Annotated in this window: 106 protein-coding genes and 4 pseudogenes; 52 read left to right on the top strand and 58 right to left on the bottom strand. The window is 51.2% G+C overall.

The window, feature by feature from the left end:
* The 10 genes and pseudogenes from Q3O06_RS03825 to Q3O06_RS03780 all read right to left on the bottom strand — a co-directional run.
* Positions 1–377, bottom strand: a pseudogene (locus Q3O06_RS03825) (hypothetical protein); the annotation flags it as partial.
* A 39-nt stretch (positions 378–416) separates the two neighbouring features.
* Positions 417–1,328, bottom strand: a complete 912-nt coding sequence (locus tag Q3O06_RS03820; protein ID WP_301817781.1) for a phage tail protein — start codon at positions 1,326–1,328, stop codon at positions 417–419.
* Complete coding sequence (locus Q3O06_RS03815) at positions 1,328–1,906, bottom strand: phage tail protein (RefSeq protein ID WP_301817780.1); 579 nt, start codon at positions 1,904–1,906, stop codon at positions 1,328–1,330. The genes Q3O06_RS03820 and Q3O06_RS03815 overlap by 1 nt, the downstream gene beginning before the upstream one ends.
* A gap of 2 nt (positions 1,907–1,908) precedes the next feature.
* Positions 1,909–3,042 (bottom strand): baseplate assembly protein, encoded by a 1,134-nt coding sequence (locus Q3O06_RS03810; protein WP_301817779.1) that lies wholly within the window; start codon positions 3,040–3,042, stop codon positions 1,909–1,911.
* The gene (locus Q3O06_RS03805) at positions 3,033–3,410 is read right to left on the bottom strand and encodes a GPW/gp25 family protein (protein WP_301817778.1); all 378 of its coding nucleotides are present in this window, start codon (positions 3,408–3,410) and stop codon (positions 3,033–3,035) included. The genes Q3O06_RS03810 and Q3O06_RS03805 overlap by 10 nt, the downstream gene beginning before the upstream one ends.
* 70 nt (positions 3,411–3,480) lie before the next feature.
* On the bottom strand, positions 3,481–4,116 hold the full coding sequence (locus Q3O06_RS03800) for a phage baseplate assembly protein V (RefSeq protein WP_301817777.1): 636 nt from the start codon (positions 4,114–4,116) through the stop codon (positions 3,481–3,483).
* Entirely contained in the window at positions 4,079–5,173 is a 1,095-nt protein-coding gene (locus Q3O06_RS03795) for a phage late control D family protein (protein WP_301817776.1), read from the bottom strand. Before Q3O06_RS03795 ends, Q3O06_RS03800 begins: the two co-directional genes overlap by 38 nt.
* Positions 5,161–5,382 carry a tail protein X gene (locus Q3O06_RS03790; RefSeq protein ID WP_048816091.1) on the bottom strand — a complete coding sequence of 74 codons (222 nt, stop codon included), beginning with the start codon at positions 5,380–5,382 and terminating at the stop codon, positions 5,161–5,163. Before Q3O06_RS03790 ends, Q3O06_RS03795 begins: the two co-directional genes overlap by 13 nt.
* Positions 5,379–6,275, bottom strand: coding sequence for a phage tail protein (locus tag Q3O06_RS03785; protein ID WP_301817775.1), 897 nt, complete (start codon positions 6,273–6,275; stop codon positions 5,379–5,381). The genes Q3O06_RS03790 and Q3O06_RS03785 overlap by 4 nt, the downstream gene beginning before the upstream one ends.
* Positions 6,275–8,842, bottom strand: coding sequence for a phage tail tape measure protein (locus Q3O06_RS03780; protein WP_301817774.1), 2,568 nt, complete (start codon positions 8,840–8,842; stop codon positions 6,275–6,277). The genes Q3O06_RS03785 and Q3O06_RS03780 overlap by 1 nt, the downstream gene beginning before the upstream one ends.
* 121 nt (positions 8,843–8,963) lie before the next feature.
* Between Q3O06_RS03780 and Q3O06_RS03775 the strand changes: the two genes are divergently transcribed.
* Positions 8,964–9,149 carry a hypothetical protein gene (locus Q3O06_RS03775; RefSeq protein WP_107818796.1) on the top strand — a complete coding sequence of 62 codons (186 nt, stop codon included), beginning with the start codon at positions 8,964–8,966 and terminating at the stop codon, positions 9,147–9,149.
* 1 nt (position 9,150) lies between these two features.
* On the opposite strand, the gene Q3O06_RS03770 is transcribed toward Q3O06_RS03775, so the two are convergent.
* From Q3O06_RS03770 to Q3O06_RS03645, 26 genes are all read right to left on the bottom strand, one after another.
* Complete coding sequence (locus tag Q3O06_RS03770) at positions 9,151–9,270, bottom strand: GpE family phage tail protein (protein WP_228777354.1); 120 nt, start codon at positions 9,268–9,270, stop codon at positions 9,151–9,153.
* A 55-nt stretch (positions 9,271–9,325) separates the two neighbouring features.
* Positions 9,326–9,619: a phage tail assembly protein gene (locus tag Q3O06_RS03765; RefSeq protein WP_301817773.1), complete on the bottom strand. Its 294-nt coding sequence runs from the start codon at positions 9,617–9,619 to the stop codon at positions 9,326–9,328.
* A 95-nt stretch (positions 9,620–9,714) separates the two neighbouring features.
* Positions 9,715–10,230 carry a phage major tail tube protein gene (locus tag Q3O06_RS03760; protein ID WP_107818793.1) on the bottom strand — a complete coding sequence of 172 codons (516 nt, stop codon included), beginning with the start codon at positions 10,228–10,230 and terminating at the stop codon, positions 9,715–9,717.
* Between the two features lie 37 nt (positions 10,231–10,267).
* The gene (locus Q3O06_RS03755; RefSeq protein WP_301817772.1) at positions 10,268–11,662 is read right to left on the bottom strand and encodes a phage tail sheath family protein; all 1,395 of its coding nucleotides are present in this window, start codon (positions 11,660–11,662) and stop codon (positions 10,268–10,270) included.
* Between the two features lie 11 nt (positions 11,663–11,673).
* On the bottom strand, positions 11,674–12,171 hold the full coding sequence (locus Q3O06_RS03750; protein ID WP_301817771.1) for a Gp37 family protein: 498 nt from the start codon (positions 12,169–12,171) through the stop codon (positions 11,674–11,676).
* Positions 12,171–12,596 (bottom strand): gp436 family protein, encoded by a 426-nt coding sequence (locus tag Q3O06_RS03745; protein WP_003753463.1) that lies wholly within the window; start codon positions 12,594–12,596, stop codon positions 12,171–12,173. The genes Q3O06_RS03750 and Q3O06_RS03745 overlap by 1 nt, the downstream gene beginning before the upstream one ends.
* 3 nt (positions 12,597–12,599) lie before the next feature.
* Positions 12,600–12,929, bottom strand: coding sequence for a hypothetical protein (locus Q3O06_RS03740; protein WP_301817770.1), 330 nt, complete (start codon positions 12,927–12,929; stop codon positions 12,600–12,602).
* A 2-nt stretch (positions 12,930–12,931) separates the two neighbouring features.
* Positions 12,932–13,270, bottom strand: coding sequence for a capsid cement protein (locus tag Q3O06_RS03735; protein WP_115177806.1), 339 nt, complete (start codon positions 13,268–13,270; stop codon positions 12,932–12,934).
* On the bottom strand, positions 13,271–13,588 hold the full coding sequence (locus Q3O06_RS03730; protein WP_239992233.1) for a Gp49 family protein: 318 nt from the start codon (positions 13,586–13,588) through the stop codon (positions 13,271–13,273).
* Positions 13,589–14,527: a major capsid protein gene (locus Q3O06_RS03725; RefSeq protein ID WP_301817769.1), complete on the bottom strand. Its 939-nt coding sequence runs from the start codon at positions 14,525–14,527 to the stop codon at positions 13,589–13,591. It abuts the gene before it with no gap.
* A gap of 57 nt (positions 14,528–14,584) precedes the next feature.
* Positions 14,585–15,709 carry a 2-oxoacid:acceptor oxidoreductase gene (locus Q3O06_RS03720; RefSeq protein WP_301817768.1) on the bottom strand — a complete coding sequence of 375 codons (1,125 nt, stop codon included), beginning with the start codon at positions 15,707–15,709 and terminating at the stop codon, positions 14,585–14,587.
* Positions 15,710–16,129: 420 nt separating this feature from the next.
* The gene (locus Q3O06_RS03715) at positions 16,130–16,492 is read right to left on the bottom strand and encodes a hypothetical protein (RefSeq protein WP_301817767.1); all 363 of its coding nucleotides are present in this window, start codon (positions 16,490–16,492) and stop codon (positions 16,130–16,132) included.
* Positions 16,493–16,714: 222 nt separating this feature from the next.
* Positions 16,715–17,056 (bottom strand): Mor transcription activator family protein, encoded by a 342-nt coding sequence (locus Q3O06_RS03710; protein ID WP_118813951.1) that lies wholly within the window; start codon positions 17,054–17,056, stop codon positions 16,715–16,717.
* Complete coding sequence (locus tag Q3O06_RS03705) at positions 17,034–17,510, bottom strand: gp16 family protein (protein ID WP_301817766.1); 477 nt, start codon at positions 17,508–17,510, stop codon at positions 17,034–17,036. Before Q3O06_RS03705 ends, Q3O06_RS03710 begins: the two co-directional genes overlap by 23 nt.
* A 173-nt stretch (positions 17,511–17,683) precedes the next feature.
* On the bottom strand, positions 17,684–17,992 hold the full coding sequence (locus Q3O06_RS03700) for an HU family DNA-binding protein (RefSeq protein ID WP_301817789.1): 309 nt from the start codon (positions 17,990–17,992) through the stop codon (positions 17,684–17,686).
* A gap of 40 nt (positions 17,993–18,032) precedes the next feature.
* Positions 18,033–18,239, bottom strand: a complete 207-nt coding sequence (locus Q3O06_RS03695) for a hypothetical protein (RefSeq protein ID WP_301817765.1) — start codon at positions 18,237–18,239, stop codon at positions 18,033–18,035.
* Positions 18,240–18,241: 2 nt separating this feature from the next.
* Positions 18,242–18,853 (bottom strand): DUF3164 family protein, encoded by a 612-nt coding sequence (locus tag Q3O06_RS03690; protein ID WP_301817764.1) that lies wholly within the window; start codon positions 18,851–18,853, stop codon positions 18,242–18,244.
* Positions 18,850–19,308: a hypothetical protein gene (locus Q3O06_RS03685; protein ID WP_301817763.1), complete on the bottom strand. Its 459-nt coding sequence runs from the start codon at positions 19,306–19,308 to the stop codon at positions 18,850–18,852. The genes Q3O06_RS03690 and Q3O06_RS03685 overlap by 4 nt, the downstream gene beginning before the upstream one ends.
* Entirely contained in the window at positions 19,292–19,792 is a 501-nt protein-coding gene (locus Q3O06_RS03680) for an HI_1489 N-terminal domain-containing protein (protein ID WP_301817762.1), read from the bottom strand. Before Q3O06_RS03680 ends, Q3O06_RS03685 begins: the two co-directional genes overlap by 17 nt.
* A complete protein-coding gene (locus tag Q3O06_RS03675; protein WP_301817761.1) occupies positions 19,789–20,124 on the bottom strand; it encodes a hypothetical protein in 336 nt (111 codons plus the stop codon). Before Q3O06_RS03675 ends, Q3O06_RS03680 begins: the two co-directional genes overlap by 4 nt.
* A 99-nt stretch (positions 20,125–20,223) precedes the next feature.
* Entirely contained in the window at positions 20,224–20,493 is a 270-nt protein-coding gene (locus Q3O06_RS03670; protein WP_301817760.1) for a hypothetical protein, read from the bottom strand.
* Between the two features lie 247 nt (positions 20,494–20,740).
* Positions 20,741–21,886, bottom strand: a complete 1,146-nt coding sequence (locus Q3O06_RS03665; RefSeq protein ID WP_013448361.1) for an ExeA family protein — start codon at positions 21,884–21,886, stop codon at positions 20,741–20,743.
* A gap of 24 nt (positions 21,887–21,910) precedes the next feature.
* Positions 21,911–23,677, bottom strand: coding sequence for a DDE-type integrase/transposase/recombinase (locus tag Q3O06_RS03660; protein WP_061704873.1), 1,767 nt, complete (start codon positions 23,675–23,677; stop codon positions 21,911–21,913).
* Entirely contained in the window at positions 23,670–24,545 is an 876-nt protein-coding gene (locus Q3O06_RS03655) for a DUF3102 domain-containing protein (protein ID WP_061704858.1), read from the bottom strand. The genes Q3O06_RS03660 and Q3O06_RS03655 overlap by 8 nt, the downstream gene beginning before the upstream one ends.
* Positions 24,546–24,589: 44 nt before the next feature.
* Positions 24,590–24,880: an IclR family transcriptional regulator gene (locus Q3O06_RS03650; RefSeq protein ID WP_061704859.1), complete on the bottom strand. Its 291-nt coding sequence runs from the start codon at positions 24,878–24,880 to the stop codon at positions 24,590–24,592.
* Between the two features lie 8 nt (positions 24,881–24,888).
* Positions 24,889–25,077, bottom strand: coding sequence for a DNA-binding protein (locus Q3O06_RS03645; protein WP_079877741.1), 189 nt, complete (start codon positions 25,075–25,077; stop codon positions 24,889–24,891).
* 142 nt (positions 25,078–25,219) lie between these two features.
* Here Q3O06_RS03645 and Q3O06_RS03640 point away from each other — a divergent pair, with 142 nt between their 5' ends.
* The 15 genes from Q3O06_RS03640 (at position 25,220) to Q3O06_RS03570 (ending at position 34,241) form a co-directional block, all read left to right on the top strand.
* Positions 25,220–25,885: a LexA family transcriptional regulator gene (locus Q3O06_RS03640; RefSeq protein ID WP_301817759.1), complete on the top strand. Its 666-nt coding sequence runs from the start codon at positions 25,220–25,222 to the stop codon at positions 25,883–25,885.
* Between the two features lie 9 nt (positions 25,886–25,894).
* Positions 25,895–26,131, top strand: coding sequence for an excalibur calcium-binding domain-containing protein (locus Q3O06_RS03635; protein WP_301817758.1), 237 nt, complete (start codon positions 25,895–25,897; stop codon positions 26,129–26,131).
* A gap of 17 nt (positions 26,132–26,148) precedes the next feature.
* Positions 26,149–26,736, top strand: a complete 588-nt coding sequence (locus tag Q3O06_RS03630) for a hypothetical protein (RefSeq protein ID WP_301817757.1) — start codon at positions 26,149–26,151, stop codon at positions 26,734–26,736.
* Between the two features lie 93 nt (positions 26,737–26,829).
* Positions 26,830–27,333 (top strand): glycoside hydrolase family 108 protein, encoded by a 504-nt coding sequence (locus Q3O06_RS03625; RefSeq protein ID WP_301817756.1) that lies wholly within the window; start codon positions 26,830–26,832, stop codon positions 27,331–27,333.
* A gap of 111 nt (positions 27,334–27,444) precedes the next feature.
* Complete coding sequence (locus tag Q3O06_RS03620) at positions 27,445–27,783, top strand: hypothetical protein (RefSeq protein WP_301817755.1); 339 nt, start codon at positions 27,445–27,447, stop codon at positions 27,781–27,783.
* Positions 27,776–28,165 carry a hypothetical protein gene (locus Q3O06_RS03615; protein ID WP_061704865.1) on the top strand — a complete coding sequence of 130 codons (390 nt, stop codon included), beginning with the start codon at positions 27,776–27,778 and terminating at the stop codon, positions 28,163–28,165. Before Q3O06_RS03620 ends, Q3O06_RS03615 begins: the two co-directional genes overlap by 8 nt.
* Positions 28,143–28,364 carry a hypothetical protein gene (locus tag Q3O06_RS03610; protein WP_301817754.1) on the top strand — a complete coding sequence of 74 codons (222 nt, stop codon included), beginning with the start codon at positions 28,143–28,145 and terminating at the stop codon, positions 28,362–28,364. The genes Q3O06_RS03615 and Q3O06_RS03610 overlap by 23 nt, the downstream gene beginning before the upstream one ends.
* The gene (locus Q3O06_RS03605; protein ID WP_301817753.1) at positions 28,357–28,590 is read left to right on the top strand and encodes a TraR/DksA family transcriptional regulator; all 234 of its coding nucleotides are present in this window, start codon (positions 28,357–28,359) and stop codon (positions 28,588–28,590) included. The genes Q3O06_RS03610 and Q3O06_RS03605 overlap by 8 nt, the downstream gene beginning before the upstream one ends.
* Before the next feature lie 4 nt (positions 28,591–28,594).
* On the top strand, positions 28,595–28,918 hold the full coding sequence (locus Q3O06_RS03600; protein WP_301817752.1) for a hypothetical protein: 324 nt from the start codon (positions 28,595–28,597) through the stop codon (positions 28,916–28,918).
* Positions 28,915–29,232 carry a hypothetical protein gene (locus tag Q3O06_RS03595; RefSeq protein WP_301817751.1) on the top strand — a complete coding sequence of 106 codons (318 nt, stop codon included), beginning with the start codon at positions 28,915–28,917 and terminating at the stop codon, positions 29,230–29,232. Before Q3O06_RS03600 ends, Q3O06_RS03595 begins: the two co-directional genes overlap by 4 nt.
* Before the next feature lies 1 nt (position 29,233).
* Positions 29,234–29,779: a DUF3486 family protein gene (locus Q3O06_RS03590; RefSeq protein ID WP_300905579.1), complete on the top strand. Its 546-nt coding sequence runs from the start codon at positions 29,234–29,236 to the stop codon at positions 29,777–29,779.
* Between the two features lie 123 nt (positions 29,780–29,902).
* On the top strand, positions 29,903–31,405 hold the full coding sequence (locus Q3O06_RS03585; RefSeq protein WP_301817750.1) for a terminase large subunit domain-containing protein: 1,503 nt from the start codon (positions 29,903–29,905) through the stop codon (positions 31,403–31,405).
* A gap of 21 nt (positions 31,406–31,426) precedes the next feature.
* Positions 31,427–32,896, top strand: coding sequence for a DUF935 domain-containing protein (locus Q3O06_RS03580; protein ID WP_301817749.1), 1,470 nt, complete (start codon positions 31,427–31,429; stop codon positions 32,894–32,896).
* A complete protein-coding gene (locus tag Q3O06_RS03575; protein WP_301817748.1) occupies positions 32,893–33,795 on the top strand; it encodes a phage head morphogenesis protein in 903 nt (300 codons plus the stop codon). Before Q3O06_RS03580 ends, Q3O06_RS03575 begins: the two co-directional genes overlap by 4 nt.
* A gap of 2 nt (positions 33,796–33,797) precedes the next feature.
* Positions 33,798–34,241, top strand: a complete 444-nt coding sequence (locus Q3O06_RS03570; protein WP_118996957.1) for a phage virion morphogenesis protein — start codon at positions 33,798–33,800, stop codon at positions 34,239–34,241.
* Positions 34,242–34,409: 168 nt separating this feature from the next.
* On the opposite strand, the gene Q3O06_RS03565 is transcribed toward Q3O06_RS03570, so the two are convergent.
* The 5 genes from Q3O06_RS03565 to Q3O06_RS03545 all read right to left on the bottom strand — a co-directional run bounded on the left by Q3O06_RS03565 (position 34,410) and on the right by Q3O06_RS03545 (position 39,686).
* Positions 34,410–35,960 (bottom strand): YdgA family protein, encoded by a 1,551-nt coding sequence (locus Q3O06_RS03565; RefSeq protein WP_301817747.1) that lies wholly within the window; start codon positions 35,958–35,960, stop codon positions 34,410–34,412.
* A 123-nt stretch (positions 35,961–36,083) separates the two neighbouring features.
* Positions 36,084–38,369 (bottom strand): TonB-dependent siderophore receptor, encoded by a 2,286-nt coding sequence (locus Q3O06_RS03560; protein WP_301817746.1) that lies wholly within the window; start codon positions 38,367–38,369, stop codon positions 36,084–36,086.
* Between the two features lie 117 nt (positions 38,370–38,486).
* Complete coding sequence (locus Q3O06_RS03555) at positions 38,487–38,687, bottom strand: hypothetical protein (RefSeq protein WP_301817745.1); 201 nt, start codon at positions 38,685–38,687, stop codon at positions 38,487–38,489.
* A 33-nt stretch (positions 38,688–38,720) separates the two neighbouring features.
* A complete protein-coding gene (locus Q3O06_RS03550; RefSeq protein WP_301817744.1) occupies positions 38,721–39,506 on the bottom strand; it encodes an inositol monophosphatase family protein in 786 nt (261 codons plus the stop codon).
* A 9-nt stretch (positions 39,507–39,515) separates the two neighbouring features.
* Positions 39,516–39,686, bottom strand: a complete 171-nt coding sequence (locus Q3O06_RS03545) for a hypothetical protein (protein ID WP_173361993.1) — start codon at positions 39,684–39,686, stop codon at positions 39,516–39,518.
* A gap of 63 nt (positions 39,687–39,749) precedes the next feature.
* Between Q3O06_RS03545 and Q3O06_RS03540 the strand changes: the two genes are divergently transcribed.
* The 4 genes from Q3O06_RS03540 to Q3O06_RS03525 all read left to right on the top strand — a co-directional run bounded on the left by Q3O06_RS03540 (position 39,750) and on the right by Q3O06_RS03525 (position 43,715).
* Positions 39,750–40,568: an RNA methyltransferase gene (locus Q3O06_RS03540; RefSeq protein WP_301817743.1), complete on the top strand. Its 819-nt coding sequence runs from the start codon at positions 39,750–39,752 to the stop codon at positions 40,566–40,568.
* A 70-nt stretch (positions 40,569–40,638) separates the two neighbouring features.
* Positions 40,639–41,496 (top strand): DUF1853 family protein, encoded by an 858-nt coding sequence (locus tag Q3O06_RS03535; RefSeq protein WP_301817788.1) that lies wholly within the window; start codon positions 40,639–40,641, stop codon positions 41,494–41,496.
* A 35-nt stretch (positions 41,497–41,531) separates the two neighbouring features.
* Complete coding sequence (locus Q3O06_RS03530) at positions 41,532–42,788, top strand: RsmB/NOP family class I SAM-dependent RNA methyltransferase (RefSeq protein ID WP_301817787.1); 1,257 nt, start codon at positions 41,532–41,534, stop codon at positions 42,786–42,788.
* Positions 42,789–43,286: 498 nt separating this feature from the next.
* The gene (locus Q3O06_RS03525; protein ID WP_301817742.1) at positions 43,287–43,715 is read left to right on the top strand and encodes a DUF4124 domain-containing protein; all 429 of its coding nucleotides are present in this window, start codon (positions 43,287–43,289) and stop codon (positions 43,713–43,715) included.
* A 48-nt stretch (positions 43,716–43,763) separates the two neighbouring features.
* On the opposite strand, the gene Q3O06_RS03520 is transcribed toward Q3O06_RS03525, so the two are convergent.
* Together Q3O06_RS03520 and Q3O06_RS03515 are read right to left on the bottom strand one after the other, a co-directional pair.
* On the bottom strand, positions 43,764–45,107 hold the full coding sequence (locus Q3O06_RS03520; RefSeq protein ID WP_301817741.1) for an aldehyde dehydrogenase family protein: 1,344 nt from the start codon (positions 45,105–45,107) through the stop codon (positions 43,764–43,766).
* Between the two features lie 4 nt (positions 45,108–45,111).
* Positions 45,112–45,765 carry a MarC family protein gene (locus Q3O06_RS03515; protein WP_301817740.1) on the bottom strand — a complete coding sequence of 218 codons (654 nt, stop codon included), beginning with the start codon at positions 45,763–45,765 and terminating at the stop codon, positions 45,112–45,114.
* Positions 45,766–45,914: 149 nt separating this feature from the next.
* Here Q3O06_RS03515 and gatC point away from each other — a divergent pair, with 149 nt between their 5' ends.
* The 7 genes from gatC (at position 45,915) to Q3O06_RS03480 (ending at position 52,143) form a co-directional block, all read left to right on the top strand.
* Positions 45,915–46,205, top strand: a complete 291-nt coding sequence (gatC, locus tag Q3O06_RS03510; protein WP_118820279.1) for an Asp-tRNA(Asn)/Glu-tRNA(Gln) amidotransferase subunit GatC — start codon at positions 45,915–45,917, stop codon at positions 46,203–46,205.
* A 62-nt stretch (positions 46,206–46,267) separates the two neighbouring features.
* Positions 46,268–47,713: an Asp-tRNA(Asn)/Glu-tRNA(Gln) amidotransferase subunit GatA gene (gene gatA / locus Q3O06_RS03505; protein ID WP_301817739.1), complete on the top strand. Its 1,446-nt coding sequence runs from the start codon at positions 46,268–46,270 to the stop codon at positions 47,711–47,713.
* A complete protein-coding gene (locus Q3O06_RS03500) occupies positions 47,710–48,642 on the top strand; it encodes a VirK/YbjX family protein (protein ID WP_301817738.1) in 933 nt (310 codons plus the stop codon). Before gatA ends, Q3O06_RS03500 begins: the two co-directional genes overlap by 4 nt.
* A gap of 42 nt (positions 48,643–48,684) precedes the next feature.
* A complete protein-coding gene (gene gatB / locus Q3O06_RS03495) occupies positions 48,685–50,115 on the top strand; it encodes an Asp-tRNA(Asn)/Glu-tRNA(Gln) amidotransferase subunit GatB (protein ID WP_301817737.1) in 1,431 nt (476 codons plus the stop codon).
* 103 nt (positions 50,116–50,218) lie between these two features.
* Entirely contained in the window at positions 50,219–51,229 is a 1,011-nt protein-coding gene (locus tag Q3O06_RS03490) for a 2Fe-2S iron-sulfur cluster-binding protein (RefSeq protein ID WP_301817736.1), read from the top strand.
* 187 nt (positions 51,230–51,416) lie between these two features.
* Complete coding sequence (locus Q3O06_RS03485) at positions 51,417–51,776, top strand: hypothetical protein (protein ID WP_301817735.1); 360 nt, start codon at positions 51,417–51,419, stop codon at positions 51,774–51,776.
* 13 nt (positions 51,777–51,789) lie between these two features.
* Complete coding sequence (locus Q3O06_RS03480) at positions 51,790–52,143, top strand: hypothetical protein (RefSeq protein ID WP_118792192.1); 354 nt, start codon at positions 51,790–51,792, stop codon at positions 52,141–52,143.
* A gap of 401 nt (positions 52,144–52,544) precedes the next feature.
* Here Q3O06_RS03480 and pdxH read toward each other — a convergent pair whose 3' ends face one another.
* Entirely contained in the window at positions 52,545–53,177 is a 633-nt protein-coding gene (pdxH, locus tag Q3O06_RS03475; protein WP_002219133.1) for a pyridoxamine 5'-phosphate oxidase, read from the bottom strand.
* On the opposite strand from pdxH, the gene Q3O06_RS03470 reads away from it, so the two are divergent.
* Both Q3O06_RS03470 and Q3O06_RS03465 read left to right on the top strand, forming a co-directional pair.
* Complete coding sequence (locus Q3O06_RS03470) at positions 53,164–53,400, top strand: hypothetical protein (RefSeq protein WP_301817734.1); 237 nt, start codon at positions 53,164–53,166, stop codon at positions 53,398–53,400. The genes pdxH and Q3O06_RS03470 overlap by 14 nt on opposite strands.
* An 8-nt stretch (positions 53,401–53,408) precedes the next feature.
* Positions 53,409–54,458, top strand: a complete 1,050-nt coding sequence (locus Q3O06_RS03465) for a pseudouridine synthase (protein WP_301817786.1) — start codon at positions 53,409–53,411, stop codon at positions 54,456–54,458.
* Positions 54,459–54,526: 68 nt separating this feature from the next.
* Here Q3O06_RS03465 and Q3O06_RS03460 read toward each other — a convergent pair whose 3' ends face one another.
* Both Q3O06_RS03460 and xseA read right to left on the bottom strand, forming a co-directional pair.
* Positions 54,527–56,068, bottom strand: a complete 1,542-nt coding sequence (locus Q3O06_RS03460) for an L-lactate MFS transporter (RefSeq protein WP_301817733.1) — start codon at positions 56,066–56,068, stop codon at positions 54,527–54,529.
* A 291-nt stretch (positions 56,069–56,359) separates the two neighbouring features.
* Complete coding sequence (gene xseA, locus Q3O06_RS03455; RefSeq protein WP_301817732.1) at positions 56,360–57,715, bottom strand: exodeoxyribonuclease VII large subunit; 1,356 nt, start codon at positions 57,713–57,715, stop codon at positions 56,360–56,362.
* Positions 57,716–57,911: 196 nt separating this feature from the next.
* On the opposite strand from xseA, the gene nadE reads away from it, so the two are divergent.
* Complete coding sequence (gene nadE / locus Q3O06_RS03450) at positions 57,912–58,733, top strand: NAD(+) synthase (protein WP_301817731.1); 822 nt, start codon at positions 57,912–57,914, stop codon at positions 58,731–58,733.
* A 69-nt stretch (positions 58,734–58,802) separates the two neighbouring features.
* On the opposite strand, the gene dnrN is transcribed toward nadE, so the two are convergent.
* Positions 58,803–59,276 (bottom strand): iron-sulfur cluster repair protein DnrN, encoded by a 474-nt coding sequence (dnrN, locus tag Q3O06_RS03445; protein WP_301817730.1) that lies wholly within the window; start codon positions 59,274–59,276, stop codon positions 58,803–58,805.
* A 297-nt stretch (positions 59,277–59,573) separates the two neighbouring features.
* Between dnrN and trxA the strand changes: the two genes are divergently transcribed.
* Complete coding sequence (gene trxA / locus Q3O06_RS03440; protein ID WP_002247584.1) at positions 59,574–59,906, top strand: thioredoxin TrxA; 333 nt, start codon at positions 59,574–59,576, stop codon at positions 59,904–59,906.
* 51 nt (positions 59,907–59,957) lie between these two features.
* Here trxA and Q3O06_RS03435 read toward each other — a convergent pair whose 3' ends face one another.
* The gene (locus Q3O06_RS03435; protein ID WP_301817729.1) at positions 59,958–60,905 is read right to left on the bottom strand and encodes a class I SAM-dependent methyltransferase; all 948 of its coding nucleotides are present in this window, start codon (positions 60,903–60,905) and stop codon (positions 59,958–59,960) included.
* Positions 60,906–61,232: 327 nt separating this feature from the next.
* On the opposite strand from Q3O06_RS03435, the gene Q3O06_RS03430 reads away from it, so the two are divergent.
* Positions 61,233–62,639, top strand: a complete 1,407-nt coding sequence (locus Q3O06_RS03430; RefSeq protein WP_301817728.1) for a DEAD/DEAH box helicase — start codon at positions 61,233–61,235, stop codon at positions 62,637–62,639.
* 380 nt (positions 62,640–63,019) lie between these two features.
* Here the strand turns inward: Q3O06_RS03430 and Q3O06_RS03425 are convergent, their stop codons facing one another.
* The 3 genes from Q3O06_RS03425 to Q3O06_RS03415 all read right to left on the bottom strand — a co-directional run bounded on the left by Q3O06_RS03425 (position 63,020) and on the right by Q3O06_RS03415 (position 64,942).
* A complete protein-coding gene (locus tag Q3O06_RS03425) occupies positions 63,020–63,439 on the bottom strand; it encodes a hypothetical protein (RefSeq protein ID WP_019271405.1) in 420 nt (139 codons plus the stop codon).
* A 363-nt stretch (positions 63,440–63,802) separates the two neighbouring features.
* Complete coding sequence (locus Q3O06_RS03420) at positions 63,803–64,357, bottom strand: hypothetical protein (protein WP_301817727.1); 555 nt, start codon at positions 64,355–64,357, stop codon at positions 63,803–63,805.
* Positions 64,358–64,441: 84 nt separating this feature from the next.
* Positions 64,442–64,942 (bottom strand): hypothetical protein, encoded by a 501-nt coding sequence (locus Q3O06_RS03415; protein ID WP_301817726.1) that lies wholly within the window; start codon positions 64,940–64,942, stop codon positions 64,442–64,444.
* A 403-nt stretch (positions 64,943–65,345) separates the two neighbouring features.
* Here Q3O06_RS03415 and Q3O06_RS03410 point away from each other — a divergent pair, with 403 nt between their 5' ends.
* Positions 65,346–66,542, top strand: coding sequence for an acetylornithine/succinyldiaminopimelate transaminase (locus Q3O06_RS03410; RefSeq protein ID WP_301817725.1), 1,197 nt, complete (start codon positions 65,346–65,348; stop codon positions 66,540–66,542).
* 102 nt (positions 66,543–66,644) lie between these two features.
* On the opposite strand, the gene clpX is transcribed toward Q3O06_RS03410, so the two are convergent.
* Positions 66,645–67,889, bottom strand: a complete 1,245-nt coding sequence (clpX, locus tag Q3O06_RS03405) for an ATP-dependent Clp protease ATP-binding subunit ClpX (protein WP_301817724.1) — start codon at positions 67,887–67,889, stop codon at positions 66,645–66,647.
* Between the two features lie 112 nt (positions 67,890–68,001).
* Positions 68,002–68,457, bottom strand: coding sequence for a DUF4948 family protein (locus Q3O06_RS03400; RefSeq protein WP_007172853.1), 456 nt, complete (start codon positions 68,455–68,457; stop codon positions 68,002–68,004).
* 252 nt (positions 68,458–68,709) lie between these two features.
* On the opposite strand from Q3O06_RS03400, the gene Q3O06_RS03395 reads away from it, so the two are divergent.
* Complete coding sequence (locus tag Q3O06_RS03395) at positions 68,710–69,324, top strand: hypothetical protein (protein ID WP_301817723.1); 615 nt, start codon at positions 68,710–68,712, stop codon at positions 69,322–69,324.
* On the opposite strand, the gene Q3O06_RS11145 is transcribed toward Q3O06_RS03395, so the two are convergent.
* Positions 69,268–69,579 (bottom strand): polymorphic toxin type 44 domain-containing protein, encoded by a 312-nt coding sequence (locus Q3O06_RS11145; RefSeq protein ID WP_373323487.1) that lies wholly within the window; start codon positions 69,577–69,579, stop codon positions 69,268–69,270. The genes Q3O06_RS03395 and Q3O06_RS11145 overlap by 57 nt on opposite strands.
* 194 nt (positions 69,580–69,773) lie before the next feature.
* Between Q3O06_RS11145 and rbfA the strand changes: the two genes are divergently transcribed.
* From rbfA to Q3O06_RS03365, 6 genes are all read left to right on the top strand, one after another.
* On the top strand, positions 69,774–70,145 hold the full coding sequence (gene rbfA, locus Q3O06_RS03390) for a 30S ribosome-binding factor RbfA (protein ID WP_002219120.1): 372 nt from the start codon (positions 69,774–69,776) through the stop codon (positions 70,143–70,145).
* A 10-nt stretch (positions 70,146–70,155) separates the two neighbouring features.
* Positions 70,156–70,680 (top strand): hypothetical protein, encoded by a 525-nt coding sequence (locus tag Q3O06_RS03385; RefSeq protein WP_301817785.1) that lies wholly within the window; start codon positions 70,156–70,158, stop codon positions 70,678–70,680.
* A 57-nt stretch (positions 70,681–70,737) separates the two neighbouring features.
* Entirely contained in the window at positions 70,738–71,658 is a 921-nt protein-coding gene (gene truB, locus Q3O06_RS03380) for a tRNA pseudouridine(55) synthase TruB (protein ID WP_301817722.1), read from the top strand.
* Between the two features lie 216 nt (positions 71,659–71,874).
* Complete coding sequence (locus Q3O06_RS03375) at positions 71,875–72,354, top strand: site-specific DNA-methyltransferase (RefSeq protein ID WP_301817721.1); 480 nt, start codon at positions 71,875–71,877, stop codon at positions 72,352–72,354.
* Between the two features lie 232 nt (positions 72,355–72,586).
* Entirely contained in the window at positions 72,587–73,945 is a 1,359-nt protein-coding gene (locus Q3O06_RS03370; protein ID WP_441338283.1) for a site-specific DNA-methyltransferase, read from the top strand.
* Positions 73,935–76,709, top strand: a complete 2,775-nt coding sequence (locus tag Q3O06_RS03365; protein ID WP_301817720.1) for a DEAD/DEAH box helicase family protein — start codon at positions 73,935–73,937, stop codon at positions 76,707–76,709. Before Q3O06_RS03370 ends, Q3O06_RS03365 begins: the two co-directional genes overlap by 11 nt.
* A 148-nt stretch (positions 76,710–76,857) precedes the next feature.
* Here Q3O06_RS03365 and Q3O06_RS03360 read toward each other — a convergent pair whose 3' ends face one another.
* Positions 76,858–78,030, bottom strand: coding sequence for an alpha-hydroxy acid oxidase (locus Q3O06_RS03360; protein ID WP_301817719.1), 1,173 nt, complete (start codon positions 78,028–78,030; stop codon positions 76,858–76,860).
* Positions 78,031–78,379: 349 nt separating this feature from the next.
* Here Q3O06_RS03360 and iscR point away from each other — a divergent pair, with 349 nt between their 5' ends.
* The 7 genes and pseudogenes from iscR to iscA all read left to right on the top strand — a co-directional run bounded on the left by iscR (position 78,380) and on the right by iscA (position 82,395).
* Positions 78,380–78,826, top strand: coding sequence for a Fe-S cluster assembly transcriptional regulator IscR (gene iscR / locus Q3O06_RS03355; protein WP_301817718.1), 447 nt, complete (start codon positions 78,380–78,382; stop codon positions 78,824–78,826).
* Positions 78,827–78,854: 28 nt separating this feature from the next.
* Positions 78,855–80,069 carry an IscS subfamily cysteine desulfurase gene (locus Q3O06_RS03350; protein ID WP_301817717.1) on the top strand — a complete coding sequence of 405 codons (1,215 nt, stop codon included), beginning with the start codon at positions 78,855–78,857 and terminating at the stop codon, positions 80,067–80,069.
* Between the two features lie 217 nt (positions 80,070–80,286).
* Positions 80,287–80,949: a hypothetical protein gene (locus tag Q3O06_RS03345; protein ID WP_301817715.1), complete on the top strand. Its 663-nt coding sequence runs from the start codon at positions 80,287–80,289 to the stop codon at positions 80,947–80,949.
* Positions 80,950–81,128: 179 nt separating this feature from the next.
* Positions 81,129–81,257 carry a hypothetical protein gene (locus Q3O06_RS03340; RefSeq protein ID WP_301817714.1) on the top strand — a complete coding sequence of 43 codons (129 nt, stop codon included), beginning with the start codon at positions 81,129–81,131 and terminating at the stop codon, positions 81,255–81,257.
* 67 nt (positions 81,258–81,324) lie between these two features.
* Positions 81,325–81,711 (top strand): Fe-S cluster assembly scaffold IscU, encoded by a 387-nt coding sequence (gene iscU, locus Q3O06_RS03335; RefSeq protein ID WP_003746470.1) that lies wholly within the window; start codon positions 81,325–81,327, stop codon positions 81,709–81,711.
* Positions 81,712–81,818: 107 nt separating this feature from the next.
* Positions 81,819–81,986: pseudogene (locus Q3O06_RS03330) on the top strand (recombinase RecA); the annotation flags it as partial.
* A gap of 88 nt (positions 81,987–82,074) precedes the next feature.
* Positions 82,075–82,395 carry an iron-sulfur cluster assembly protein IscA gene (gene iscA, locus Q3O06_RS03325; protein ID WP_301817708.1) on the top strand — a complete coding sequence of 107 codons (321 nt, stop codon included), beginning with the start codon at positions 82,075–82,077 and terminating at the stop codon, positions 82,393–82,395.
* Here the strand turns inward: iscA and Q3O06_RS03320 are convergent.
* The gene (locus Q3O06_RS03320) at positions 82,355–82,576 is read right to left on the bottom strand and encodes an alternative ribosome-rescue factor A (protein ID WP_003751095.1); all 222 of its coding nucleotides are present in this window, start codon (positions 82,574–82,576) and stop codon (positions 82,355–82,357) included. The genes iscA and Q3O06_RS03320 overlap by 41 nt on opposite strands.
* Positions 82,577–82,657: 81 nt before the next feature.
* Here Q3O06_RS03320 and hscB point away from each other — a divergent pair, with 81 nt between their 5' ends.
* From hscB to Q3O06_RS03295, 5 genes and pseudogenes are all read left to right on the top strand, one after another.
* Positions 82,658–83,158 (top strand): Fe-S protein assembly co-chaperone HscB, encoded by a 501-nt coding sequence (gene hscB / locus Q3O06_RS03315; RefSeq protein ID WP_301817706.1) that lies wholly within the window; start codon positions 82,658–82,660, stop codon positions 83,156–83,158.
* 126 nt (positions 83,159–83,284) lie between these two features.
* Positions 83,285–83,593, top strand: coding sequence for a hypothetical protein (locus tag Q3O06_RS03310; protein ID WP_301817704.1), 309 nt, complete (start codon positions 83,285–83,287; stop codon positions 83,591–83,593).
* Between the two features lie 144 nt (positions 83,594–83,737).
* Positions 83,738–84,262 carry an ankyrin repeat domain-containing protein gene (locus Q3O06_RS03305; protein ID WP_070814418.1) on the top strand — a complete coding sequence of 175 codons (525 nt, stop codon included), beginning with the start codon at positions 83,738–83,740 and terminating at the stop codon, positions 84,260–84,262.
* Between the two features lie 240 nt (positions 84,263–84,502).
* Positions 84,503–87,259 carry a DNA gyrase subunit A gene (gyrA, locus tag Q3O06_RS03300; protein WP_301817695.1) on the top strand — a complete coding sequence of 919 codons (2,757 nt, stop codon included), beginning with the start codon at positions 84,503–84,505 and terminating at the stop codon, positions 87,257–87,259.
* Between the two features lie 323 nt (positions 87,260–87,582).
* Positions 87,583–87,798, top strand: a pseudogene (locus Q3O06_RS03295) (TonB-dependent receptor); the annotation flags it as partial.
* A 147-nt stretch (positions 87,799–87,945) separates the two neighbouring features.
* Here the strand turns inward: Q3O06_RS03295 and Q3O06_RS03290 are convergent.
* On the bottom strand, positions 87,946–88,893 hold the full coding sequence (locus tag Q3O06_RS03290) for a YadA family autotransporter adhesin (protein WP_301817782.1): 948 nt from the start codon (positions 88,891–88,893) through the stop codon (positions 87,946–87,948).
* A gap of 387 nt (positions 88,894–89,280) precedes the next feature.
* Positions 89,281–99,009 (bottom strand): annotated as a pseudogene (locus Q3O06_RS03285) (ESPR-type extended signal peptide-containing protein); the annotation flags it as partial.
* Between the last annotated feature and the right edge of the window lie 198 nt (positions 99,010–99,207).

Here is a 99,207-nt window from a genome sequence, read left to right as displayed (position 1 = left end):
AGTTTTTCAGACTTCGCCTGTTGCAGCATTTTCTTTTTAGCGGCAGGTGTCAGCACCCAGTCGCTTCCATCCCATTTGTGGTATTCCGACGGGCGCGGAATCAGGGTCAGGCCTTTAGGTAACGCGCCGGCTTCTTCGATGTCGGTTTTGCCGCCGTCGCTCGTCCGGTAGGCGGTTTGGCCGCGTCGGTCTTCTAGGATTTCCCACTCTTCGCCCGTCCAACGCGCGGCGTGGTGTTCGGGGATTTCTGGCGGCGCGGTCTCAATGCAACCTGCCGGGATGAGCCAGTTTTCAGGATTTAATGGATCAGGGTCGGCACCGGTGCTGCCGATATATAAGTTTTTGGTGTCGAGTTGGTAAACGGTTTTCTGGGTCATGGGGTTTGTCCTTTCAGACGGCATTTGTTTTAACGCGCATCAAATTTTGATGCAGGCCAAAAGGGCGATGTTGCGCGGGCGGTTTTCGTTGGCCGTGGGGACGATGCGGGAAGCGTCGAAAGTGATGGCGCGCGGCAAATCGTTGCTTCCGCCGCCGTTGTCGCTTGTCCACTGTTTCCATGATTTTTCCACGCCAAACGCGCCCGTCGGCTCGATGTAGTCGAACAGTTGCAGTGCGCTGTTCTTTCCGCTGTCTAATTTACCCGTGATATTACGAATGGCGTCGCCTTGAGCACTACCCAGTGCACGCCCGCTGTCGATGCCGCGGTCGTCATCCCAGCCGCGCACGAATTCGCCGCGAAGGTCGGGCAGATTGAAGGTGGTGCGGCCGTCACCTGTGCCGTAGGTGGTACCGATGGATTGGAAAAGGTCGGCGTAGAGGGTGCGCGATACGGCCGCGCCGTTGGCTTTGAGCCAGCCGTCAGGTGCGGTTGTGCGGGCGAAGTACATCACCGCGCCGCTGGGGATGAGGCTTGGGGCATCGGCCTCGCTAAGGACGCGGTTGCCGTCGTAGGTGAGGTTGCCGTCGTGTTTCAAATATAAAATCCTTCCGCTCTTTGTATTCACGACATATGCGCCGGTGGCGTCCGCGCCCAGCCTGATGTAGCGGTCGGCGGCGGCGTGGGCGGTGCTTGCACTGGCTTTGATGTCGGCTTGGAAGGTTTTCGCGCCAGGGATGGTCTGGTCGCTGGTGAGGGCGACGGCGTTGTTGCCTAGATCTTCAATGGTGCGGTTGGCGGCTTCGGTTTGTTTTTTGAGCCAAAGGGTGCGGTTGGCCAATTGTTTTGCCTGACGGTTGTCGATGCCGTCCGGCCCGCCCATCACGGGGTCGGAGGTTTCTAATTGGTAAATGCCTGTTTCCCATTGTGCTGTTTCGTTCAAATTTGCCATTATGCAGTTCCTCGGTTAAATGTTCCGTCTCTCGATGCCTGTCCGTTATGCCGGACGGCGGCGTGCCGGTAATCCAATGCCGCCAATACGCATCGGGCAGGCGCGAAGGCTTGCAGGGTATGCCGCAGCAAAGCCGCCTGATCGTTGGTTAGCGCGCCGTTCATGGTGATACGGTAATGCGCCCAGTGGTCGGACCGTCCGTGCGCGTAGGTTCCGTCCCGCCTGATTTCGCCGTTGTGTTCCTTATTGCCCAAGCCTTCGGTGATTTCGACTTCTCCGAAGCCGAGCCGTCTCACGATTTCGCGTATCGCCCACGGCGTGCCTTTCATACGGTGCAGCCGATACGCGCCCTTAATCAGCTTGCGGCGCGTCTGGTCGCTTTCAGCTAACCAGTAGCCGTCCGCACCTAAAATGCTGCGGCCCTCCGCCAGCAGTGCCAAGTGTTCTGGAGCAACCAAATCTACCAGCCTCGGCAGTAGTCTGACCGCATCGGCCTCATTCATCCTCAAGCCTAAATCCGCCAACATTTTGTAACGTCGGTCGTGTTCGATAACGGATGCGTAGGAGAGTTTTGCCATTGCTAACCCTCCGCCGTTTCAGGCGAGATGCGGATATTGACGGAAGTGCATCTTGCCCATTGGTCGGGTTGGACGACGGTCAGCGCGGGCGACTTTAAAACGACGTTGTATACGCCTGCCGCCTTCAATGCCGTCTGAATGTCCAGCGGCACGATGTCCGCGCCCAGTTTTTCGCGGCGTGATGCTTCGTAATCCGCCCAAGCCTGTTTTGCCGCCGCCAAAACTTCGGCGGCATCCGCGCCTGTAAACAGCGTGAGTTCCGCATCCAGCGTGTAATCGATAACAGAAGGGGCGGCAACGCTTACCGTGTCGCAAAGCGGGCGGACACGTTCGTCAGACAAAGCCCTCTGCACTTCGCCGATGAGTTCGGGAGACGGCAGCCCGTTTTTAGTCAGCACCGTTACCCGTACCCGGCCGCCGACCGGCTCGCCGCCTGCCGTTTTCAGGTTGCCGACATGAACGTCGCAAATGACAGGATTGACACGTCGTGCGAAGTATTCGTATGCGCCGACAGGCCCCGCCACGCTGAAACTTTCCGGGGCGAGCAGGATGCGTTGCCGATAAGCATCGTCCGACTCTTCGTCCGCACCGCCTGCCGATACTTCGATATTGGCGGCAGATACTCCGTCAATAGGACTGACCAAGGTATTGATTTGTCCTGCGGCAAAACCATTGCCGGACACACCTGTCTGCGTGCAGACAGCCTCTAAATCCAAAGTTCGGCCGGGCGGTAAGAGCGTGCCTTCCGATGCCGTCTGAAACACGGTCGCACCTGCGGCAATCTGCGTACTTTGCGGGATGACGACGGGTTCGCCGTGGGAAGCTGCAAGGGTAAAGCGGACGGTGCAGCGGGCGGCCGATGCCTCAAGGCGCGGCGTGTTCACATCGTCGCCGCACAAATCCAACATCAACCCCGTTGCAAAACGCGGGTGCTGCTGGCGGTAGGCTTCGTTCAAGGCTTTGCGGACCAGCATTTCGCGGTAGGCATAGGTGTTGATAATCAGACGCTCGATGTGGGCGGGTTGCAGGGTTTTGCCGCTTTTTGCCTCATAGTCGGCAATGGTCTGCGCCAAAATCTCGGCAAGGTCGTCTGAAACCGCCTTGACTTCTTCACGCTTGAGTTTGCTCAAATCCATGCCGCCCGCTCCAATCTGATGTCTGTCGTATAAACCTCACCTGCCACTTTATCTGCTATGCGCCAATAAACCGTCATCGTCAGATGCGGTGCGACACCGTCGAAAATAATGTCCTCAACCACTGCCCGCTTCTCCCACGTCTGTATGGCCAGCACGGTTTCGCGAACGATATTGGGGACAAACACGTCTTCGGGCGTATCCAGCCATTTGTAATGGTCGGAACCGAAATCAGGGCGGGTAACGTCCGAACCCTTGCGGGTCGATAAAATAGTGCGGATACACTGATCTATGTCGTCCTCGCTCTGAACCACGCCCGAGCCTTCGGGCGCGAGCTGCCAGTGCTTGGAAATCGGTGCGGCGTAAAACATAAAAATCCCTGTATCGCTGATAGATACAGGGATTGTAGGAAATGCCGTCTGAAACGGCTTTTAATGCGGCTTAATGATTTTTCGGTTCGCCGGTTTGCCCTCCGGAATCGCCGTCATGGATGTGCCTGCCGACATTGATACCGTTGACGATAAGTTCGCCGTCAATGATGACTTTACCCTTAATATTCGCCGCCTCGCCGCCGCCGGCATTGCCTGCCACCAAACCTGCGGTATAGGTCAACAGCCCGTTTACCGTCGCATTGCCCGTAATTTCTGTTTCCGGCGATTGTATGTCCACTTTCTGTGCCGCTTTGATTTTGACCTTGCCCGGCGTTTCCACAACGACTTCGCCGCTGCCCCGGTCGTGCGAGATGACCGTGCCGTTGGCAAACCGTTTGACCCATTTGTTTTGGTCGGATACCGGCGGCTTGTCGGCGGCATTGTAAATCGCGCCGATGACGCAGCCGTTTTCGCCGCGCGCGTCCAGCAGGCAGACCACCAGTTCGCCCACATCGGGGAGGCTGTAAAAACGGTTGCCGCCCGCCGCCGGTGTCGCCATCGGCAGCCAATCGGTTTCCATGTCGTCGAGTACGGGGATTTTTACCCGCAAACTGTGGGATGCCTCATCGACTGTCGATACCGTACCAAATTGCATCGTTGCCGTAAAATCATGGGTTTGCACTGCCTTGCTCCTCTTCAGAAACATATTCCGTCATCTTGATTTCGATTTCCGTCGTATAGCCGCCGCTGCGCGAAAAGTCATGCCGCGACTGCTTGACCAGATATTTGCCCGAAAACTTGCCGAATCCTTTCAGCCGTACCATTTGGCCTGCCGCCAACAGCGCATTGCCGACCAGTGTAACCGTGCCCGCGCATTGGTCGTCCTGCGCATCTGCCAATTTGGCATCTGCCCTGGCATTTAATTGGGCGATACTCTCACCCTTATTCGGCACGATACGCAATGTATCGCCCGTGCTGCCGTGTTTGGCTTTGCCTCGCTTGGGCTTGCTTTTTCGGCTTGCCGAGACCGTTTTCTTGTTTTTCGGGTCGTAGCCTTTGACATCTACTTTGGACGGCACGCCCTTAATCAAATCGCGCAGGCGGACACGGATGATGTTTTCGGGTTTCAGGACGGCAACGGCAGGACGCTGTTTGAGTGCGTCGTTGTCGGTAAATACCAGTTTCTTGCCGACGATTTTAAAACTGTGGCCGTACTCCTTCGCCAAACGTGCCAAAAACTCAATATCACGCTCTTGGTACTGCGTCACCCGTTTGATGGGGATGTTTTTGACCGTACCCGTTACCTCCAGCTTCAGACGGCCTGCAATCTGACGGACAATGGCGGCCAGAGTCGTGTTTTCATACGCCTTACCGCGCAGGGTGCGGTTCGACTTGGTAATGCCCGTCGATAAAGCCTTCAGGCTGACCGTCGATGGCGGCCGGTTGTATTCGATTTCCGCAATCTCAAATTTGCCGAAAGAAACCGGCCCGGTAAATTGGTCACCCAGGCTCAAAGACAAAGCATCGCCCTGTTCGGGATACCAATTACTCAGCCAGCGGCCGTCCGTATCCTCAAAATCGACCTGCAATTCGTCCGACTGCCCCTCAAGATAATCGGTATAGCTGAACGAAATCAGATAAGGCGCAACATCTGCCGTTATATCTTTGTCTTCGTAAGACAGGACGAAATCGGGCATGGTAACCGGATGGGTATTGCCGCCGTCCAAGCCCTTCAGCCTCAAAAACGCACTTAACGCATCCACGGCGGCAGCTCCTCTTGGTTATTTTTCGGTTTGGTTTCCAAAACGGGGACAAATACCGTCAGCCCGCTCACGAACTCCTCCGCCAAAGGCAAGTGCGGATTGGCCGCAATCAGACCGTCAATCAACAGCGCGTTGCCGTAATGCTTGTGCGCAATCAAATCCCATCGGTCGCCGTCTTGGGTGGTGTAGCGTATGACCGCACTCATCATTTATCCTTTCTTGCCGCAAGATAGCCGGTCAAAGCCTGGGCGGCGGCAGAGCCGTTTGCCAGCGCATCCGATGCTTCGGCTACGCCGTTTTCCACCGCATCCAACCAACCTCCTACCGAACCGCCCTCATAACCTGCCCGCAATGCGCCGACGGCTCCGCCCAGCCGGTTGGCCGCTCGTCCGGCCTGTGCCGCAAATTCTGCCGCGCCTTTCAGGTCGCCGAAAACCGCCGTTACTTCCGGCAAAGCATTGAGCCGTCCTAAAATGCCGCCGCCGACATTGAGTGCGTCCCCCAACAGGTTTAATGTCCCTGACGGGTCGTTTTTCAAATCTTTGGCCGCGCGTATCAGGTTCTGCATATCGGCTATGCCCGATTCCGCAGCGCGGTAAACCTTGATACCTTTTTCGACCGCACTCACTACATCCGATGCCTGAGCCCGAACGCTCTCCGGTAATAAGGACAGGAGCGGATTTTGCCTGCCCGATTTGACTGCGGGCGTAGGCAGGGGATTATTCGGGTCGCCGACAAACTGGGTCAGCTCCACATCCAACTCCCGCGCCGCCGTCCGACCTTGCGCGTCCTGAATCAACGTGCGCTCCGTCAGCCGCTCAAGCACAAACCATCCGACAAAACGGCCGCTGCCGTAAACCAAAGACACTGCCTGCTGCGCCTCCAAAGCCGACAGCAGACCCTTATAAGCCGTGTCGGGATTACCCAGCCGCCAATGCAACTTGAGAGAGAAACGCAACGTCGTCAGTTCGTTTTGCAAGGCCTGCAGGCGCGGACGGCCTTTTAAGACCTCATGCTTGGCAAAGTTCGCCGAATGTTCCGCCTCAAGCGATGTGAAGCTGTTTAAAAGCTCAAATCGCACATCACCCAACATCGCATACATCAATAAGCCCTCCGTGCTTTATCGTCCATCATGCGGCGGAACATTGCTTCGAATTCACGCAAGCCCATCTGCAGCGCAGCCTCAATCTGCTGAGGATTACCGCCCGGCGCGTTGATGGTCGGGTTGTAATTGATGGTCATCCCGCCCGCCGCCTGAGTATTGCGTGCAGACGCAAATGCCTCGCCGCCCGCAGACAACCGTGCCGCCAGCGCGCCCATATGGTTGGTAAAACCGCTTTTCAGACGGCCTGCCGTATTGGCTATAGAGGCAATCGGACGCGCCGCACCCCCGTCCAAACCGATTTGCAGGCCATCCATCATCCATCCGCCGAAACGGCGGAACACGCGGCTGGGCGAATGGATGCCCATCACGCCAGCAAATGTTTGTTTGAGCGATGCCGCCTTTTCGGCAAACCATGCCTTGACCGACTCGAATTTGGACTGCAACCCGTTCCACAGCCCTTGGATGATGTTTGCGCCAAACTGCGTGAAACTGGACGGCAACTGCACGCCGAACCAAGACAGTACGGCGGCAAAGGCCGAATAGAACGCGCCAATGGGCGACCAGTTGAGAATCAGGCCGAGGATGCCGAGCAGTCCGCCGTCAAAGGCAGTTTTCATTTCGAAGATTTTGCCGCCGACCCAACTGGCGACCGCTGTGATTTTTTCACCTATCCATAAGCCTGCCGATTCGCCGAAGCTGCGCGCCCCGCCTGCAGCAACTTGTGTCGTGCTGAAGAAATCCCTAAAGAAATCCAATAGTGGCCGGACAAAAGGTCGAACCGTATCCCACAAACCACCTAAGACAGAAAAAACGGTATCTACAACCGGAGAAATAGCGTTATAAATGCCGTCCCAAGCATCCGACAGTGCAGAAACCAGAGCATCAAAAGTAGGTTTTAACGGTTCCAAGCCTTTCAACAGCCCGTCCCACAGTCCGGCAAAAAAAGCCTTAATCGGGTTCCAAGCCTTGTAAATTGTCCATCCAACCAGGGCAAGTGCGCCGACGGCCAAAACCAGCGGCCACATCGCCGTCAGCGACGACAGACTGAAACCGAGCATGGCGGTTCTTGCTGCCGCCAAAGCCCGCATGAGCTTTCCTAGCCTACCCGGTACATCATGCAGTCCCATTCCGCCTTGCATCACAGTATGGGTCAGTACAATGGCAGACCGTAGCGATAAAACCGCTCCCTTCATTCCCAAATAAGCAGCACGCGACCGGTTGGCAACGACCATCGCGCCAAACATCCCGACTTTAAAAGCCAGCAGCGAAGCGGCCGTACCGACAATCCCTTTCGTCAATACGGGATGTTTTTCCGACCAGTCCGAGACGATGTTGGCAAGTTTGTTGCCCTTAGCCAAAAAATCATTCAAGGCAGGCAGGACTATCGAGCCCATGCGTATGCCGAGTTCCGAAATCCCGTTTTTGAAAATTTGGATTTGGTTCGCCGTTGTTGCCGAACGGTTGGCAAACTCGCGCTGCATCGACCCGAGATATTTCAAATTGCCTGAAGCATCGCGTTCTTCCAGCAATGCCAGTTGGCGGTTGTACTCACCGACATTGTTGGCGAGCATCATGGCATCGTCGGCATAGTTCCTGCCGAACATCTCCAGCAGCATGGGGAACTGCTCCGCCTTCGGCAACTGCTTGACCCGAGCCAACAGGTTGAGCATCGCACCGTTGGCATCTTTGTCCATAGCGGCGGCAAATTCCTTGGTTGTCAATCCTAGCTCTGCCAGCTCTTTTTTCGCACCGCCCGCCTTCATGACCGACATCGAAGTAATCATGCCCTTCATTGCCTGCGCCGCCAGTTCGGGGGCTTTGCCCATACTCAAAAAGGTGCTGCCCCATGCAGCACCTTGGTTTTCCGTCATGCCCAACTGCTTGATGTCGCTGCCGACGCGGGTCAGGACGTTGACAATATCCGCCGCCTTCGAGTTCGCATTGTCCGAAAGATGGTTGACGGCATCGCCCAATATGCCGATTTTGGGAATGGGTATCTGCAAGACGTTGGACAGCGTCGCCATAGATTCGCCCGCCTGTCCTGCCGCCATATCGAATGCCACGCCCATCTTGGCGGCATTTTCGGCAAAACCCGTCAGGTTTTCGCGGGCGACTCCTGACTGTCCGCCTGCGGCAACGATGGCGGCAATGTCCTTGCCCGCCATCGGAATCTTGCGGGTCATTTTCAAAATGTCCCGTTCCATTTCCTTAAATTGCTGCGGCGTATCGAAATTAACCACCTTTTTGACATCAGCCATTGCCGATTCAAATTCAATCGAGGCTTTGACAGGCAAAATTAATGTACCTGCGGCGGCAAGCGCACCCTGCCATTGCCCTTTGATGTCTGTCCATTGGCTGCTGACGGCTGCCCTTTGGGCGCGGACGGCATTGAGCTTTTCATATTGGCGGGTCAGTTTGGCGACGGAATTGCCGATTTTGTCGTATTCCTGCCATAGCTGTTTGGCAGACGATACGCCCAAACGGTCTTTGTTCCGCTCCAATACCCTGCCCAGTTCCTTCTGACGTTCGGACAGGGTATTGGTCGTCGTTTTCAGCGTATTCATCGCCTTGCCGATATGGGTCAACCCAGACAAAGCTCCGCCGACAACGGCGGAAATGCTGATTGATATACCTAAATCGCTTGCCATATGCTAATATGCACCTATTAAAGGATGGGTTGTTTGTATGTTTGTTGTCGGTATGCTCGCAGTTTTAGCTGGTATTTTTTATTGCGTCGTCCTTGCTGCTTCCGCTGTTTGGCTGGTAGCAGTCGAGTTATGGCAGGCGTTTTTTGAAAAAGCTGAGCCTGACAATGGTTGGTGTCGCGATTTGCAGCGCGAAATCGAAGAAGAACGCCGACACCAAATCTGAATCACATCCCCCTCCGATAACCCGCCTTCATTTGGCGGGTTGCTTCTTTCTGCCAGTCTTCAAATTCGTCCAGCGGCAGAGCGTAAACCTCATCCACGCTCCAACCGAACCACCAAGCCAAATCGGCGGCGGCAGACAGCAGCTGCCGCTGCGTTTCAGCCTTTGAAAGAGGAGGACTATTTGTCTTGGTCAGATTCCGTGAAGCGGCGAAACGTTTCCTGCAACTGTTTCCAATCCGCCAAATCCAAACAATCCAAATCTTCGGGAATCATGCCTGCCATACGGGCAAACAGGGCCAGTTCTTGCTCCGCCTCATTCGTCAGGTGCGACACGGCGCGCAAATCGCCCACGCGCAAACGACGGAGCGTTACCTGTTCCAATATCTGACCCGTCGCCAGCCGTACCGGATATTTCAGTTTCACAACGGTATTTACACCCAAATCTTCTTGCAATTTCTTGGCTTCATTCATTTTTCATCTCCAAAAATAAAAAAATCACCGTATCGGTAAAGATACGGTGATTGTGTCAAAGGTCGTCTGAAACGGCTTTTAATCCGATTTAAAGATTAAGCACCAATGTTTTTACGCATTTGGTTCAAAACGTCCTGACCGTCCACACGGTAGATGTTTTTGAACGCGTTGTAGTACAGCACTTCGCGCCCGCCGACGACTTGGCGGACTTCTGTTGCCTGGTAGGTTGAGCTAAATTCCGCCTTTTCCTTCGGCTTGTAGCCGCCCAGGGCGTTTTTGGAAAACACTGCCGTTACCGTGGTTACGATGGGGACTTCTTCCGCCAAACCTGACGCATTGAAGGTCTGCAGGTTGCCACGCACCATCAGTTGCACAGCTTTAAAGGGGTTGGATGCCTTCTTGGCCACCTCGGGATAAAAGCTGTTCCAAGTAACTTCGCCTTCCAGGGCTTCTACGCCATTGGGCAGTTTGATGGTACCGACCATACCCAAACCGGTATGGTCGTCCTGCCCAAACTCAAACTCGGGCAGTTTGAACTCGGATGCGTTACCCAACAGGCTGTTGCCGTCGATATAGACGTTGGCATTGTAGATTGCATTGATTGCGCTCATGTTTTTTCCTTTTCTTGTTCCGTCGTTTCAGACGGCATTAGGATGCAGAAACCAGATTAGCCAGGTATTTGCGGGTCATCACGCTGGTATTGGTCAGACGCTCGGCAGGCAGCTTGGGCGTGTAGTCGTACACAATCGGCACTTGACCTTTACTGAACGCATCTGGCAGGTCGTAGTCATAGTCCAAACCGACCGAGAAGCCCGTGATGGAGCGCAGCGTGCCTAAATAGGTGCGTACCGTCTCAATCAAACTGTCGATTAAGGCATCGTCAATCGGACGGTCGACATATTGCAGCTCTGCGCGACGGATGGATTCGTCGATGATGTCGCCGGTGCGTTGTGCCACTTCAAAGTTTTTAATATGCGAAACCGTTGGGAAGCAGGCGAGGCGGTTGCCCCACATACGATAGCCCGTACCATAGCTGTTGAATACAGTCGTAATGCCTTTTTCATTCAGACGGTTGGTTTCGGACTGCGGGTCGTCCGCACGGGCGGTCAGTCCGATTTCCACGCCGGTCACGCCCAAGAGTTCGCGGTTGGAGATGCTGTACCAGTAGCCCTGTTCCACATCGGTTTTCATACGCAGGCCGGCGGCGTGGACAGCGAGGCTCTCCAAACCCAAGAGCCCGACGACGTAGGGGTAAAAGAGCTGACAGCGGTCGGACGAAGTTTGGAAATTGATGCTGCCCAACGGACCGCGTCCTTCCAAAGCCTTGCCCAAGCCTGTGCCTTTCGGCGCGGCAGCATAGGCGATGGCTTTCAATTTGCCCGCAATGATTTCCATTGCTGCGCGGACTCCGGCGTTGCCGTCATACTCGGGAGCGATGATAATTTTCGCGTCCGCGCCTTGTCGGTTGAAACCTTCGGTCAAGAGTTCCAAACCGGTGCGTTTTCCCGTTGCCGCCACATATGCGCCGATAATGTCGGCTTCGGTCACTTTCGTCGGGTCGGTATAGGTGTAGCTGATTTCCGGGGCGGACGGTTTGGTTTTGAACACAATTTCGCCCGTCAGCGTGTTGATGGTGTAGTGCGTGTTTTCGGTCAGGGGGCTGTTGCCGTCTGAAACTGCGTAGCCGCTTTGCAGGGCAGGCTTGGCGGTTTTGGCTGTCAAGGTGTCAGGATCAACCGCCAATACTTCGTTGCTGACGGTTGTCTTATGTTTGGCAGGGTCGCAAACATTGACAACATAAGCGACACCGCTGCCGTAGCGCGTCCAGATGTGTGCGGCATCCGGCAGGGTGAAGCCTTGAGCGGTCAGCCCGCCGCCGAATCGGGCAAAGTCTTTTTTCGTTTGGCACACAATCAGCTCATTGACTTCGCCGACGGGTGCAGTGCCGACGATGGCGGTAATCGCGCCGTCAACGGTATAGACGGGATTGGAGCCGCCGTCGATGCGGATGGTCTCCGTGCCGTGATGGTAGGCTGCTGCCATGATGGATACTCCTATGTTTTAGGTTTTAAATCGGAATTGAGGTCTTGGTCGGTTCGGCGATAGCGGGCAGCGACGAAGAGGGGGCGTTTTTCTTCACGGCAAACTTCAACCTGCTGGGTTTCAGTCTGCAAGACTAGCTGATACTGCCATGCGCCCGCATCCTCGGCCAAAAACTCCTCGCTGATAAGGTGGCAGGGCCGGCAGTTCGGCGGCGCAAAACCAACCATAGCAAGACGTGTCTCATCTAAAATCGCCAGCGTGCCGTCGTCCGCATTAAGGCTGCTGCCGAAAACGGTCAACACCAACCTGACATCGCGCTGCTGTGCAATACGACCGAGCTGCTCGATTTCGCCAAATTTGCTACCGCCGTATCCGACCAATATTGCTCCGACCGGATGGATAAATTGGTATTCGGACGGACGCTCGGGGAAAGCCTCAACGCTGACCCACGGGATAGCGGCCTGCAAATGTTCTACTACCGCATCAATAATCGGACGTGTCGCGCTCATCAGTAGCCTCCTAAATCCATTTTGTCGCGCGCTCGGACGTGATACGCGCCCGGCTCGGGTTGCGACGGCTTGTCCAATGCGGCGATGCCGATGTGAATCTTGCCGTCGCGGATGGCTTCCAGCGTCTTAATGGTTGCGTTGTAGGCAGTTTCCAGCGGTTTCGGAAAGTCGGCGCGGTTGATGCGGCGGCTGTGCAAAAAATGGCGGGCGATGTTGATGCACAAAGGCTGCAACACCGTCGGCGTGTCCTTCAGCGGCAGCACATATCTGCCGCGCAGGTATCCGTCCACCAAATCGCAGGCATAACGCACTGCCGCATCAATGACCTGAGCGTCGGGTTCTGTCCCACGCGCATTGTCGTTGGTCAGTTGCACCAACTCCATTTGGCCCATCGCAGCCGTCAAATCATCCGCGCCGATATACATGGCTTACTCCGCCCCTTCGGCTGCTGCCGATTTTTTAACGCGTTTCGGCTTTTCAACTTCGCCCGTAGGGGCATTGCCTGTATCATCTGACGGCGTATCTTCGCCCGTAGGGGCATTGCCTGCATCATCTGACGGCGTATCTTCGGACGGCGGGGTGTCATTTTGTTGCGCATCCAGCTCTTCGCCGGTTGTCAGTGTCGGGGTAACGTGTGCCGCGATCGATTCGTACTGCTCCGCCGTCAATTCGACCGCTTCGCCGACCTCGACACGAAATTGGTCGCCTTGTTCGTTTTCCAAAATCAACGGAGTGTTTGCGATATAAACTTTAGCCATGATCAGCCTTTCAAAAATACTTGGATAACTTCGCCCGCCGCTGTCGCCGCAGAGCGCGCCGTACCGGCAACCTTGGCATTACCTTCCGCCTTGACTGCCGCGCCTTGCGCATCGGCTGCTACTTCATCGCCGACGGCAATCGTGCCGCCTGCCTCAACTAAGGCGATACCCAATACATCGACGGCCAACATTTCGCCCGCATCCGCATCCAAAGTAGCAGTACCCAGAACTTTCACACCGGCGGCTGCCTGTTTGCCTGCGAAATCCACAAAGCGGTTTTTGACCACCTTGCCTGATGTTTTGACCGTGGTTACCAAGACCACTTGTTTCGTTTGTGCCATTTAAGACTCCTTTTGCTGCGCGTCATGCGCATTTTCTTTGATACGGTAGGCTTCCAAGGCCAACAGATTTTGCAACGCGTCCTGATAGGCCAGCTCGCGCCCCGTCTCCGCCACGAACGCCTCGGAATTGAGAGCGGCAGAATGGCCGACGACGACAAACCCGGAATGCAAGATCACCGTACATACGGTTGAAGTCGTTCCTTCGACGCGGTGGTACCGTACCTCGGTAATGCGGGCATTCAAATCTTCATACTTCACAGATAACGTCATTTTTTCCTCCGCAGGCCGTCTGAAGCCTTTCAGACGGCCTTTCAACATCTACTCAACCGCGTTTTCAAACAAGAAACCGCATGCACCGCCGACCACTGCCGCTTTGCGGATGTCGGTATAGCGCGCGTATTCCACCTTGCCGCCAACCTCTTCGTAGCGGTCAACTACCGGCATACCGCGACGGCGGAAGGTATAACCGAAGCTTGGCTCACCCTCGTCATTGCCACCGGAAGCTGTATGCGGACGCACAATCAGGCTGGCGAATTTGCCCCAAATATCTTGGGTGGCCTTATTGTCGGCAGGTGTAGATACCGCCTCGCCGACGATGATGTCGTCCAGCTCCAGCAGGTTTTTCAGCTGCTCGACCGTGAGCAGGGACTTGCGTTCATTCGCGCCCAGTGCGCCGATGAGCTTTTCGTGGCGTTTCAGTGCCGACAGCACGCTCGCGCCCACCACTAGTACCGACGGGCGTACACCGCAGCCTGCGCGAACCGTTTCGCGGGCGGTCTCGATGTCTGCCAACGGATCAGAGTTTTTATCGCTCCATGTTTGGGTGGAGGCCAAATCTTTGCTGAAACCTGACTGATAAGCCGATTTGTTTTGCAGGAGGGCGGCAGTTTCGATTTCTTGACGCAGCTGCACGCCCTTGACCGCGCGGCGTGTTGCCTTGGCGCGCTCGTCGTACATCGATTCCACTTGTTCGCGGTAATCCACACCGGCGGCCAAATCATGCTCTTCCAACACGACCGGCATAAAGCTTGGGGAGTCCAGCGTAATCACATTCGATGCCGCACCGACCGCACGTTCGGTCTGATACTCGACAAACGAACCCTTGCCGAACACCGGCACGCGCACGCCTTCTTTTTCAGTAAACACCACCGGGAAGATTTTCTCGGCAATAAAATCCGCCTGCTTGTAGCCCAGTGCGAGATTGGTTAAAACCGGATCAAGCTGGCCGCGCAGACCGCGCAAATGAGATGCACTCATGTTTTATCCTTTTTTAGGACAAATGCGACAACGTCGTCGCATTTGACGGGTTGATGATTAAGCAATAGTACGGCGGGCAGCCTCTTCGTAAGGGATACCTTCCTTCGTCGCCAATGCCAATGCACGTTGGTGATGGCTCAAGGCTTCCGGGTCCGCCGCTTCGGCAAAGTCTGCCGCCAATCCCGACGGCGTTTCACCTTTAGCCATCTCTCCGCCATGAATCTGCTTGGGCAGCACGGCGGTAAAAAATGCACGCAGCGCGGCAGACAAAGGCTGCTTCTTACTGCCTTCGCCGAAGTCGGCGGTTACATCGTCAGGGTATTCGGCAAAATCCAAAACCTTGACGACCAAATCCTTGTCGGCAGGTTTCAGACGGCCTTCCTTGACCAAGCCTTCGGCAAATTCGGCATTCTGCTCATGCGCACCATCGCGCAGGGCGGTATGCTGCTCGTCTTGCAGCTTTTTCAATTCCGCCTGCGATTCGGCGGCCTTCTTCTCGGCAGCTTCGCGGGCGGCCTTTTCGGCTGCAAGCTCTTGTTCCAGCGACATAGGGGTCTCCTTGTTTTCATGGTTTTCTGGGGGTGGGGGTGATTCGGTAAATTCGGCAGGTGCATGAGTTTGAGGCACGGCAGCCAATTCTTTAATTGCCTCAATTTGCCAGTCAGGCAGTACTTTATCGGCTTCCTCTAGGCCGAAACGGCCGATAAACCAGTCTCTGAAACGGCTTAATAAGGAGGCTGTCTGAAGATGTGCGTCTTCGGAAAACTCGACATAAACTTCGCCCTCGGCAAAACTGATGGCGGACAAGCCCTTGACTGCGGGCGGTTGCGCGCCCAAAAAGCCAACATGACGCAGCGTCCAAACACCCGGTTTAGGATTGTTCGGGCTGGTTGGCGGGTAAAAACTTGCCGACACTTTTTTATATCGTCCGGTCTTAACCAAATCCGCAAAGCCTTCATCAACTTGGGCAAAGTCCGCCGTCAGTACGCCGTTCTCAGCTTTCAGCCCGCTGACCCAGCCGTAAGCCGGCGCGTCCGCCTTCGGGTGGCCGACCACAATAGGAGCCTCATGCACCTTCGGATCGTAGGCTTGCGCGGCGGCGGCAAGGTCGGCGTGCGTAATCGTTACCGTATTGCCGTTTGCATCGGTGCGCGTCCCTGCGCGAAAAATTTCGTAAGACATAAAAAAGCCTCATCAGATGGATGAGGCTATTGTGGCAAAGGCCGTCTGAAACGGCTTTTAATCGGGTTTAAAACTTATTTCGGCAGATGTTTGCCAGCGGCGGTAAAAAAACCGCCCCAAGGCGGGGCGGTTTACCGTTTACAAGAATGAAACAGCAATTTTAGCAATACAGATATACGGTAAAAACCTCAACCAACGGTCTGTCCGACAGAAAAACCATATAAATGCCAATACGAAGCATACGGCCCATACGCCCCAAGATGTTTCCGACAGCAGCATACGGATAGTTTTACCGTCAGTAATCAGCAGCAGGAGCGTAAACGGCAACGACATCAATAAAGTCCCCCATCGGTTTTTGACAAAGGGGAGGCGTTCGTCAAGAAACATTAGAAAGTCGATAATTTTTTCCAGCATAACCCGTCAAATTCCCATAAGCTCGATTTCCAAAGCCGACCGCCAATTCAATGCAGCGGTCGCCATGCATATACGATAGCGTCTGTCTGTTGCTACTGTTTCAATCCATTTCTTGACTGAAGATTGTGCAAGCTTTTTCAATGCTTTCAATACTGCTCTTAAAGACAAGAATGGTCGTCCGTAAAATTCACGAAACATAGCCTCAGGCCAAACCATTTTTTTTGAACATTGGGCAATCGCGGTTGCAAGCTTGTCGCAGATGTCGGCAACTTCAGGCGTAATATCGTCCGCATCGGCATGGATGGCACCATTGTACACATTATGGATAAAACCGGCATACAGTTGTTTTTCTTCTGTTGATAAAGACATATAGATTCCTTTCGAGGTCATACTGCCATATCGGCAGCAGGATCATCATGAACCGTTGTCCGCCCCCAATCTTTTAATCGGGGCTAATAAAAACAAATACGCCAAATTTGCGTTTTTAGCGCGTTTCGGTTTCAGGGTGGGCAAACCCCCGACCGCAAAGAGAAACGCAATATAAAATCGGTCAGGGCCAAACCTGACCGATGTTTTAATTATGCGGTGTACTTACGAAAACAAATCTGCCTGTTTTTTCGCCCGCTCTGCCATGCCAACCTCCTTGACGATGCGGTAAACGTGCTGTACGGTCAGACCGTATTTTCGGGCGAGGCCTGCATGATTCTTACCGTCAAACTCCTTGTAAATTTGCATATCCCGCTCCGATACCCTGCCCAAAAGGTTTTTCGGGAAATAAATTAACTGCCCGCCCCAGTTGCTGGTCAGATGATGGGACAGCTTTTTAGATACTTCGACCGCCTGCTGCCGCTCCATCGGCAATACCGACATCAAGCAGGCGACCGCCTGGTCTTCCAAGTCCGCCACCAGCTCAGGCACTCTGTTGTCCGCCATTTTCCACCCTCACTTTCCACTTCTTCAGATGTTCGATGACCCGTATTGCGTCATCAGTCCCTAACCATCCATGATAATCTATGCCCGTCATCCGCTTCACAAACCGCGACAGGCCCAATTCCGACGGATTGCGTACCGCGCCCAAATGGTGCAGCTCCAACCAAAGCGCACGTATCTTTTTGACCTGCGCCTCCATCATGCGGTTGGGCATATGCACCGGCAAATCAGGTTTGCCTGATGCCGCCTGCGCCTTAGTGGCAACCACAAAGCCCCGCATCTTCATAGCCCGCACGGCAAGCTCCAGCTCCTCGACCGATAATTTGGTACTGCTCGTCTTACCGCATGACAGATTGGCGAGCAGCGCGCGGTATTCGCCGTCGTCCATCATCAACTGGGTTTTGGCCACATGGATGAGCCGTATCAACCGCTGTTTTTTCTGAGCACGGGTTTCCATTTCCAGCCTCCTAAGAACCTCAAAAAAGTGAAACATCGTTTCACTTTTTTCAAGAAAATCAATAAATAATGATATTCTATTCAGGATTTTTGCGCAGTGCAACTAAAACGGAAGGACGCAAAAAAGGTCGTCTGAATTTCTTCAGACGACCTTTTAAACATCAATGGCTTTAACTAACGGTTGACCGCTTCTTTCAACGCCTTGCCTGGGCGGAATTTTGGCGTTTTACGGGCGGCAATGGTCAACGGCTCGCCCGTTTTCGGATTGCGGCCTTTGCGCTCGGCAGATTGGGCGGTGTGGAACGAACCAAAGCCGACCAAGGTAACGTCTTTGCCGTCCTTCAGCGTCTGCGTTACCACGCTGACAAACGCATCGACAAATTCCGCCGCATCGCGTTTGTTCAATTCTGCCTCATCAGCAATCGCTTGGATTAATTCAGATTTATTCACTTTTTGACTCCTGTTTAGGTTTAAATGCGGCAGACCGTGCCGCGCGGGTTATGGATTTATAGTTTCAGACGGCCTAATGTTTACGGATGGTCGATGCCATCATCTGCGCCGCCTGAATCATCTTGCTGATTAACTGCGCCGCCTGAATCATCTTGCTGATTAACACAGCCGTTTGCTGCGCACCTGTTTTGTCTTTTGCATCCGCCGCCGGAAGGTCGCCCTTAAACTTAATGTAGGTACCTTCAGGCATATCTTCGATTTCAATAATGATTTTTGCCATGTTCACACCTTCGCCACATCCAAATTCATCAACTGATACTCCCCGTCCTCGCCGCGCCGGTACACCCGCACAAACGGTTTGCTGATATGCACCTGCAAACTGTCGGAGAGCGCGTCCATCGCCCGTTGCCATTTTTCATCCGTGATTTGCAGGCGGCGCAGGCCGAGGACGCGGGCGGTGCTGATATTGCCTTCTTTATCCACTTGGAAGGCCGCGTTAATCAGTGTTTTCAATTCCGTGCGGCTGCCTTCCGTCCATTCGTTGATACATTCATCAATTAAGGCTTTGGCGGCAATCAAACCTTCGTCAAATATCAACGTATCCTGCATGGCAAGGTTGACGCGGTACGCGCCGTCGAAGCTGTGCAGGCTGATATTGCCTTTCTTACCGCCGACATTTACGTCGTAGCGGTCGGCACTTAACTGCACAAACGCGGCAATATCGTCCATCGCCTCGCGTTTGAAAGTGATTAAGTCATCCTGCACCGCGCGCGCTTTAGCAGCAATTTCCAGCACCAGCTCGTCTCGCAGCAGGTCGATTTCTTTAATATTGGCCAGCGGCACGAGATTCCCTTTGGCATCCTGTTTGTATTCTTTCATGTCAACACTATTCATTTTGTTTTACCTTTCTGCCTTTCGGCATTAATCCTTTTACACTCATCCACCGACCGGTGGCGTGGCCCGTGTATCCAATCCCTGTTCATGCAAGGGGAGCTTTCCAGCAGGCTGAGTGTTTGTTTGAGTTTGGCGGCCTGCGCCTTGCCGTATTCGGTCGGACGATGCTTCTTTTCCAGCCTCGGCACCATCCTGATTTCGGGTGGCGGCAGGTGTTTGATAAGGTCGGCAGGGTTTGGCCACTCTGACGAGGATGCCGCGATAGCCCTAAAGGCTGCCTGTATCCTGATACCGTCATGCTCCGGCTGCCACGATCGTCCGCTTAGTATGCCCAACCAAAGTTCGGCGACGGCCGTCAAATCCGCCGAAGCGGGGCGGCCTTTGAGGTTTAGGGCGGCGAGCATCATGAAACCCTGCGCGATTGCTTTTTTCAGCCAGCTATTGTTTTCCTCCATTTGACCACTCCATCAAACCGCCCAACCCGCTTCTCAATTTGGTACTTACCCCCTCTCCCGCGGGAGAGGGCTGTTGAGAGGGCAAAACCGCAATTCCCGCCGTCTTGTCGGGCGACCAAAACGTGATGTTTTCCAACAAATAACCGTGGCTGGTCAGCGGCGGTGTCAGTTTTCCCGCATCCCGTGCCTCAAGGCATCGCGTTGCCGCCCAAATCCAAGCCTCGCGCGGGGCCGGGTACGTTTTTCGGTTACGCACGATTTCGCCCTCCCGTATCATCGGCGCAATCTCGCCGACGAGCTTTGAAACTCGGTTAAAACTTAAATCCTTTTCAGCGGGGCGAAACAGCGTCAGATACCGCAATACCGCCTTAAAAAGGTCGTCTGAAATGCCGGTCAGGGCAATCAGTGCTTCGCGGGCATCGTCATGGGCGATTAATACATCCAAGCTCATCACCGCGCCGCAGGTAGGGCAGCGTACTTTCATTGACTTCGCTCCGTCCAAAACTGTTGCGCCCATGCCGCATCTGTTTGACGCGTATCCGTCGCTGTCCAGTATTTGTTATCTAAAATTTCAGGTGCTTTGGGATACTCGCTGCGGCGTTTGGTTTGTGATTCGTATCCGGCAAATGGTTCGTCCATCTTTTTAAATTGGGACAAGGTGTGCCTGCAGCCCTGACTTTGCCAACATTTGGCGCACACCTCAGAACGCACGCGTACACATTTTGTCGCATCAAAACGCCAGGCAAATGCTATTTCTGATTTGCTCTGTCCGCAGACCCTGCATTTTTTCAGCTTAGTGAGAGTTTTTTGGTTCACTTTCCGTCTCCTTTTAGGATGGCTTTTGCGCCGTATTTCGCCCTAATTTCGGCGATGGCGCGTTTCAGTGCTAGTTTGCGTATCCGTTTCGGGGGGTGTTTACGGTTCATACTCCACCCCCCGCATCCGTTCTTCATCGCTCATTCGTTCATATATACCTTCAAGCCGTGCCGACTCCGCATCTGCTTCCTTCTGCATGGCTTCCATCTTGGACGGCTCCGCCGCTTTGAGCACAGGCTCGGGCGCGCAGGTATGCAGTGCCAACACCGCCACTACCCACCAGATGCCCGTCAGCAGCCCCACCGGAACCCACCGCCAAAACGCCGCGCCGCACCACGCTGGCAGCGCGTGCCTTTTTAAAACTTGCATTTCGTATTTCCTTATAAATCAAACAGTTATTAAAATTAAAGGGTAAAAAATATATAGCCGTATCAAGGGCTTGTATTTTTCAAACCCAAATCGGACAAACGGTTTTCATCGGTACTGTCCCTTGTTGTATTCGTTTATCTGCACGGGCGGATGCTGCCGGCAGGGTTCCGCCATCACCGCCTGTACCATAATGACGATGGATAGCAATACAATGACGACAGCCGGTCCGATTTTGTTTCTTTGCATCTCACACCCCCCGTACTACATCGCCGTCAACGATCTCAAAACCAAGCTCCGCTGCTTGATTCATCGCTGCCGCCACCAAGTTGTTGACCGCCAGCGGATAGAGCAGGCTGTTGGTTTCCAATCCCTTGCTCGTGCGGCTTTTGACTGTCAGACGCTCGGCAACCGCATCAATCGCGCTTTGTTCTAAAATCTTCGCCATGTCCGCATTGACGCGGTCAAATTTGTGCTTGAGATAGCCTTCGAGCTTGCCGTCGGTCAGCGGCAAGAGTGTGACCACCTCGCAGCGTTGCACCACCTCGCGCACAGCAGGATTGTTTTCACTGAGCTTTTGCGCCAACTCCGTCTGTCCGATTAAGACGATGCCGAGCAGTCGTTCAAAACCGTTTTTCAGCTCGAAAAAGCGTTTCAGGTGTTTCAGGGTCGGCAACGGCAGGCCGTGCGCCTCTTCAATCAAGAGCAGGTGTTTGTTGCCTGCTTTTGCACTTTCCGACAAAGCGCGGTGGATTTGGCGAAAACGTGCTTCCGGGCTGCGTTTAGGGCTGGTTCCCGGCGACACTGCCTCCAAAATGGCCTCGGCAATATGTACCGCCTTAAGCGTTTTGCCTTTTTGGTCGTTGTCCTCCATCGCTAAGACATAAGGCTCGATCAGGATGATTTGTCGGCCTTCGCGGTTAATACGGTCTTGCAGGTCTTCTCGCAGTGTTGATTTACCCGCACCGCTTTCGCCGACCACTGCCACAAAACCGCCGTGGCAGGCCGTCTGAAACATTGCCTCACGCACATAGCGCACATCCGGCGTTATATACACATCCTCCGCAGACTGGATTTCGTCGTTAAACGGGTCGCGGAATAATCCAAAATGCTGTTTTGCGGCTTGGTTCAGGGTTGCTTTTCGTAGTAACATCTCATTGTCCTTGTCTTCGTAAGTTGCTTGGGCAGGTGCGGTTTCCGGTTCGTTTCTCAGGCTCGCTGGGATTTCCGCACCATTCTTTTCAAAAAATTGTTTCAATTTCCTTCGCAGCTCGGCTGCGTTTTTTTTCGGCCATTGCCCGTGATTGACTACCGCCACCAACATCGGCTTACTGCATCCGATTTCAGCAGCGGCTACCGCATAGGATTTGCCGATTTTCTGAAAACTCTGTTTCATCGTGTTTTCCTTTTCGGTTGAAACCTAACCGGTTTTCAAAAGTTTCAGACGGCATCTTGTCCGGATACGTTCAAACGCCTCTTCCAGCCTGCCCTCGGTCACACCTTCCGGGTAGTGTTTGAGGATGACCGACACAGCCTGTTTCCAGTCGCCGCCGTCTGCCTCGACGCGGGGTTTTAAGCGTTTGGCGATTTCGACCTTGCTCAATACCTGCTCCGAGACCTCCATCCGGTTGTACGCCATCTGCTGTCCTTGTTTGGGCATAAAGAGCGTATTTCGCGCGGCAAGTGTATCTTCCTGATGTTTGTACGGGTCGATTTCGCCGCCGAATGGGACTGTCTTGCCTTTGCGTTTGGCGGCTGCCGTCTCCAGCGTTTCCGCACCCATCGCCAGCTTGTCCAGCTCTTTGCGGTGCTGCTGCGCGTCCGTATCGGCCGGGGCTTTGTATTCCGCCCCGATGACTGCCGCATCGGCCCTGAAGCCCATCTCGTCAAAAAATACTTCGGGTACGGATACCCAAACCTCGTTGCCCTCCGCGTCATAAGTGGCGACCCGCGCCCCGTTTGCCTCCCAAGGGTTCTTACCGACCAAAACCTTCTGACCGACCAAAATCCCCTTGATGCCTTTCACGCTATATACCCGTCCGCCGAAACGGATTTCCAAATCCGCCGAGACTTTTGCCTCTTTCGGCGCGCTGACGGCAAGCTCTCGGCAATATTCCGCAGGCGGCGGCAGGATGAGCTGCTCGGGTTTGATTTTGTTCCACGCCTGATAGCGGGTCATGCCGTGGCGGCTGTGTTTTTGCGTACCGTTGTAGTAACGCATCCAGCGTTCCGATAAGGTATTGAGCTGGTCGATGTCGTGTACCTCGGTAAAGCGCAACCCGCTCTCAAATGCTGTTTCCACAATATCGTTGGCTTTTTCCACTTGCCCTTTGGCACGCGGATTGCCCGGCTTGTTGATTTGCACATGCACATCCAAGGACTTGCACAAATTTTTAAACGCCGCCGAAGTATTCGCACTGCCCGGGTCAAGCATGACCATGCGCGGTACGCCGCGAAATGGGTCTTTTCCAATATCTTTTTTCGCCTGCATCATGTAGATGAAAAAATCACAGAGGTTCGCGCTGGTTTCGCCGCCGAAGTAATAACGCACCGAAATCGTGCCGGAGGCATGGTCTGTCCCCGTGTACCGCCAGACGCGGTCGTTTTCGATTTTGACGACGTTTTTCGGCTTGTTTTTATAAAACTCCTCTTCCTTCATCACCCGCAGCCCCGTATCCTTGCCCTGACGCGGCAGGTAATACAAAACGCACAAACTCGGGTCGATTTGCCAACAATGGTTCGGGTGTTCCGATTTCATGCGGCTGACGGGTTCGGGCTGCAAAAGCTGGTCGGGATGCAGCTTGTATTCCCGTAAAGCCCGGGTAATGGTGTTTTCAGAAAGGGGGATGACTTCCCCGGTTTCCCCATCAATCCGCGCCGCCTCGATTTTCCCGTTGGCGCGCAGCATTTCCACCGCCTGCCGCACCGACATCAACCGCTTGCCGTTGCGCCTCATCGCCTCCACCAAAACCGCCGAAATCAATTTGGCTTCTTCCGTTTTAAGCTCCGTCTTGCCCGCATCGCTGCGCCGTTTGCGCGTCGGCTTGACGCTGACCGCCTCCAGCTTGCGGTATAGCGTGGCAAGGCTGATGCCCAATTCCTGCGCCTGCTGCTTAAGATATGCAGAGCGTGCGCCGCGTCCCATTGCTTCCGCCTGATTCTCGACTGCTTTAAGACGCTCAATCATTGCCGGATTCATCGCCTTCTCCCGTTTCACCGCCCAACCATTCCGGCACATTGTCTGTCGGTGCTTCGGTCGGCAGGGCATAGCTTTCGCGCAGTTGCTCGCAGTCCAAAATAATTTGATTGAGCGTGCCGACCATCTTTGCCTGATGGCTGATCCCGTGTGCCTCACTGTGCGCATTAAGTTGGTCGAACAAATCTTTCAGACGGCTCACTTGACTGCGGATACCGACCTCAAGGCTTGTTAACTGCATCGCCAACTCGCTGCCTACGTCTTCCGCCTTCGGCTCTCTTACAACGGTTTGCTTCTTAGCCAGCTTCTCGGCCAGCTCATCAATTTTGGCTGTTTTGATTTTCATCACTTCGTCTTTGGCGGCGAGGTTTTCACGGCTTTCGCGCAGGGCGACGCGCAGCTCTTTCACAGTCATGCGGTCTACGTCATCCAACGTATGTCCGTTAATGTCGCCGCCTTCGGTCAGTTCCACCAAAGTAACGTCATCTTCTACCAATAATTCCAGTAGCTTGGATTTGCCCAAATCCATCAGCTTGGATTGTGCTTTCTGCATTTGCGGTGTGGCGAAGCGTTGTGTTGCCCGCATTAATCGTGCTGTCTCACTCCTGCCTAATCCGAATTGATTTTTTGCAATTTGTTCAAACCGTCCGTGGTCAGTATGTTCTTTTAAGATGATTAAAGCTCGTCCCAACTCAAACATACCTTCCATCGTCTGCCGTACAGCTTGGCGTCCGCGCTCAATCCAAGTGGGTTCGTCATAGGTTTCGCCGTTACCCCATTGCTCCATTACCATCACGCTGTGCGCGGCTTGGTAGTTTTGCACTGCAACCGCATCCATTACTTCAACTTCATTGCTCATTTTGTTTCTCCAAATGTGCCGACGTCGGCACATTTCAAAATCCGTTAATCTACATTTACCCGCTTGCCTATTTCGGCAATCTTGCTTTGCAGCCGTTCATGCTGCTGCCTGAACCGCTCGGCGATTTGCAGGGTTTTGATGCCGTAGGCGTAGTTGCCGTTTTCAAGTTTGATGACCAATCCCGATGCAACCAAATCATCAATATCCCTGCTGACTTGTGATGGCGTCAGCCCCAGTCCGACCGATAAATCCTTATTGCTCAGACCGATAATCGGATGCTCGTCAAGCGCGATAAAGACCCTCAATAGCCGTTGTACCCTTTTACTTTCTGCCATATTTACTCCTACGCCACTTCCTGTTTCGCTTTTAGACCGAGTTCCTGTGCGATACGGTGTGCCTTCCCACGGTTTGCCTTGACGGTTCCGTTCAGAATGCGGGACACGTACGTCGGATCATAGCCACGCGCAATGCACCAATCTTTCATCGTTTCGCCGCGCTCTCGGAAACCTTCTTTAATTTTTTCTGCTTTCACGGAATATCTCCTATTTCGTTCTCGTGCTAAAATTATGATTGTTTAAATCTTTAAACAATCTTGTACCAAACTTGATGCAAGTATAATAGGAATATTTCTATCTATCAAGATTATTTCTAGTTTATTTTTAAGGATTAATTCTATGAGTTTGATTTTTACTGGAAATATTCGTGAACTTCTTGCAAAAGAAGAGCTGACTATCGCTGAATTTGCCGATTTGATAGATGAAAAAGTATCTAGGGTAAATGATGTTTTAAGCGGAAAACAGCGTCCACCATTTGATATGGTGGAAAAAATATTGAGCAAATTTGATGTTGATGCAAACTGGTTGATTTCTGGAAAAAAGAACAGCAAAAGGAATATTTCTAGTTTGACGGCATTGTCAGACGACTACGCCTATATCCCCATGTTTGATGTCGAAGTCTCCGCGGGTCATGGAACGACTGCCTACGGCGTTACTGTCCCTGCGAATCATTTGGCATTTAGGAAAGATTGGCTGCTTCACCGTGGACTGCACGAGCAAGACCTCAATATCGTTACTGCCAAAGGTGACAGTATGGAGCCGACCATCAGCAGTAAAGATACGCTTTTGGTCGATACCTCAAAAACAAATCCCCGCGATGGCAACATCTACGTCATCCGCAGTGGCGATGTATTATGGGTCAAACGCATCCAACGCCAAGTTGACGGCACCCTACTCTTGATTTCCGACAACACGACCTATCCGCCTATGCCGCTGATGCTGGCAGACCACCCCGACATACAGGTCATCGGGCAAGTGGTTCAGGTCTCGAAAAACCTGTATTAAGGAGACAAAATGAAAAAGGGTTATTTGACATTGCTTGTGTCTGTTATGATGTTTTCCGCATCCGCTTCCGCTTTGGCGAAAAGCTGCAAAGACTTTCCGACACAGCAGGCGGCGCAAAAATTTTACGAATCCCGCAAAAATGCAGGATTGAGCGGCTGGAGGAGTTTGGACAGGGACGGCGACGGACGGGCTTGCGACTGCAACCCGGGCGGAAGCGGCAAGAATTGCCCGAAAAAGAAAAGATAATTTCTGAAAGAAATATAATGAAAACAAAAATATATCTTGGAATTTTCTTATTGGCTGCTGCACATCTGGTCAATGCGGGAGGAGTGATGAAAACAGGAGGGATGATTGGTCCTCATCCTGAAACATTTTCGGAACGGTTCAATGAATTGAACAATGGAATGATGGATTTGTTCCCAAGAATATCAATTGTTGCGGGCAAGACACGTCAAACAAAAGACCTTGGTAATGGCATTACTTTGTCTGCGAAGCTGGTCAAAGCAGGCGATATTTTTGAAAACATCCAGATAAATTGTAATACATTGGCGAAAACTCAAAGAATCAACAATTGCTTGGTAAGTATGTATTACACGGCTATTGCGTTGGATTCTGAGATAGACCGTTTGGCATTTATGAATGCTATTCAGACTGCTATCAAAAAGATGCATGCTACTTATAATCAAAATGGGGTAGATTATTTCATTACGGTCAGTCGTAAGCAGAAAAGTGTTTCCATGTTGGCAAAATCGGATATGCCTATGCAGATTGAGGAAATGGACGATTCAAATGAAGCATATATGAAAAGCGATAAATGCAATCCCGAAGTTGAGCTGTGTATTACACCTTAGCCTCCGTTAGGTTTTAACCTCCATTAAAAGCCCCTTCAGACGGCCTTCCCTACAATCCCCGTATTGATTTCAACCTCAATACGGGGATTTTCCATGTCAGACAAATTCAATCAATTCATCAACCGCGTCCTCTCCCACGAGGGCGGTTACGTCAACCATCCCAAAGACCCCGGCGGCGAAACCAATTGGGGCATCACTAAGCGTACCGCAATGGCAAACGGCTTTAACGGTTCCATGCGCGCCATGACCCGCGAACAGGCTATCGGCATTTACCAAAAGGCGTTTTGGGAGCGTTACCACGCCGACAAAATGCCTGAAGCGGTCGCTTTCCAATTCTTCGATGCCTGCGTCAACCACGGTTACGGCAATGCCGCCCGTATGCTCCAACGTGCCGCAGGCGTGCCGGACGACGGCATCATCGGCGAAATCAGTCTCAAAGCCATCAATTCGCTCCCCGAAAACGACCTTTTATTGCGGTTCAACGCCGAGCGTCTGGTCTTTTATACCAAGCTCGGTACGTTCACCTCTTTCGGCAAGGGCTGGGTACGCCGTGTGGCGCAAAACCTGATTCACGCGTCTGCAGATAACACTGATTAAAGGGAGACAAACCATGTCAAAAAAGTCACTCATCGCCCTAATGACCGCAGCCATGCGGCCCGATTTCAGCCACAGCGACCTAGGTATTCGCTACGCCATGCCGACTCAGGGATGTTGGACGCAAGCCCACCGCAAGAGCGGGGTAGCTGCCGCGAAACGCGCAGCCAAAAAAAAGCGTCGCAAATAACCGCCTTTTTCCGATGGCTGGGCGGCTTGGTCTCTAATCCGGCCACAGGAAAAATCAGCCATACCAAACTATGGGCAAACGTGGCAGCCGCTTCTATGACTTATAAGTTCTCGCAAACCGCTGATGCCCCCGAATGGCTTTGGTGGGCATACGGCGCGATGGTCGGCGGGTATGCATTAATCAAACGCGGCATCGCCGCCGTACCGCAGTTGGCAGAAATCAAAAAATCCGCGAATGCGGAAGAATGGAGCGGCAATGATTGACTTTTTGTACAAAAACAAATCGGCATTGGCATGGCGTGCATTGATTGTTTTGGGCATTTGGCTAAACGGCTATCACTATGCCGCCGACAAAGCCGATGCCAAGCAAACCGCCTTGATTACCGCCTACCAAAACTCGTCAAAGGCGGCAGCCAAACAATACGCCGACGAGCTTAAAAAAGCGCAGGCGGAAACGAAGCGTTGGCATGACTTCGCGCAGCGTCAAAGCATTGAGCTGGCATCCGCCCTGAGCGAACTGGATAAAACCAAAAACACTTTACAGGAGCAAACGCATGACACGATTAAAAAAGACGGCAATGGTTTTAACGGTATCGGCTCTAACAGCCTGCACCTCTACAACCGTGCCTTCGGATACCCCGATTAAAACCGTACCAACAGTGGATTTGCCGCCTGTATCTACCGGGCTGCTGGTCAAATACGAACGCCCCGAGCGTCCGACCGGCGGCTCACCCGAACAACTCTTGAACCATGCCGTGCGCTACGGTGAATACTGCCAAAAGCTCGAAATCCAAATTGAGGGCTGGCAGGACTGCTACACGAAAGGCCGTCTGAAGCATGACTGATTTTGCCGACCGCGCATCCGAACGCGAAGCCATCTTTCTTGCAGAATCCCTGGCAAAGCATCAACCGCCGTACCACGGGCAGGCTTCGCACTCTGAAAACACAGCAAGCTTCAGCCATTGCGAAGACTGCGGCGACCCCATTCCCGAAGCCAGGCAAAAAGCCGTCAGAGGCTGTACGCGCTGTGTTGTCTGCCAAGAGTATTTTGAACACGGATTCCTGAGGTAAGTGAATGATGGAAAAAACCTTTATCCACATCGAATTTTGGCAGCTTGTCGGCTTTTTACTCTCCTTCCTCGGCATTTGTTTTACCTTCGGCAAAATGCTACTGGCGCAATTCCGCGAGCAGCAGGACGAACGCCAAAAACAGCAGGAACGCCTGCAAGGCAAAGTCGAAATCATGGAAAACAAACTGGCGGAATTCAATGCCGGCCTGCCGCTGACCTACGTCCTGCGCGAAGACTACATCCGCAATCAGGTCGTCCTCGAAGCCAAACTCGACAACGTCGCCGAGAAACTCACCGAAATCTACAAAATGGAAAGCGTAAAGAAATGATTAGCCAAGAATTGATTGCCAAACAACGCCGCGAGGGGATGCGTTGGAACATCATCAACACCCTTAATAAAGCCCGCCCTCACACGACAAGCGAAACCTTCTTGTTGGACATCATGAACGCGATTTATCCGCAAACCACCGCACTGGAACTGCGCCAGCAGCTCGACTACCTTGCCGACCGCAAAATGGTGGAACTGAATAAAGCCCCGCACGGCCTGTGGTTTGCCGACCTGACCGGCTTGGGTGTCGATATTGCCGAATATACGGTTGAATGCAGAGCCGGCATCGCCCGTCCCGAAAAAGTGTGGAGCTGATATGGCCAAGCGCAGCACGATAGACCAATTGCCCGAAGCCGTCCGCCATGAGTTTGAGCGCAAACTCGTCGAAAACGGTTTTGCCGACTATCAGGCACTGGCGGAATGGTTGCAGCAGCAGGGCTACGAAATCAGCCGTTCCGCCGCTCACCGCTACGGGCAGAAAGTCCAGCGTCGGTTTGCCGCCATCAAAAACAGCACTGAAGCGGCACGCCTGATTGCCGAAGGCGCAGCCGATGAAGGCGATACACGCTCCGAAGCCCTGATGGCGATGTTGCAGACCGAATTGTTCGAGGCATTGGTGCAAATCGGCGAAATGCCGTCTGAAGAACTGAACGCGCTCGACCGCTTCGGCATCATGAGCGAAGGAGCACGCAAAATCAGCGGTTTGATTACCGCCGGAACGCGCCTGAAAGAATATCAGGCAAAAGTTAAAGCCAAAGTCGAAGCCGCCGCCGAAAACGTCGCCAAGCAGGCGAAAAAAGGCGGGCTGTCCGACGCGGCTGCCGAAGCCATCCGCAAACAGATCTTGGGGATTGCGTCATGATTACCTGTATCAGACTTAAAAACAAACTTCCTCCCAGTCGTGGCAGACGCTATCCTTTAAGTAGGAATATCAAAATTTCCCAATCAACATGCCGAATGATTAGAAAGCAAATTCTAGGTATCGATGATGTCGCCTGAAAATAAAATCGAAGACCGCACCCCGATGGCACTGCTGCCTTATCAGCAGCGTTGGTGCGCCGACACCTCGCCCGTCAAACTCTGCGAGAAATCGCGCCGTATCGGTCTGAGCTGGGGCGAGGCTGCCGACACCGCCTTACTTGCCGCCTCATCGGGCGGCATGGACGCATGGTACATAGGCTACAACAAAGATATGGCTTTGGAGTTTATCCGCGATTGTGCCAACTGGGCCAAGTTCTACGGTTTGGCGGCAGGCGAAATTGAAGAGACCGAAGAGGTGTTCGTCGAGGGGGACGACAAAAAATCCGTCCTCGCCTTCGTCATCCGTTTCGCGTCAGGCTGGCGCGTTACCGCCTTGTCCAGTCGACCGTCCAACCTTCGCGGTAAGCAGGGGCGCGTCATCATCGATGAAGCGGCGTTCCACGAGCAGCTCGGAGAGCTGCTCAAAGCGGCAATGGCATTGCTGATGTGGGGCGGGCAGGTACACATCATCTCTACCCATGACGGTGTGGACAATCCGTTCAACGAGCTGATTACCGACATTCGTGCGGGCAAAAAACCTTATTCCATCCACCGCATTACTTTCGACGAGGCCGTTTCAGACGGCCTCTACCGCCGCATCTGTCTGCGTTTGGGCAAGGAGTGGACGGCAGACGGCGAAGCCGCGTGGTGTAAAGAGATTCGTGATTTCTACGGCGACGACGCATCCGAAGAGTTGGACTGCATACCCAAAAACGGCGGCGGCAAATGGCTCAACCGCGCCTTAATCGAAAGCCGTATGAGCCCTTATACACCGGTTATCCGCTACGACCAGACCGACGATTTCGGCCTCTTGCCCGAACCGCGCCGCGCCGCTGAAGTCGCTGACTGGATAGCCGACACCCTGCAACCGCTGCTCGACGGTTTGGATAAAACCCGCACCAGCTTCGTTGGCGAAGACTTTGCCCGCAGCGGCGACCGTACCGTCATCGTCCCTTTATTGCAGCAGCCTAATTTAAGCCTTAAGCCGCCGTTTGTGTTGGAGTTGGGCAATATGCCGTTTGCCCAACAAGAACAAATCATGAAACACCTGTTGCACGGCTTACCCAATCTGCGCGGAGCGGCATTGGATGCGCGAGGCAATGGTCAGTCAATCGCTGAAGCCATGCGCGACGAATTTGGCGCGGAGGTATGCGAGTCGGTCATGCTCTCGGAAAACTGGTACCGCACCCATACCGCGCCGTTCAAAGCCGCCCTCGAAGACGGCACACTGGACGGCATTCCCAAAGACGAAGACATCCTGACCGACCTGCGCGCCTTCGAGCTGGTCAGAGGCGTGCCGCGCATCCCCGATGTACGCACCAAAGGTCAAGACGGCAAAAAACGCCACGGCGATGCGGCGATTGCCTTTGTCCTTGCCCATTACGCCAGCCGCGAGCTGAATACCGGACCGATACGCGTAGCCAGCCGCCGAATCCGCCGAAAAAGCGCGTTAACCGAAGGTTATTAAAGTATTTAAAGAGTACATATCATGCCCAAACCCCACCTCAAACTCAAAACCAGCCAAGGCATCATGACCTTCAAGCCGCAGGATTTATCTGCACATCTCGCCGTTTCCCGCCCGTTTTTCAGCGGTTTCAACGGCTGGCTACCTAATCCCGACCCTGTTTTGCGCAAAATGGGCAGGCAAATCTCCATTTACCGCGAGCTGATGCGCGACCCGTTGGTCGGCTCGCTGGTGCGCCGCCGAAAAGCAGCTGTCGCCCGCCTCGAATGGCGGCTTGAGGGCGACGACACCCCTAAAAATGTCCGGGATTTTGTCGATAGCTGGCAGGCTGAAACCGATGTTTACCGCCTGATTAAAGACGTTTTAAACGCCGTTTTTTACGGCTACCAGCCCATCGAACTGATTTGGCGTACCGATTCTGCATGGCTGCCTGACAAAATCATCGCCAAGCCGCAAGAGTGGTTCGCCTTCAACGACGAAGGCGAGCTGCGTTACATCCAAAATGGGCTGACCGATACCGTTCCTCCGCCTTATAAGTTTCTTTGCCCGACACATGAGGCAGATTATCTAAACCCCTACGGTTTGGGCGATTTGGGCTTGGTTTTTTGGCTGGTCACCTTCAAACGCGGCGGCCTTAAATTCTGGATGCAGTTCACCGAAAAATACGGTGCGCCTTGGCTGATTGGTAAAGAACCTCGTTCCAATACCCCGCAGGATACCGACAAGCTGCTGGATGCGCTCGAAGCCCTGATCGGCAACAGCGTCGGCACCATTCCCAATGATTCCAGCGTCGAAATCCACGAGGCAAGCGGTAAGGCCTCATCTATTGATGCCTACGACAAGCTCATTCGTTATTGCCGCTCCGAAATCAGCATTGCGCTGCTCGGACAAGACCAAACCACCGAAAAAGACAGCACGCACGCCAGCGCGACCGCAGGCTTGGAAGTAACGGACGACATCCGCGACAGCGACAAACGAATCGTGGAGACAACGTTCAATCAGTTGATAGAGTGGGTAATAGAGATAAATTTCGGAGACGTTGCCCGTCCGAAATTCGTGCTGTTCGAAAATGAGGAAAGCGGCACCAGAGAGCGTGCCGAACGGGATAAGATGATGGTGGATGCCGGTGCCAAGTTCACCAAGCAATACTGGCAGCGCACATACGGTTTGGAAGATGGGGATTTGCTCGAGGGCGTTCAAGCAAGCCCGGAGGCAAAAGCTGCCGACTTTACCGAGGGCGATTTGACGGATGCAGGTTTGGTCATCGACGGACTCGCCCCTAACTCAGACCGTCTGAATACACAAGGCGACCTGCTGACTGCCGTCCTAGTGGCCGAATTAAGTCGTGGAGAAACCGCCGAAAACCTGCTCGATCGTCTGTCCGCCGCCTATCCGAATATGGACGATACCGCTTTGCAAAACGAGTTGGCGCGCCTGATTTTCCTTTCCGACTTGGTCGGCAGGATTGAAGTAGCACAGGAGCTTAAATCATGAACCCCGAAGATATTAAAGCCGTCTTCGGCATGAAACCCGAAGCCGCCGTCGCCTATCTCAAGCAAAAAGGCATTGCCGTATCTTGGGACTGGCAGGATATGTTGGACGACGCGCACGCCACTGCCTTTACGGTGGCCAAAACCGCCAAAATGGATGTGCTCTCCGATATCTATTCCGCCGTCGTCGATGCCGCCGAACAAGGCCGGACGCTGGAAGAGTTCAGCCGAGAACTCGCCCCCGTTCTACAGCGCAAAGGCTGGTGGGGCAGGCAGGAAGTTAAAAATCCCGAAGGAGAAACCCAAAGCGTACAGCTCGGTAGCCCCCACCGCCTGAAAACCATCTATCTGACCAATATGCAGTCGGCCTATATGGCGGGCCGCTACGCCGAAATGATGGACTCCATCGACACGCACCCTTATTGGCAGTACGTCGCCATCAACGACAGCCGCACTCGTGATACCCACCGTATGATGCACGGTCGCGTCTATGCCGCAGACGACCCCGTGTGGAATACTTTGTACCCTCCTTTGGACTACCGCTGTCGCTGCCGTGTCAAACCGCTGTCCCGCAGTATGGGAGAAAACCGTGTCCTGCCCCGACCGACTCTTGAGTCCATCACCGTCAATATAGGCGCGAATCCCTATACCGGAGAGGAGCGTTACGCACAGCGCACCGGCATTCGCATCAACAACAAATTTATTGCCCCCAATGCGGGCTTCAATGCCAACCAAGGCAAGTCTATGCTGTCCCGTATGGCGAAAATCGCAGTGGATAAGGCGCAGGTAACCCATCCGGACATCGCCCGCATTGCCCTGAAAACGATGATGGGCAACGACAGATTCAAAAACGCCCTGTCCGCCGCTTCGCTGACTTGGGTGCTTAAACTGTTAAAAGGCTGATTATGCTGGAAATCAAACTCGATGCTGCCAAACTCGAACACGGTCTGAGTACGCTCCTTAAAAACGCCGCAAACACCCGCCTCATGATGCGCGGTATTGCAACTGAGTTGCTATCTATGACCGAAGAAAACTTCGAATCCGAAAGCTGGGGCGAGCAACGGTGGAAACGAAGCCGGCGTGCCGCAGATGAGGGAGGCAAGACCCTGCAAAAAAGCGGGCAACTTGCCGCCAGCCTGACTACACAGGTTGGCAGCAACTATGCCCGAATCGGCAGCAATAAAAAATACGCCGCCATCCACCACCTCGGCGGACGAGCAGGGCGAGGTCACAAAACCAACCTTCCAGCACGCCCCTATCTCCCCATCAACGGCAACAACCAACTCCAACCCGGTGCCGAACGCAGAATCCTCGACATCGCCATCGCCGCCCTCAAAAAAGGACTTTGACAACAAAAAACGGACGATAAAAATACCGTCCGTTTTTATTGCAATATTTGCAACTCCCTTGCATTTTTTCCATCCCACAAAATCCCCCGTCATCCTCTTTCATCCCATTTTTCTCATCAACCCCTATATATTTATCTCATTAGGTTTCATCAGACGGCATTTGACCCATTACTGCTGCGGCTCTGAAACCATACCGCCTTCATCAAAATCCGGCTCCGGTTCGTTTTGCAGCGTTTTACCGTTCAATTTCAACTGATTGTTTTTCAAAGAAATGGCAGTATCAATCTGGTCGCCGTTCAAAGTCAGATATTTTTCCCTTGCCATACTCTGAACCGTACTGTCCACCATCAGGCGCAAGGTCTCGTTGATGTCGTCAAGACTTGCCCTACCTTCCGCCTCATCTTCGGCATTGACGCTGAAAATATTGCCTGCCTGACTGACCGCCAAGTCTTCCAGCATTTTTTGGGGAATACTCATTCTGATGTCGGCCTCGGTTTTCTTCAGCATCGCCCCCAATTGGTTCAAGTCTTCCTTCTTCAGATCTTTAAACATAATTTTCCCGCCCACATCGATTTTTCCCGACGGAAGCGTGAAACGGAACGTTTTGATGTCGAGTACCGGGTTATGGGTAAATAATCCGGAAGCCTCGCCTTTGACGGCGGCAATCAAATCATTGCGGATTTGCTCCTCGGTCATTTTTTTGGCGGAAATTTGTGCAAACTTGCGTTTCAATACTGCCAAAGCAGAAGCATCGAGATGTTCGGCGGCGATATGGATGTCCAGCGGGCCATATTTTTCATCGCCGTAAACCAGCGTGTCAAAACGGAACTGCCCTTCACTGTTGATAAATGAGCCTGATTCCCCGGTCTTGGTTGAAAAAGCCAGTTTGCCGACTTCGATTTTGGAAGGTGCGATGCTGCCGTTGGGATTGATAAACGCGCCAATCTGCAAATCGGTAACAAGATTGACCAGTTCGTTTAACTTGACGTTGTAATCGACACCCTCTTTCCATTCTAAGGAGAATTTTTCCAAGGTCAGATTACTGCTGCCCAAAGCAAGCGGATTGATGCCGTCTGAAGTTTCCGAATCGAAATGCACTTTTTCAAACGCGGCATCGCCTTTATCTGCCAGCTTGATTTTAAACAAGGGGGCATCATAGCCGTTCCGGTAACTTTTGAAACCTTTTTGATAAACCGTTTCCCCCGTCAGGCCTTCCCAGTGCAGCCTGATGCCCGACAGTTCTTCATAATCGAAGGCAGGAACACTGACTTCCATTTTACCGCTGCCGTTGAAATAAACGGTATTGGCAAGAGAAACCGGAGCTTGTTTCCCAAAAAAGCGTTCTAAAACTTTTTCCGTTTCAGGCGCGTATTTGAACTCGGTTTCAATGTGCGCCCGCGTGCCGAATCCGCCGGCAAAAGGACCGTGCGTGATATGGTTTACCAGCGTAACCGGCTGTTCCAACACTGTTCTCAGGTTATCCGGTAGGTATTTCTGCGCATTATGCAGCAACTCGGGTTTCAGACGGATGACCGTCGTTTCCGTAGAGGTAAACCAGCCGCGGTCATATTGGTGCGATTCGACGGTCAAGAAGCCCGTTTCCTGCAATATTTTTTGCTGCTGCGTCAGGCTTTCTTCGGCTTTGACACCCAAATAATAAGGTGTACCCAAAGCAACGCCGAGCAATGCTGCCGCAACTGAAATCAAAGGTTTTTTCATCACTTCAAACAAGCAGGTTCCAAAGGTACTAGAATAGCATTATTTAAGCATATCCCGCTATATTTCTTTAAAAGAAATGCCGTCTGAAACCTGTTCGGACGGCATTTTCCGGATGCGGAGAAATCAGAAATCCAATTCCGCTTTCAGCCAGTAAGTGCGCGGCATACCGACGACGGCGAAGCTGCGGTCGTATTGGCCTCGCTGTACCTGCCAGTAGTTTTTGTTGAACAGGTTTTCTACCGAGCTGCTGACGGTCAACGTATTTTTGCCGAGCTTGGTTTTGTAGCGTGCGCCTACGTCAACCAAAGTGTAGGACGGGAAGGCGTATTGTTTTTTCGTATCTTGGTAAGACTTGCCGAAATACGAAACGTTGCCGTTCAAGGTCAAACCTTTGGCAAACGGGGTATCCCATTCCACGCCCGCTTTGGCAATCACGCGCGGATTGGCGACTTGTACGCCGCTAACCAGCATATCGCGTGAATTTGGGTAGTCTTTCACGGTCGATTGCAGATACATCAGGCCCAAAGTCGGACGCAAAGTATTGTTGAGCAAATTCGCGTAGGTGTTGAACTCAATACCTCGGCTCCGCTCCATACCTTGCTCGTCTCCGGCTGCGCCTCCTTGGGCTTTATAGCGAGCAAAATCGGAATTATCGCCGTAAGTCAGCGTTTTTTTCTTAGTTTTTGCATTAGTGGTTGTCTGACCTCTCCAGTAGCCCGGACGTTTGATTTGGAACGCGTTTAACGTGGTCACGAAATTGCCCCAGTTTTTACGCACACCCACTTCAAACTGACGGCTGACACGCGGTTTGGACATGGTGGTATTGCCGCCATCGTCGGTTTTGATATCGGCAGGCTCAAGGTCTTCCATGTAGTTACCGTAAACGACCAAATCAGGTTGCGGCACCCACGCGGCCATAAACATAGGGCTGAAACGTTTGGCATCGCCGCTTTGACCTTCTTTTTTATTGGTGTATTCAACTGCTTGGAAACGTCCGCCCAAAGTCAGGCGGTATTTGTTATCCACGAAGCCCAAGGTGTCGGACAAAGCCAGGCTGTTGACTTTGATATTGGCATCCAAGTTGGCGGTTTTCGCCCAAGAATTGGGATAGTCGGCTTTGAACGATGCCAATTGATTCGCAATATTTTCGTTTGCCTTCACTTCTATCTTGCTGTTGCCGTTTCCGCTGCCGTTTATGGTTTTCCGCTGGCGGATGATGCGGTCGAAGGCGGTGCTCCAGTTGTGCGTAACCGGACCGGTTTCAAATTCGCCGCGTGCGGTCAGGTTCATACTCAATGTGCGGAAATATTGGTCGGTCAGGCGCGCCGTGCCGGTGTGGTATTGGTTGGCAGCCGTGCAGGTAGCGGTTTGGCTACTTGCTCCGCTTGTACCGCAAACGGTCGGGGAAATCAGCGTGCCGTAATAACGCGCTTTGTTGTAGCCGATACCGCCTGTAATCTGTGCATTATCAAACGCATCCCATTCAAACGTCAGCATATTGGTTTCGCCGACGGTGTTTTGCCAGTTCCAAGAAGGCAGCAGGTTGGTTTTACCATCGGGCGCGTCAAACAAGCGTCCGTTGGCGTTTTGAATGTCCTGCATACGCGCGCGACCGCCGTTGGTTTTACGTTTGGCGTAGATGGAATCGAACGCCACGCGCACTTTTTCGCCGCGATAGTCGGCATTTACCGCAAATTCTTTGTTGTCTTCGCTGTAACCGTGGCGCGGGGTGTCGCCGTGGCGCAGTTTGCCGTTAGCGCGCACGCCGAATGCTTTGTTTTCGCCGAAGCGTTGACCCAAGTCGAACGTACCTTGGGCACGGTTGTTGCTAAACCAGCCCAAACCGATTTTGCGGTTGCCTTCGTCGGCGGCTTTTTTGGTTTCGATATTGACGGAACCGGATACCGCACCTTCGGGGTCCATGCCGTTTACGGCGGTGGACGCGCCTTTAATCAGTTGTGCGGAACCGACATGCACGCTGGCCGTGCCTTGCGTGCCGTACATCCCTGCCAAACCGTTGACGCTGAATTGGCGCGAGTCAAGCTGATAACCACGGAAATACAAACCGGTAAGCGTGTTGCTTTCGCCGCCAAACTGCCAGACGGAAGCGTCTTTTTTCGCTACGGCATCCACCAAAGTACGCGCTTCGGTGTTGTTGAGGGCTTGCTCGTCGTAATTAACGACGGTAATCGGCGCGGTAAAGGCGTTGGCTTTGCCCAATACGCCCAAGTTCACGCGGTCGCGCAAATCGCCGTCGCTGGCGATGGAGTAGGAACGGGCAGCTTTGACGCGTTTGGCATCGGCACGGACATGAACCTGTCCGAGTTCGCCATGCTGCGGAACATTGTCGGCGGCAGACGAAAACGCACTCAAAATCAACAGCGGCATTAAGGCAAGTTTTTTGTTCATGAAAACGCTCTCTTTATTGATTGTTCAAATTTGAATTGGAAAAGATAAAACCCAAAGGATATTTTGTGCGCGCATTATATTTGATAATCAAAACCATTACAAAACGAATCCATACGCTTAATCTATCCGCCTACCAAATATCGGTTTATTTCTATTTTCAAGTGTGTACTTTATACCACACCGGCAGGGTGTGCCGTCACTCCGCGCTTTAGGCGGCAATAAAGGAAAAGTTAACGAACCGACAATATCCGACCAAAAGATTGTTCCGCTTAAAAGCAAAATGCCGTCTGAAATACGGTCAGGTATTTCAGACGGCATTCTATTCTTCCCTTCCTTCGGGAAAGACTCGGATTAAACGTGTGCGGAAATGATTTTCAACATTTGCGCCAGCACTTTGGGATTGGCGGCCACAATATCTCCGCTTTCCAGCCAGCCGTCTTCACCAGACATATCGGTAACGATGCCGCCTGCTTCTTGGACAATCAATACACCGGCGGCAATGTCCCACGGTTTGAGGTTGAACTCGAAAAAGCCGTCAAAACGTCCTGTTGCTACGGCGCACAAATCCAAAGAAGCCGCGCCTTCGCGGCGGCCGCCGGCGGTTTTTGACAAGAAATCTTTCAAAATCGCCAGATACTTGTCCATCATGCTTTGATCGACAACGGGGAAGCCGGTACCGATCAGGCAGCGGTTCAATTCGATGCGGTTGGAAACGCGGATGCGGCGGTCGTTGAGCAGCGCGCCTTTGCCGCGCGAAGCCATATAAACGTCGTTGCGTTCGGGGGCATACACCAAAGCTTCCTGCAACACGCCTTTGTGCAGCAGTGCTATAGAGATGGCGTATTGGGGATGGCCGTGGAGGAAATTGGTTGTGCCGTCGAGCGGATCGATAATCCATTCGTATTCGGCAGCGGCTTTGCCGTGGGAGCCGCTTTCTTCGCAAGTGATTTTGTGGTGCGGATAGGCTTCTTTCAAAGCCTCAACCAGGATGATTTCGGAATTGCGGTCAACATCGGAAACAAAATCGTTGAAGGCTTTGCTGTCGGTTTTGACGGCATCGAGGTTGCCTGCGGCGCGTATCATCATCTGACCGGCACGGCGGGCGGCTTTAAAGGCTGTATTCAAAAACGGATTCATCAGATTTCCTTAAGGGTGGCATACCGCCGGTTCGGACGCGCAGTCCTTCGGAGCGGCAAAATCGGAGTTTATTTGGTTGGGGTAAACCCTGCCAAATCGGGTAAAATACCGCCTGACGCGTGTCTGCTTCAGGCGCAACGTTAAATTTCCGACGTTGTTAAAGAACATTTCAGACGGCATTTGACCGTCCGAACGAAAAAGACGGCGCATTATACCCTATTCCATTCCTACCGAAAACCGAACATGACTGCTCTCAAACCCGCCCTGCCCGACTATCTCGGCAACATCCGCATCGTCCTCACGCGCACCAGCCATCCCGCCAATATCGGCTCTGCCGCACGCGCAATGAAAACAATGGGTCTGCACAAACTGACCATCGTCGCCCCCAATCTGATGGCAACGCCGATGACGGAAAATCCGCCCGTTTTCAATCCCGATGACGTGCAAAGTTTTGCACTGCCTGAAGAAAGTTTCATCCTCGCTTCGGGCGCGGTGGACGTATTGCACAACGCCGAAATCGTCGCCACGCTGGACGAAGCCCTCTCCGACACCACCATCGCCTGCGCCCTCACCAGCCGCCGCCGCGAAATCACCGCCCCGTTGCAAACGCCGCGCGCACTCGTTCCCGAGCTGTTGCAGGCGGCGCAACGCGGCGAGAAAGTGGCACTGGTTTTCGGCAACGAGACTTTCGGCTTGAGCATCGAAGAAGTCCAAGCCTGCAACCGCCTGATGACCATCAACGGCAACCCCGATTATTTCTCGCTCAACCTCGCCCAAGCCGTGCAGGTCGTGTGTTATGAAATCTTCAGCCAGACCGATATGCCCATGACCCACCTGCAACAGGAAGACCACGCCGCCACCCACGAACAAATTAAAGGTATGGTCGCCCATATGGAAAGCGTGATGGACGACATCGGCTTTTTCAACCGCCGCAACGGCGAGCGTCTGATGCGCCGTATGCAGAGCCTGTTCGGTCGTGCCAACACGCAAACGGAGGACATCGATATCCTGCGCGGTTTTTTCAATACGCTGCAACAGCGTCTGAAGGACGGGCAATCCTAAGCACATGCCGTCTGAATCCGCTTTTCAGACGGCATTTCAGGAAAAATCAGAATACAGAAACAGGAAAACCATGAACTACGCCCTCGATGCCCTGTGGTGGAAACTGACCGACCCTGCCGTGCGGGATTTAGCCTCGCTGCTGACCGCGCCGCCTTTGTGGCAAAGCGGTTGCGAATTGGGCGTGCGCGAACTACTGGGGGAACGCGGTTTCCGTTACCTTTTGGCATTGGATGCCGATCCCGCGCCGCTGACGGAACACCTCGCCCGACGCGCCCCGTTCGGACACCGCCTCGGCATTTACGCCGAAGAACTGTCGGCATTTTGGTTTGCCAACGCACCGCACGCCGAACTGCTCGCGCACAACCTGACGGTTTCCGGTTCGGACGGCAATACGCAAGGCGCGGCGGATTTTGTGGCAAGGCTTAACGGCAAGCCCTACCATATCGAGCTGGCGTGCAAATACTACGGCGGCGGCACGGGCAAACCCGAAGACATGCGCGGACTCAACCCCAAAGACACGCTGTTGGGAAAAGCCGCCAAGCTGACCGCCCAACTCGGTCTGCCGCACACTTCAGACGGCATCCGAACCTTGCGGCAGCACGGTTTGCCGCTTGACGTAAAACCCGTTTCCATCGTGCGCGGCATCGGATTTTTTCCACAAGGTTTCCATGCTTTTGAGCCGCCGCTTAATCCATACGGCTGGCACGGCATCTATATTCAAGATTGGGCGGAATACGGGTTTGAACGCCAAGAAGCCCGCTACCATCTGCTCGACCGCATGGCCTATCTCGCATCTGCGCGTGTCGCCGAAACCGAAACATTGAACGAAACCGAAATCCGCCGTATCGACCAAGGCTTGATTGCCGTTTTGGAATGTCGGCCGGACGGCTTTTGGCACGAAATCGAACGCATTATGAAGGCCGTCTGAAACCCTTTACCAACTTTAAGAGAACCCATTACATTATGAACGCCGCACAACTCGACCATACCGCCAAAGTTTTGGCTGAAATGCTGACTTTCAAACAGCCTGCCGATGCCGTCCTCTCCGACTATTTCCGCGAACACAAAAAGCTCGGCCGCCAAGACCGCCACGAAATCGCCGAAACCGCCTTTGCCGCGCTGCGCCACTATCAAAAAATCAGCACCGCCCTGCGCCGTCCGCACGCGCAGCCGCGCAAAGCCGCACTTGCCGCACTGGTTCTCGGCAGAAGTACCAACATCAGCCAAATCAAAGACCTGCTTGATGAAGAAGAAACAGCGTTGCTCGGCAATTTGAAAGCCCGCAAAACCGAGTTTTCAGACGGCCTGAATACCGCCGCCGAATTGCCGCAATGGCTGGTGGAACAACTGCAACAGCATTGGCGTGAAGAAGAAATCCTCGCCTTCGGACGCAGCACCAACCAAGCCGCGCCGCTCGACATCCGCGTCAATACCTTGAAAGGCAAACGCGATAAAGTGCTGCCGCTGTTGCAAGCCGAAAGTGCCGATGCAGAGGCAACGCCTTATTCGCCTTGGGGCATCCGCCTGAAAAACAAAATCGCGCTTAACAAACACGAACTGTTTTTGGACGGCACACTGGAAGTTCAAGACGAAGGCAGCCAGTTGCTTGCCTTATTGGTGGGCGCAAAACGCGGCGAAATCATTGTCGATTTCTGTGCCGGCGCAGGCGGCAAAACCCTCGCCGTCGGCGCGCAAATGGCAAACAAAGGCAGAATCTACGCCTTCGACATCGCCGAAAAACGCCTTGCCAACCTCAAACCGCGCATGACCCGCGCCGGACTGACCAATATCCACCCCGAACGCATCAGCAGCGAACACGATACCCGTATCGCCCGACTGGCAGGCAAAGCCGACCGCGTGTTGGTGGACGCGCCCTGCTCCGGTTTGGGTACTTTACGCCGCAATCCCGACCTCAAATATCGCCAATCTGCCGAAACCGTCGCCAAACTTTTGGAACAGCAACACAGCATCCTCGATGCCGCATCCAAACTGGTCAAACCGCAAGGACGCTTGGTGTACGCCACTTGCAGCGTGTTACCGGAAGAAAACGAGCAGCAGGTCGAACGTTTCCTGTCCGAACATCCCGATTTTGAACTCATCAACTGCGCCGAACTGCTGCAAAGCCTGAAGGTCGATTTGGATACCGGAAAATACCTGCGCCTCGATTCGGCAAAACACCAAACCGACGGCTTCTTCGCCGCCGTATTGCAACGCAAATAAACCGGTTTGAACAAAATGCCGTCCGAACCCTTTTCAAAGCATTCAGACGGCATTTCATCAATTATAGCGGATTAAATTTAAACCAGTACGGCGTTGCCTCGCCTCAGCTCAAAGAGAACGATTCTCTAAGGTGCTGAAGCACCAAGTGAATCGGTTCCGTACTATTTGTACTGTCTGCGGCTTCGTCGCCTTGTCCTGATTTTTGTTAATCCACTATAAAAATATCAAAATACCGCAAATTCAACCGATTCAACACCAAAGGCAGAATCACACGCCCCATCGGATTTTATACGCACAGGGCTGCAATTTTCTTCTTCTTTGCCGAAATATACGGTAGCATAAGCATATTCCAATAATATTTTTGGGAATCTGTTTTACTTCAATATATAAAGCACCATATAAGGCGGAGTGTCTTCCCCACTTTGACCCGAACCCGGAAAAACACCGCCCGAGCCAATCCTGATGCTGCCCCGACAGCCAACCATTAAGGAAATCCTAATGAACTTTGCTTTATCCGTCATCACATTTGCCCTCGCCTCTTTCCTGCCCGTCCCGCCTGCCGAAGCCGCCGTCTTTACTTGGAAGGACGGCGGCGGCAACAGCTATTCGGATGTGCCGAAACAGCTTCATCCCGACCAGAGCCAAATCCTCAACCTGAGGACGCGCCAAACCAAACCTGCGGTCAAGCCCAAACCTGCCGTCGATCAGAATGCGGGCAGTGCGAAGGAAAACGAAAAGGATATTGCCGAAAAAAACGGGCAGCTTGAGGAAGAAAAGAAAAGAATTGCCGAAACCGAACGGCAGAACAAAGAAGAAAACTGCCGGATTTCCAAAATGAACCTGAAGGCGGTGGGAAACTCAAATGCGAAAAACAGGGACGATTTGATTCGGAAATACAATAACGATGTGAACAAATACTGCCGTTGAGCAGCCTCATCGAAAACCCCATGCCGTCTGAAACGGCACGGGGTTTGTTTATTTCTGCCAGTAGGTTTTGACGTTGACGAACTCGTACAGCCCGAATTCGGACAATTCGCGCCCGTAACCGGAATCTTTGACTCCGCCGAAAGGCAGGCGCAAATCGCTGCTGGTATGGCGGTTGATGAATACCGATCCCGCCTGTATTTTTTCGGCAAACCGCCAGGCGCGTTCAGTATCGGCGGTATAAATACAGGCACCTAGCCCGAACGGGGAATCATTGGCAAGCGCGATGGCGTGTTCTTCGTTTGCCGCACGCAAAATCAGGGCGACGGGGCCGAATACTTCTTCATACCAGACGCGGCAGGCAGGATTTACCCTGTCTAAAACCGTCGCGGGGTAAAACCAGCCTCGCCCTTGTGGGATTTTTCCGCCGGTCAGGCATACCGCGCCGTTTGAAACGGCATCTTCGACCTGCCCGTGAACCCGGTCCCGCAAATCTTCACGGTGCAGCGGTGCAAGCGTGGTATCGGGATGTTTGGGGTCGCCCATTTTCAATTTGGCACATTCGGCAAGAAACAGCGGAATAAAGCGGTCGGCTGCTGCTTCAGTTACGATGATGCGTTTGGCGGCGTTGCACGATTGCCCCGCATCGCGGAAACGGGAATAACAGGCTTCTGCGGCGGCGCGTTCCAAGTCGGCATCGGGCATCACGATAAAGGCGTTGCTGCCGCCGAGCTCCAACACGGTTTTCTTGAGGTTTGCGCCCGCGTGTGCCGCAAGGATGCGCCCCGTGTAGGTCGAACCGGTAAACGCCATCGCATCGGTGTGTTCGATGGCTTTGAGCGTGTCCGCCTCATCCAGCCACGCGCCTGCCAAAGGAATGCCGTCTGAAGCCAAATCGAACAACGCCTGACTGACGCGTGCCACGCTGGGTGCAGGTTTGACGGCGCACGCGTTACCCGCACACATGGCAGGAACGGCGAAACGCAATACCTGCCAGACGGGATAGTTCCAAGGCATGACGGCAAATACGATGCCCAAAGGCTCGAAGCGCACCTGACTCAAACTCGCCTGCGTCGCAATAGTTTTGTGGGCAAGCAGTTCGGGGGCGAGGCGGGCGTAATAGCGTATCAGTTCGATAGACTTGCCGATTTCCGCGCGGCATTCGTGCAGGCAACGTCCGACTTCTTCGCACACCATTTCCGCAAAACGCTCTTTTTCCGCCTCCAAACGATCGGCAAATTTTTGCAGGCGCGCGGCACGTTCGGTTACGCCCAATTGCGCGAACGCCCTGCCGCGCATTTTCAAACCCGCCAGCCGCCGTTCAAACTCCGCATAATCTTGAGCTGGGCGGCGGTAAAGCGTTTCGCCCGTAAATACATTGACACTGTGAAACATCGAATCAACCTGCCAGTTGCGGGAATATCGTTTTCAGTCCCGACACAATAATCTCCACCGATACCGCCGCCAGCATCATACCCATGATACGGTTTAAAATCGTCAGCCCCGTCGTGCCCAGCAGGCGGCTGACCTTCCCGGCAACGATTAAAATGGCATAACAAATCGCACTGACCACCAAACCGGCCGCGATAATCAGCACGATGTCGCTGTACGTTTTGGCTGCCGAAGCGTAAATAATCACGGTCGAAATACCGCCCGGGCCGATGGTGATCGGTATGGCGATGGGCACGACGGCAATCGCCCCGGCATTGCGGGCGGGACGCGCCTGCCCCGTGTCCGGCTGCGCGCCGAGATTCTGCTTGGCGGGATTGTCGTTGCCGTTCATCATCGAAATGGCGATCAGCAGCACCAAAATCCCGCCGCCGACCTGAAACGAACCGACGCTGATACCCAAAACCTTCAACAGCGCACCGCCGATCAGCGCAAATACCGCAATCACGGTAAACACGGCGACGGCAGCCGTCCGCGCGACCTTCCTGCGCTCCTTCGTACTGTGCCCGTTGGTCAGGTCAAGGTAAAGCGACAACGCGCTAAACGGATTGATCAGCACCAAAAAAGCCACAATCAGCTTGCCGATTTCCATACCCAATCCCATTATTTCCCCTCCTTCAAACCCGTGCGGCAGGCATCCGATGCTGCAAATTGCCGCCGCAACGGATTTTTCCGTTATAATTAAAAATTCAAGCAATACGCCCCATCATACCCGAACGACGGTATCTTTACCATCAGACAAGGATGCTTTTCATGGCACTGACACTTGCCGACGTAGACAAAATCGCCCGACTCTCCCGACTGCACCTGACTGCGGAAGAAAAAGAAAAATCGCTTCAAGAATTAAACGACATCTTCTCTATGGTCGAACAGATGCAAACTATCAACACAGACGGCATCGAACCGATGGCGCACCCGCACGAGGCCGCCCTGCGCCTGCGCGAAGACGAAGTTACCGAAACCGACCGCGCCGCCGAATACCAAGCCGTTGCGCCGGAAGTACGCGACCGTCTGTACATCGTACCGCAAGTTATCGAAGAATAATCCGAATACGCTTCAGACGGCATCAGCAATACCGCCCGAAGCCCTTTAAGGATGGAAGATTTATGACCCAATACACATTGAAACAGGCAGGCAGCCTGTTGCAGTCCAAACAGATTTCCGCCGTCGAACTGGCAAACGAATACCTCGCCGCCATCGCTGAAAAAAATCCCGCCCTCAACGGCTACATCACGCTGAACCCCGAAAAAACCCTTGCAGAAGCCCGTGCCGCCGACGAACGCATCGCACAGGGCAACGCCTCCGCGCTTACCGGCGTTCCCGTCGCCTACAAAGACATTTTCTGCCAAACCGGCTGGCGTAGCGCGTGCGCTTCCAAAATGCTCGACAACTTCATCTCCCCCTACACCGCCACCGTCGTCCAAAACCTGCTTGACGAAGGTATGGTAACGCTCGGCCGCACCAATATGGACGAGTTCGCTATGGGTTCGACCAATGAAAACTCATTCTACGGCGCGGCCAAAAACCCGTGGAATCCGGAACACGTCCCCGGCGGCTCTTCCGGCGGTTCGGCAGCCGTCGTTGCCGCGCGCCTCGCCCCTGCCGCGCTCGGTTCGGATACTGGCGGCTCTATCCGCCAACCCGCATCGCACTGCGGCATTACCGGCATCAAACCTACCTACGGTACGGTTTCCCGCTTCGGCATGGTTGCCTACGCCTCCAGCTTCGACCAGGCCGGCCCGATGGCGCAAACTGCCGAAGACTGCGCGATTCTGTTAAACGCGATGGCAGGTTTCGACCCTAAAGACTCCACCAGCCTCGAACGCGAAAAAGAAGACTACACCCGCGATTTGGACAAACCGCTTAAAGGCGTGAAAATCGGCCTGCCCAAAGAATACTTCAGCGAAGGCAACAGCACCGATGTTCAGACGGCATTGCAACATACCATCGACCTCCTCAAAGCCCAAGGCGCGGAATTGGTCGAAGTTTCCCTGCCGCAAACCACGCTGTCCATCCCCGCCTACTACGTCCTCGCCTCCGCAGAAGCCAGCACCAACCTTTCACGTTACGACGGCGTGCGTTACGGACACCGTGCCGCCCAATTCGCCGATTTGGAAGAAATGTACGGCAACACCCGCGCCGAAGGTTTCGGCAGCGAAGTCAAACGCCGCATCATGATCGGCACTTACGTACTGTCGCACGGCTACTACGATGCCTATTATCTCAAAGCCCAAAAACTGCGCCGCCTCGTTGCCGATGACTTTCAGACGGCATTTGCACGGTGCGACCTCATCCTCGCGCCAACCGCACCCTCCGCCGCACCGAAAATCGGAGCGGATGCTTCGCCGGTTGAAACCTACTTGAGCGACATTTACACCATCGCCGTCAACCTCGCCGGACTGCCTGCATTGACCCTGCCCGCAGGCTTCAGCGGCGGCGGACTGCCCGTCGGCGTTCAGCTTGTCGGCAACTACTTCGCCGAAGCCAAAATCCTCGGTGCGGCGCATCAAATCCAACTCAACAGCGATTGGCACGGCAAACGACCCGAATGAAGCAGAACCGCACCTTTACCTTCCCCGATTTTCGCACCGTTTACAGCTATGCCCCTTTATATCGGCTGCAACATTTCAAATACACATTGCGGAAATTTTTCGGAAAAAAAGAAATTTACGCCTTCGAGCAGTTTGTCAACGCCTCCCCTATCCGTCAGGGGCTGTTCCTCCACTGCCCGCAGAATGCCTATCCGCTGCTGCGCGAATTTGTTGACAGGCGTTTTAACTGTAAACGCCGTTTAGATGCGATGACGGCAGATTTTCTCATGGCGGAAAAACTGTTCGGCACAGACATTCTGCACCAAATGGAAGACTACCGCTTCCATCTGGTCTTGGCGCACCTTTCAGACGGCATCAGCTTGTGGCTCAACCGCAACGACAACTGCGTCGAAGAAGGCGCGTGGTCTTTATCTTTACGCGATGAAGCAGGCAACCGGCTGTATATGGCGACCTTCGCCTTTGTCGGCACACACCTGCTGACAGCCTCCGTACAAGGGCCTGCGGGTGAAGAAGCCAAAGACACTGTCCGCCGCATAACCAAACAACTTCACGGCTTGCGTCCCCAACAACTGATGGTAACCGCGCTGCAATATTTCGCCGCCGCATTAAAATTAGACGGCGCGATAGGCATTGCACAGAAACATCAAGTCAAATTGCGCTGGAAACTTAAAAAGCGCGTCAAAATGAATTACGACGCATTCTGGCAAGAATACGGTGCAAGTTTGGAACGGGACGGCTACTGGCATCTCCCCCAAACCCCCGCCCGCAAAAACCTTGCCGACATCGAAAGCAAAAAACGCTCGATGTACCGCAAGCGTTATGAAATGCTGGACAACATGGTTGCAGAGATGAAGGACAGTCTGAAAACAGAAGCACGCGGCATTTCAGACGGCATCCAAACGGAAAAACCGCTCCGCCGGACAGCCTGATGCGAAGACTATCGAATTGATATTTTAGAGAAAGAACCTCCTATGACCTGGGAAACCGTAATCGGCTTGGAAATCCATGTCCAATTGAACACCAAATCCAAAATCTTCAGCGGCGCATCGACCGCATTCGGCGCAGAACCCAACGCGCACGCCAGCGTGGTGGAATGTGCTTTGCCGGGCGTACTGCCGGTAATGAACCGAGAAGTCGTTGAAAAAGCCATCAAATTGGGTTTAGCTTTGGATGCGAAAATCAACCGGAAAAACGTGTTCGACCGCAAAAACTACTTTTATCCTGATTTGCCCAAAGGCTATCAAATCAGCCAGTTGGATTTACCGATTGTCGAACACGGCAAATTGGAAATCGTAGTCGGCGACGATGTGAAAACCATCAACGTAACCCGCGCGCACATGGAAGAAGACGCAGGCAAGTCCGTGCATGAAGGCTTGAACGGCGCGACCGGTATCGATTTGAACCGCGCCGGCACGCCGCTGTTGGAAGTCGTATCCGAACCCGAAATGCGCTCCGCCGCCGAAGCCGTTGCCTACGCCAAGGCCTTGCACAGCTTGGTAACCTGGCTGGACATTTGCGACGGCAATATGGCGGAAGGTTCGTTCCGCGTCGATGCCAACGTATCCGTGCGTCCGAAAGGTCAAGCAGAGTTCGGCACGCGCCGCGAGATTAAAAACCTCAATTCCTTCCGCTTCTTGGAGCAGGCAATTAATTACGAAGTGGAAGCGCAAATCGAGATTTTGGAAGACGGCGGCAAAGTACAACAGGCAACCATGCTGTTTGATCCTGAAAAAGGCGAAACCCGCGTGATGCGCTTGAAAGAAGACGCGCACGACTACCGTTACTTCCCCGACCCGGATTTGCTGCCCGTTATCATTTCAGACGACCGGTTGCAAAAAGCCAAAGCAGAAATGCCCGAGCTGCCGAAAGAAATGGCGGTGCGTTTCGTGGCGGATTACGGCGTGTCCGAATACGACGCGCGCCTGCTCACCGCCAGCCGCGCACAGGCTGCCTATTTTGAAGAAGCCGCCAAAGAAAGCGGACAGGGCAAGCTGACTGCTAACTGGATGAACGGCGAACTTGCCGCTACGCTGAACAAAGAAGGCATGGAACTTGCCGACAGCCCGATTACCGCCCCGCGCCTCGCCGCGCTGGTAGGCAAAATCGCCGACGGCACATTAAGCAGCAAGTTAGCGAAAAAAGCCTTTGAAGCCATGTGGGCAGAACCCGAAGCCACCATTACCGAAATCATTGAAAAACACGGTTTGCAACAGATGACCGATACCGGCGCGGTTGAAGCCATGGTAGACGAAGTGCTGGCAAACAACGCCAAAGCCGTGGAACAATTCAAATCCGGCAACGAAAAAGCCCTGAATGCGATTGTGGGGCAAGTGATGAAGGCCAGCAAAGGCAAAGCCAACCCCGCGCAGGTGCAGGAGTTGATTAAAGCTAAACTTGCCTGATAAGCAAGATGCCGTCTGAAACCCAAATCCAACGTTCAGACGGCATTTTCACAGTTTTTCACAGTCTGACCACACATTAAAACAGCATAAAAAACAATATTCCATGAACCACACCATTACACTGCCCGACCAAACCACCTTTACCGCCAATGACGGCGAAACCGTTTTGGCCGCTGCCGCCCGTCAAAACCTCAATCTGCCCCATTCCTGCAAAAGCGGTGCCTGCGGGCAATGCAAAGCCGAACTGGTCAGCGGCGATATTCAAATGGACGGACACTCGGAACAGGCTTTATCCGAAGCAGAAAAAGCGCAAGGCAAGATTTTAATGTGCTGCACCACCGCGCAAAGCGATATCAGCATCAACATCCCCGGCTACAAAGCCGATGCCCTACCCGTCCGCACCCTGCCCGCACGCATCGAAAGCATTATTTTCAAACACGATGTCGCCCTCCTGAAACTTGCCCTGCCCAAAGCCCCGCCGTTTACTTTCTACGCCGGGCAATACATTGATTTACTGCTGCCGGGCAACGTCAGCCGCAGCTACTCCATCGCCAATTCGCCCGACCAAGAAGGCATTTTGGAACTGCACATCCGCAGGCGCGAAAATGGTGTCTGCTCGGAAATGATTTTCGGCAGCGAACCCAAAGTCAAAGAAAAAGGCATCGTCCGCGTTAAAGGCCCGCTCGGTTCGTTTACCTTGCAGGAAGACAGCGGCAAGCCCGTCATCCTGCTGGCAACCGGCACAGGCTACGCCCCCATCCGCAGCATCCTGCTCGACCTTATCCGCCAAGACAGCAGCCGCACCGTCCATTTCTACTGGGGGGCGCGTCATCAGGATGATTTGTATGCCCTCGAAGAAGCACAAGGGTTGGCATGCCGTCTGAAAAACGCCTGCTTCACCCCCGTATTGTCCCGCCCCGGAGAGGGCTGGCAAGGAAGAAAAGGCCACGTACAAGACATCGCGGCACAAGACCACCCCGACCTGTCGGAATACGAAGTATTTGCCTGCGGCTCTCCGGCTATGACCGAACAAGCAAAGAATCTGTTTGTGCAACAGCATAAGCTGCCGGAAAACTTATTTTTCTCCGACGCATTCACGCCGTCCGCATCATAATTCCCCGGTATAGTGAAAGGGCAGTAATTATGCAAAAAAAATAATACTTTCTTTAAAAGAAAAAATAGAGGGTATAGGTAATAATGTAGATCATATCTTACTCGCAACTTTAATTCTTAAATGGTTACATGATTATCCTAGTTTAGAGAAAGAATTTTTAGATCACCGTTCAAATATTTCTGAATTTATGAATATAGAAATTTTAGATATCCCTAATTATCCAATAAAAAAATCACTAATTAGTTTTTACGATTTAAAAGCTCTTAAACGGGAAATAGATATTTCCATGCAAAGAAATAATCCATATATTTATCAATTGCTACAAAATTTTTTAGAGAATTTATTTATTATTCAAGAAGCAGATATGGAATGTAATATTTGCCATGGCACCTATGATTTTGATTTATGGAAGGAAATCGAGACTAATAGATTAGTTTATTGCTGCAAAACATGTGCATTCTCAGAATATGTTAATGGGGAATTTAGAAATAATGAAAATCACCTTACCATTCCAACAAATGATGATTTGAGTTTATTGAATACATAATTAGTAGAATAAAATGAAACAACGTAATCAAAAAACTAAAATTTGGACAGAGAATGAAGTTGAGCAGTCATTAAATGAATTTAATGATATTTTGCTTAATAATACATTTCTTATTGATGATTTAAAAAAGAAGTTTTTAGCAACAAGTGCCTATTGTTTATCTATACTTCCGGAAGAAGAAGATATATATGAAATATTAGTCAATGGCACTAAAATTGTAAATTTAGAATTTAACAAGCATGCAAATACATCATATATTACAAATGTAATTGATATTGATGAGTATATAGAAACATTAAATAATGAAGCTTGCAAATTATTTTTTAGGTTGGCAAAAAAAATTGGTATGCAGAATATAAATATTTAGTCTGCGTAGCCTGTGCAACATACTAATCGTGAAATGGTAGGGTGTGCATTCATGCATACGCGGTTTGGGCTTCACGGAATTTTATTTCAGGCCGTCTGAAAATACTGCGTGGGTAACAAGTTTCCCACCCTGCGCGTGCTTGCCGTGTATGCTAAAAATGACATTACTATCAGCTCAGGCATCCATACCGGCCAAGTTATAGAATAAGTTATAGAAAACCATGTTTACATTTTTCATCATGAGAAGCTTAGGACTGAATTAAATCTTGTTTTAGATAACCTCAAAAGAGGATTCAGGCTTTCCGTTCGGAACACAAAAAACTTCCCGTCCGTATTTTCCCCATGAAAAAATGCCGTCTGAAACCCAATTCCGGTTTTCAGACGGCATATGTTTTTTCCTGTTCAAGGCGACAGCCGCTCGCGTATCCAGCCGCCATCCAGCAAACGGTATTGGATGCGGTCGTGCAGCCTGCTCGGCCTGCCCTGCCAGAACTCAATCAAATCGGGAATCACAATATAGCCGCCCCAATGCGGCGGACGCGGCACATGCAAAGGATGTTTGAGTCCGACCGCCGCCGCCTTCGCCACCAATACCGCCTTGTTCGGAATCACCTCGCTCTGCGCGCTTGCCCACGCACCCAAACGGCTCTGATACGGGCGGCTTTCAAAATATTCGTCCGACAACTTCTCCGCCAGCCTTTCAACACGCCCTTCCACGCGCACCTGACGCTCCAGCTCCGGCCAAAAAAACGTCATCGCCGCAAATGGATGAGCATCCAGCGAACGCCCCTTGCGGCTGTGATAATTCGTAAAGAAAACAAAACCTTCAGAATTAACCTCCTTTAGCAGCACCATACGGCTGTTGGGCCTGCCGCGCCCGTCGACCGCCGCCACATTGACCGCCGTCGGCTCGTTGACCTGTGCACGTACCGCCTCGTCCAACCACCGCTCGAACTGCTCGATCGGATTGTCAGCGCAATCGCCTTCCGACAATTCCCGTTTGCTGTAATCTTCCCGAATATTGTGCAAATCCATTTACCGCTCCTCTTATCATTTGAAAGATTCTACTCCCGCACGCAAACCGATTTCAACCGTTGCACAAACTTTGTCCCGCTTCTCCAAACCTCAGGACACAACGATTTCATCCACAAACACGCCGCATCAGGTACAATGGCAGCCCGTCCCGAACAAAGACGGCATTTTATCAACCCGTCCTGCCGCACACGCCGCAGAAGAACCGCCTTATCAGGCGAGTTAGGAAAAATGATGTCCAAACAGCCCACCAGCAAACGCCAATGGCGCGACGGCGCAGCCCTGTCTGCCAAGAAAACCGCCAAACCTTTCAAAAGCAAAGCCCGTCCCAAAGGCGAAACGGGCAAAACCGCCGCCCAAGCTTACGGACAAAAAGCTTCAGACGGCATCAAGCCGCAAAACGCCTCCAAACAGCGCGCCGCCAAAGCCAAAAAACTCGTCGTCCGCAATCCCAACCAAAAAATTATGGAACACGCGCGCGATTTGAAAGAACGCCGCAGCGACCTGTCGCGCATGGAACCCGAACGCCTGCAAAAAGTGCTTGCAGCCTCCGGTGTCGGCTCGCGCCGCGAAATGGAAGAATGGATTACCAACGGCTGGGTAACGGTCAACGGCAAAACCGCGCAACTGGGCGACAAAGTCACCCCCGACGACCACGTTACCGTCAAAGGCAGCATCATCAAACTCAAATGGGCCGACCGCCTGCCGCGCATCATCCTGTATTACAAACAAGAAGGCGAAATCGTTTCCCGCGACGACCCGCAAGGCCGCGTCAGCATTTTCGACCGCCTGCCGCAGGCCGCCAGCAGCCGCTGGGTCGCCATCGGACGCTTGGACATCAACACCAGCGGTCTGCTCATCCTCACCACCTCCGGCGAACTCGTCCAACGTTTCGCCCACCCCAGCTTCGAAGTTGAACGCGAATACGCCGTGCGCGTACTGGGCGGGCTGACCGACGAACAAATGCGCAACCTCACCGAAGAAGGCGTAATGCTCGAAGACGGCTTGGCAAAAGTCGAACGCATCCGAGAACAAGGCGGCGAAGGCGCGAACAAATGGTACAACGTCGTGATTAAAGAAGGCCGCAACCGCGAAGTGCGCCGCATATTCGAAAGCCAAGGACTCACCGTCAGCCGCCTCGTGCGCGTCGGCTTCGGCCCCATCGGTCTGCCCAACCGCCTCAAACGCGGACAGTTCTACGAACTCAACCCCGCCGAAGTCGCCAACATCCTCAAATGGGCGGAAATGCTGCTGCCGGGCGAATACCGCCGCAAAAAAGCCTAAACCCGCCAAAACACAAAAATGCCGTCTGAAACATCTGCTGTTTCAGACGGCATTTTGTTCGGGCGTTTTCAGGAGAAAAGGTCGAGTGCTTTGACAAAGACCATCACCACGCCGTAGGCGAGCGGTATGACGGCCAATACCCAACGCCACCAGACCGATATGCCGCCGCCGGAAACTTTTTCGCCTACAAGGTAAGCGTCGGATATGGCGGTTTCGTCGTCGGGGTTGCCGCTGCGTGCGGCGGTTTTGAGGTCTTTTTCGTGGTGTTTTTCGTGTACGGATTTAACGGCGAGGTTGCACAACAAACCGATAATCAGCAGGCCTGCCATGATGTACATGGTTACGCTGTATGCCTGTGCCGCCGGTATGCCGCTGTCGATTTGGCTTTGGCGTATGTAATTGACCAATACCGGGCCGATGACGGCGGCGGTTGACCAGGCCAGCAGGATGCGCCCGTGAATCGCGCCGACCTGATAGGTGCCGAACAGGTCTTTCAGGTAGGCGGGAATGGCGGCAAATCCGCCGCCGTACATGGAAATAATCACGCAAAAGCCGATGATGAACAGGGCTTTGCTGCCGCCCTCGCCGATGGAGGGAACGGCGAAATACAGCAGTGAACCGAGTACGAAGAAGATGGTGTAGGTGTTTTTGCGTCCGATTTTGTCGGAAACGCTCGACCACAAAAAGCGTCCGCCCATATTAAACAGGCTCAGGAGGCTGACGAAGCCTGCCGCCGCACCTGCGCCGACTGCCGCCTGCCTGCCTACGGAGGTTTCGGAAAAGAGTTCCTGAATCATCACGGATGCCTGACCCAATACGCCGATGCCGGCGGTTACGTTCAGGCACAATACCCAGAACAACAGCCAAAACTGCGGCGTTTTCATGGCTTGGGACACGTTGACATGATTGCTGCTGACCAGCTTGTTTTGCGTTTTCGGCGCGGTATAGCCTTCAGGTTTCCAGCCGTCGGCAGGTACGCGGATGGTAAACGCGCCGAACATCATCAGTGCAAGGTAAAGCAGGCCCAATACGGCAAAGGTTTCGGCAACCCCGACCGAAGCGGCGTTTGAAAAGGCGTTCATCAGTGATACGGAAAGCGGCGAGGCCAGCATTGCGCCGCCGCCGAAACCCATAATCGCCAAACCGGTCGCCATGCCCGGCTTGTCGGGAAACCATTTCATCAGTGTGGAAACCGGCCCGATGTAGCCCAAACCCAAGCCTACGCCGCCGATGACGCCGTTGCCCAAATAGAGCAGGAAGAGGTTGTGCGTACTCACGCCGAATGCGGATACGAAGAAGCCCAGGCTGAAGCAGCAGGCGGCGGCAAATATGGCTTTGCGCGGCCCTACCCGTTCCATCCATGTGCCGAACAGGGCGGCCGACGCGCCCAGCATCGCGAGTGCGATACTGAAAATCCAACCTACGGTCGTCAGCTTCCAATCTCCGACCGCCGATTCGGTTATGCCGACAAGTTTGGTCAGCGGCGCATTGAATACGGAATAGGCGTAAATCTGCCCGATGGCAAGGTGCACCGCCAATGCAGCGGGCGGTACGAGCCAACGGTTGAAACCCGGCTTGGCAATGCTTGCCTCACGGTCTAAAAACTTCATAACATCCTCTTTCTGTCAGTTGAAAAATAAAATTTCATTTGCTCAATGAAAACTTATTGAAAATTATAAAAAATATCGGGTCGGGTTTTTATCCGCCCCAAGATGCCCCGTCTGAAACATTTCGGGTGTGCGGAGAGGTTTCTGTTTTTTCCGATAAATTCCTGCGGCTTTTCGCTTCTGGATTCCCGCTTTCGCGGGAATGACGAATTAAAGATTATCTTAAGGTCAAGGGACTGGATTCCCGCTTTCGCGGGAATGACGGCAGAGGGGGAGCGGTTTTTCCGATTGGGTTTAAATGCAATCGAACAAATCCTGCTGCCCTTGTTCTTTGCTTACGCGCACGTCGGTTTCGCCGTCGGCGAAAGTAATGTGCAGCTTCTGCCCCTGCTTCAAAACATCGGCGTTGCGGATGACTTGTCCGCGTGTATTTTTGACGACGGAAAAGCCGCGTTCCAGAATGTGCTGCGGCGAAACGGCTTCAAGCAATGCGGCTTGGGCAGTCAGGCTTTGGCGGCGGCGGGCGAGCAGTTGGCTGAAGGCGGCAGGCAATGCCGTCTGAAGGCGGACGATGTTGTTTTTGCAAACGGAAATATCGGGGCGGCAATGTTGCAGGACTTGGGTTTGGCGTTCAAAACGGGCGGTGTGGGCACGGAGGTTTTGCTTCATAGAGTAAGACAGCGTTTGCGCCAGCTTGCCGATTGAAGCGCGCTGCTCATCAAGTTTTTGGCGCGGATGACGGATTTGCCGCGCAAGCCAGTCGAGTTTTTGGCTGGCATCGAAATAGCGTTGTTCCAAAACGGTTTTCAGACGGCCTTGCGCCTGAGCGAGACGATGTAGCGATTCTTGGCGGTTGGGGCTGACCAGCTCCGCCGCACCGGTCGGCGTGGGCGCGCGCACGTCGGCGACAAAATCGGCAAGCGTGAAATCGGTTTCGTGTCCCACGCCACTGACGACGGGAACCGTGCAGGCTTCGATTGCGCGCACGACCGGTTCTTCGTTAAACGCCCACAAGTCTTCAATGCTGCCGCCGCCGCGACAGACAATCAACACGTCGCATTCGGCGCGTTGCGATGCGGTTTTAATCGCTTGGGCAATTTGCAATTCGCTGCCTGTGCCTTGAACGACGGTCGGATAAACGATAACGGGAATTTCGGGTGCACGGCGTTTCAAGGTGGTTACGACATCGCGCAAAGCCGCCGCCGCCAAACTGGTTACGATGCCGATACATTGCGGTCGGGCAGGCAAAGGTTTTTTGCGTTCCGCCGCAAACGCGCCTTCCGCCTGCAACTGCGCCTTCAACCGCTCGTAGGCTTCGTAAAGCTGCCCCAAACCTTTGAGCCGTACTTCGTTTACGGTAATCTGAAATTCGCCCCGCGCCTCGTAAATACTGATTTTGCCCGACACTTCGATATGGTCGCCTTCTTTCAAAGGTTTCGCCAAACGCGCCGCCGCACCCTTGAACATCGCGCAACGCACCTGCGCGCGGCTGTCTTTGAGTGAGAAATAATAATGCCCGCTGGCGGCACGGGTCAGGTTGGACACTTCGCCGACAATCCACAAACCGGCAAGGTGGTTTTCCAAAAGACTTTTGGCAAATGCGTTCAACTCGGAAACGGACAACACGTCAGAATGAAAAAAATCAGACATCGAATCAATCAAATAATAAAAAATATGAATGTGTTTTGAAGCCCAAGGCGACATCGGACCGCCTAAATTGTCAACAATATTATAACACGCGCCATCTTGCCGCCCGCCTTTTCCCGTATGACTTTTTTAAGCGGGGAATGGGAAAAATATTCATCAACCCGCCCGCAATCTATTCAAATTGCACCGCCGGCAGGCTATGATGCGGATATTTTCAACAGGAGGAAAAATGGATACGCAGGCAGTTATCACACATATTGTCCGATGGTTGGACGAATACGCTGCTCAGGCAAATGCAAAAGGGTTTGTCGTGGGCGTTTCCGGCGGCATCGATTCCGCCGTCGTCTCCGCACTCGCCGCCCGCACCGGCCGCACCACGCTGCTTCTGGATATGCCGATACGCCAACACCCCGACCAGCTTGAGCGGGCAAGGCGGCACATCCGCAACCTGCAAGGGCAATATGCCAATGTAAGCGCGCAAACGGCCGATTTGACCGACACGTTCCAGACCTTTGAGCAAACCGTCGGCGTTCATCAGACGGTATTTGCCAATCAGCCGCTTTCGCTCGCCAACGCCAGAAGCCGCCTGCGTATGCTGACACTCTACTACTACGGGCAGGTGCACGGGCTGCTGGTTACGGGGACGGGCAATAAAATCGAAGATTTCGGCGTGGGCTTTTTTACCAAATACGGCGACGGCGGCGTGGACATCAGCCCGATTGCCGACCTGACCAAAACGCAGGTTTACCGGCTTGCCGAAGCATTGGGCGTGGATGAGGCGATTCAAAAAGCCCCGCCGACCGACGGCCTGTGGGATACGGAACGCACCGACGAGGAACAGATGGGCGCAAGCTATCCCGAACTGGAGTGGGCAATGGGCGTGTACGGCACGCGCAAACCCGAAGATTTTGAAGGGCGGCGGCGCGAAGTTTTGGAAATCTATACGCGGCTTCATCGCGCGATGCAGCACAAAATCAACCCGATTCCCGTGTGCCGCATTCCGCCCGAATTGTTGGGCTGAAACGTGGAAATGCCGTCTGAAGCGGAAAACCGTGTTTCAGACGGCATGGAAATATCCGGCTCCTATCCCTTAAGAATCGAGTACGCGGGCAAACAGAATATCGTTTTCCAAATGAATGTGGTCGTTCAAATCCTCCACCATTTCTTTCGCCAGCGCGTAAAGCCGCGTCCAACTTCCGCAAGCCCCTTCGGGCGGTTGGAAATTGTCGGTCAGCTCTTTGAGCCTTGCGATGGCGCGGTCGTGTTCTTCATGTTCGTGCATCATCACGCTGATGGGCATCGCCGCCCCCCGGCCGACACCCTGATTAATCATCGGAAACAGCATCTTTTCCTCTTTCATCATATGCATCAGCAGTTCGTTCTGCATATAGGCGAGCAGCTCGGCAATTTCCGCCGGAAAGGTATCGGCATGAACTTGGACCACTTTCTGCGCCAACGGCACCAATTCTTCAAATTGTGCGCGGTGGACATTGTGGTAGCGTTGCAGGATATGATCGACGGTTGCGCCAAAGGGGGCGGTTTCCCAAACGGAAAAATCAGTCATCGCAGTGTTCCTTTTATAGGGTTTCGGGTTTGGTTTTGAACATTCATACCTTAAGAATCTATTTAAACGGAGCATACACCGCCCGCACGTTTCTGTACAGCTTCAAAAACATTCCTTACATTTTGATAATAAAAGTAATTTTCAAAAATAAAATACTGTCCGAACCGTTTTTTAGAATTTGCAAAGGCGATTGGGACGGTACAGAAAAACTATTATCCCGCCCGCCCACTTGAAATTTTTATGCCCAAGCCCTATCCTGCACGCTATCGTACCAATCCCAACCGAAAAGGAAAAATAATGAGCAGCGAATTAATCGTACACACCGGCGATGCCGCCTTCGAGCAAGATGTTTTGAAATCCGACCTCCCCGTCCTGCTGGACTTTTGGGCTCCGTGGTGCGGCCCCTGCAAAATGATTGCCCCGATTTTGGACGACATCGCCGCCGAATTTGAAGGCCGTCTGAAAGTAGTCAAAATCAACATCGACGACAACGAAGCCACCCCGTCCCGTTTCGGCGTGCGCGGTATTCCGACCCTGATGGTATTCAAAAACGGCGAAGTCGTGGCTACCAAAGTCGGCGCATTGGCAAAAGGTCAGCTGACCGCCTTTGTCGAAGCCTCCATCGCCTGATAAAGCGCAATCGAAAAGCCGCCGGAAAATTCCGGCGGCTTTTTCGTACCCTTAAGATTTGTGGCGGATTTCCCAACACCGGTGGATTTTCTTGTTGCGGAAATCTTCGGGAACGGATTGTTTGGAAATATCTTTTACGGCGTATTGTTCCGATACCGAATCGTCCAAAACGAAGCTGCGCAGGTTGTTGGAAAAGTACAAAATGCCGTCTGAAGCGAGCAGCTTCACCGCGCCGTCAATCAGCTTTGTGTGGTCGCGCTGGATGTCGAGGATGTCGAGCATCTTTTTGCTGTTGGAGAAGCTGGGCGGATCCATGACGATGAGGTCGAACTGTTTACCTTCGGCGGCGGCGTTTTGCAGGTATTGGAACACGTCAGCGCGGACGATTTTGTGCCGTTCCATATCGATGCCGTTCAATTCAAAATTGCGTTTCGCCCAATCGAGATACGTGTTGGACAAATCGACGGTTTCGCTGGATGCTGCGCCGCCGGTGGCGGCATAGACGGTGAAGCTGCCGGTGTAGGAAAACAGGTTTAAAAACCGTTTGCCCGCCGCCGTTTCGCCGACTTTTTTGCGCGTGTTTCGATGATCCAAAAAAAGCCCCGTATCCAAATACTTATCAAGGTTGACCCAAAACTTGCGGCCGTTTTCGGCAATGACGAAATCTTCGCCCGCCTTGCCGGTTTTCTCGTATTGCTGCAAACCTTTTTGGCGTTCGCGGCGTTTGAGATGGATTTGTTCGGGTTCAAAACCGGTAACGAAAGCGACGGCTTCCAAAACTTCGGCAAGCCACGCTTCATATTCTTCGGGCCGCATCAGCCAGCCAGTATCGTATTCCTGAAGGTGGATTCGATCGCCGTAAACATCGGCGGCAAAAGGGAATTGCGGGATGTCGCGGTCGTAAATGCGCCAGGCTTCGATGCCGTTGCGTTTCGCCCATTTCATAAGGTGTTTGATGTTTTTGCCCAAGCGGTTGGCAAACGGTGTGATGTCGGTCATTGATTTCAGGCGGAATAAAGTGGAAAGCGGCAATTTTACTGTAATTAACGCCCGATTGCTTGACCGTTTCGGGCAAACCCTATACCATCCGCCGCTTATCTTGTCATACGAAGCCATCGCCTTCCAACCTAAACCGCCCTTCCGGGCGCGTTTCTTTTGTTGCTTTGATTTTGCAAAGCGTATCTGTGCAGGTTGCCGTCGATGTAAACCACAAGCGAGCCGCTTGCGACAACCCTGTAACTTCACATTCCCCGTATCGTTACCCTTCCCTGCTTCAGGCCGTCTGAACCTTTCGGACGCGGGCGTTGTTGTCTTCCAAGGATAGCTATGTCTATTAAATTTGCCGATTTGAACCTCGATAAAAACATTTTATCCGCCGTCAGCAGCGAGGGTTACGAAAGCCCGACGCCGATTCAGGCGCAGGCGATTCCGTTTGCTTTGGAAGGCCGCGACATTATGGCTTCGGCGCAAACCGGCTCCGGCAAAACCGCCGCCTTTCTGTTACCGACTTTGCAAAAACTGACCAAGCGCAGCGAAAAACCGGGCAAAGGCCCGCGTGCTTTGGTGTTGACCCCGACCCGCGAACTGGCGGCTCAAGTCGAGAAAAACGCGCTGGCGTATGCCAAAAATATGCGTTGGTTCCGTACCGTCAGCATTGTCGGCGGCGCGTCTTTCGGCTACCAAACCCGTGCCCTGAGCAAACCGGTCGATCTGATTGTCGCCACGCCGGGCCGTCTGATGGACTTGATGCAAAGCGGTAAAGTCGATTTTGAACGTTTGGAAGTGCTGATTCTGGACGAAGCCGACCGCATGTTGGACATGGGCTTTATCGACGACATCGAAACCATCGTCGAAGCGACTCCGACCGACCGTCAGACTTTATTGTTCTCCGCCACTTGGGACGGCGCAGTCGGCAAACTGGCGCGCAAACTGACCAAAGACCCTGAAATCATCGAAGTCGAACGCGTGGACGACCAAGGCAAAATCGAAGAGCAGCTGCTGTACTGCGACGATATGCGCCACAAAAACCGCCTGCTCGACCACATCCTGCGCGATGCCAATATTGATCAATGCGTGATTTTCACGTCCACCAAAGCCATGACCGAAGTCATTGCGGATGAACTGTACGAAAAAGGTTTTGCCGCCAACTGTCTGCACGGCGATATGCCGCAAGGCTGGCGCAACCGCACGCTGATGGACTTGCGCAAAGGCCGCTGCAAAATTTTGGTTGCCACCGACGTCGCTGCACGCGGTATCGACGTACCGACCATTACCCACGTTATCAACTACGATCTGCCGAAACAGGCGGAAGACTATGTTCACCGCATCGGCCGTACCGGTCGCGCAGGCCGTACCGGTATTGCGATTACTTTTGCCGAAGTGAACGAATACGTCAAAGTACACAAAATTGAAAAATACATCGGCCGCAAATTGCCTGAGCTGACCATCGAAGGCATGGAACCGACCCGCAAACGCAAATCCGCAAGCGGCAAGCCGAAAGGCAAAGGCGGCTGGGGCGAGAGAAAATCCGGCGGCTGGCGCGGCGATAAGAAACCGGGCAAAGAAGGCTTCGGCGGAAATTCACGCGGCGAAGGCCATAAAAAAGACGGTTTCAAAAAAGACGGCTTTAAGAAATCCGACGGTTTCAAAAAAGGCGGCGAAGGCTTTAAAGGCAAACGCCCAAACAACGGTTCTTTTGCCGGAAAAGGCGGCAGCCGCTATAAAGACCGCTAAGCCCCAACCTGCCGCATAAACCAATGCCGTCTGAAACCGATTTCGGGTTTCAGACGGCATTTTTGTATAGTGGATTAACAAAAATCAGGACAAGGCGACGAAGCCGCAGACAGTACAATAGTACGGAACCGATTCACTTGGTGCTTCAGCACCTTAGAGAATCGTTCTCTTTGAGCTAAGCCGAGGCAACGCCGTACTGGTTTTTGTTAATCCACATTATTCTAAATCAAGGATCTTATCTAAATCAAAGGATTGCTGCCATTCGTTTATGAGGACTTGTATTCAATACAAGTCCTAACATCTTAATCATGGCGCAGCGTATAAGCGTGGATTTGCAGCCCAATCTATACTTTCTGATTCTATTCATTAAGCCATTATGCTTATTCCTCAATCACGGTTTCCACCACCGAATGAATACTTTTAGGCAATTGCAAAAAAGCATTCCAAGCAATTAAAGCAGTTTTAAAAGTATGCAGCGAACAGCTTAAATCAGGCCAGCCGTCTTCTTCATCAAATTCGTTGTTATAGAAAACTACTTTTTCAGCAGAAATATCCCAGCAAAAACCTTGTCCACCTCCTGAATAAACTTCATTGGGATTATTTTCTGCTTGATGGATAAATTCTAAATTTTCATCAATGTCTTTCTGTAGATAAAGGTCTCCTGTTAAAACATAAATTAAGTATTCATATATTCTATCTTTAATTATTTCATTATTTTCTTCATCTAAAAATATACATCTTTTTAATAGTTCTCCATTAAATTCATAAATATCGTAATAAGCTTTAAAAATAGATATCATATCATTTCCTTATCTTCCATAAATTGGATATGCTGTTCCTCTTGGTGTAATAAACCCTTTATAATGTTTCAGCACCGCCCGGCTTTGATACCCAAAGGATTAGGCTGTAATAAAAACCCTTTTCCGCTTTGGCAACGATTGAAAATTTCCGTAAATTCAAATATCTAGATTCCTTCCTGCACGGGAATGACGCGGAAGGGTTTCAGATGCAGGGTGGGCATTCCTGCCCACCAAATCCCGCCCTACGGCTTGACGGTTCGATATGATGCCGTCTGAAAATCAAACGGCAACATAACAATGCCCCCCCTAACAAATGCAAAAATGCCGTCTGAAAGCCCTTCAGACGGCATTGGCGCAACGGATTTACCGCCTCCTGCCGAAACCGCGCATAGCGGGGCGGCGGTAATTGGCAGGCGAGCGCGTTGTCGGGCGGTAACGCTGCGCCTGCGCCGCCTGTTGTTCTGCACGGAGGCTGCGCGTGTTCAAATCCCTGCTGGTGCGTGCATTGGGGCGTGCGGACTGATGGTAGGCGGCACGCGCGCGCCTAGCGACGGGGCTGTCTTGGTTGCCCGCCCGTGTAAATTTGTTTGCCAACGCGTTGCCGATAAACGCGCCTGCCGCCGCGCCGACCAGGCTTTGCAGCAGCCAGCTTCCTGTCGATTGGTCGTAAATATACTGCTGCCCGTCTTTGCCGGTAACGGGCTGACCGTTATTGCCGTTTGCCTGTGCTTCGGCAGGAATGGTGTCTTTGACTGCTTCGGGAGTCAGTTGGTAAACCGTATCGTCTGCCTGCTGTGCGAGCTGCTGTTGCAGGGCTTCAATCTGTTTCTGCTGCCGTTCGAGCCGCGCCTGCGTGTCGTCTTGGCAGGCGGCGAGTAAGAATGTTGCGATAAACGCGGAGGCGATGATTTTTTTCATGTGTGTCCTGTTCGGGTGGAAAATCGGTTTTATTGTATCGCCGTCGGGAATTTTGGCAAGCATTCTGCCGGCGAATCGTGATGTTTACAGGGGCAGGGGGTGCAGTTTGCGGACAAATGCGAGGCTGTTGGCGACGGGGTTGCCTTTGTTTTCGACTTCGTGTTCGGTTTCTACGGTCAGCAGGCGGCGGTTTTTGTGTTTGTTCAAACTCAATTCGGCTTGTGCGGGTGTGAAAAACAGGCGGTGTTTTTCGGCAAAGCGGCGGGCGCGGCTGTTGGCGGTTTTCAATACTTGCAGCAGCGATACGTCCAGATAGAAGCAGCGCACGCCCAATACGAGAATCCGTGCGGCAAAAAAATCGGCGGCATCGGTAAACTCGGCGGGGCTGCTGCGGCTGAAGTCGTGCCGTTCGGCGGCTATCAGGGCGGCAACGGTGCGGATTTGCGGAATCATCGATTCGCTGATGAGTGTGTCGTCCCGCCCTGCATCGAGAAGTATGGGGGAAAAATCCTGTGCATCATCGACAATAATGCTGCAAGTGTGCAGGGTTTCGTTTTGTGCGGCGGTTTGGGGCATTGCATTCATGGTCATTTTCCTGATTCTGTCGTGTGTTGCCGAATCGGGCGACCTGTGTGAAGGTAACAAAAAAGCCGCCCCGTTTTCGAGCGGCCTGTTTTGCGTATGGGATGGATTTCAAGCAAGCGCAAAAAAGTACCGCACGTCTGTGTGATACCAATAGCAGTAAGCGGTTGTAAACGTTTTGCCTTGCATGATGAAATGCCGTCTGAAGATAAAAATATGGGGGAGAGTCTAAATCAAAACGCTGCCGCGCCTCAAGCATTTTATTGAAATTTTTTTGATTTTTCAGCTATCTTATTGAAAATATTTAGGTTTATTTTTACCGCTGCCCGATATTGTCGGCAATTTCCCTTTATCCGCCTTGAAAAACGGTGCATAATCCCGAGCAAAACCGCAATCAGGAGCAATTATGCAAAACTATCTGACCCCCAATTTCGCCTTTGCACCGATGATTCCCGAACGCGCTTCAGGCAGCCGCGTTTGGGATACGGAAGGGCGTGAATATATTGATTTTTCAGGCGGCATCGCCGTTAACGCGCTGGGACACTGCCACCCTGCCCTTATCGATGCTTTAAACGCGCAGATGCACAAGCTGTGGCACATTTCCAATATCTATACGACGCGGCCGGCGCAGGAATTGGCGCAAAAATTGGTTGCAAACAGCTTTGCCGACAAAGTTTTTTTCTGCAACTCGGGCGCGGAGGCGAATGAGGCGGCGTTGAAGCTAGCGAGGAAATATGCGCGCGACCGTTTCGGCGGAGGCAAAAGCGAAATCGTCGCCTGTATCAACAGTTTCCACGGGCGCACGCTGTTTACCGTGTCCGTCGGCGGCCAGCCGAAATACAGCAAGGATTATGCACCGCTGCCGCAAGGCGTTACGCACGTTCCGTTCAACGATATTGCCGCTCTGGAAGCCGCCGTCGGCGAACAGACCTGCGCGGTCATCATCGAGCCGATACAGGGCGAAAGCGGCATCCTGCCCGCCACTGCGGAATATTTGCAAACCGCGCGCCGTCTGTGCGACCGGCACAATGCGTTGTTGATTTTGGACGAAGTTCAAACCGGTATGGGGCATACGGGCAGGCTGTTTGCCTATGAACATTACGGCGTTGTTCCCGATATTTTGAGTTCGGCAAAAGCCTTGGGCTGCGGCTTTCCGATTGGCGCGATGCTGGCGGAGGAAGAGGTTGCCGCCGCCTTCCAACCGGGTACGCACGGCTCGACTTTCGGCGGCAATCCGATGGCGTGTGCGGTCAGCAGCCGCGCATTCGACATCATCAATGCGCCGGAAACCTTGCACAATGTCCGCAGTCAAGGTCAGAAACTTCAGACAGCATTACGGTCTTTGGGAGAACAAACGGGCGTGTTTAAGCAAGTTCGCGGCATGGGTCTGCTGCTCGGCTGCGTGTTGGACGCGCCTTATCGCGGACGCGCATCCGAAATAACCGCCGCCGCGTTGAAACACGGCGTGATGATTTTGGTTGCGGGTGCGGACGTATTGCGTTTCGCGCCTTCGCTGCTGTTGAACGATGAGGATATGGCGGAAGGTTTGGCGCGTCTAGAAAACGCGCTGGTAGAATTTGCCGCGACATCAGACAATCCGTAAAACTCAGATGCCGTCTGAAGGCGGGAAGGCTTCAGACGGCATCAGAAACAAAAAACCGCTTCAGAAACGTGGTTCAACGTTCCTAAGCGGTTTTGTTTGCCATCAGGACTCGAACACCAATTCCGGTTCCCTGCCCTCTTCGATGACTGCCTTGCCGACCACCACTTTTTTCAAGCCTTGCAAATCGGGCAGGCGGTACATCGTATCGAGCAGGCAGCGTTCGACGATGGAACGCAGGCCGCGCGCGCCGGTTTTACGTTCCATTGCCTGACGCGCAATGGAACGCAATGCGCCTTCTTCAAATTCCAACTCGACGTTTTCCATGCCGAACAAGGCCTGATACTGCTTAACCAAAGCATTTTTCGGTTCGGTTAAAATATTAATCAGCGCGTCCTCATCCAGTTCTTCTAATGTTGCAATAACAGGCAAACGTCCGATCAGTTCGGGAATCAGGCCGAATTTAATCAAATCTTCCGGTTCAACAATGCCGAACAGCTTGGTAATGTCGGCATTTTCATCCTTGCTGTGAACGGAGGCACCGAAACCGATACCGCCTTTCTCGGTGCGCTGGCGAATCACTTTTTCCAAGCCTGCAAACGCGCCGCCGCAGATAAACAGGATGTTGGTGGTATCGACGTTGATAAATTCCTGATTCGGATGCTTGCGGCCGCCTTGGGGCGGAACACTAGCCACCGTACCTTCAATCAGTTTCAGCAAGGCTTGTTGCACGCCTTCGCCGGATACGTCGCGCGTGATGGACGGATTGTCGCTTTTGCGTGAAATTTTATCGATTTCGTCGATATAGACGATGCCGCGTTGTGCTTTTTCAACATCGAAATCACATTTGCCCAACAGTTTGGTGATAATCTGTTCGACATCTTCGCCGACATAACCTGCTTCAGTCAAAGTTGTGGCATCCGCCATCACGAACGGTACGTCCAGTTTGCGCGCCAAAGATTGCGCCAGCAGGGTTTTACCCGATCCGGTCGGGCCGATAAGCAGGATGTTGGATTTCGACAATTCGACATTACCACCGGCTTTAGGATGGCGCAGGCGTTTGTAATGGTTGTACACCGACACCGCCAAGGCTTTCTTGGCTTGTTCCTGACCGATAACGTGGTCGTTAAGGTTGGCGACGATTTCGGCGGGTGTGGGCAGCTTGCCTGGCTCTTCCGATGTCTGTCCGGCACTTTCTGGAGGCGTGCCGTCATTTCCGTCTTCATGCAATATTTCAATACAGTTTGAGACGCATTCGTCGCAGATAAAGGCGTTTTCGCCCTCAATCAAATGTTTGACGTGTGATTTGGATTTTCCGCAAAAGGAACAGGTACGGTTTTCGTTGGACATGGCTTTCTTTACAATGTATGCGTTGCAGAAACGGCACGCGCCGTTCGGGTTGCCAAGTATAATAACTATATCCGTGCTTATCAATATAAAAGAATAGCATACATCTCAAGAATCAATTCTCTCGACTGAGATGTATATACCAACCATTTTTTATAGGACGATATAACTCTATATTTGCAGAATATCTTTGAGCAACTTGATCCAAATCTTCCTCCGTAATTCTTTCTACGATATACATTTCAGTGCTGGGATCTAAGGCAACCTCTTTATCGTAGTTCTTTATATGATCCTCAAGATTTGGAGTATAGACATACTCCTTGTACCCTCCGCTGATAGAAACACCCCATGTATGAAAGAGCAAGCATACTTCTGATATCCCATCATACTGTATACTAATAATATCCAGTCTCTTGATTAAAGAGTCCAATTCCTTTTTATCTTTAGATGAAATAACATAGGCTGTACTATCTGTTTCGTCATAAGGGGGATAATGAAATCCATCGTACTTAACAGAAATTTTTCTCAATCTCTCAAATTCAGACTCGTAGAGATTGAAATGCTCTAACATTTGATGATCTGACGACACATTATTTCTTGTACACCCAAAAAGCAAAAAAATGAATGTAATTAAAAAGAATATTGATGATTTAGGCATTTCTTGATATTTACAGGTTTGTTATCTTGATAAGATTTATAGATTTCATCTAAGATAACTTGAGCCGTTAAGAAAGAAGGAGTTCCTCCATATCTATTATATAGTCTGAAACCTATTTTGATAGCTTCATTATATCTATAAAGGAAATTTTAAAGTACACCCATAATGGAAAAAATGTTTTATCAAATTAGCGACCCCACACAAAATGTTCCCGAAGGAGATGACATTTGGATAGATCAATTGAAACAAGAGAATATAATGTGCGATTGTGGAAATATCATTAAACATACAGCAATTGATGTCTTTCTAAATGAAAAAATAAAAAAAAGTTTTGCTCCAATTACCTACGCAAGAGGTACATTTATTGGAATGTTACATAAAGATATTGTTTCATTACTGGGCATTCAAAATATTGAGAATGTATATTTTGTAGGAAAGGTTTATGATGTAAACAAAACTGTATCCAAAGAATACATTTCAGTTGTTCCAAAATTTAGAATTTATATAAGGGGAGGGAAAGAATCAACTTGTAGTATATGTGAAAAGTGCGGAGTCGTTTTATATTTTCCTTTGCCATTAAATAGTTGGTATATTGTGGATAAATCTATCCCAAATCTCACTTTCTTTCCAAGCGCTTTAACAGGTATTATTGTGAATGACGAAATTTTAAAACAAATAAAAAAATCAGGAATTAAAAGAATTGGATATGAAAAATTGCCAGTATTAAAAGAAGCAATTGATGGTCACAATAGTTGTTTTGGGGCTTTGCCACCGGAATAATGACCTTTTCGGCAAAATCAAGAGTACTCGCAATGTCTTAGTTCCCTCAATATCACTCGCATCATCAAAAGCTGCTAAAAAATCTGCATCCCAAAGTTCTCTAATCCGATTTTGAATGTATTGAGAAACCCATGCCCCCAAATTTCGATTATTATCTTTCAACTGTACTACTCCTGCCCCGGCTGTTAACTCCCATTCTGTAAACCCAACCGCTTTTCCGATGAAACCATAGTGTATATTTAGACCACAAGTCATAGAAAAACAAGAAATGTTTATTCTTATCACAAGACCAATGTTTATACCCTTGAAGTCTTTGTATTGCCTTCTTGTGATCCCAGGTACATCCTGCCGCGTATTACCTTAAAATCCCGCCGATTCGGCTATAATACGCCCCTTTGCAACCGCCCCGGCGGCAGAAATGCCGTCTGAAACCAAATCTGAGGATATCCATGAGAAAACCCCAACGCGGCTACGCCCGCCAAGACCGTGTCAAAGAACAAATCATGCGCGAGCTTGCCGAACTCGTCCGTACCGGACTGAAAGACCCCCGCGCCGGCTTCATTACCGTCAACGAAGTCGAAGTTACCCGCGATTACAGCCACGCCACCGTGTTCTACACCGTTTTGAACCAAGATGCGCGCGAAATTACGGAAGAAGTGCTGGAACACGCACGCGGACACCTCCGCAGCGAATTGGCCAAACGCATCAAGCTGTTCAAAATCCCCGAACTCCATTTCAAATACGACGAATCGTTGGAACGCGGTTTGAACCTGTCCGCCCTTATCGATCAAGTAGCGGCGGAAAAACCGGTTGAAGACTGATACTGCTAGAATGAACAATCTGATTCCCGAACATTTAGCCGCCTATGTACATAGTGATGGCCTGCAAATTGAAGGCAGGCATCGTTGCTTTTCATTATCCTGCCAAGGTAGAGATACTTTCCACATCCGTTACTATGGAGAGCCTTTTGATGGATTGATTACCGATACTGATAAGGCTCCGGTAAAAATTGTGGCGGTAGAAGCTGTAAGCGGCGATGAAATCGTACTGTTTGATGGAGCGGAACATGGCTATAACGCTATGTTTTGCGACAAATATAGTCCAAATCAAAAGCAAAACAGAACATTAACTGATTTGGATGAGTATACGTACCGAGTTCTGATCCATCTTTATTACAATATAGACTATGAAGATGAATATGAAGATTTCGTCAATTCTGAAGGACAAGTCCCCTTAATTGATGGTCGCGTCATTAGTTTTGACTCATTAAAACGAAATGGCTTTGATGCAATCAGCGTTGATCTAATTGATGAAAAACACTCTGTTCGTGAATTATTGAATGAAGAATTAAGCTAACACGCAGGCCGTCTGAACCCTTTCAGACGGTCTGAACATTAATATTCCCTAATTAATATGACCAACAAACCCGCCAAACGCCCGGTCAACGGCGTTCTTCTTCTCGACAAACCCGAAGGCCTTTCCAGCAACACCGCGCTGCAAAAAGCGCGGCGTTTGTTTCATGCCGAAAAAGCCGGACATACCGGCGTACTCGATCCTTTGGCGACCGGACTTTTGCCTGTCTGCTTCGGCGAAGCGACCAAGTTCGCCCAATATCTGATTGATGCCGACAAAGCCTACACCGCCACGCTGAAACTCGGCGAAGCCAGCAGCACCGGCGATGCCGAAGGCGAAATCATCGCCACTGCCCGCGCCGATATTTCCTTGGCCGAATTTCAGACGGCATGCCAAGCACTGACAGGCGACATCCGCCAAGTGCCGCCGATGTTTTCCGCCCTCAAGCACGAAGGCAAACCGCTGTACGAATACGCACGCAAAGGCATCGTCATCGAACGTAAACCGCGCGACATTACCGTTTACGCCATCGATATTACCAAGTTTGACGCGCCCAAAGCCGTGATAAGTGTGCGTTGCAGCAAAGGCACCTATATCCGCACCCTCAGCGAAGACATCGCCAAACACATCGGCACGTTCGCCCACCTGACCGCCCTGCGCCGCACAGAAACCGCCGGCTTTACCATCGCCCAAAGCCACACGCTCGAAGCCTTGGCAAACTTGGACGAAACAGAACGCGACAGCTTGCTGCTACCCTGCGACGTATTGGTTTCACACTTTCCCCAAACCGTTTTAAACGATTATGCCGTCCATATGCTCCAATGCGGGCAACGACCGCGTTTCGAGGAAGACCTGCCTTCCGATACGCCGGTACGCGTTTACACTGAAACCGGAGAATTTGTCGGTTTGGCAGAATATCAAAAGGAAATATGCCGTCTGAAAACGTTGCGCCTGATGAACACGGCGGCATCCGCCGCCTGAACGGCGGTTAAAAATACGGGCTGTGTTTGAATAATGTGTTGATATTTCCGTAAAATCACGACACACTCGGACACCCGCCCCGCTTATCGCAACTTTGCGAACGCCCCCGGAAACAGCAAATACAACAAATGATTGATTTTATTAAAATTTATTTGTAAAACCATTTGCCGTTACACAAGAATGGAACATTAAAATGACTGATGAGGATTTATAACGATGAAGACAGACATTCAAGCCGAATTAACCCAAGCCCTGCTATCACACGAAAAAGTATGGGCAAATGAAGAAAAAACTATTTTAGCCAAAAACATCCTGTTGGATTTGGTGGAAAAAACCGACCCGGTCATTATCGGTTTGTTATTGAATAATGATGAGTTAAAACGCCATTTCTTTGTGGAAGTGAATGGTGTTTTGGTATTTAAATTGCAGGATTTTCGTTTTTTCTTGGACAAACACAGCGTCAATAATTCCTACACAAAATACGCCAACCGCATTGGTTTGACGGACGGCAACCGCTTTTTGAAAGACAGTTCGGATATTGTGTTGGATTTTCCGTTTAAAGATTGCGTATTGAATGGCGGGCAAAGCACCGAAGAAGGCGAAGAGATTTATTTTAAACGCAATAATAGTCAGTCAGTCAGTCAGTCAGTCAGTCAGTCAGTCAGTCAGTCAGTCAGTCAGTCAATTATACACTAAATTAACCCAAAAAAGACAAGAAATCTTTTTTAATCAAACGCTTGCTTTTGATGAAATTGACCGACTTTTTGACGCAAAAGCATTCTCAAAATTCTCCCGCTACACCGCAGACGGCAAACAAGCCGTTGGCGAAATCAAACGCCATTCAGGCGGCACACCAGCCGAAAATCTCATTATCAAAGGCAATAATCTGATTGCCCTGCATTCGCTTGCCAAGCAGTTTAAAGGCAAAATCAAACTGATTTATATTGACCCGCCATACAATACAGGCAATGACGGTTTCAAATACAACGACAAATTTAATCATTCCACTTGGCTGACTTTTATGAAAAATCGGCTAGAAATCGCCAAAGAGCTGCTTATGGAAGACGGTTCGATTTTTGTGTCGATTGACGACAACGAACAGGCATATTTGAAAATTTTAATGGATGAAGTTTTCGGAAATGAAAATTTCATCTGCAATTTTATTTGGGAAAAAAAGACAGGTGCGTCCGATGCCAAACAGATAGCGACTATTACAGAGTTTGTCTTATGTTACTCAAAGAACTTTAAAACAGTTAAATTAAATAAAAATACGTCTTCTTATGATACAGAGAGATACAAATTAAGTGATAAGTTTGAACAGGAAAGAGGCAAATATTATATCGACAATTTAGATAGAGGAGGATTGCAGTATAGTGACAGTTTGAATTTTGCAATCCAATGTCCAGATGGCACTTTTACGTATCCGAATGGCAGGACTGAATTTGTCAATGATGGCTGGATATGGAAATGGAGTAAAAATAAAATTGATTGGGCAATAACAAACGGTTTTTTGGAGTTTAGAAAATCAAAGTCTAAAAAATCTGGATGGAGTGTATGTTATAAAAACTATATGTTGGTTGATAACGAAAACAAGCCGATAGAACGTTCTGCTCCCTATAAGAACTTAATACAGGATATCTTAAATACACATGCGACAGATGAATTGAAAAAACTGTTCGGCAGCAAAGTTTTTACTACTCCAAAACCTGAGAGCTTATTGCAGTATCTTATTCAAATTGCCACATCCGAATCCGACATCGTCCTAGATTACCATCTAGGCTCTGGCACAACCGCTGCCGTTGCTCACAAAATGAACCGCCAATATATCGGTATTGAACAAATGGATTATATTGAAACGCTTGCCGTCGAACGCTTGAAAAAAGTGATTGAAGGCGAGCAAGGCGGTATTTCCAAAGTTGTAACCTGGCAAGGCGGCGGCGAGTTTGTCTATGCCGAACTTGCCCCATTTAACGAAACCGCAAAACAACAAATTTTGGCTTGTGAAAATTTAGACGGCATCAAAACGCTGTTTAAAGATTTATGCGAACGCTATTTCTTAAAATACAACGTCAGCGTGAATGAGTTTGGTCAAATCATTCAAGAGCCTGAATTTCAATCTTTGCCATTAGACGAACAAAAACAAATGGTGCTTGAAATGCTGGATTTAAATCAAATGTATGTTTCATTATCCGAAATGGACGACGAACAATTTGCAGGCTGCCTGAACGATAACGATAAAGCGTTAAGCCGTGCGTTCTATCAAGCGGAGAAAAAAGATGGCGAATAATAAAACGTTGTTTGATTGGGTGGAAGACCGCAAATCAACGCTGGAAGAAATGGAACAGACGGATTTTTTTGCACTGCCTGAATTTGTTTCCAATAATTTGAAATATCCGTTTTTTGAATGGCAAAAATCGGCTTTAGAAAATTTTTTGATTTTTGACCGCACTTCAAAATTAAAGGATTTCCCCGACATCAAAAACCGCCCTACCCATTTGCTGTTCAATATGGCAACAGGTGCAGGCAAAACGATGATGATGGCGGCGTTGATTTTGTATTATTTTGAAAAGGGTTATCGGCATTTTCTGTTTTTTGTGAATCAAAACAATATTGTGGATAAAACGGAAAATAATTTTATTGACCCGGCGCACGCAAAATTTTTATTTACCGAGAAGATTTTGCAGGGCGATACGGTAATTCCCATTCGCAAAGTGGAAATATTTAGCCCACATTCAGACGGCATTGAAATTAAATTTACCAGCATTCAAAAACTGTATAACGATATCCACACCGAACGGGAAAACCAAACCACATTGGCGGATTTGCATAAATTGAACCTTGTGATGCTGGGCGATGAAGCACACCATTTAAACGCGCAAACCAAAAGCAAAAAACAAGGCGAATTAGATTTAGAAAAGGAAATGAACGACCGCACTAGCAATGCCGAAATTGAACGCAAAGGCTGGGAGCATATGGTTTTGGAATTGTTACTCAATAAAAATGGCAATCCCAGCGAAAATGTGCTGTTGGAATTTACCGCCACACTGCCTGAAAACGCTGAAGTGCAACAAAAATACGCTGATAAAATCATCACAAAATTTGGTTTAAAAGAATTTTTGCAAAAGGGTTATACCAAAGAAATCAATTTGGTATCCAGTACACTGGGCAAGAAAGAGCGAGTGTTGCACGCTTTATTGTTTGCTTGGTATCGCCATCAAATTGCGTTGAAATATGGCATTGCCAATTTCAAGCCTGTGATGTTGTTTAGAAGTAAGACGATTGATGAATCAAAAGCGGATTATTTGGCATTTTTAAATTGGGCAGAAAATGTGCAAGCGGATGATTTTGAGTTTTTGGATACGTTTTCAGGCAGCCTGAATAATAGCGACAACGCCAACGAACAAGGCAAAACCCGCACCGAACAAGCCCTAAAATTTATGCAGGAAAATGGCTTTGAGTTTGCACATTTGGCAAATTGGGTGAAACAAAATTATCAAAAACATAATGTGATTATTACCAACTCCGAAACCAACAAAAACAAAACTGAAAAAACCGACAGCGAAACGGAAAAATTGCTGAATAATTTGGAAGCGGCTGATAATCCAATCCGTGCCATTTTTACGGTGGATAGATTAACCGAAGGTTGGGACGTTCTGAATTTGTTTGATATTGTGCGTTTATATGAAGGGCAAAACGGCGGCGGTTCAAATAAAAAATCAGGCAAAACGGCTGCCGCCACCGTATCGGAAAAGCAGTTGATCGGTCGCGGCGTGCGTTATTTTCCATTTGCGTTTGAAGATAAACAGCCGAATAAACGCAAATTTGACAACGATATGCAACACGAAATGCGTATTTTGGAAGAATTGTTTTATTACACGCACGATGAGCAATCCCGCTATATTTCAGAACTGAAAAACGAATTGAGAAAAGACGGTTATTTGCCTGAAAAAGACGATGATAAAGTATTGGCAACATTTAAACTCAAATCTGAATTTGCCGATAATAAGGATTTTAGAGAGTTGTTAATTTGGGCGAATAAAAAAATCCCCAACCCAAACGCCAAAAGCAATAATGCAGACAGCCTGAAAGCCAATCCGCAAACGCTTTCATTCCAAGTTCACGGCAATCAAATGTTGCAGGAAACGCAATTTACAGCCGATGAAAATGATGAAACAGCCCGACAAATCGGCACACAAAATAATTTTACTCAAACCATAAAAATGAGTGAAATAGAACGGCACATTTTCAATAAAGCATTACATATCAAAGGGAAAAATAGTCAATCTTTATTCCATTTTGACCGCCTGCAAAGCAAACTCAACATTCAAAATCGCAATGAATTGCAAAATAAATTGTTGAAAGACTGGCAGATTGAATTTTTGGGATTAGAGCAAGATAAACAGATTAGCCTAGATGATAAACTTGCAGGCTGCCTGAAAATCTTGGAAATGGTTGAAAAACACCTCAATGAAAGTGATACGCCATTTATTGGCACAAAAGAATTTACGCCTAAGAAATTGGGGGAAATTTTCGGCACGCCAAAACAAAAATGGGTCAAAAAAGATGATGTAAAAACGACTATTGCCACGCAAAATGATTGGTATGTGATGGATAATTTTGCTGGAACGAGTTTGGAAGAAGCGTTAATTCAATTTATTTCAGAGCGTTTGGGCGATTTGAAATCTAAATATGACGTTCATTTAATCCGCAATGAAGAAGTGTTTAAATTGAATAACTTTGCCGATGGTGAAGGATTTATGCCGGACTTTGTTTTATTGCTGAAAGATAAACAAAAATCTTCTTCCGACAGCGTGGACGGCTTTTTGCATTACCAAATTTTCATTGAACCGAAAGGCGGGCATTTAGTGGAAAATGATTCGTGGAAAGCAGCTTTTTTAGAAGCAATCACAGTGGAATATGGGAAGGATAAAATCCTGCAAAAAGATACACCGCATTATCGTTTGATCGGTTTACCGTTTTTTACCGATCATCAGAAAAATGGACAATTTACGGAGTCATTCCCTTTAGGTGCGGCATCGCTTGAAAAATAGAGTAGTGCATTGCAGGCAGCCCCGTTTGACAAAACTTCCTTTACAAAAGGGCGTTTTGTCAGATAGTTAATCAACACATTATTAAAATACAGCCAAATTTTAATGCCGTCCGAACCATGTGTTCAGACGGCATCGTATTTTTCAGTATTTAAACCGTTTCCCTACCCCAATCTTTACCCCTTAAAATCGAGGCATCGACATCTTGAATATCACGGTGTCCCGTAAACGCCATAGATATATCCATTTCTTTATACAGGATTTCCAGCGCACGGGTTACGCCTTCTTCACCATACGCACCCAAACCATACAGAAACGCCCTGCCTATCATCGTACCTTTCGCACCCAAAGCCCACGCCTTCAAAATATCCTGACCGCTGCGGATGCCGCTGTCCATCCAAACTTCGATGTCGCTGCCGACTGCGCTGACGATGTCGGGCAATGCCTTGATGGCGGACACGGTATCGTCGAGCTGGCGGCCGCCGTGGTTGGAAACGACCAATGCGTCCGCGCCGCTTTTCGCCGCCCTTTCCGCGTCTTCTGGTTCCATAATGCCTTTGATAATCAGCTTGCCGCCCCACAAATCTTTAATGCGGGCGACATCGTCCCAGCTCAGGCGCGGGTCGAATTGTTCGGATGTCCAAGAAGACAGCGAAGACAAATTGCCGACGTTTTTGGCGTGTCCGACGATATTGCGGAACGTGCGGCGTTCCGTGTTCAGCATTTTCATGCACCATTCCGGCTTAGTCGCCAAATTGATTAAATTGGCGATGGTCGGTTTCGGCGGCGCGGACAGGCCGTTTTTAATGTCTTTGTGGCGTTGGCCCAAAACCTGCAAGTCGGCAGTCAAAACCAAGGCCGAACATTTGGCATCTTTCGCACGCTTAATCAGGTTTTCCATAAACTCGCGGTCGCGCATCACATAAAGCTGAAACCAAAACGGCGCGCTAGTGTTCTCGGCAACGTCTTCAATCGAGCAGATAGACATCGTGGACAGCGTAAACGGAATACCGAACTTCTCCGCCGCCCGCGCCGCCAAGATTTCACCGTCGGCGTGCGCCATACCGGTAAAGCCCGTCGGCGCAATCGCCACCGGCATTTTCACATCCTGCCCGATCATTTTGGTCTCTAAACTACGGCCTTCCATATCAACCAATACCTTTTGTCGGAAGCGGATATCTTTGAAATCCGAAGTATTTTCCCGATAAGTCGTTTCCGTCCACGAACCCGAATCGATGTAATCGTAAAACATACGCGGCATTTTGCGCTTGGCAACGCGGCGCAAGTCTTCGATGCAGGTCATTTTGCTCAAATCACGTTTCATCTTGTTTTTCCCTGTTTGACAGCCTGATGGAATATGCCGTCTGAAACCGCTTGAGCCTTCAAACGGCATTTCAGGCAATACCCAAATAAACCACTAAGATTTAGATAATCTATATCAATATCAAAAATAAATCAAATCGTTTTAAAGCCGCTTGCCGGCAAAACACCCCGACCGCCGCTCCTCAAAAAACATAACCGGCTGATTCAAAAAACCAAACAAATAAAGCAAAATCAGACTATACCGCCATTTAAACAAACAATCGGCAACAGCTCCCCCATACTTGACTGAAACACTCAGATATTGGACAATTCCGCCCACTATAAAAAAGCCGACACGGGCAACCACCACCATGAGACTGACCACCAAAGGGCGTTTCGCCGTTACCGCTATGCTGGATTTGGCGATGAACGCGCAAACCGGCGCTGTCAAACTCAGTGCCATCAGCGAACGCCAAAACATATCCCTCTCCTATCTCGAGCAATTGTTCGGCAAACTTCGCCGCGCCGGACTGGTTGAAAGCCTGCGCGGGCCCGGCGGCGGCTACATCCTCGCCGCACCGGCGGCACGCATCAACATCGCCCAAATCATTTCCGCCGCCGAAGACCGGCTGGACGCGACCCAATGCGGCAGCAAAGCCAACTGCCACCACGGCGCGCCCTGCCTGACGCACGACCTTTGGGAGAATTTAAACAAAACCATCAACGACTACCTCGGCAGCGTTACCCTGCAAAGCATCATCGAACAGAAAAACAGCAGCGACGGCAGCCGCGTCGTCCAATTTACACACATCCATTAAATAACACCCGAAAAAGAAAGAGCAAACCATGACCGTCAAAACCCCCGTTTACCTCGACTACGCCGCCACTACCCCCGTTGACAAACGCGTTGCCGAAAAAATGATTCCCTATCTGACCGAAACCTTCGGCAACCCCGCCTCCAACAGCCACGCATTCGGCTGGGAAGCAGAAGAGGCCGTCGAAAAAGCCCGCGCCGACATCGCCGCCCTGATTAATGCCGCCCCCAAAGAAATCGTCTTCACCAGCGGCGCGACCGAGTCCGACAACCTCGCCATCAAAGGTGCGGCAAACTTCTACAAAACCAAAGGCAAACACCTCATCACCGTCAAAACCGAACACAAAGCCGTTTTAGATACAATGCGCGAACTCGAACGCCAAGGTTTCGAAGTAACCTACCTTGGCGTGCAGGAAAACGGTTTGATTGATTTGGAAGAACTCAAAGCCGCCATCCGCGACGACACCATCCTGATTTCCGTGATGTGGGTGAACAACGAAATCGGCGTAGTGCAAGACATTCCCGCCATCGGAGAAATCTGCCGCGAACGCAAAATCATTTTCCACGTCGATGCCGCCCAAGCCTGCGGCAAAGTGCCTGTGGACGTAGAAGCCGCCAAAATCGACCTGCTCTCGATGTCCGCGCACAAAGTGTACGGCCCCAAAGGCATCGGCGCACTGTACGTCCGCCGCAAACCCCGCGTCCGCCTCGAAGCCCAAATGCACGGCGGCGGCCACGAACGCGGCTTCCGCAGCGGCACCCTGCCGACCCACCAAATCGTCGGCATGGGCGAAGCCTTCCGCATCGCCAAAGAAGAACTCGAACAAGATATGGCGCACTACCGCAAACTGCGCGACATCTTCCTCAAAGGCATCGAAGGCATCGAAGAAGTCTATATCAACGGCGACCTCGAACACCGCGCCCCGAACAACCTGAACGTCAGCTTCAACTTCGTCGAAGGCGAAAGCCTGATTATGGCAGTGAAAGAACTCGCCGTATCCAGCGGCTCCGCCTGTACCTCCGCCTCGCTCGAACCCAGCTACGTCCTGCGCGCGCTCGGCCGCAACGACGAACTGGCACATTCATCACTGCGCATCACCTTCGGCCGTATGACCACCGAAGAAGAAGTGCAATTTGCCGCAGAACTGATTAAATCCAAAATCGGCAAACTGCGCGAACTGTCGCCGCTGTGGGAAATGTTCAAAGACGGAATTGATTTGAACTCGATTGAATGGGCAGCGCATTAAAAGCAGCCTGCACTCGGCAAAATGGAACGCGGATGTCCATATTCGCGTTTTAAGTTGCTGGAAAAGCATCTGAATGACTATACACACATGCTTCGTTTAATAATTGGATTATAGTTAAGTCAACGGGCTTTTAATGTAGCTACATAGTTAGAACAATTCCAAAAGGTAAGTATTACGGTAACAAATGGTAATATCTGTAGATAAACAAGGAGTAAAGATGAATAATACTAATACTATAAAAGTAACATGGTATGAGAAAACCGTTGAATATGCGTTTGCACGAAAATTTTTAGAAGCCGCAGCAATGCCACTATCAGGCACTGCAGAAAAGGTTGGTGATGCGATATTTTATGAAGGAAATTCATTTTTTATTATTGAATTCAAGCGTGGCTTGAATTTAGAGCAAGAAAGAGAGAGCGAGAGAAATAAATATTCTAATCTTGAGGAAGCAATCGAGAACATACAGGAAAAATATCCTGCGTGTGAATCACATTTCGTTATTTGGGGGTATTTAGATAAAAAACTAAAGCTTGAGTTGAGGGCGCAAACATATATTGATTTTATAGGCGAAGGGCTTGGTTTCGAACCTTATGGTGAACCATGTGAGTTAAATTGTTATCCATGTGAATCAAATTCGTTGTGTCGATATTTCCAACCATTGAATAATTTAATGCAACTAAAAGAGTATTTACAAGTATTGATTAATGAAAAGAAAAGTTCATCAAAAGATAGTTCCAGCGTTGATTATGGGAATATTTTAATTGTAGATAAGGACGGTAACGCTTGTGCTTTATCTGATAGAGAAGTTTTGCAAAAACTAGAATTAAAATTTCCAACTGATACACCTTCTTCCACCTCCTCTCTCTCCTTGAGCATGTAATGATAAAGCTAGCAAACGTAGGTAGATTAGGTTAAAAAACAATAAATCTGTTAAACCGCCCGAAATGTTAGTTTTGACAACCCAACCCGTACAAAAACAAAAAAAGGCCGTCTGAAACCTCAAAAAGACCTTTTCAGACGACCTAAAAGCCACCACATTAAAATCAAGGATACAAAACCATGGACGAACAAGAACTCGACCTCGACAATCTCGACAACCTGCTTGACGATTTTGACGGCGTTACCGTCGAAGGCGGCGTCGATTCGGAAAACGACGAAGGCTGCGAAGGCGGCGCGTGCAAAATCTGACTCATGCCGTCTGAAAACCGGCAAACAAACCACTGAAACCATCAAAAAACATTAAGGAAACCACATCATGGCATACAGCGATAAAGTTATCGACCACTACGAAAATCCCCGCAACGTCGGCACTTTCGACAAAGACGACGAGTCCGTCGGCACCGGTATGGTCGGCGCGCCCGCCTGCGGCGACGTGATGCGCCTGCAAATCAAAGTCAACGACGAGGGCATCATCGAAGATGCAAAATTCAAAACTTACGGCTGCGGCTCCGCCATCGCTTCGTCCAGCCTGATTACCGAGTGGGTCAAAGGCAAAAGCTTGGATGACGCGCTGGCAATCAAAAACAGCGAAATTGCCGAAGAGTTGGAATTGCCTCCAGTTAAAATCCACTGCTCCATCTTGGCTGAAGATGCAGTAAAAGCAGCCGTTGCCGACTATCGCAAACGTCAGGAAAATAAATAACCTTGTTTGCCAGATACTTAGTTTGCAGACATTAATGTCTAAATCGGCTTGATAGGCACCAACTGCCATATAAGTGCGCCAGCACCTGCAAAATCAAAGAAGACTATATGCCTTTTACTGATGAAGAAGTCCAATCCCTACTTGCTGTCGAAGGCATAGGTAAAACCATATTGCAGCGTTTGCAGCAAATGGGCTTGGATGATGTTGCCACACTGGCGGCAGCGGATTTGGACGATGTTTTGGAACAGGGTGCACAATTAACCGGCTCAACCTGTTAGAAAAACAGTCCGCAGGCAAAAGCCGCCGTTTCTGCCGCGATAACATAGGCAAAACAGAAAATAATTGCGAAATGAGGAAAGAAGCATGATTACCATCACAGAAAATGCAGCCAAATACATCAACAATTACCTGACAAAACGCGGCAAAGGCTTGGGTGTGCGCTTGGGCGTGAAAACCAGCGGCTGCTCGGGCATGGCCTATAACCTCGAATTTGTCGATGAAGCGAACGAGGACGACCTGATTTTCGAAGGACACGGCGCACGCATTTATATCGATCCGAAAAGCTTGGTTTATCTCGACGGTACGCAAGTCGATTACACCAAAGAAGGTTTGCAGGAAGGTTTCAAATTTGAAAACCCGAATGTCAAAGACTCCTGCGGCTGCGGCGAGAGCTTCCACGTTTAAGGCATAAAAATGGCGGGACAGTATCAAAACCGTCCCGCCATTTTTTCGCTTCCTGCCTGTTGTAGCTGCCTTTGCCTTTCCTTTTCCGTTCCACCTTGTGTCGGAACAAATCGGATTTCACTAAGGCTTTTAAAGCATTGTCGCGTATTTTGCCTTTATTGTGCTGCACTTTGCCGCCCATATTCAGTCCTTTCGTTTAAGAAGCAGCAGATTATAAGGCAAAAACAGTTTTCTGCCAAAATCTTACATTTATCATTCTACTATGTCCCAATATTTTACCCTCTTCCGGATTGAACCCGCTTTCGATATCGACACCGAAAGCTTGGAGCAAACCTACCGCGCCTTGGCTGCCCGTTTCCATCCCGATAAATTCGCTTCAGCTTCCGCTTTCGAACAAAAGCAGGCAGTGATGATGTCTTCCACCATCAACGATGCCTACCGTACCTTGAAAAACCCCATCGACCGCGCCGCGTACCTGTTGAAAACATTGGGTATAGATGCCGATGCGCCGGAACACACCTCTTTCGCCCCCGAATTCCTCATGCAGCAAATGGAATGGCGCGAAACGCTGATGGAGGCACAGGCAGGCAACGACCTTGACTCCTTGAAAAATCTCGATAACGAAATCCGCGCCGAACAAGAAAAACTGTTCTGCGGTCTGAAACAGTCATTCGCGCGCCAAGACTGCGACACCGCCGCACAACAAGTCCGCCAAGGCAGGTTTCTCGACAAACTCCGCAACGAAATCTCCTCCGCATTATAATCCGCACCGCGTTTCAGACGGCATACCCGCTTCATACGCCATGCCGTCCGAACATAGGGCTACCCGCCCACAACAGACAAAAGCCGTGGAGGAACATCAAAAAAAATAACATTTTTGTGGGAGGCAATGCCGAACCTCCGCCTGCATCCGTTTTTTAATGACGTGCGCCAGCGTTTCGGCATTGCCCCCATTCTATCCTTTACCGGCAGAAAAGCCTTCTTCGGACGGCATACCAAAATCGGCATCAGCTTCGGCAAAGACCGTCCCGAAAGCACACATACCTGCACATCAAACTTTTTCAATCCGCCCGTTTTTCCTCCTCGCATTCCCATCCGAAAATATACCGTCTTCACCCACCTATTCCTCCAAATCGAAAAACGCCAATACGTCCCACCAATCACCGTCATCGGCACGATACGCCATCACAACAATTGAACGATTATGTTAATGCGCGGCCGAGTATCTTTAAGCTGGAAAATGCTAAGGATAATTTGAGTCATCGCCATGAGAAACCAGGTATTGATGACTTAGAAGATATTAGAGATGATATGGAAAAATTTTTAACGACAGGAAAATAAAATGAGACTAGATCCTTATAAAAATGATATTGGCATGCAGGTTGTTCGAGCGAACAGACTAGGCGATATCAAATTTCTGCAAAAAACGGCAGACAGCGGCCAGTTTGATCCTTTGAAAATCACGCCGTCTGAAAAATGGAGCTATCTGCACCGCATTAATATGAATCCTCACAGTCCTTCACCGCTCGAAACCGTCCGGTTCTATCTGGACAAAGGCGTAGCAGTCAATGCCCAAGATATATACGGCATGACTCCACTACATTACGCCATGCGTGCCAGAAACGGCGATGCAGCATTAGCGTTGCTGGAGGCAGGAGCAAATCCGAATATAGCCGATGAAGACAATATGATTCCTCTAGCAATGATAGGCTATATGCCCGAACGATTAGATGTTTTGAAAGCTATGCTTGATAGTGGTGCTAATGTTCATTTTTTTAATGGAAACGAAACAGTTATAGACAGCTATCGCTCAGATTCAGAACCGGAGCTAATGCCTATCGTGGCATTAATGGAGCAATATGCGTAAGAGACAAAAAGAAGCAAGGCGAAGGCGGCTGCCACATCTTCCCCTCCGTCCCGTTTTCCTATGGAAAGGATTATGCCCCGATGCCGTCTGAAATGCCGCCTGTACAAATTTGTGGAAGCCGGACGCTTCCCGCCGCATTTTGCCCGCGCCTTTCAGACGGCATATCCGGCCGCCGCACCGTTTCATGTTGAAATATGCTAAAATAAGCAACAATTTTTTGCCATACGAAACATTGAAACCATGACCGACGCAACCATCCGCAACGACCACAAATTCGCCCTCGAAACCCTGCCCGTCAGCCTTGAAGACGAGATGCGAAAAAGCTATCTCGACTACGCCATGAGCGTCATTGTCGGGCGCGCATTGCCGGACGTGCGCGACGGTCTCAAACCCGTACACCGCCGCGTGCTGTACGCCATGCACGAGCTGAAAAACAACTGGAATGCCGCCTACAAAAAATCGGCGCGCATCGTCGGCGACGTCATCGGTAAATACCACCCCCACGGCGATTCCGCAGTTTACGACACCATCGTACGCATGGCGCAGGATTTTTCGATGCGTTATGTACTGATCGACGGTCAGGGCAACTTCGGTTCGGTTGACGGCGACGGCGCCGCGGCGATGCGTTATACCGAAATCCGCATGGCGAAAATCGCCCACGAAATGCTGGCGGACATCGAAGAAGAAACCGTCAATTTCGGCCCGAACTACGACGGCAGCGAACATGAACCGCTGGTGTTGCCGACCCGCTTCCCCGCGCTGTTGGTCAACGGCTCGTCCGGTATCGCCGTCGGCATGGCGACCAACATCCCGCCTCACAACCTCACCGACACCATCAACGCCTGTCTGCGCCTTTTGGACGAACCCGAAACCGAAATCGACGAATTGATCAACATCCTGCAAGCCCCCGATTTCCCGACCGGCGCAACCATCTACGGCTTGAGCGGCGTGCGCGAAGGCTATAAAACCGGCCGCGGCCGCGTCGTCATGCGCGGTAAAACCCATATCGAACCGATAGGCAAAAACGGCGAACGCGAAGCCATCGTCATCGACGAAATCCCGTATCAGGTGAACAAAGCCAAGCTGGTGGAAAAAATCGGCGAACTGGTGCGCGAAAAAACATTGGAAGGCGTATCCGACCTGCGCGACGAATCCGACAAATCCGGCATGCGCGTCGTTATCGAATTGAAACGCAACGAAAACGCCGAAGTCGTTTTAAACCAACTCTACAAACTCACCCAGCTTCAAGACAGCTTCGGCATCAATATGGTTGCCTTGGTTGACGGTCAGCCGCGCCTGTTGAACCTGAAACAGATTCTGGCGGAATTCCTGCGCCACCGTCGCGAAGTCGTTACCCGCCGCACCCTGTTCCGCCTGAAAAAAGCGCGTCATGAAGGGCATATCGCCGAAGGTAAAGCCGTCGCCCTGTCCAATATCGACGAGATGATTCGCCTCATCAAAGAATCCGCCGACGCGCCCGAGGCCAAAGAAAAACTGCTGTCCCGCGCATGGCGCAGCGGCTTGGTGGAAGACATGCTGAGCCGTACCGACCTCGACCTGCGCATGGCGCGCCCCGAAGGTTTGCCCGCCAACCTCGGCTTGCAGGAACAAGGCTATTATCTGAGCGAAATCCAAGCCGACGCCATCCTGCGCATGAGCCTGCGCAACCTGACCGGCCTCGACCAAGAAGAAATCGTCGGCGATTACAAAAACATCATGGCAAAAATCATCGACTTTTTGGACATTTTGGCGAAACCGGAACGCATCACCCAAATCATCCGCGAAGAATTGGAAGAAACCAAAACCAATTTCGGCGACGAACGCCGCAGCGAAATCAACCCGTTCGGCGGCGACATTGCCGATGAAGACCTGATTCCTCAACGCGAAATGGTCGTTACCCTAACCCACGGCGGCTACATCAAAACCCAGCCGACCACCGACTATCAGGCGCAGCGTCGCGGCGGACGCGGCAAACAGGCTGCCGCCACCAAAGACGAAGACTTCATCGAAACCCTGTTCGTCGCGAACACGCACGACTATCTGATGTGTTTTACCAACCTCGGCAAGTGCCACTGGATTAAGGTTTACAAGCTGCCCGAAGGCGGACGAAACAGCCGCGGCCGTCCGATTAACAACGTCATCCAGTTGGAAGAAGGTGAAAAAGTCAGTGCCATCCTCGCTGTCCGCGAATTCCTCGAAGACCAATACGTCTTCTTCGCCACCGCACAAGGCATGGTGAAAAAAGTCCAACTTTCCGCCTTTAAAAACGTCCGCGCCCAAGGCATCAAAGCCATCGCGCTCAAAGAAGGCGACTACCTCGTCGGTGCCGCTCAAACCGGCGGCTCAGACGACATCATGCTGTTCTCCAACTTGGGCAAGGCCATCCGTTTCAACGAATACTGGGAAAAATCAGGTAACGACGAAGCGGAAGATGCCGACATCGAAACCGAGATTTCAGACGGCATCGAAGACGAAACCGCCGACAACGAAAACACCCTGCCAAGCGGCAAACACGGTGTGCGTCCGTCCGGTCGCGGCAGCGGCGGCTTACGCGGTATGCGCCTGCCTGCCGACGGCAAAATCGTCAGCCTGATTACCTTCGCCCCCGAAACCGAAGAAAGCGGTTTGCAAGTTTTAACCGCCACCGCCAACGGCTACGGCAAACGTACCCCGATTGCCGATTACAGCCGTAAAAACAAAGGCGGGCAAGGCAATATTGCCATCAACACCGGCGAGCGAAACGGCGATTTGGTCGCCGCAACCCTAGTCGGCGAAACTGATGACCTGATGCTGATTACCAGCGGTGGCGTGCTTATCCGCACCAAAGTCGGACAAATCCGCGAAACCGGCCGCGCCGCAGCAGGCGTGAAACTGATTAACTTGGACGAAGGCGAAACCTTGGTATCGCTGGAACGTGTTGCCGAAGAAGAATCCGAATCCGACCCCTCCGACGCTTCTGTAATTTCCGGTGTAACCGAACCGGAAGCCGGAAACTGAAAATCATCTCCCGATGCCGTCTGAAGATCCAGACGGCATTTATTTTATCCCTCATCCGTCATCCGGCTTCTCACAATATAGCGGATTAACAAAAATCAGGACAAGGCGACGAAGCCGCAGACAGTACAAATAGTACGGAACCGATTCACTTGGTGCTTCAGCACCTTAGAGAATCGTTCTCTTTGAGCTAAGGCGAGGCAATGCCGTACCGGTTTTTGTTAATCCACTATAAAATTTGAAAACAGCTTCCCGACTTTAACTTATCAAAAGCATATTGCATCCTTTTTAAAGATTATAGAAAACAATATATTAATAAGAAATGGACGGTCAAATCCGTTAAAAGCGGCTACGGCGTACACGACATTTATGCCAACTGGCAGCCTTTGGGCAAAGACAATATGAACGTCAACTTTGCCGTCAACAACATCGGCAACAAAAAATACCGTTCGCACAGCCAACGCTTCCCCGACGGCGACGGGCGCGTACCGTTCTACGAACACGGCAGAGAGTTTGTCTTCGGTTTGAACTACCGCTTCTAAGCTGCCGTTTTAAAGAAATGCCGTCTGAAGACCCTTTCAGACGGCATAGGTTGAAAATGCGGCACACCCAAATAAAAAGGGCGGCAAATCGCCGCCCTTCCCTTCAAACCTTCCGCCTGCCCCAACAGCAGACAGGCGAAAAAGCCCTTACCACTGATAACCGACAGATGCGGAAGCACCGAAATGGCCGCGCGAATTGCCGGAAGCCGTGCCTTTGATAATCCAATTTCCGCCGTCGGAAATACTGGAGTAGCCGATGGCGTAACCGGCTTCGCCGCGATAAGTGCCGCCGCCGATCGCCATCATACTCTTGCCGGGCAAATACGCCTGAACCAAACCTGCGGTTGCAATCGCTTGGGCGATACCCGCGCGCGCGTTGCCGTCCACATTGTCGATGCGGTTGTTCAAGTTTTGCGCCACGCCTTTAAGTTGTGCAACGTTTGTAACATCCCCCTCTTTAACGCCCGGGGCGACATTGGTAATGCGAACGGGTTTGTTGTCCTTCTTACTGCCGACATTCAATGCGTCCCCATCCACGCTCAAAGTGGGCGCATCCGCACCGGAACCGAGCGAAACGCTGGAAAACTGCGGGGTCATCGAAGTGGCGATGCCGATATTTTTACCGTTGCGGGTAATCTCGATGTTGTTGCCGGCATCAATGTTGACGGTTTCATCCATCTTTACCTTGCTCGGCGAAACATTGCCGCTGATGACTTTGCCCGAAGAACCTTTAACCACTTTGGAATCCAAATTCCAACCGCTGTTTTGCAGCTGATCGACGTTGACGGCATCGTCCGGTTTCTGACCCCAGGCAACATTGGTAATGACCGTGCCGCCGATACCTTTGTCCAAACCGTTGTCTTTCAGGTATTTGTCTTTCGCTTCAACCCGTGCAACTTCTGCTGCGGCTTTTTGAGCAGCTTCGATAACGGCTTGAGGCTGACCTTTCAGCTCTTTGGCAATCTTGTCGGCAGCATCTTTGGCATATTGGTCCTGCTGCTTGGACAATGCGTCTTTCTGATCGGCAGTCAGCGCGGCATCGTCGGAACGTTTCGCAAGCGGCGTATAACGGTCGCCCTTGTTCTCAGGATCCATGCTGGCAGACTGGCGGACTTTCGCTGGATCGACTTTAGGCTGGGTCTTGTCGGCAGTACCGTCGGCTTTGCTGAGATACCAGTTGCCGTCTGCATCTTTAACCACTTTATTGCCGTTTTCATCGACAGCGGAAATCTGGCTCATCGGCAACTCGGCATCTACTCTGATGTAGGTGTTGGTTACGGTCTTACCGTCTTTGTCGACTTCCTCAACCGTTGCCGCTTTAACGACGGTATTGTTGCCGTTGGCAAAGTGTACATTGTCGTCAGGGTTCACTTTTTCCAGCTTGCCCGCATCCAGCGCGTATTTGCTGTCGCCGAATGCCGCATCCGCTTTGGCTTTTTCTGCCAATCCGACGTTCCAGCCGGATTTGTTGATTGCATTGGCGACCGTGTTGCCGGTTACAAAGCCCGAGCCGCCATTGTCTGCCGATTTAATATCCGCAGCGGGAATTTCCGTCTTCGTCTTCGGTTTCCCGTTTTCATCGCGCTCATAGTATTTGCCGTCGATGATGACCGCATCGACTTTCGAGCCGTCGTTTTTGGTTATCTCGACTTTGTTGGTAACCTTGCCTTCTTTGGCAGACACGGTAATCACGCGTGTGCCGTCGGCGGCGGTGCTTCCGCGCACCTCGATGCCGTTGCTGCCTTTGAAGTCCACTTTGTCGGCGTTCTTCACGACATCGGTGTAGCCGTTGCCGTCTTGGGTCGATACCACCCAGCCCATATTTTGCAAATCGCCTACGGTTGCGGCGGCATTTTTATTGACTGGTGCGGTATCTGTACCTGCCAAATCGATCAGTTTTTCCGTTTTCGACTCTGCCGGCTTACCGTCCGCCTTTTTATCGCCGTTCGGTTTGGTACTTACTTCGCTTGTATTCAACACCGATGCCACGCCGACAAGTTGGGCCGGTTTGCCGTCTGAAGAGATTTTCAGTGCCGTTGCCGGTTCTTTTCCTGTTTCGTTGTTGTTTGCGTTTACGGCTTTTTCCGTCGTCAGGCTGACCGGTTTTTTGCCGTCTTCATCTTTACCGATTTTCACAGTTGCAAACTCAACATCGTCTTTGGTCGCATAAGTGACTTTGCCGCCCGCATCCTGTTTCACGGTCAGATTTTTACCCGCAACCATTTCAACGGTTTTACCCGGATTGATGACTTCCCCGTTGTTCTTCAGGGTATTATCAGCAGTCAGATTGTCGTCGGCGGCAGTGGCGGAAGTCTTCAGCGTAAAGCCCGACTCGTTAATGGCTTTTGCCACATTCTGCGCCGTAACACCTTTATTTTGCTCTTTCACCAAATCGGCTTCCGCCTTTGCCAATGCGGTTTTTTTCACATCATCCGCCGGATTCGCGTCTGCATCGGCTTTCGCCGCCTTCACAGCATCTTCCAATGTTTTCAAATCGGGCGCACTGATTTTGCCGTTTGACGCGGTCAAATCCGCCGTATCCACATCCACCTTCACTCGGCTTTCCGCTCCGTCGGTTTCGATGCTGACCGTCGTACCTTTGCCGTTTACAAAGTTTATGGTGTCATACGCCCTGACAAAATCAACCGCGCTTCCGTTGCCCTTCAAGTTCCAGCCGCTGTTTAAGATGTCGCCCACAGTGGCGGCGTTGTTCGCATTCACATTGCCGTCCGCCGTGCCGATTGTCGGGGCGGATTGCGATTTGCTTGCCGGTTTGCCGGTCGGATCGGCGGCATCCGCCGTGTTGCGGGTTTCAGGAAGGTTTGACTTGACATTCGACAAGGTGGTCGGAGATGTCGTGCCTTTCGCGCCGTTGACCGAAACGATTACGTCGCCCGCCGGCACTTCGCCTCCCGTACCGTCGGCATTCGGATAAAACTTGGTTTCCGTCGTGCCGTCATCTTTGGTCACGGTTTTCGGATAGACTTTTGTTCCGTCTTTCTTGGTATATTCCACCGGTTTGACCGAATTGTTCGTCGCAAGCTGGTGATCCACGCCCACTGTAATGGTGCGGACATTACCATCCGTTTTACCGGAAACGGTAACGCCCGATGCACCCACGAATTTCACTTCTTCGGCATTTTTTACCTGCGCGTTGTAAGTCTCAGCGGGATTGTCTGTTTTCTTATCGGCAGAAAGCACCCAGCCCATACCGCGCAAGTCGCCCACAGTGGCGGCGGTATTGTCGCCCACTGTCGGAGTGCCTGTAGCCGGTTTGCTTAAATCAACCAAGCCTGTTTGTGGCGTATCTTTGTTGCCAACTTGAGGATAAGTCGCTAAACCGCTAGTTACGCCTGTAATACTCACCGGTTGAGCCGCACCACCTGCCGCAGCGGGTTGTTTGCTTAAGTCCAAACCGTTTGCAGTCGGCGCGATATTGACGGTGTTGCCGCCTTTTTTCAGAGTTACGCCTTCAAATTCCGGTTTTTCGACGGTGGCAAACGTGAAGTTTTTACCGTCACGTTTGACGCGCAGGTTTTTGCCTGCCGTGAAGGTTACTTCATCGCCTGCGGCAATGCCTTCACCTGTTGTGTCATTGGTTTTATCCTTATCTTTAATCTCTTCATCTGTGTTGTCCGCCTTCGCATACCATTTCGCGCTGTTGACGGCATTGGCGACGCTTTCCACCGTGGCGAGCTTGCCTCCGTCGCCGTCTTTGGCTTTAAGCTGCCCTTTTTTCTTGTCGCCTGCATCCGCCGACAGTGCTTCCGTTACGCCCGTTACGGCTGTAACTTTGCCGTCGTCGCCCACTTTGATGGTCGTGTCGTCGGTTTTGACATCGTATTTCACGCTGACGGTATCGGGATTGCCGTCCTTACCTTGCGTAACTTCCACATTGGCAACCGTGCCGTTGCCGTTTTCGTAATTGACGGCATCGCCCGGGTTGATCAATTGGGTTTTGTTTGCGTCGGTTGCCGCCTTGCCATCGATTTTGGTCGCATTGGTTTTCCATCCCGACTGATTGATGGCGTTTGCCACATCGCCGGTTTTTGCCACTTTGTCCCCTGCTTTAGAGTCTGTGTCTGCCTGCCCGTTTGTGCCGACGACAACCTTGCCGCCCGCCGTCGTAATGCTGCCGGCTTCGTTTTTGGCGGTAATGGTAACGACTGCGCGTTTGCCGCCGTCTTCTGCGGAAACGGTAACATCTGTCGTCGCCTCATTGCCGCTGACGAAGTCCACGGTGTCGTAGGTGCGGACGAAATCGACGTTTTCGACCTTGCCGCCCGCCTGTTTCGCGCCCCGGATGTTCCAGCCGGCATTTAACACATCTTGAACGCTGGCGGCGCGGTGATAGGCGGCAGCATCAATGTTGCCGGTAATGTTCGTGGTCGGGCTGCCCGCCAAGGTGTCGGTCAGGGTCGGCTTGATACCGTTCAGATAGACCGGTGCTTTGTTGTTTATCGAGCCATCGGCGGCGGTTTCCGTACCGGCGAGGGTCAGACCGTTTGCACCGCTTGCGATATTGACTTTCGCCCTATCTTTGCCGATGCTCAGCGTGTTTTCCACATTGGCGGTTTTAACTGTAATGTCCTTCGCCAAGGCAAAGGTAATGTTGCCGCCGTCGCGTTTGACACGCAGGTTTTTGCCCGCTTTCAGGTTCAACGTGTCGCCCGCCTTGACTGCCGTGCCTTTATCGTTTTCGGTCGGCGTGTCCACACTATCGTCCGTGTTTTCCACTTTGGCAATCCACGCCGCGCTGTTGATTGCATCCGCAACGTTTTTCACTGTGGCAATCTCGGAAGCCGCGCGGGTTTCTGCCTCCGCCTGTGTTTCCGTCGTGCCGTCTGCCTTGGTTTTTGGGGTAACAGTTACCTTGCCGCCATTTGCTGCGGCAATCGCGCCTGTATTGACTTTTACGCCGTCTTTGCCGACCGTAAGCGTTTTATCGGCGGCTTTCACGGCAATGCCGTCCGTCGTGGTCTCGATGCCGTCTGAAGTCTTGACCTTCACGCCGTTTGCGCCAACTTCCAAAGATTTGTCGGCAGCTTTGACGCTGTATTTCACGGTCGAGGTCTGCTTGTCGTCAGACACGCTGACAGACACGTCCGTGCCGTCGCCTTGTGCGAAGTTTACGGTGTCGTAGGCTTTGACAAAGTCTTTTGCCGTACCTTTTTCTTGGATGTTCCAGCCGCTGTTCAACACGTCGCCTACGGTTGCCGCATTGGTTTCGGTAAGTGCGGTCGGTTTTATTGCTGAAGTTGTCGGCGCGGTCGTACCGGTTTTCGCGCCGTCAAGGTTGCCGGCTACATTGGTAATCGCATTGCCGCCGTTGTTTAAGCCGTTTTCGGTCAGACTAACATTCGGTTTTTGCTCACCGCCGGTAGTCGGCGCAGCGGGCGTAATGGTAATGCCGTCTGAACTGATTTTCACCGTCGGTTTGCCGTCGGCTTTAAACTCTGCACTGGTCAGGTTAATTAATTCAGGATTCAGGCTGTAAATTACTTTACCGTCCGCTTCTTGTCTCACGGTTAAGTTTTTACCCGCGACCATTTCAACGGCTTTGCCCGACTTGATGACTTCGCTGCCTGTCGATTTGTCATCTTTCTTACCATCGGCATCGGCGGAAGTTTTCAGCGTAAAGCCGGAATTGTTGATCATATCCGCAACGTTTTTAGCTGTAGCAACACCTTTGTCATCCAAAGCCTTATTTAATGCCGTTTCGGCATCTTTGACTTTTTTCTCAGCCTCTTTCTTCTGTTCATCTGTCGCATCTTTAGGCAATGCGGCCAACTCGTCTTTTGCAGTTTTTAATGCGTCTTGAAGTTTGGAATCAGTTGACGGCGCAATCACAGAACCGTCGGTACTTGAAACCAGCTTGGCTGTTTTTACATCAGGCACTTCCACATCAACGGTAATGGTGCGTACGCCGTTCACGGTTTTACCCGATACTTTGGCGGCGTTTGTGCCGACGAATTTCACTTCGTCCGCATTTCTCACCACATCACTGTATGACTTATCGTCTGCGCCGGTTACTTTATCTGCCGAAACTTTCCAGCCCATATTTGCCAAATCGCGTACAGTGGCGGCAGAGTTTAAAACATTGTCTGCCAATGCCGTCTGATTATGTGCCGTACCCAAATTAACCAATTTTGGTTGGGTTGTCGGTGCGGTGCCGTCCGGCGCGCTTGTAACCGTTGTCGTATTCAACACCGAACCCACTCCTGTAATTTGCGTCGGTTTCGCATCTGTGCCTGTACCGCTGCTGATATTCAACGCGGTCGTCGGGGCTTTTCCTGTCTGATTATTATCGGCGGATGTTGCCGCTTCGGTTGTTAAGCTGACTGGTTTTTTGCCGTCTTTTTCTTCGCCGACTTTGACGGATTTAAATTCAACATTATCTTTTGTCGAGAATGTGAATTTACTTCCATCTTGAGCAATCTTGATGTTTTTATCTGCTTCAAATGTAACGGTTTCGCCCGGTTTCACAAGTTGCGCTGCTTCGCCTGACACCTCTCCATTTCCAGTTTTAGCAGCAATGGCATTCCAACCCGCCTTGTTGATGGCTTCAGTAACATTTTCTACCGTCGCAATCTGTTTGCCCGCATCAGCTTTTGCTTTATTTGCAGCATCAAGTTTTGTTTGTGCCGCTTGCTGTGCAGTAGCATCCCCAGCCTTGGTCGCTTCATCCAATTCCTTGGTCGCCTCTGCAATCGCTTTATCTAGTGCAGTTGTTGCCTTACCCGTTGATTCCGTTGCAATATCACCCGTGTTTACTTTCACGCCCTCTGTACCAACGGTAATTGTGCTATCCGCTGGTGTTACAGAAATAGTATTATTTGCCGTATCTTTCTGTAAACCATTGCCAACGTTCACATCGTATTTCACGTTTACGTTGCCAGTTTCTTTGCCTGCTGCATCAGTATCTTTAGTCACAGATACCGTTGTGCCACTACCATCCAAGAAATTCACTTGCTCGCTTGAATTGATGGTGTCAACTTCAGTTTTGTTATTTCCTGCAACTTTCCAACCGCTTGCTTTTAATTGGCTAACGTTTACAGCATCGTTGTCATCGCTACCGTTAGCTACGTTGGTGATTTTAATTGGGCTTGTGCCATCTGCTCCAGTGACTTTTAAATTATCACCATCGTTGGTGATTTTCGGACCTTTGTTGCCACCGATTTGAACGGTTGTAAACACAGGATTATCTACTGTTTTAAAGGTAAATTTATTCGCTGTGCTGTGGTCGATTTCAATGTTTTTGCCCGCATCAAAAGTAACTTTGGTGCCGGCTTTCACATTGTCATCCGTACCATTTTTGCCATTGCCTGAAGCAGCTGCAATCCAATAGGCATCATTAATTGCTGTAGCAACGCTTTGTGCGGTTGCTACCTTATTGTTTTCCTTGTTGTATGCCTGTTGTGCAGTCGCCAGCTTAGCTTCAGCCTCTTTCAAGTTTTGTTTCGTCGTCTCGGTGCTGCCTGCATTATCTGCATCTTTTGCATTATTCACAGCAGCTTGAGCATCTTTAACCGCTTTGTCCAGCGCTTTCAAATCCGGTGCAACCACCTTACCGGCAGTTGTCGTCAAATCGGCTTTATCAACATCAAACTTGATTTCGCTACGTTTTTTCTCTGCATCCGTTGTCACCGTTACAGTCGTACCATTACCATCCGCAAATGCGACTTTATCACCCGGTTGAACGAGATCTTTGTCGCTTGTACCTTGTTGTAATGTCCAACCGCTTGCGTTGATAGAATCCGCCACGTTTTGTACGGTGGCAATTTGGTTTGCTCCGGCGGCAACGAAGGCTTCCTTCGCAGTATCAAAGGCCTCTTTTTTCTTGTTTAAATCGCTATTTGCCACATCATAAGCATCTTTTGCCGTATTACGTACTGTCTCAGCTTTAGTTTTTTCTTGTTCTAACGCTGACACCCGGTTTTGACGCTCTGTCAATGTTGCCTGTTGGTGAGCCAATTTTTGCGTGCGTTGATCCACAACAAACTGAGAGTCCCCTACCTTCTCTTTGGCTTTATTCAGTACACTTTGTTTTTTAGTGTCAGTTGGGGTGCTATCTACATCAGCCTGTGCTCTTGCAAGTGCGGCTTGGTCTGTTGCTAATATGCTTTGTGCTGCCTGTAACTCTTGCTGTGTTGTTGCAATATCGGCTTGTATTGCTTCAACTGCCTCTTTTCCTTTGGTTAAGGCAGTATCCGCTGCCAAATACGCTGATTCTGTTTGTTGATACGCATCGTTTTTCTCACGCCATTCTTTTTGGCTGGCAACCAATGCCGTTTCAGCAGCATTCATCGCTGCTGTAACCGTTGCATTGTTTGCTTTGGTGGTGTTGTTTGGCGTATTCATCGTACCATCAGGATTTGCCGTCACTTCCCCCGTGGTAACTTTCAAACCCGCAGAGTTAACCGACAAGGTGCTGTTCACTTCTTTTACATCAAATGTAACATTGGCACCTGCCGGTTGTTTTTTTATGTCCGCAACAGCCACTTTTTGTGCACCAGCTTTCAACTCACCATCGGTGGTAAAATCGCTTGCTTTATAGAAATCACTCCCAATTTTGACCAGCTTATTGCCATCTATGTCTTCTGCTTGATTAATTTCAGCAATATTAACCGCTGTGCCCAAGCCATCCAGGAAGTTCACACGGTCATTGCTACCAATGTTAGACATGCGGAATTTATTATTGCCGCCCACTTGCCAACCGTTAGTAATGGTTTGAGAAAGTGAACGGGTGATCGCATTTAACTGCGAACCATTGACCGCATCGGTGGAATCTTCCGCCACACGACCTGCCGCCACATTTTTCAACTGGCGTTCCGCACCCGGTGTACCAAAGGAAACCACATCCCCTTCAGACGTGTTAATACCACCCGCCCATCTGAAAGTGTATTTTGCCTTCGCTGAACCGGTTTCAACCACGTTGCCATCTTCATCGTAAGAAATATCTGTTTGACGTGTACCTTTGCTCACCTCATCAGCCACGGCACCCGTACCAATCGCCACCGAATTTTGCATGCCGGCGTGCGCACCCGTACCCAATGCCATTGAACCAAGTGCATCTGCTCGTGCACCCGTACCAATCGCTACGCCCATCGCTCCTTTAGAAAGAGAGTGAATCCCCATCGAGATAGAGGCATGACCATTTTTGTTGTCTGAGCTGCCGTAATCTAAGGAGGCGGTATTCAGGCGATAGCCAGTGATTTCGCGGTACGCATCGGAAAGCTTTTCCCCCGCCACCGTTTCGGTTTGCACTAATTTGACAGTACGAGTAACGGTCTTACCATTGATTACTTCCGTAATTTTGCCATCGTATAGTTCAGGTGTGCCATCCTTCGTTATTTTTTCTCTGCTATAGCTTACAACTTGATCCGCAGCCGTGCTAATATCCGACCCGCCAATCATAATAGATGAGTGCCCTTGTGCAATGGTACCTAAACCCATGGCAATCGCACCTTGTTTGCCAGAGGCAACCGCCCCTTGACCGATGGCAATGTCGGACACTTGTTCCGATACTGCACCTTGACCGACTGCAACAGAAGAGGTTGCCGCCTTAGAACTATCGCCGACAGCCACAGCAGATTTATCAGCATTTGCCTGATAACCTGCGGCTACGGCTGATTCTTTGGCACGAGCAGCCGTACCTGCAGCCACCGCATAATTACCTTGCGCTTCCGAACCCATACCGATGGCTACCGCAGCCTCCGCATTCGCTAATACGGACGCTCCGGAACCGATCGCTGTGGCACCAAAAGCACCTTTTCTAACGATTGAGTTCGTACCAATCGCCACGCCCAACGGGGTGGTAGAGTGAGCCTGCATACCGATTACGGTCGAACCATCTTGACCATAGCTAGAACGATAGCTGTTATCTAATTTTACGCCTACTAATTCTTTATATTTGTCTGTTATCCTAATTGGTTGACCATTTTTTCCTGTGCCAGGCGTTGTCTCAGCGTCAAAATCATTCACGCCTTTGGCATCTTCGCTATCAGGATTCTTGGCCTTAAAATATTTCTTTCCATCATAGGCTTGAATATCATTACCACCGATAACGATAGAGCCCTGACCTGCTACGGATTGCGCGCCAATGGCTACCGATTGATCCCCGATAGCACGGGCATTACGACCTAAGGCTGTGGCTTCATTAATATCTACATTTTGGAAAGAGAAGAAACCATCCTTATTGGCCGTTCCTGTATTTTTGAAATAATCTAGTGTTTTGGTAGTGCCACCAAAGGCTTTCGCCAATACTTTAACATTAGTATCCGCATCGGTAGCATTGTCCGTCGGTAATCCATCTGTATCCACCTTGCGGTATCCGGCACCAGCACCGGCCCCTACTGCAACAGAAGAGTTTAAAGAAATATTAGTTCGATTTACCCCAGTATAAGCACCAGTACCAATAGCTACACCGCCTGCATCATTACCATTAAGATTTTTCCCAGGTTTGTTAGTTCCCGACATAGCACCAGCACCAATGGCAATACTATAACCTTTACGGTCATCTTGATCTCGAGTTTCAGCTTCTGCACCCATAACAATATCATACTTTCCTCTTGCTGTACTTTGTCGACCAAACGCTATTGACGTGTCTCCAATGGTCTCACTTCTGTAGCCTATGGCATAACTATCGTGACCTGTAGTTTTCGATTCCATTCCCAATGCCAACGATGTAGCACCATTTGCTTGTGAGTTTGCACCAATAGCTACAGCATTATTATATTGTTGAGCACTAGCACCCCTACCGATAGCTACAGCAAAATTTTTATCTGCTTTCGCTAGATAACCTAATGCTATATTGCTTTCTCCACTGGCTTTTGAGTCGCTACCTAAGGCTATACTACTGTTCTTTCCATCGGCTGTTGAGTTTCTACCTATTGCTAATGCTCCATCGTTTCCACTTGCCTTGGAATCTTTACCAATAGCAATAGAGTCGCTACCTGTTGCAGCAGCCGTCGTCCCTTTTGTTGAATTAATCTGAATCAACCCATTTGCAGCAGTCTCAGCCGCATAAGCCGCACTACCGCTTAATAGCGACAAGGCGATGGCCGAAGATTTAATAAGGTTCGCTGAAGAGCCGGACGCACTTTTTTTGGCACTTGATGAGCTTTGTTTTTTGTGTGCCTTAGTTAATTCAGATACTGCCACCCAAGATTGGGTTGCCTGGCTGTAAATGACACGGAAAATTTTGTTCATTGATTCTCTCTGCTTGCAATACGCCGCCCGCGCTTTTGACGTTTCCGGCCGCCGGACGGCAAACGGCCATACACAATTATTGACAGTCCCATTGTATTGCGAAAGTCAGTCTAGGAGAATCAATCTAATTGTCAACATTCCCTTATGATTAAAGGGATTACGCTTTTTTACGCAAATGCGGGGGGGGGGGGGGATTTT

The organism is Neisseria maigaei (genome assembly GCF_958267405.1).
GTDB classification, from domain to species: domain Bacteria; phylum Pseudomonadota; class Gammaproteobacteria; order Burkholderiales; family Neisseriaceae; genus Neisseria; species Neisseria bergeri.
Note: the sequence above shows the minus strand (reverse complement) of the source record. Positions and strands in the feature narration are given on the sequence as shown.

What these genes read in the sequence shown, in the direction of transcription:
- Q3O06_RS03500 (WP_301817738.1), top strand. Translation starts at nt 47,710, where the DNA reads ATGAAGCAGAACCGCACCTTTACCTTCCCCGATTTTCGCACCGTTTAC.
- Q3O06_RS03520 (WP_301817741.1), bottom strand. Translation starts at nt 45,107, where the DNA reads ATGTTTCACAGTGTCAATGTATTTACGGGCGAAACGCTTTACCGCCGC.
- Q3O06_RS03790 (WP_048816091.1), bottom strand. Translation starts at nt 5,382, where the DNA reads ATGATGAGTGCGGTCATACGCTACACCACCCAAGACGGCGACCGATGG.
- Q3O06_RS03540 (WP_301817743.1), top strand. Translation starts at nt 39,750, where the DNA reads ATGACTGCTCTCAAACCCGCCCTGCCCGACTATCTCGGCAACATCCGC.
- Q3O06_RS03725 (WP_301817769.1), bottom strand. Translation starts at nt 14,527, where the DNA reads ATGAGTGCATCTCATTTGCGCGGTCTGCGCGGCCAGCTTGATCCGGTT.
- Q3O06_RS03530 (WP_301817787.1), top strand. Translation starts at nt 41,532, where the DNA reads ATGAACGCCGCACAACTCGACCATACCGCCAAAGTTTTGGCTGAAATG.
- Q3O06_RS03705 (WP_301817766.1), bottom strand. Translation starts at nt 17,510, where the DNA reads ATGGAAACCCGTGCTCAGAAAAAACAGCGGTTGATACGGCTCATCCAT.
- iscA (WP_301817708.1), top strand. Translation starts at nt 82,075, where the DNA reads ATGATTACCATCACAGAAAATGCAGCCAAATACATCAACAATTACCTG.
- Q3O06_RS03290 (WP_301817782.1), bottom strand. Translation starts at nt 88,893, where the DNA reads ATGGATCCTGAGAACAAGGGCGACCGTTATACGCCGCTTGCGAAACGT.
- Q3O06_RS03765 (WP_301817773.1), bottom strand. Translation starts at nt 9,619, where the DNA reads ATGAATGAAGCCAAGAAATTGCAAGAAGATTTGGGTGTAAATACCGTT.
- Q3O06_RS03515 (WP_301817740.1), bottom strand. Translation starts at nt 45,765, where the DNA reads ATGGGATTGGGTATGGAAATCGGCAAGCTGATTGTGGCTTTTTTGGTG.
- Q3O06_RS03570 (WP_118996957.1), top strand. Translation starts at nt 33,798, where the DNA reads ATGCTGGAAATCAAACTCGATGCTGCCAAACTCGAACACGGTCTGAGT.
- Q3O06_RS03685 (WP_301817763.1), bottom strand. Translation starts at nt 19,308, where the DNA reads ATGGAGGAAAACAATAGCTGGCTGAAAAAAGCAATCGCGCAGGGTTTC.
- iscR (WP_301817718.1), top strand. Translation starts at nt 78,380, where the DNA reads ATGAGACTGACCACCAAAGGGCGTTTCGCCGTTACCGCTATGCTGGAT.
- Q3O06_RS03720 (WP_301817768.1), bottom strand. Translation starts at nt 15,709, where the DNA reads ATGTCTTACGAAATTTTTCGCGCAGGGACGCGCACCGATGCAAACGGC.
- rbfA (WP_002219120.1), top strand. Translation starts at nt 69,774, where the DNA reads ATGAGAAAACCCCAACGCGGCTACGCCCGCCAAGACCGTGTCAAAGAA.
- xseA (WP_301817732.1), bottom strand. Translation starts at nt 57,715, where the DNA reads ATGTCTGATTTTTTTCATTCTGACGTGTTGTCCGTTTCCGAGTTGAAC.
- Q3O06_RS03425 (WP_019271405.1), bottom strand. Translation starts at nt 63,439, where the DNA reads ATGATATCTATTTTTAAAGCTTATTACGATATTTATGAATTTAATGGA.
- Q3O06_RS03780 (WP_301817774.1), bottom strand. Translation starts at nt 8,842, where the DNA reads ATGAATACGCTGAAAACGACGACCAATACCCTGTCCGAACGTCAGAAG.
- Q3O06_RS03615 (WP_061704865.1), top strand. Translation starts at nt 27,776, where the DNA reads ATGATTGACTTTTTGTACAAAAACAAATCGGCATTGGCATGGCGTGCA.
- Q3O06_RS03385 (WP_301817785.1), top strand. Translation starts at nt 70,156, where the DNA reads ATGAACAATCTGATTCCCGAACATTTAGCCGCCTATGTACATAGTGAT.
- Q3O06_RS03410 (WP_301817725.1), top strand. Translation starts at nt 65,346, where the DNA reads ATGCAAAACTATCTGACCCCCAATTTCGCCTTTGCACCGATGATTCCC.
- Q3O06_RS03395 (WP_301817723.1), top strand. Translation starts at nt 68,710, where the DNA reads ATGGAAAAAATGTTTTATCAAATTAGCGACCCCACACAAAATGTTCCC.
- Q3O06_RS03365 (WP_301817720.1), top strand. Translation starts at nt 73,935, where the DNA reads ATGGCGAATAATAAAACGTTGTTTGATTGGGTGGAAGACCGCAAATCA.
- Q3O06_RS03490 (WP_301817736.1), top strand. Translation starts at nt 50,219, where the DNA reads ATGAACCACACCATTACACTGCCCGACCAAACCACCTTTACCGCCAAT.
- Q3O06_RS03375 (WP_301817721.1), top strand. Translation starts at nt 71,875, where the DNA reads ATGAAGACAGACATTCAAGCCGAATTAACCCAAGCCCTGCTATCACAC.
- Q3O06_RS03630 (WP_301817757.1), top strand. Translation starts at nt 26,149, where the DNA reads ATGAAAACAAAAATATATCTTGGAATTTTCTTATTGGCTGCTGCACAT.
- Q3O06_RS03310 (WP_301817704.1), top strand. Translation starts at nt 83,285, where the DNA reads ATGCCGAACCTCCGCCTGCATCCGTTTTTTAATGACGTGCGCCAGCGT.
- Q3O06_RS03715 (WP_301817767.1), bottom strand. Translation starts at nt 16,492, where the DNA reads ATGTCTTTATCAACAGAAGAAAAACAACTGTATGCCGGTTTTATCCAT.
- Q3O06_RS03350 (WP_301817717.1), top strand. Translation starts at nt 78,855, where the DNA reads ATGACCGTCAAAACCCCCGTTTACCTCGACTACGCCGCCACTACCCCC.
- Q3O06_RS03670 (WP_301817760.1), bottom strand. Translation starts at nt 20,493, where the DNA reads ATGCAAGTTTTAAAAAGGCACGCGCTGCCAGCGTGGTGCGGCGCGGCG.
- Q3O06_RS03415 (WP_301817726.1), bottom strand. Translation starts at nt 64,942, where the DNA reads ATGAATGCAATGCCCCAAACCGCCGCACAAAACGAAACCCTGCACACT.
- Q3O06_RS03760 (WP_107818793.1), bottom strand. Translation starts at nt 10,230, where the DNA reads ATGAGCGCAATCAATGCAATCTACAATGCCAACGTCTATATCGACGGC.
- Q3O06_RS03785 (WP_301817775.1), bottom strand. Translation starts at nt 6,275, where the DNA reads ATGTATGCGATGTTGGGTGATGTGCGATTTGAGCTTTTAAACAGCTTC.
- Q3O06_RS03580 (WP_301817749.1), top strand. Translation starts at nt 31,427, where the DNA reads ATGCCCAAACCCCACCTCAAACTCAAAACCAGCCAAGGCATCATGACC.
- Q3O06_RS03550 (WP_301817744.1), bottom strand. Translation starts at nt 39,506, where the DNA reads ATGAATCCGTTTTTGAATACAGCCTTTAAAGCCGCCCGCCGTGCCGGT.
- Q3O06_RS03305 (WP_070814418.1), top strand. Translation starts at nt 83,738, where the DNA reads ATGAGACTAGATCCTTATAAAAATGATATTGGCATGCAGGTTGTTCGA.
- Q3O06_RS03745 (WP_003753463.1), bottom strand. Translation starts at nt 12,596, where the DNA reads ATGTATATCGGCGCGGATGATTTGACGGCTGCGATGGGCCAAATGGAG.
- Q3O06_RS03430 (WP_301817728.1), top strand. Translation starts at nt 61,233, where the DNA reads ATGTCTATTAAATTTGCCGATTTGAACCTCGATAAAAACATTTTATCC.
- Q3O06_RS03600 (WP_301817752.1), top strand. Translation starts at nt 28,595, where the DNA reads ATGATGGAAAAAACCTTTATCCACATCGAATTTTGGCAGCTTGTCGGC.
- truB (WP_301817722.1), top strand. Translation starts at nt 70,738, where the DNA reads ATGACCAACAAACCCGCCAAACGCCCGGTCAACGGCGTTCTTCTTCTC.
- Q3O06_RS03735 (WP_115177806.1), bottom strand. Translation starts at nt 13,270, where the DNA reads ATGGCACAAACGAAACAAGTGGTCTTGGTAACCACGGTCAAAACATCA.
- Q3O06_RS03605 (WP_301817753.1), top strand. Translation starts at nt 28,357, where the DNA reads ATGACTGATTTTGCCGACCGCGCATCCGAACGCGAAGCCATCTTTCTT.
- pdxH (WP_002219133.1), bottom strand. Translation starts at nt 53,177, where the DNA reads ATGGATTTGCACAATATTCGGGAAGATTACAGCAAACGGGAATTGTCG.
- Q3O06_RS03805 (WP_301817778.1), bottom strand. Translation starts at nt 3,410, where the DNA reads ATGTTTTACGCCGCACCGATTTCCAAGCACTGGCAGCTCGCGCCCGAA.
- Q3O06_RS03555 (WP_301817745.1), bottom strand. Translation starts at nt 38,687, where the DNA reads ATGCCGTCTGAAATACCTGACCGTATTTCAGACGGCATTTTGCTTTTA.
- Q3O06_RS03800 (WP_301817777.1), bottom strand. Translation starts at nt 4,116, where the DNA reads ATGTTTCTGAAGAGGAGCAAGGCAGTGCAAACCCATGATTTTACGGCA.
- Q3O06_RS03435 (WP_301817729.1), bottom strand. Translation starts at nt 60,905, where the DNA reads ATGACCGACATCACACCGTTTGCCAACCGCTTGGGCAAAAACATCAAA.
- Q3O06_RS03420 (WP_301817727.1), bottom strand. Translation starts at nt 64,357, where the DNA reads ATGAAAAAAATCATCGCCTCCGCGTTTATCGCAACATTCTTACTCGCC.
- Q3O06_RS03565 (WP_301817747.1), bottom strand. Translation starts at nt 35,960, where the DNA reads ATGAAAAAACCTTTGATTTCAGTTGCGGCAGCATTGCTCGGCGTTGCT.
- Q3O06_RS03525 (WP_301817742.1), top strand. Translation starts at nt 43,287, where the DNA reads ATGAACTTTGCTTTATCCGTCATCACATTTGCCCTCGCCTCTTTCCTG.
- Q3O06_RS03775 (WP_107818796.1), top strand. Translation starts at nt 8,964, where the DNA reads ATGTTTGTTGTCGGTATGCTCGCAGTTTTAGCTGGTATTTTTTATTGC.
- gatA (WP_301817739.1), top strand. Translation starts at nt 46,268, where the DNA reads ATGACCCAATACACATTGAAACAGGCAGGCAGCCTGTTGCAGTCCAAA.
- clpX (WP_301817724.1), bottom strand. Translation starts at nt 67,889, where the DNA reads ATGTCCAACGAAAACCGTACCTGTTCCTTTTGCGGAAAATCCAAATCA.
- Q3O06_RS03690 (WP_301817764.1), bottom strand. Translation starts at nt 18,853, where the DNA reads ATGAATAGTGTTGACATGAAAGAATACAAACAGGATGCCAAAGGGAAT.
- Q3O06_RS03710 (WP_118813951.1), bottom strand. Translation starts at nt 17,056, where the DNA reads ATGGCGGACAACAGAGTGCCTGAGCTGGTGGCGGACTTGGAAGACCAG.
- dnrN (WP_301817730.1), bottom strand. Translation starts at nt 59,276, where the DNA reads ATGACTGATTTTTCCGTTTGGGAAACCGCCCCCTTTGGCGCAACCGTC.
- Q3O06_RS03660 (WP_061704873.1), bottom strand. Translation starts at nt 23,677, where the DNA reads ATGATTGAGCGTCTTAAAGCAGTCGAGAATCAGGCGGAAGCAATGGGA.
- gatB (WP_301817737.1), top strand. Translation starts at nt 48,685, where the DNA reads ATGACCTGGGAAACCGTAATCGGCTTGGAAATCCATGTCCAATTGAAC.
- Q3O06_RS03545 (WP_173361993.1), bottom strand. Translation starts at nt 39,686, where the DNA reads ATGCCGTCTGAAATGTTCTTTAACAACGTCGGAAATTTAACGTTGCGC.
- Q3O06_RS03695 (WP_301817765.1), bottom strand. Translation starts at nt 18,239, where the DNA reads ATGGCAAAAATCATTATTGAAATCGAAGATATGCCTGAAGGTACCTAC.
- Q3O06_RS03465 (WP_301817786.1), top strand. Translation starts at nt 53,409, where the DNA reads ATGTCCAAACAGCCCACCAGCAAACGCCAATGGCGCGACGGCGCAGCC.
- Q3O06_RS03460 (WP_301817733.1), bottom strand. Translation starts at nt 56,068, where the DNA reads ATGAAGTTTTTAGACCGTGAGGCAAGCATTGCCAAGCCGGGTTTCAAC.
- Q3O06_RS03585 (WP_301817750.1), top strand. Translation starts at nt 29,903, where the DNA reads ATGATGTCGCCTGAAAATAAAATCGAAGACCGCACCCCGATGGCACTG.
- nadE (WP_301817731.1), top strand. Translation starts at nt 57,912, where the DNA reads ATGATGCGGATATTTTCAACAGGAGGAAAAATGGATACGCAGGCAGTT.
- Q3O06_RS03340 (WP_301817714.1), top strand. Translation starts at nt 81,129, where the DNA reads ATGGACGAACAAGAACTCGACCTCGACAATCTCGACAACCTGCTTGAC.
- Q3O06_RS03680 (WP_301817762.1), bottom strand. Translation starts at nt 19,792, where the DNA reads ATGAAAGTACGCTGCCCTACCTGCGGCGCGGTGATGAGCTTGGATGTA.
- Q3O06_RS03730 (WP_239992233.1), bottom strand. Translation starts at nt 13,588, where the DNA reads ATGTTGAAAGGCCGTCTGAAAGGCTTCAGACGGCCTGCGGAGGAAAAA.
- Q3O06_RS03480 (WP_118792192.1), top strand. Translation starts at nt 51,790, where the DNA reads ATGAAACAACGTAATCAAAAAACTAAAATTTGGACAGAGAATGAAGTT.
- Q3O06_RS03595 (WP_301817751.1), top strand. Translation starts at nt 28,915, where the DNA reads ATGATTAGCCAAGAATTGATTGCCAAACAACGCCGCGAGGGGATGCGT.
- trxA (WP_002247584.1), top strand. Translation starts at nt 59,574, where the DNA reads ATGAGCAGCGAATTAATCGTACACACCGGCGATGCCGCCTTCGAGCAA.
- Q3O06_RS03740 (WP_301817770.1), bottom strand. Translation starts at nt 12,929, where the DNA reads ATGGCTAAAGTTTATATCGCAAACACTCCGTTGATTTTGGAAAACGAA.
- Q3O06_RS03650 (WP_061704859.1), bottom strand. Translation starts at nt 24,880, where the DNA reads ATGGCAGAAAGTAAAAGGGTACAACGGCTATTGAGGGTCTTTATCGCG.
- gyrA (WP_301817695.1), top strand. Translation starts at nt 84,503, where the DNA reads ATGACCGACGCAACCATCCGCAACGACCACAAATTCGCCCTCGAAACC.
- Q3O06_RS03810 (WP_301817779.1), bottom strand. Translation starts at nt 3,042, where the DNA reads ATGGATTTGAGCAAACTCAAGCGTGAAGAAGTCAAGGCGGTTTCAGAC.
- iscU (WP_003746470.1), top strand. Translation starts at nt 81,325, where the DNA reads ATGGCATACAGCGATAAAGTTATCGACCACTACGAAAATCCCCGCAAC.
- Q3O06_RS03485 (WP_301817735.1), top strand. Translation starts at nt 51,417, where the DNA reads ATGAATATAGAAATTTTAGATATCCCTAATTATCCAATAAAAAAATCA.
- Q3O06_RS03665 (WP_013448361.1), bottom strand. Translation starts at nt 21,886, where the DNA reads ATGAAACAGAGTTTTCAGAAAATCGGCAAATCCTATGCGGTAGCCGCT.
- Q3O06_RS03575 (WP_301817748.1), top strand. Translation starts at nt 32,893, where the DNA reads ATGAACCCCGAAGATATTAAAGCCGTCTTCGGCATGAAACCCGAAGCC.
- Q3O06_RS03625 (WP_301817756.1), top strand. Translation starts at nt 26,830, where the DNA reads ATGTCAGACAAATTCAATCAATTCATCAACCGCGTCCTCTCCCACGAG.
- Q3O06_RS03640 (WP_301817759.1), top strand. Translation starts at nt 25,220, where the DNA reads ATGAGTTTGATTTTTACTGGAAATATTCGTGAACTTCTTGCAAAAGAA.
- hscB (WP_301817706.1), top strand. Translation starts at nt 82,658, where the DNA reads ATGTCCCAATATTTTACCCTCTTCCGGATTGAACCCGCTTTCGATATC.
- Q3O06_RS11145 (WP_373323487.1), bottom strand. Translation starts at nt 69,579, where the DNA reads ATGACTTGTGGTCTAAATATACACTATGGTTTCATCGGAAAAGCGGTT.
- Q3O06_RS03535 (WP_301817788.1), top strand. Translation starts at nt 40,639, where the DNA reads ATGAACTACGCCCTCGATGCCCTGTGGTGGAAACTGACCGACCCTGCC.
- Q3O06_RS03560 (WP_301817746.1), bottom strand. Translation starts at nt 38,369, where the DNA reads ATGAACAAAAAACTTGCCTTAATGCCGCTGTTGATTTTGAGTGCGTTT.
- Q3O06_RS03320 (WP_003751095.1), bottom strand. Translation starts at nt 82,576, where the DNA reads ATGGGCGGCAAAGTGCAGCACAATAAAGGCAAAATACGCGACAATGCT.
- Q3O06_RS03345 (WP_301817715.1), top strand. Translation starts at nt 80,287, where the DNA reads ATGAATAATACTAATACTATAAAAGTAACATGGTATGAGAAAACCGTT.
- Q3O06_RS03400 (WP_007172853.1), bottom strand. Translation starts at nt 68,457, where the DNA reads ATGTTAGAGCATTTCAATCTCTACGAGTCTGAATTTGAGAGATTGAGA.
- Q3O06_RS03820 (WP_301817781.1), bottom strand. Translation starts at nt 1,328, where the DNA reads ATGGCAAATTTGAACGAAACAGCACAATGGGAAACAGGCATTTACCAA.
- Q3O06_RS03815 (WP_301817780.1), bottom strand. Translation starts at nt 1,906, where the DNA reads ATGGCAAAACTCTCCTACGCATCCGTTATCGAACACGACCGACGTTAC.
- Q3O06_RS03755 (WP_301817772.1), bottom strand. Translation starts at nt 11,662, where the DNA reads ATGGCAGCAGCCTACCATCACGGCACGGAGACCATCCGCATCGACGGC.
- Q3O06_RS03620 (WP_301817755.1), top strand. Translation starts at nt 27,445, where the DNA reads ATGTTGGACGCAAGCCCACCGCAAGAGCGGGGTAGCTGCCGCGAAACG.
- Q3O06_RS03750 (WP_301817771.1), bottom strand. Translation starts at nt 12,171, where the DNA reads ATGAGCGCGACACGTCCGATTATTGATGCGGTAGTAGAACATTTGCAG.
- Q3O06_RS03655 (WP_061704858.1), bottom strand. Translation starts at nt 24,545, where the DNA reads ATGAGCAATGAAGTTGAAGTAATGGATGCGGTTGCAGTGCAAAACTAC.
- Q3O06_RS03635 (WP_301817758.1), top strand. Translation starts at nt 25,895, where the DNA reads ATGAAAAAGGGTTATTTGACATTGCTTGTGTCTGTTATGATGTTTTCC.
- Q3O06_RS03590 (WP_300905579.1), top strand. Translation starts at nt 29,234, where the DNA reads ATGGCCAAGCGCAGCACGATAGACCAATTGCCCGAAGCCGTCCGCCAT.
- gatC (WP_118820279.1), top strand. Translation starts at nt 45,915, where the DNA reads ATGGCACTGACACTTGCCGACGTAGACAAAATCGCCCGACTCTCCCGA.
- Q3O06_RS03360 (WP_301817719.1), bottom strand. Translation starts at nt 78,030, where the DNA reads ATGAAACGTGATTTGAGCAAAATGACCTGCATCGAAGACTTGCGCCGC.